General features: G+C 69.9%; 77 protein-coding genes and 1 pseudogene. 38 read left to right on the top strand and 40 right to left on the bottom strand.

All coding sequences use genetic code 11. The features are described 5' to 3' along the window. The 8 genes from D7W82_RS04450 to D7W82_RS04415 all read left to right on the top strand — a co-directional run. On the top strand, positions 1-349 hold a 349-nt coding region (locus D7W82_RS04450; protein WP_199727676.1), incomplete at its 5' end, for a hypothetical protein. A gap of 10 nt (positions 350-359) precedes the next feature. After that, a complete protein-coding gene (locus D7W82_RS04445; RefSeq protein ID WP_120617126.1) occupies positions 360-809 on the top strand; it encodes a hypothetical protein in 450 nt (149 codons plus the stop codon). A gap of 101 nt (positions 810-910) precedes the next feature. Beyond that, positions 911-1,849 carry a hypothetical protein gene (locus tag D7W82_RS04440; RefSeq protein ID WP_120617125.1) on the top strand — a complete coding sequence of 313 codons (939 nt, stop codon included), beginning with the start codon at positions 911-913 and terminating at the stop codon, positions 1,847-1,849. Positions 1,850-2,033: 184 nt separating this feature from the next. Next, positions 2,034-4,991: a cation-transporting P-type ATPase gene (locus tag D7W82_RS04435; RefSeq protein ID WP_120617124.1), complete on the top strand. Its 2,958-nt coding sequence runs from the start codon at positions 2,034-2,036 to the stop codon at positions 4,989-4,991. Continuing rightward, complete coding sequence (locus tag D7W82_RS04430; protein WP_120617123.1) at positions 4,988-5,227, top strand: hypothetical protein; 240 nt, start codon at positions 4,988-4,990, stop codon at positions 5,225-5,227. The genes D7W82_RS04435 and D7W82_RS04430 overlap by 4 nt, the downstream gene beginning before the upstream one ends. A 9-nt stretch (positions 5,228-5,236) precedes the next feature. Then, a complete protein-coding gene (locus D7W82_RS04425; protein ID WP_120617122.1) occupies positions 5,237-5,842 on the top strand; it encodes an HMA2 domain-containing protein in 606 nt (201 codons plus the stop codon). Between the two features lie 140 nt (positions 5,843-5,982). Next, complete coding sequence (locus D7W82_RS04420) at positions 5,983-6,795, top strand: DUF2092 domain-containing protein (RefSeq protein WP_158617588.1); 813 nt, start codon at positions 5,983-5,985, stop codon at positions 6,793-6,795. Then, complete coding sequence (locus D7W82_RS04415) at positions 6,792-7,127, top strand: hypothetical protein (RefSeq protein ID WP_120617120.1); 336 nt, start codon at positions 6,792-6,794, stop codon at positions 7,125-7,127. The genes D7W82_RS04420 and D7W82_RS04415 overlap by 4 nt, the downstream gene beginning before the upstream one ends. 56 nt (positions 7,128-7,183) lie before the next feature. Here D7W82_RS04415 and rph read toward each other — a convergent pair whose 3' ends face one another. Continuing rightward, complete coding sequence (gene rph / locus D7W82_RS04410; RefSeq protein WP_120617119.1) at positions 7,184-9,778, bottom strand: rifamycin-inactivating phosphotransferase; 2,595 nt, start codon at positions 9,776-9,778, stop codon at positions 7,184-7,186. A gap of 122 nt (positions 9,779-9,900) precedes the next feature. Between rph and D7W82_RS04405 the strand changes: the two genes are divergently transcribed. From D7W82_RS04405 to D7W82_RS04390, 4 genes are all read left to right on the top strand, one after another. Beyond that, positions 9,901-10,782: a hypothetical protein gene (locus D7W82_RS04405; protein ID WP_158617587.1), complete on the top strand. Its 882-nt coding sequence runs from the start codon at positions 9,901-9,903 to the stop codon at positions 10,780-10,782. A 148-nt stretch (positions 10,783-10,930) separates the two neighbouring features. After that, positions 10,931-12,784, top strand: coding sequence for a peptidoglycan-binding protein (locus tag D7W82_RS04400; RefSeq protein WP_120617117.1), 1,854 nt, complete (start codon positions 10,931-10,933; stop codon positions 12,782-12,784). 13 nt (positions 12,785-12,797) lie between these two features. Continuing rightward, positions 12,798-13,298 (top strand): hypothetical protein, encoded by a 501-nt coding sequence (locus D7W82_RS04395; protein ID WP_147439223.1) that lies wholly within the window; start codon positions 12,798-12,800, stop codon positions 13,296-13,298. A gap of 130 nt (positions 13,299-13,428) precedes the next feature. Next, a complete protein-coding gene (locus D7W82_RS04390; protein ID WP_120617115.1) occupies positions 13,429-13,914 on the top strand; it encodes a tyrosine-protein phosphatase in 486 nt (161 codons plus the stop codon). Between the two features lie 125 nt (positions 13,915-14,039). On the opposite strand, the gene D7W82_RS04385 is transcribed toward D7W82_RS04390, so the two are convergent. Both D7W82_RS04385 and D7W82_RS04380 read right to left on the bottom strand, forming a co-directional pair. After that, positions 14,040-14,333 carry a hypothetical protein gene (locus D7W82_RS04385; protein WP_120617114.1) on the bottom strand — a complete coding sequence of 98 codons (294 nt, stop codon included), beginning with the start codon at positions 14,331-14,333 and terminating at the stop codon, positions 14,040-14,042. A 244-nt stretch (positions 14,334-14,577) separates the two neighbouring features. Beyond that, positions 14,578-15,513 (bottom strand): DMT family transporter, encoded by a 936-nt coding sequence (locus tag D7W82_RS04380; protein ID WP_120617113.1) that lies wholly within the window; start codon positions 15,511-15,513, stop codon positions 14,578-14,580. 70 nt (positions 15,514-15,583) lie between these two features. Here D7W82_RS04380 and D7W82_RS04375 point away from each other — a divergent pair, with 70 nt between their 5' ends. Continuing rightward, positions 15,584-16,369 carry a helix-turn-helix transcriptional regulator gene (locus D7W82_RS04375; RefSeq protein WP_120617112.1) on the top strand — a complete coding sequence of 262 codons (786 nt, stop codon included), beginning with the start codon at positions 15,584-15,586 and terminating at the stop codon, positions 16,367-16,369. Between the two features lie 10 nt (positions 16,370-16,379). On the opposite strand, the gene D7W82_RS04370 is transcribed toward D7W82_RS04375, so the two are convergent. The 3 genes from D7W82_RS04370 to D7W82_RS04360 form a co-directional block, all read right to left on the bottom strand. After that, a complete protein-coding gene (locus D7W82_RS04370; RefSeq protein ID WP_120617111.1) occupies positions 16,380-17,321 on the bottom strand; it encodes a macrolide 2'-phosphotransferase in 942 nt (313 codons plus the stop codon). Between the two features lie 263 nt (positions 17,322-17,584). Then, positions 17,585-18,475 (bottom strand): hypothetical protein, encoded by an 891-nt coding sequence (locus D7W82_RS04365; protein ID WP_120617110.1) that lies wholly within the window; start codon positions 18,473-18,475, stop codon positions 17,585-17,587. A gap of 41 nt (positions 18,476-18,516) precedes the next feature. Continuing rightward, complete coding sequence (locus D7W82_RS04360; protein WP_120617109.1) at positions 18,517-19,386, bottom strand: hypothetical protein; 870 nt, start codon at positions 19,384-19,386, stop codon at positions 18,517-18,519. Positions 19,387-19,518: 132 nt separating this feature from the next. Here D7W82_RS04360 and D7W82_RS04355 point away from each other — a divergent pair, with 132 nt between their 5' ends. Then, on the top strand, positions 19,519-20,403 hold the full coding sequence (locus D7W82_RS04355) for a hypothetical protein (RefSeq protein WP_120617108.1): 885 nt from the start codon (positions 19,519-19,521) through the stop codon (positions 20,401-20,403). Positions 20,404-20,540: 137 nt separating this feature from the next. Here D7W82_RS04355 and D7W82_RS04350 read toward each other — a convergent pair whose 3' ends face one another. Continuing rightward, positions 20,541-23,255, bottom strand: coding sequence for a LuxR C-terminal-related transcriptional regulator (locus D7W82_RS04350; protein ID WP_120617107.1), 2,715 nt, complete (start codon positions 23,253-23,255; stop codon positions 20,541-20,543). A gap of 214 nt (positions 23,256-23,469) precedes the next feature. On the opposite strand from D7W82_RS04350, the gene D7W82_RS04345 reads away from it, so the two are divergent. Beyond that, positions 23,470-26,355, top strand: coding sequence for a YncE family protein (locus D7W82_RS04345; protein ID WP_120617106.1), 2,886 nt, complete (start codon positions 23,470-23,472; stop codon positions 26,353-26,355). Between the two features lie 180 nt (positions 26,356-26,535). Next, positions 26,536-26,949, top strand: a complete 414-nt coding sequence (locus D7W82_RS04340; protein ID WP_147439222.1) for an immunoglobulin-like domain-containing protein — start codon at positions 26,536-26,538, stop codon at positions 26,947-26,949. On the opposite strand, the gene D7W82_RS04335 is transcribed toward D7W82_RS04340, so the two are convergent. After that, positions 26,936-27,847, bottom strand: a complete 912-nt coding sequence (locus D7W82_RS04335) for a LysR family transcriptional regulator (protein ID WP_120617104.1) — start codon at positions 27,845-27,847, stop codon at positions 26,936-26,938. The two genes, D7W82_RS04340 and D7W82_RS04335, sit on opposite strands and share 14 nt — an antisense overlap. Positions 27,848-27,952: 105 nt before the next feature. Between D7W82_RS04335 and D7W82_RS04330 the strand changes: the two genes are divergently transcribed. Both D7W82_RS04330 and D7W82_RS04325 read left to right on the top strand, forming a co-directional pair. Further along, positions 27,953-28,357: a RidA family protein gene (locus D7W82_RS04330; protein WP_120617103.1), complete on the top strand. Its 405-nt coding sequence runs from the start codon at positions 27,953-27,955 to the stop codon at positions 28,355-28,357. A 307-nt stretch (positions 28,358-28,664) separates the two neighbouring features. Next, positions 28,665-29,219 (top strand): hypothetical protein, encoded by a 555-nt coding sequence (locus D7W82_RS04325; RefSeq protein WP_120617102.1) that lies wholly within the window; start codon positions 28,665-28,667, stop codon positions 29,217-29,219. 191 nt (positions 29,220-29,410) lie between these two features. Here D7W82_RS04325 and D7W82_RS40895 read toward each other — a convergent pair whose 3' ends face one another. Continuing rightward, the gene (locus D7W82_RS40895) at positions 29,411-29,599 is read right to left on the bottom strand and encodes a hypothetical protein (protein WP_199727675.1); all 189 of its coding nucleotides are present in this window, start codon (positions 29,597-29,599) and stop codon (positions 29,411-29,413) included. 43 nt (positions 29,600-29,642) lie between these two features. On the opposite strand from D7W82_RS40895, the gene D7W82_RS04315 reads away from it, so the two are divergent. Then, the gene (locus tag D7W82_RS04315; protein ID WP_199727674.1) at positions 29,643-30,002 is read left to right on the top strand and encodes a hypothetical protein; all 360 of its coding nucleotides are present in this window, start codon (positions 29,643-29,645) and stop codon (positions 30,000-30,002) included. Between the two features lie 53 nt (positions 30,003-30,055). On the opposite strand, the gene D7W82_RS04310 is transcribed toward D7W82_RS04315, so the two are convergent. From D7W82_RS04310 to D7W82_RS04300, 3 genes are all read right to left on the bottom strand, one after another. Then, positions 30,056-31,492, bottom strand: a complete 1,437-nt coding sequence (locus D7W82_RS04310) for a glycoside hydrolase family 43 protein (protein WP_120617101.1) — start codon at positions 31,490-31,492, stop codon at positions 30,056-30,058. Positions 31,493-31,589: 97 nt separating this feature from the next. Beyond that, positions 31,590-33,161 carry a PKD domain-containing protein gene (locus D7W82_RS04305; protein WP_120617100.1) on the bottom strand — a complete coding sequence of 524 codons (1,572 nt, stop codon included), beginning with the start codon at positions 33,159-33,161 and terminating at the stop codon, positions 31,590-31,592. Between the two features lie 102 nt (positions 33,162-33,263). After that, entirely contained in the window at positions 33,264-33,839 is a 576-nt protein-coding gene (locus D7W82_RS04300; RefSeq protein ID WP_120617099.1) for a hypothetical protein, read from the bottom strand. Positions 33,840-33,931: 92 nt separating this feature from the next. Here D7W82_RS04300 and D7W82_RS04295 point away from each other — a divergent pair, with 92 nt between their 5' ends. The 3 genes from D7W82_RS04295 to D7W82_RS04285 all read left to right on the top strand — a co-directional run bounded on the left by D7W82_RS04295 (position 33,932) and on the right by D7W82_RS04285 (position 36,961). Next, positions 33,932-35,197, top strand: coding sequence for an amidohydrolase family protein (locus D7W82_RS04295; RefSeq protein WP_147439221.1), 1,266 nt, complete (start codon positions 33,932-33,934; stop codon positions 35,195-35,197). 107 nt (positions 35,198-35,304) lie between these two features. Next, a complete protein-coding gene (locus D7W82_RS04290; RefSeq protein ID WP_120617097.1) occupies positions 35,305-35,799 on the top strand; it encodes an endonuclease V in 495 nt (164 codons plus the stop codon). Positions 35,800-35,830: 31 nt separating this feature from the next. Continuing rightward, entirely contained in the window at positions 35,831-36,961 is a 1,131-nt protein-coding gene (locus tag D7W82_RS04285; protein WP_120617096.1) for a class I SAM-dependent methyltransferase, read from the top strand. On the opposite strand, the gene D7W82_RS04280 is transcribed toward D7W82_RS04285, so the two are convergent. Next, positions 36,934-37,938, bottom strand: coding sequence for a LysR family transcriptional regulator (locus D7W82_RS04280; RefSeq protein WP_233587287.1), 1,005 nt, complete (start codon positions 37,936-37,938; stop codon positions 36,934-36,936). The two genes, D7W82_RS04285 and D7W82_RS04280, sit on opposite strands and share 28 nt — an antisense overlap. 123 nt (positions 37,939-38,061) lie before the next feature. On the opposite strand from D7W82_RS04280, the gene D7W82_RS04275 reads away from it, so the two are divergent. Then, on the top strand, positions 38,062-39,312 hold the full coding sequence (locus tag D7W82_RS04275) for an MFS transporter (RefSeq protein WP_120617131.1): 1,251 nt from the start codon (positions 38,062-38,064) through the stop codon (positions 39,310-39,312). A 55-nt stretch (positions 39,313-39,367) separates the two neighbouring features. Here the strand turns inward: D7W82_RS04275 and D7W82_RS04270 are convergent, their stop codons facing one another. The 3 genes from D7W82_RS04270 to D7W82_RS04260 all read right to left on the bottom strand — a co-directional run bounded on the left by D7W82_RS04270 (position 39,368) and on the right by D7W82_RS04260 (position 42,660). Beyond that, a complete protein-coding gene (locus D7W82_RS04270; protein WP_233587290.1) occupies positions 39,368-40,546 on the bottom strand; it encodes a hypothetical protein in 1,179 nt (392 codons plus the stop codon). A gap of 306 nt (positions 40,547-40,852) precedes the next feature. Continuing rightward, positions 40,853-41,500 carry a response regulator transcription factor gene (locus D7W82_RS04265; protein WP_120617094.1) on the bottom strand — a complete coding sequence of 216 codons (648 nt, stop codon included), beginning with the start codon at positions 41,498-41,500 and terminating at the stop codon, positions 40,853-40,855. Next, positions 41,497-42,660 carry a sensor histidine kinase gene (locus D7W82_RS04260; RefSeq protein WP_120617093.1) on the bottom strand — a complete coding sequence of 388 codons (1,164 nt, stop codon included), beginning with the start codon at positions 42,658-42,660 and terminating at the stop codon, positions 41,497-41,499. Before D7W82_RS04260 ends, D7W82_RS04265 begins: the two co-directional genes overlap by 4 nt. A 139-nt stretch (positions 42,661-42,799) precedes the next feature. On the opposite strand from D7W82_RS04260, the gene D7W82_RS04255 reads away from it, so the two are divergent. Beyond that, complete coding sequence (locus tag D7W82_RS04255) at positions 42,800-43,516, top strand: DUF2306 domain-containing protein (RefSeq protein WP_120617092.1); 717 nt, start codon at positions 42,800-42,802, stop codon at positions 43,514-43,516. Here D7W82_RS04255 and D7W82_RS04250 read toward each other — a convergent pair. Continuing rightward, positions 43,479-43,775: pseudogene (locus tag D7W82_RS04250) on the bottom strand (TetR-like C-terminal domain-containing protein); the annotation flags it as partial. The gene D7W82_RS04255 and the pseudogene D7W82_RS04250 overlap by 38 nt on opposite strands. 59 nt (positions 43,776-43,834) lie before the next feature. Continuing rightward, positions 43,835-44,617 (bottom strand): SRPBCC domain-containing protein, encoded by a 783-nt coding sequence (locus tag D7W82_RS04245; RefSeq protein ID WP_120617091.1) that lies wholly within the window; start codon positions 44,615-44,617, stop codon positions 43,835-43,837. A 175-nt stretch (positions 44,618-44,792) separates the two neighbouring features. Here D7W82_RS04245 and D7W82_RS04240 point away from each other — a divergent pair, with 175 nt between their 5' ends. Continuing rightward, positions 44,793-45,161 carry a hypothetical protein gene (locus D7W82_RS04240; RefSeq protein ID WP_120617090.1) on the top strand — a complete coding sequence of 123 codons (369 nt, stop codon included), beginning with the start codon at positions 44,793-44,795 and terminating at the stop codon, positions 45,159-45,161. Between the two features lie 70 nt (positions 45,162-45,231). Further along, a complete protein-coding gene (locus tag D7W82_RS04235; protein ID WP_120617089.1) occupies positions 45,232-45,990 on the top strand; it encodes a 2OG-Fe(II) oxygenase in 759 nt (252 codons plus the stop codon). 240 nt (positions 45,991-46,230) lie between these two features. Here D7W82_RS04235 and D7W82_RS04225 read toward each other — a convergent pair whose 3' ends face one another. Next, positions 46,231-47,361 carry a hypothetical protein gene (locus tag D7W82_RS04225; protein ID WP_120617088.1) on the bottom strand — a complete coding sequence of 377 codons (1,131 nt, stop codon included), beginning with the start codon at positions 47,359-47,361 and terminating at the stop codon, positions 46,231-46,233. Between the two features lie 120 nt (positions 47,362-47,481). On the opposite strand from D7W82_RS04225, the gene D7W82_RS04220 reads away from it, so the two are divergent. Both D7W82_RS04220 and D7W82_RS04215 read left to right on the top strand, forming a co-directional pair. Then, complete coding sequence (locus D7W82_RS04220; protein ID WP_120617087.1) at positions 47,482-48,417, top strand: bestrophin family protein; 936 nt, start codon at positions 47,482-47,484, stop codon at positions 48,415-48,417. Between the two features lie 95 nt (positions 48,418-48,512). Then, a complete protein-coding gene (locus D7W82_RS04215; protein ID WP_120617086.1) occupies positions 48,513-49,253 on the top strand; it encodes an endonuclease/exonuclease/phosphatase family protein in 741 nt (246 codons plus the stop codon). Positions 49,254-49,294: 41 nt separating this feature from the next. Here D7W82_RS04215 and D7W82_RS04210 read toward each other — a convergent pair whose 3' ends face one another. After that, entirely contained in the window at positions 49,295-50,884 is a 1,590-nt protein-coding gene (locus D7W82_RS04210; RefSeq protein WP_158617584.1) for an endo alpha-1,4 polygalactosaminidase, read from the bottom strand. A gap of 180 nt (positions 50,885-51,064) precedes the next feature. Next, positions 51,065-51,976: a LysR family transcriptional regulator gene (locus tag D7W82_RS04205; RefSeq protein ID WP_120617084.1), complete on the bottom strand. Its 912-nt coding sequence runs from the start codon at positions 51,974-51,976 to the stop codon at positions 51,065-51,067. Between the two features lie 151 nt (positions 51,977-52,127). On the opposite strand from D7W82_RS04205, the gene D7W82_RS04200 reads away from it, so the two are divergent. Beyond that, complete coding sequence (locus D7W82_RS04200) at positions 52,128-52,988, top strand: haloalkane dehalogenase (protein ID WP_120617083.1); 861 nt, start codon at positions 52,128-52,130, stop codon at positions 52,986-52,988. A gap of 23 nt (positions 52,989-53,011) precedes the next feature. Here the strand turns inward: D7W82_RS04200 and D7W82_RS04195 are convergent, their stop codons facing one another. Next, entirely contained in the window at positions 53,012-55,669 is a 2,658-nt protein-coding gene (locus tag D7W82_RS04195) for a DEAD/DEAH box helicase (protein ID WP_120617082.1), read from the bottom strand. A gap of 114 nt (positions 55,670-55,783) precedes the next feature. On the opposite strand from D7W82_RS04195, the gene D7W82_RS04190 reads away from it, so the two are divergent. Both D7W82_RS04190 and D7W82_RS04185 read left to right on the top strand, forming a co-directional pair. Beyond that, positions 55,784-55,984 carry a hypothetical protein gene (locus tag D7W82_RS04190; protein ID WP_120617081.1) on the top strand — a complete coding sequence of 67 codons (201 nt, stop codon included), beginning with the start codon at positions 55,784-55,786 and terminating at the stop codon, positions 55,982-55,984. Between the two features lie 146 nt (positions 55,985-56,130). Then, on the top strand, positions 56,131-57,558 hold the full coding sequence (locus D7W82_RS04185; RefSeq protein WP_120617080.1) for a hypothetical protein: 1,428 nt from the start codon (positions 56,131-56,133) through the stop codon (positions 57,556-57,558). A gap of 2 nt (positions 57,559-57,560) precedes the next feature. Here the strand turns inward: D7W82_RS04185 and D7W82_RS04180 are convergent, their stop codons facing one another. Genes D7W82_RS04180 through D7W82_RS04140 form a run of 9 tightly spaced genes read right to left on the bottom strand, consistent with a single transcriptional unit; the run spans position 57,561 to position 69,929 of the window. Then, positions 57,561-59,354, bottom strand: a complete 1,794-nt coding sequence (locus tag D7W82_RS04180; RefSeq protein ID WP_199727673.1) for a Vps62-related protein — start codon at positions 59,352-59,354, stop codon at positions 57,561-57,563. A 45-nt stretch (positions 59,355-59,399) separates the two neighbouring features. After that, positions 59,400-60,095 (bottom strand): pilin, encoded by a 696-nt coding sequence (locus tag D7W82_RS04175; protein WP_120617128.1) that lies wholly within the window; start codon positions 60,093-60,095, stop codon positions 59,400-59,402. Beyond that, positions 60,064-61,674, bottom strand: coding sequence for an AMP-binding protein (locus D7W82_RS04170; RefSeq protein WP_120617129.1), 1,611 nt, complete (start codon positions 61,672-61,674; stop codon positions 60,064-60,066). Before D7W82_RS04170 ends, D7W82_RS04175 begins: the two co-directional genes overlap by 32 nt. Positions 61,675-61,729: 55 nt before the next feature. Further along, entirely contained in the window at positions 61,730-62,503 is a 774-nt protein-coding gene (locus D7W82_RS04165; RefSeq protein WP_120617079.1) for an enoyl-CoA hydratase family protein, read from the bottom strand. Next, a complete protein-coding gene (locus tag D7W82_RS04160) occupies positions 62,500-64,512 on the bottom strand; it encodes an acetyl-CoA carboxylase biotin carboxylase subunit (protein ID WP_120617078.1) in 2,013 nt (670 codons plus the stop codon). Before D7W82_RS04160 ends, D7W82_RS04165 begins: the two co-directional genes overlap by 4 nt. Before the next feature lie 11 nt (positions 64,513-64,523). Continuing rightward, positions 64,524-66,140, bottom strand: coding sequence for an acyl-CoA carboxylase subunit beta (locus tag D7W82_RS04155; RefSeq protein WP_120617077.1), 1,617 nt, complete (start codon positions 66,138-66,140; stop codon positions 64,524-64,526). Between the two features lies 1 nt (position 66,141). Continuing rightward, the gene (locus D7W82_RS04150) at positions 66,142-67,020 is read right to left on the bottom strand and encodes an SDR family oxidoreductase (protein WP_120617076.1); all 879 of its coding nucleotides are present in this window, start codon (positions 67,018-67,020) and stop codon (positions 66,142-66,144) included. Between the two features lie 11 nt (positions 67,021-67,031). Further along, positions 67,032-68,198, bottom strand: a complete 1,167-nt coding sequence (locus D7W82_RS04145; protein ID WP_120617075.1) for an acyl-CoA dehydrogenase family protein — start codon at positions 68,196-68,198, stop codon at positions 67,032-67,034. Between the two features lie 36 nt (positions 68,199-68,234). Then, positions 68,235-69,929 carry an acyclic terpene utilization AtuA family protein gene (locus D7W82_RS04140; RefSeq protein ID WP_120617074.1) on the bottom strand — a complete coding sequence of 565 codons (1,695 nt, stop codon included), beginning with the start codon at positions 69,927-69,929 and terminating at the stop codon, positions 68,235-68,237. 96 nt (positions 69,930-70,025) lie between these two features. Between D7W82_RS04140 and D7W82_RS04135 the strand changes: the two genes are divergently transcribed. Continuing rightward, positions 70,026-70,646, top strand: coding sequence for a TetR/AcrR family transcriptional regulator (locus tag D7W82_RS04135; protein ID WP_120617073.1), 621 nt, complete (start codon positions 70,026-70,028; stop codon positions 70,644-70,646). A 30-nt stretch (positions 70,647-70,676) separates the two neighbouring features. Here D7W82_RS04135 and D7W82_RS04130 read toward each other — a convergent pair whose 3' ends face one another. Genes D7W82_RS04130 through D7W82_RS04120 form a run of 3 tightly spaced genes read right to left on the bottom strand, consistent with a single transcriptional unit; the run spans position 70,677 to position 73,054 of the window. Then, a complete protein-coding gene (locus D7W82_RS04130; protein ID WP_120617072.1) occupies positions 70,677-71,453 on the bottom strand; it encodes a zinc-dependent metalloprotease in 777 nt (258 codons plus the stop codon). Positions 71,454-71,476: 23 nt separating this feature from the next. Continuing rightward, a complete protein-coding gene (locus D7W82_RS04125) occupies positions 71,477-72,277 on the bottom strand; it encodes a serine protease (protein ID WP_120617071.1) in 801 nt (266 codons plus the stop codon). 3 nt (positions 72,278-72,280) lie between these two features. Then, the gene (locus D7W82_RS04120; protein ID WP_120617070.1) at positions 72,281-73,054 is read right to left on the bottom strand and encodes a zinc-dependent metalloprotease; all 774 of its coding nucleotides are present in this window, start codon (positions 73,052-73,054) and stop codon (positions 72,281-72,283) included. A gap of 376 nt (positions 73,055-73,430) precedes the next feature. On the opposite strand from D7W82_RS04120, the gene D7W82_RS04115 reads away from it, so the two are divergent. Further along, positions 73,431-74,612 (top strand): DUF6068 family protein, encoded by a 1,182-nt coding sequence (locus tag D7W82_RS04115; RefSeq protein WP_120617069.1) that lies wholly within the window; start codon positions 73,431-73,433, stop codon positions 74,610-74,612. Positions 74,613-74,623: 11 nt separating this feature from the next. Here D7W82_RS04115 and D7W82_RS04110 read toward each other — a convergent pair whose 3' ends face one another. Beyond that, complete coding sequence (locus D7W82_RS04110; RefSeq protein ID WP_120617068.1) at positions 74,624-77,680, bottom strand: poly(A) polymerase; 3,057 nt, start codon at positions 77,678-77,680, stop codon at positions 74,624-74,626. Positions 77,681-77,829: 149 nt separating this feature from the next. Between D7W82_RS04110 and D7W82_RS04105 the strand changes: the two genes are divergently transcribed. Beyond that, positions 77,830-79,311, top strand: a complete 1,482-nt coding sequence (locus D7W82_RS04105; protein WP_120617067.1) for a two-component regulator propeller domain-containing protein — start codon at positions 77,830-77,832, stop codon at positions 79,309-79,311. Between the two features lie 10 nt (positions 79,312-79,321). Here the strand turns inward: D7W82_RS04105 and D7W82_RS04100 are convergent, their stop codons facing one another. Continuing rightward, complete coding sequence (locus tag D7W82_RS04100; RefSeq protein ID WP_120617066.1) at positions 79,322-80,053, bottom strand: NAD-dependent deacylase; 732 nt, start codon at positions 80,051-80,053, stop codon at positions 79,322-79,324. A gap of 74 nt (positions 80,054-80,127) precedes the next feature. Here D7W82_RS04100 and D7W82_RS04095 point away from each other — a divergent pair, with 74 nt between their 5' ends. Beyond that, on the top strand, positions 80,128-80,622 hold the full coding sequence (locus tag D7W82_RS04095; RefSeq protein WP_120617065.1) for a GAF domain-containing protein: 495 nt from the start codon (positions 80,128-80,130) through the stop codon (positions 80,620-80,622). A 13-nt stretch (positions 80,623-80,635) separates the two neighbouring features. Here D7W82_RS04095 and D7W82_RS04090 read toward each other — a convergent pair whose 3' ends face one another. Continuing rightward, positions 80,636-81,553 (bottom strand): pseudouridine-5'-phosphate glycosidase, encoded by a 918-nt coding sequence (locus D7W82_RS04090; protein ID WP_120617064.1) that lies wholly within the window; start codon positions 81,551-81,553, stop codon positions 80,636-80,638. A 172-nt stretch (positions 81,554-81,725) separates the two neighbouring features. On the opposite strand from D7W82_RS04090, the gene D7W82_RS04085 reads away from it, so the two are divergent. Next, a complete protein-coding gene (locus D7W82_RS04085; RefSeq protein WP_120617063.1) occupies positions 81,726-82,652 on the top strand; it encodes a DMT family transporter in 927 nt (308 codons plus the stop codon). Positions 82,653-82,658: 6 nt separating this feature from the next. Here the strand turns inward: D7W82_RS04085 and D7W82_RS04080 are convergent, their stop codons facing one another. The 3 genes from D7W82_RS04080 to D7W82_RS04070 form a co-directional block, all read right to left on the bottom strand. Then, entirely contained in the window at positions 82,659-84,395 is a 1,737-nt protein-coding gene (locus D7W82_RS04080; protein ID WP_120617062.1) for an FHA domain-containing protein, read from the bottom strand. A 66-nt stretch (positions 84,396-84,461) separates the two neighbouring features. Next, positions 84,462-85,637: a DUF2314 domain-containing protein gene (locus D7W82_RS04075; RefSeq protein WP_120617061.1), complete on the bottom strand. Its 1,176-nt coding sequence runs from the start codon at positions 85,635-85,637 to the stop codon at positions 84,462-84,464. Continuing rightward, on the bottom strand, positions 85,634-86,248 hold the full coding sequence (locus D7W82_RS04070; protein ID WP_120567141.1) for a deoxynucleoside kinase: 615 nt from the start codon (positions 86,246-86,248) through the stop codon (positions 85,634-85,636). The genes D7W82_RS04075 and D7W82_RS04070 overlap by 4 nt, the downstream gene beginning before the upstream one ends. A 211-nt stretch (positions 86,249-86,459) precedes the next feature. Between D7W82_RS04070 and D7W82_RS04065 the strand changes: the two genes are divergently transcribed. Then, complete coding sequence (locus D7W82_RS04065) at positions 86,460-87,260, top strand: 1-acyl-sn-glycerol-3-phosphate acyltransferase (RefSeq protein WP_171422401.1); 801 nt, start codon at positions 86,460-86,462, stop codon at positions 87,258-87,260. A 7-nt stretch (positions 87,261-87,267) separates the two neighbouring features. Then, positions 87,268-88,650: a lipopolysaccharide assembly protein LapB gene (locus D7W82_RS42295; RefSeq protein ID WP_120617060.1), complete on the top strand. Its 1,383-nt coding sequence runs from the start codon at positions 87,268-87,270 to the stop codon at positions 88,648-88,650. The last annotated feature ends 61 nt before the right edge of the window (positions 88,651-88,711 follow it).

The raw sequence follows: 88,711 nt of genomic DNA, 5'->3' as shown, positions 1-88,711 counted from the left end.
GCCGCGCATCGAGGATGGGAACCTGAAGGAGGGGTGGATCCACATCGACGCGCGCCACGTGACGGGCAACCACCCCGCCGGGCGAGGCGACCTCTACGCGCCGGGGACCACGCGCCAGCAGATCTCCAAGGCCGCCGAGGATGTCGTCAAGTACGGGAACCGCAAGTCGGACCCCAGCATGCGAATGCAGACCTTCGAGATGAAGACGAAGGTCAACGGCCAGAAGGACCTCATCCGTGTCATCGTGGATTCGAAGGACGGCAACCGGGTCATCACCGCGTTCCCGGTCCGGGGAACCATCAACCATGTCCCCACTCCCGCCGGCACCCCGCCGGTCACCCCCCCGTGAGGCACCTGACATGTTCCGACTGGAGTGTGAGTGGAGCGACGCGCGGGCCCCCGACCGTTCGGGCTTCGACCTGGGGCACATGACCCTCACGAGCGACGCGGGGACCTGCACCTCCAAGGGCAGGTCCCCGGACCAGGGCATGATGCTCGTCATCGCGTTCGCGGACCTGCTCGGAGGGCTCAAGGCGCTGGTGGCGGGCGGCGCGAAGGACTACCTCTTCGTGGGTGCTGACTCATCCTTCACCCTGCGCTTCAAGCGGGCGAAGAAGGGCCGCATCGCCATCCAGTGCGGCACGGCGTCGTTGGGTGAAGTGGAGTCCAACGAGCTGTGCCGTGCCGTCCTGCAGGGCGTGGAGTCCTTCATGGCCCGGCCCGAAAGTGCCCTCCCCCCTGGAGATGCGGCGGGAGGGGACCTGGAGATGAGCCTGCGAGAGTTCCGGGCGGCCGTCCCGGGGATGTGAGCAGAACCGGGCCCCTCCGTCGGCGGCGGAGGGGCCCCGTGGCGCTCATCAGCCGCTAACATGCCCGCTCCCGAACACGCCCATGCAGGCAGGAGGGCCGCGTGGCATCCCTTGAGCGCCTCAACCCGAAGTCACAGGCCCTGGAGCTCGAGGCCCCCCTGCCCGGCGTGATGGATGCCCTGGCGGCGCTCCCGCCCACCCAGAAGGCCCGCCGCTTCTGGAGCCGCGTGGGGCACCGGCTGCTCTCCCTGTCGAGGATCGGGGTCTTCCTCCTGCTGCTATGGGTGGCTGGCACCGCCGATGCCCCCCTGGATGTCGTGGCGGGAGTCCTCGCGGTCGTGCTGGGCCTCGTGCTGTGGCTTCGCAGTCTCCTGCCCCGGCGCTTCCACGCGGAGGGCCATCCGGGGGATGCGGTGGAGCGCCGGCCGGAGCTGGTCCGCCGGGTGCTCCTGCGCCTCAAGGAAGACCTCGCGCCCAGGTCGCCCGTGCGCCTGCGGCTTCGTCCCGACCCGCGTCCCGAAGGGCCGGGGTCGAGCTTCTATGATTTGAAGCTCCGTTCGAAGGCCACGTCGGAGGTGCTGGACCCGTGGCTCACGCTGGAGACGCGGCTGGCGGATGGCGCGCACCTGCGGCTGAGCGCGGTGGAGCGCCGCAGGAACAAGCTCTGCGTCCCTGGACCCAAATCAACCCGGCGTCGCAAGAAGTTCAAGGAGTACGACACGCTGCTCCTGGAGGCCCGGCTGCGCGTGAAGGCGAAGCGGCACCCGGAGCTCGCGGCGCTGTCACTGGACCAGGCCCAGGAGGCGGTGCGCCTTCCGCCCGGCGCGAAGCTTCAGCGGCTGCGCATCACCGGGGAGCACCTCCGGATCCGGATCCGGCTGGAGGAGTCCTGGCTCCCCCATGTCCCGAAGGACGCAACGGCCGAAGCCTCCCCTGCCCCGGACGCGTCCCGCGCGGTGACGATGATGCTGCTGAGCCTCTACCAGATGCTGCACCTCGCCCGGACTCCCAAGGCCGTCAAGCGCCGCCGCTCCGGTTGAGCCTTCAGAACGAGGCGCTCCACGTGAGCATGTCGTCATGCGCGCCCATGCGAGCCCATCCGCCCTGAGGGTGGATTGGGTGTTGTCTGGTGAAACAACCCGCGGCTTTCACTGGCCCGCCGGGCCACCTTGTTCCGGCGGGCCGCCATCCCCACCTCTCTGAGACCCGGTCAGGGGGTAGCGAATGGTGGTGTTCCTCATGGACGGGCAGTGCGCACCCGCGCGGGTGGTGCGCCACTCGGCCGCGGCGCGCAGGCTGCGTCTGGAGGTCCCCGGCCTGCGGTGGAACGCCTTCCTCGGCAGGCGGCTGGAGCGAACCTTCGCCACCTGGCCCGGCGTCGAGGACGTGAGCGCGGAACCCCGCACGGGACGGCTGCTGGTGCGCTACGCGCCGCAGGCCCCGCTGCTGGCCCGGCTGCGCCAGGAGCCCGACGCACAGACCGCCCCTGGCCCCACTCCGCGCAAGGCCCGCCCGGCGCAACGCGCGCAGCGCGGACCGCGGGAGCCGTGGCACGCGATGACCGTGGACGCGGTGCTGGCCCGGCTGGACGGTACGGCGCAGGGCCTCGCCTCCGAGGAGGCGGCCCGGCGGCTCAAGCGCTTTGGCCCCAATGTCGTGCAGGAGGAGACACCGCGCTCGCGCCTGGCCATGCTGGGCTCGCAGCTGGCCACCGTGCCCACGATGCTGCTGCTGGGCTCGGCGGGGGCCTCGGCGCTCGCGGGAGACGGGCTGGAGGCGACCGCCATCCTCACGGTGGTGGGGCTCAACGCGGGCATCGGCTACCGCATCGAGCGCCGCAACCAGGAGCTGCTCGCGTCGTGGCAGAAGCTGGAGGCGGGTGCGGCGCAGGTGCTGCGCGGCGGCGTCCTTCTCACGGTGCCCGCGGCGGAGCTCGTGCCCGGGGACGTGGTGCTGCTGCGCGCCGGAGACGTGCTGCCCGCGGACATGCGCGTGCTGGAGGCGCACCGGCTCTGCGCGGACGAGGCGCCCCTCACCGGCGAGAGCGAGCCGCAACCCAAGCAGGCCGCGCCGGTGGATGCGCGGGCGCCGCTGGCCGAGCGGACGCCGCTGTTGTTCGCGGGAACCGCGGTGGCCTCGGGACGTGGGCGCGCCCTGGTGGTGGCCACGGGCGCGGACACGGAGATGGCGCGCGTGCGGGAGCTGGTGGCGCAGGAGTCCGCGCCGTCCACGCCGCTGACGCGCAAGATGGGCCAGTTGGACCGGCGCGTGGCGGCGGCCTCCGTGGGCGCGGCGACGCTGTCCGCCCTGGCGGGCCTGGCCCACGGCCGCTCCGCGCCCCAGGTGCTGCGCGGCGCGGTGGCGCTGGGCGTGGCGGCGCTTCCCGAGGGCCTGCCCCTGGTGGCGACCGCGGCGCTGCTGCGCGCCATGCAGCGGCTGCACGCGCGCGGCATGGTGGTGCGGCGCGTGGTGGCCGCCGAAGCGCTCGGAGGCGTCACCATCATCTGCGCGGACAAGACGGGCACCCTCACGCGCAATGAGATGCGGCTGGAGGTGTTGGACCTGGGGGAGGGCCCCCTGGAGCTGTCCTCGCTGCGTCCGCGCCCCCAGGCCGTGCTGGAGGATCCACCCACGCTGGCGCTGGCGTTGGGACTGCTCAACAGCGACGTGGACATCCACCACCGCGGCAAGACGCTGGAGGTGTCCGGCAGCTCCACGGAGAAAGCGCTGGTGGCCGCCGCGCATGCCGCGGGGCTGGACGGGGCCGCGCTGCGCCGCGCCTTCCCTCGCCGCCACCTCCGCGAGCGCTCCGAGGCCATCCACTACGTGCTGAGCGTCCACCATGCGCCCGGCGATGGCACGGTGGCCTTCATCAAGGGAGCTCCCGAGCAGGTGCTGGCCATCTGCGAACGGGACTCGAAAGGGCCGCTGGACGCACGGGAGCGCAAGCGGCTGGCGAGGCGCAACGACGCGCTGGCGGCGGACGGGCTGCGCGTGCTGGCGCTGGCCTGGCGGCGGCTCGCCGGGGACGCAGGCCCCGCGCCCACGGAGGGGTACACCTTCATCGGCTTCGTGGGGCTGCGGGACCCGCTCCGCGAGGGCGCGGCGGAGTCGGTGCGTCAGGCGCGAGGCGCGGGCATCCGCACGGTGGTGTTGACGGGAGACCAGCCCCGCACGGCCGAGGCCGTCGCCCGGCAGGTGGGATTGGAGGGGGACACCCTCACCCCGCATGAGCTGGCGGAGCTGCTCGAGCTGTCGGGCGAGGCGCTTTCGGACGGGCTCGGCCGCACCGCGGTGCTGGCGCGTGTGACTCCGGACGACAAGCGGAAGCTGGTGAAGGCCCTGCGCGCGCAGGGAGCCATCGTCGCCATGGCGGGAGACGGCATCAACGACGCCCCGGCGCTCCGGGCCGCGGACGTGGGCGTGGCGGTGGGCGTGCGCTCCAGCGACATGGCGCGCGCGGTGGCGGACGTGGTGATGGCCAGCGAGGACCTGCGCAGCATCATGTCCGCGGTGGGCGAAGGCCGCATCGTCCAGGACAACCTGCGCCGGGCGCTGCGCTTCCTCTTCGCGACCAACCTCTCGGAGATGACGCTGGTGTTGGGCGCGAGCCTGCTGGGGCTGCGGGAGCCGCTCTCGCCGCTGCAGCTGCTGTGGATCAACCTCCTCACGGACACGCTGCCGGGAATCGCCCTGGCGCTGGAGCCGGGAGACCCGGCCATCCTCGACCGGCCTCCGGCGCCACCGGGGATGCCGCTGCTCACGAGACCGGCGGTGCGGCGGGTGGCGCGGGACGGCGCGCTGATGGCGGGCGTCGGCGCACTGGGGATGGCACTGGGTGGGCCACCGCTGGCGTTCGGGGCGCTCACCGCGGTGCAGCTCGGTTATTCGGCCGTGTGCCGCGCGCCCCGGGAGGCGCGGCGGCATATCCCCACGGACGGCGAGTGGCGCATCTACGCCTTCGTCGGCGGTGCCTCGGCCCTGCACGTGGCGGCGCTCACCCTCCCGCCGCTGCGGCGGGTGTTGCACCTTCCAGCGCCCACGCCGCTGACGTTCGGCGGGCTGGCCGCGGGGCTGTTGCTCCCGGCCCTGGTGGGCGCGACGCCCGCGTGGGGCGCGCAGGTGGTGCGCCGGGCGCGGCGGGTGACGGACACAACCTCTTCCCTGGAGACACCTTCATGAAGTTCGACCTCCCCTCCTTTCTCATGGGCTACGGCGCGGGCGCGAGCACCGTGCTGGTGACCAGGCATCTGCGGCCGCTCCTCGTGGAGGTGGCCACCGCGGCCTACCACTTCGTCGACATGGTGATCGCGCGCGCCGCGATGAAGCACGAGGACCTCGAGGATCTGATGGCGGAGGCGAAAGCGAGGGCTCGCGGAGGCGAACGCGCGCGGCCCGCGGGCGAGGCCCGGGCCTAGGGGGCGCACATGGAGAAGAGCATCCACGTCATCCACACGTCGCCGGGGCGCACGCGCCTGCGGCTGCCGTGGTTGCGGCGCGCCGGGAAGGTGGCCACGTCGCTGGCGGACGACCTGCTGCTGGTGGAGGGCATCAGCGAAGTGCAGGTGCGGCCCTTCACCGGCAGCGTGCTGTGCATGCACGACCCCGAGGAAATAGACGTCGAGCGCCTGCTGGAGGAGGTGCGCCGGAGCACCGGCGTGGACACGGTGGTGCGCCCTGGAGAGGAACTCCCCGACGGGGACGCCCTGCTGCGCTCCCTCGAGGAGGGCAGCGGCGTGGCGCGAGCGGCCAGCTCGTTCATCAAGGGACTCAACGTGGATCTGCTGCGAGCCACCGAGGGCCACGTGGACCTGGGCGCGCTGACGGCGCTGGGCTTCGCGGCGGCGGGCGTGATGAATGTGGCCGTCAAAGGAAAGATCGAAGCCCCTCCGTGGTTCAGCCTGGGCTGGTGGGCCTTCCGCACCTTCGCCACCATGGAGGAGTCGGCCATCCGGAGCACGCCAGCCCAGGTGCGCCACGACAACGGCGACGCGCCCCCGCATGGCAAGGGCCCCCCCGGCGCCTCCCACTGATGCCGGTCCGCGGTGACGGCCTCTTGCAAGGCACCAGACAGCGCGGCGGTTGAACCGGTGAGCCTTGGAGCCCCTCGGCCATGTCCCCAACGTCCTGGGGACAGGAGGGGTTCATGACAGACACAGGTAGCAGTGCACGCTTGAGGAAGAGGTGGTGCGGGCCCCTGCTCGCCCTGCTCCTGGGAGCGACACCTCTGCTCGCGGGCGCACAGCAGGAGCAAGCACCCACCGAGCGCGCCGAGTCCGAGGCCAAGGTCGATCCCCAGGCCCAGCGAATCCTGCGCCAGATGAGCGACTTCCTGGCGGAGCAGCGTGAGTTCTCCGTCCGCACCGAAGGGACGCTCGATCAACTGCTCGACTCGGGGCAGAAGATCCAACTGCAACGCGCGGGCGACGTGCGCCTGCAGCGCCCCAACCGGCTCCGCGTGGACCGCGCCGGAGACCTGGCCAAACTCCACCTCTTCTACGACGGCCAGCGGCTCACCGTTCACGGCGAGCAGGCCAATGCCTATGCGACGACGCCCGCCCCTTCCACCCTGGATGCCACGTTGGACATGGCCTCGCAGCGGCTCGGATTGGATGCGCCCGGAGGGGACCTGCTCGTCAGCAATCCCTACACCGCGCTCACCGAGGACGTGCGCTCCGGGAAATACCTCGGCCGCGCCAAGGTGAACGGCGTGCCCGTGCACCACCTGGCGTTCCGCAACCGCGACGGCGTGGACTGGGAGCTCTGGGTGGAGGACGGCCCGCGCCCCCTGCCGCTCAAGTACGTCATCACCTCGCGGGACCTGCCGGGAGCACCGCAGTACTCGGTGACCTTGTCCGAATGGAACCTGTCGCCCCAGCTCACCCCGGACCAGTTCCAGTTCACGCCCCCACGCGATGCCGTGCGCGTGTCGTTCCTCGCACCGGACTCGCAGGGCGGAGCGCAGCAGCAAGGAGGCTCGAAATGACCACGCACTCGCGCAGGCCCCGCCAGCGGCTGGCGGCGATGTTGCTGGGGCTCTTCTTCCTGGGAGAGGTCGTCCCTGAGGTGGCCCTGGCGTACTACGGCACATCGCGCCGGGTGGCGCGGCGCACCTCGAGACGCACTGCCGCCCGTCAGGATGCCTACTACGGCAACAACACGACCGTGGTGGCGGCACCGGTGGGCGCGGCCACCGTCACGACGCTCCCCGCGGGCTGCGTGGCCTCGACGGTGGGCGGCGTGGCCTACCAGCAGTGCGGCGGCGTCCGCTACCGCCCCTTCTACCAGGGGGACACCCTGGTGTACGTCGCCGAGTAGTCGTCCCTGGCGCTCCGGCGGTGACGCCCTGCCCCACCGCCGGAATGCCCGTCCGGCTAGGACAGGAGCTCGACGTACCCGTCCGTCCCATGCACGCGGATCCGCTGCCCGTCCCGGATCCGCCGGGTCGCATGCTCCACGCCCACGACGGCTGGCAAGCCATACTCCCGTGCGATGACCGCGCCGTGGGTCATCAGGCCGCCGACCTCCGTCACCAAGCCCTTGATGGACACGAACAAGGGCGTCCAGCTCGGGTCCGTGAAGGCGGTGACCAGGATGTCGCCCGCTTCGAGCCGGGCCTCCGCCATGTCCAGGATGACGCGGGCGCGCCCCTCGACGGTCCCGGCGGAAACCGCCAGGCCGACCAGCGCGCCGTCTGGCAGATCGTCTCGCCGGTAGGCCCCGGCGATGACCTCACCCTCCGACGTGAGCACCCGGGGCGGCGTGAGCGATTGATAGGCCCGGAACGCGTCCTTGCGCTGACGGATGAGCAGCTCATCCACCTGGTTCGTGCGCACGACGTCGTGGAGTTCCTGGAGCGTGAGGAAGAAGATGTCTTCCTTTTCACGGAGCACGTGGGCCCGCACCAGGCGCGCGGCTTCTTCCAGCAGGGCCTGCTTGTAGACAAGGTATCGGCTGACGATGCCGTACTTCGGATACTCCCGGTACCCCATGAAGGTCCGGACCCGGTCGATCATCCGCTTCGTCTCTTCCGCCTTCGCCTCCCCTTCCGGCAGGGCCCGCAGGCGCGCCAGCAGCTCCTGTTCCTTCTTCCAGGCCTCCTGCCGTCCCTGCTCGAAGCGCCGCGCGCCGGCCCCCGGTTCGAAGTTCTGGATGTTGCCCAGGAGGATGGGCACGAGCGTGGTGGGCCGCTCGCTCCAGCGCGGCTTCGTGATGTCGATCTCGCCGACGCAGCGCATGCCGTACTTGTCGAGATAGGCGCGGATGGCGTCTCGCGCTTCCCGCCCGCCCGAGAGCGTGTCCAGCTGGTCCAGGAAGGCGTCGTCCTCGACCTGCCGCAGGAAGGCCACCACCTCCGGATGCGGGCGGATCACGTCCGCGACCTCCAGGAGCGCCAGCCCCATCTCCGACGTGACGTTGTTGGGGACGGACTGCGTGAGCGTGTCGGCCGCGTTCTTCTCGCCCAGCCACGCCTGGAGCTTCTCATTGAGCCACCAGGTGGCCTCCATCCCGGCCATGATCACCTGATGACTTCGCGGCTCGAACAGGAGCCGCTTCAGCTCCTGGAGGTCCGTCAGGATGAAGTCGAATAGCGCGGGCCCTGACTTCGTCTGGATGTCGCGCTTCAAGGCGGCGATGGAGGCCTGATTGTGGCCAATCAGCTCGTCGACGATGGCCGGATTGGTTTCGATCGGAGCGGGTGCGCCGCCAGCCGGCGGCCTGCCGGGGCTCGCGTCCGGGAGCGGCCGGATGAAGTCGCCGCGTCCCATGAGGGTTTGCAGCGCGTCCCGGATCAGCGGATCGGACTTCCCCAGGCCGTCCACGAGGACCGCGCGGCCCGCGGGTGACGCCAGGAGCTGGGTGATGTCGACGAACAGCCTCCCGCCAGCCTCGAGCATCGGCCGCAAGGACGTCAGCTGGAACAGGGAGAGCCCCAGGGGCTTCATGGCGTCGGTCATCATCTGCTGATGGCCGACGGAGACGTAGACGTGGTTCTCCGGGTCGCCAGCCACGGGGATGGGGAACAGCGTGGTGATGGGCCGGCTCTGGACGAAGAAGAACGCGTCGTCGACCTGGCACCATTCGATGTCCTGGGGACGGCCGAAGTGCGCTTCGATCCGCCGGCCCAGCTGCGCGAGCCGCACGACCTGCGCATCCGTCAGCGAGGGCTGCTGCTGCCGCTCCGGCTCGATCGCCTGTTCCTGCGTCCCGCCTGCTGGCAAGGCGTGGATGGCCCGCTGCTTGGTGCCGATGGCCTTGGAGATGACCTCGCCGTCCCGAACCTTGTAGGAGTCCGCGTTCACCAGGCCGGAGACCAGGGCCTCTCCCAGGCCGAAGCTGGCCTCCACGGAGGCGACCTTCCGGTGGGAGGTGATGGGGTCGGCCGTGAACAGGATGCCGGCCGCCTGCGGGAAGACCATCTGTTGCACGACCACCGCCATGCGGACCTTGCGGTGGTCGAAGCCGTTTCGCAGGCGGTAGATGACAGCCCGCTCGGTGAAGAGCGAGGCCCAGCACCGGCTGACGTGCTGGAGGATCGCCGCTGGCCCCACGACGTTCAGGTACGTGTCCTGCTGGCCCGCGAAGGAGGCCGTGGGCAGGTCCTCCGCCGTCGCGCTCGAACGGACGGCGTACGCGGCGTGCCCGCCGAGCCGGGCGAGCGCGAGGGTGATCGCCGCCGCCACATCGTCAGGGATGGCGGTCCCTTCGAGGGTCTGGCGGAGCTCCGCGCTGAGCGCGCGGAGCTGCTCCCGGTCGTCCAGCTTCAGGCGCGACAGCTGCTGGAGCTGCGCTTCGAGCGACGGCGCCTCCGCCATGAGCCGCTGGAAGGCATCCGTCGTCACGCAAAAGCCGGCCGGCACGCGGATGCCGTCGATCCGCGAAAGCTCCCCCAGATGCGCGCCTTTGCCGCCCACGAGCGCGACCTGCGTCTGGTCGATCTCCTGGAGACCCAACACGTAGCAGCCCATGCGCGCTCCTCCTTCTGGGGAAAGGGCGGCACTGTACTCCCTGGCTGCCCCTGGAGACCCGGCCGGCGGCGTGAAACTCTCAAGCGGAAGACACTGCCGTCGGAATCAGGGAGGCAAGAGAGATGGGCGTTGGAAGTCGGTCCGCGCTGGGTTCGGTGTTCGTCCTGCTCCTGGGCGCGAGTGTTCCGGCGGTCAGCGCCGAGCCCGCGGCGCAGGGGGAGCTCAAGCGCTTCAAGGCGAGCGAAACGACCGGGGCGATGTTCATCCTGCGTGCGACGGGCTGCCACAAGGCAGGAGACACCTGCGAGCTCGAGTTGAGCGAAGGGGCTGGTGGGAAACGAAAGGCGAAGCTGCCCGCCGGAATGGCGTACGGGATTCAAGGCGCGTCCTCCGAGAGCTGGACCTCCGGTGAGGAGGAACAGAACGTCACGACCTCCGTCCAGCCGGTGCGGCTGGAGGCCGGGGCGTGGGGACTGCTCGTCACCCAGGAGGGCGGATTCGAACACATCCATCGCCATCACCGCCTCTACGTGGTCAAGGACGGCGGGGTGATGGAAGCCTGGAGCGGGGATGAGAACTTCGCGGGTCCGGAGAGCTCCCATGTTGGCCCATACCCGCTGACGCCGGGCGCACCGGTTGAAGGCTTCTACCGGGAGTATGCGTTTCTCTCCGGCGAGCCCGACGAGTGGAAGCTCGACGCCTACCGCTGGGATGCCGCTGGCCGCAAAGTGGTGAAGGAGCTCCGGAACCGGCCCGCGCGCTACGCGGCCATCATCGGGAGCTTCAAGACGGTCCAGGAGGCCATCGCCTCCCGCGACAGCGCGCAGTTGGATCAATCCTGCGCAAGCGGCTTCCTGGTCCTCGAAACCACGCCGCACAAGCGCCTGACGCCGGGGTTGTTCATCGTGACGAGCATCCACCCGGAGAAGAAGGCAGCAGAGACCGCACTGAAGAAGGTGGGAGCCTGCAATCCGAAAGTCTCGGGCTACGTCAAGGCGCTCTGAGAAGACCCATCGGAGGTCCTGCCTCACCCAACGCTTCAGGACACTCCGCGACAGGCCCAACCCCCTCTCCCGGGTTCTTCGTCTGCCTTGATAAGCCTTTGTACAGTTCAAGCCCACACGCGCCGCGACTTCAGGTCAGGGGTGGGCGATGGGCCAACCAATAGGAAGTTTCGAGGTCTCCGAGGAATTGCTTCGATTGGGCTCTACGGGGTCCTCGGTGGCCAACCTCCAGAATCATCTCCGGCGGGCTGGGCTCTATAGAAGGCCCATCGATGGTTGCTTTGGAGCGGACACCGATTATGCCGTCAGGCAGTTCCAGTTCGACAGGAAGTTGAGCACGGATGGGATCGTGGGCCCCTCGACCTGGGCAGCCCTGAACACGCTCACGATTCCTGCCTCAACGGCCGGCAGCGCCAACAGCCCCAAGGGCTTCCCGTTCGAGATGGGAACAGGCGTCTGCCGTGTTGGCCGGGTGTCCAACGGCGACGGCGTGAACCTTCGAGCGCAGCCTCACCTTTCCGGCACGTTCAAGAAAAAGCTCTCATTCAACACTCGCGTCTTCGTCAGTCGTGAGTTCTCGGGCGACTGGTATTTCGTGACGCTCGAGGATGGAAACTCCGGCTTCGTCTACAAGAAGTACATCAACATCAACCTGCCCGACCCCGGAGCGGTCCTTCATCGGATCAAGAAGAACGAAGGCGCACTGGCCATCGTCAAGCAGCACTACAAGGGATCCACCATCAAATGGGGCCAGGACGAGCGCTATTACGCCAATGTCCTTGTCGAGGCGAATCGGGGTCCTGGGCTCCGCGGCATCTACAAGCCGACCGAGGACGCGGCCTGGGATACGACCCAGACGCGTGAGGGCTACCTCATCTGGATTCCGAGCGTAGCGTTCGCCAAGAGCCTGCGTGGCAAGGTGGGCTCGGGTTCCATCACCTATGAACTGTGGCAGGACGTCAAAGCTGCCGCCACGAACGTTGGGAACGTCTACCTGGGGAATCTGGCCTTTTCCGCGGGCCTGATTCACGGCGCGCTCGAATCCGTCTGGGATTTGCTGACAGGACTCATTGACCTGCTGGAACTGGCGTGGAAGCTCGTCTACAGCTTGCTGAGTGGAGAGATCCTATCGGACTTGAAGGGCCTGTGGGATCTGGCTGCATCGCTGAACCTGAAGATGCTGACCGAGGCGGGCATCCAGGCTCTCGCCAACCGCTGGAACGATCCAAATCTCCTTCGCCGTGAGCACTTCCGGGGCTGGCTGATCGGGTACGTCATCGTCGAGGTCGTGTTGGCGGTTGCTACTGCGGGAGCCGCCATCGTGAAGTGGGCAGGCAAGGCTGGAAAGCTTGGCAAGCTCCTCGCGAAGTTCCCCAGGTTCGTGAAGCTCGCGGAGAAGGCCAAAGACATCACGAAGCCCCTGGAGAAGGCGCTCCAGAAGGTGAAGAAGGCAGGAGTTCGCTCCGCGGTGAAGGCCCAGGGCAAGGTGAAATCGTTCTGGTCGCGGCTTCGGCCCGCGAAGCTGGCTCAGGCTAGGACACGACGAGCGTTGCTGCGGAAGAAGCTGAAGGAAGCTCGCCTCCAGGCGAATCAGGCGCGCAAGCAAGCTCGCATTTCCAGGCTGACGAAAACCAACCCTGTCGACATGCTTCGCGCGAACATGCTTCGGAAGTTCCCGAAGCTCTTGAGCAAGCGCTTGAAGCACATCATCGATGGCGACAGTACCGGTGGCGGACATGGACCGCTTTCGCCGCAGCCAGGCAAGAGCAAATTCAACGCATCCGTCGACATCCCCGGAGTCATCACCGACGCAGCCCGCACGGGAACAATAGGTCCCAACTACAGAAGGGGCACGCAAGTCCGCCTTGACGGCTCATTTCGCGTGGAGAAGACGTACCCACACCCCGTGGGAGTCACCCCCAAGGGGCAAACCGTTCACTCCATTCGGGTCGCCATCGACGATGCCGGCGCTATAATCACCGCCTTCCCTGTTTCTCCGTGAGGACACCATGTGGATGAAGTGCGTCTTGTCTGACGAGGAACTCAAGCGGAGCACCTCGTCCGAAGCCGATGACTTGCTGGTGGGCTACCACCTTTTCCGAACAGCCATCTTTTTCGGAACGAATTCCCAGCCCAATGCCTTTGGAGATGTGAAGGCCGCGGAATCAGGTGACTTCAGCAAGGCCTTGTTCATCGTGCCAGGAGTAGACTTCGCGCTGGCGTGGTCGAGTGTATTTCCCTGGCTCGAATCCGCCGAGAAGAAGTGGGTCTATGAGCATCCAGACGATGCCGCGCAGCTCGTGCTGGAGAAGGTCGGCAGCGAACGGGTTCGAATCTACCTGGACTGGGAGCCTGCGGAATTCATCGAGGTGGGTGAGACCGAACTGGGTGAGGTCAGCCTCGAGGTGGTGGACGAGCTGGTCATCAAGCTGGTGGACCACCTCCCTAAGTGTCCTGCCAAGGATGTGGCCGAAAGCCTGGAGAGTCTGGAAGAGGCCTACTCGGAGCTGGAGTAGCGCGCGGAGGTGGCCACACCAGGCTCACAGCTGGGGGACGCGATCGACGGTCTTCCCGCCCAACAGTACGGGAAGCTTCAAGCGCTGGGCGGCGCTGTCAGCGTCCAGCCCCCGGTGACGAGGATTGCCCATGAGTGATGTCCACCTTGTCTCCATTGGCGGCGGTGCGATCTCGCTGACGCATCGACCCAAGCTCAAGGACTTCTCCACGCTGCATGCCGAAGGGGTGACTCACGTCGTCACCCTGCTTGCGGAGACCGAGGGCGCACGCCAGCTTGGCGAGGCCGCGACCCGAGCGGGCCTCGGTTGGATTTGGGTACCGTTTCACGGCGGAGCGGTCCCGGCCCCCGAGCGGACCCAGGAGCTCAGGCAGGTGTTGCGCCAACTGAGCGCCATCGTCGAGGGCGGCGGCAAACTGGTCATCCACTGCTCGGCGGGGATTCACCGCACGGGCATGTTCGGCTACGCGCTCTTGCGCCAGCTCGGACTGAGCGCCGAGGCTGCGCGCGCCAGGCTCGCAGAGTTGCGTCAGGTCACCGCGGAGGGCGTAGGCCCAGACCGCCTGGCCTGGGGGGATGCGCTGGTAGAGCCCCATTCCTCCTCGGAGCTGGAGTAGCGCGCGGAGGCGGCCACACCCGGCCCACAGCTGGGGGAAGCGCGCGACAGTGCGCCCGCCCGACAACACGGGAAGCTTCAAGCTCAGGACGACCGCCCCTTCGAAGCCATACCGGGGCCGGTGGTTCAGGTCGCGTCGTTGTCGCGCAGCATGGCCAGGTGCTCCGCGAACTGCGGGAGCGTCTTCACCTGGGGCGACTCCAGGTAATACCGCCGCTCGTAGTCCTCGATGATGTCCGGGGTGAGCGGCGCATCATGGATATCCCACGTGACGTCGTAGAGGGCGCGGAGCTTCTCCATGTCGAAGGGCTCCTTGCCAGACGTGGCCCGAGCCTCCGCCACCTGCTCCCGCTCGGTCGCCTTGCGCTGCTGGAGCGCGGCGCGGAGTTGCTTCAGGGTGTCTTCGGCGGAGGTCGGCATACGCGTTCCCAGAGCGTACACCACCCTTCGACGTTCAATGACGCACTGGCAGCCCGGCGGAGCTCGTCTCCAATCGCAAGGTCCCAGCGCTCCACCTTGCCGTTGCCGTGGCCAGGACCTCGGCCACGTTGTCCTCGATGCCGATGAACTCGCCGGGGACGTTGAAGGGGGTCGCACCGAAAACGCGTCGAGAGGTCGTGAAGCAACTGCATGCACAACCGGGACCCTCGCGGAGTCCCCCGTCTCAGGTCGTACCCTGCTTCCACGCGGACGCGGAGCGCAGCAGGCCAGCGCCGCTCACGATGAGGATGCCGGTGAGGACCAGCACCGCGCCCACCGCGAAGGAGAGGTCCGCCTGTTCATTCAGCACGAGGATGCCCGCGCTGATGCCGAACAGGGGCGTCATGAACGAGAAGACCGACAGGTTGGAGGCGAGGTAGCGGCGCAGGAGCCAGAACCACACGAGGTAGGTGGCGAAGCAGACGATGACGCACTGGAAGAACAGGCTCGCCCAGGCCACGGGGGTCATCGTGATGGGGCCGGCCTGTCCCGTGAGCAGGGCCACGGGGAGCAGCAGCGCGGCGCCCCCCACCAGCTGATACAGCAGGGTCTGCGTGGGCGGTGCGTCGGACAACGATGAGGTGCGGATCACCACCGTGGTGGCACCCCAGGCCAGGCCCGCGAGCAGCCCCATCGCATCTCCGCGGAGCACGCCCGGGCTGAGGCCGCCTCGCAGCCAACCGCCGCCAAACGCCAGCGCGATGCCCGCGAAGGCCACGCCAATCCCCAGCCACTGCGTCCGCTTCAGCCGCTCGGAGGGCACGAGCCAGTGCAGGCCCAGCGCGGAGAAGACGGGCGCGGTGTAGAGGAAGACGCCCATGTGCGAGGCGTTCGTGTGTCGCAGCCCCTCCGCCACGAAGAGGAACTCCAGGGAGAAGAGCACGCCCACGAGCATGCCGGGGCGCCACGGCCCGCGGCGCAAGAGCCCCCGCTCTCCCCGCACCCAGCACAGCAGCGCCACGAGCAGCGCGGCCACGCCCGAGCGCAGCGCCATCTGCATCAGGTTGGGGACGTAGGGAGCGGCCAGCTTGACGGCCACCTGCTGCAGGCCCCAGATGGCGCACAGCACGACCATGGTCGCGAGCGCGAAGCCATCCGCGGGCTTCCGGTGAGAGCTCATGACTTCATCCTGCGGCTGACGGGGCGGATGGATATAGCGAGATTCCGACAACCCATCCCGAGAAGCCGCCATGGCGAAGCAGCTGCAAGTTCCCTTCACCTCAAAGCTTCCACACCCCGTGTATTTCCGCGCGGCGAACCTGCCCGCGGCGGCGGCGTATCCGCGTCACCGCCACCCCTGGGGTGAGTTCGTCTACGCCTACAGCGGGGTGATGGAGCTCAAGCTGGCGGGCAGCCACTACCTCGCTCCCCCGCAGTACGGCATCTGGCTGCCGCCCGACCTGGAGCACCGGGGCATGAACCGCTTCGAGGCGAGCCACTGCTCGCTGTACCTCGACCCCGCGTGGTGCCGGGGGCTGCCCAAAGCGGCGTGCGCGATGGCGGTCAGCCCGCTGATGAAGTCCCTGATGGAGCACCTGCGCACCCATGAGCTGGCGCAGCCACGCACCAGCGCCGAGCGCAGGTTGTTCCGGGTGCTCATCGACCAGCTGGCGCTGGCCCCCGCCCATGGGAGCTACCTGCCCATGTCCGATGATCCGCTCCTCCAGCCGGTCCTCACGGCGCTGGAACAGCACCCGGAGGATGAGCGCTCCCTGGCGGAGTGGGCCAAGGCGCTGCACACCACGGAGCGCACGCTGGAGCGGAGATGCCAGCAGCACCTGGGGCTGTCGTTCAGCGAATGGCGTCAGCGGCTGCGCGTGGTGAAGGCGCTCGCGATGCTGGAACAGGGACACGCGGTGGAGGCCATCGCGCTCGACCTGGGCTACAGCAGCGCCTCCGCCTTCATCGCGATGTTCCGGCGGATGACGGGCACCACGCCGGACAAGGTCCGCGGCCACGGATTCATGGCGTCGTGAGGAGAGACGGTCAATCCGCCAGCAGCTGCTCCTTCGCGGCGGTCAGCCAGTCCTCGTTGCCGGTATCGAGCGCGAACAGGGCCAGCACCACCGGCGCCGTGGACAGCCGCTCCGCGACGTGCCGGACGATTCCAGGCCAGACCCTGCCCCCCGCCGCCGCGTAGGCCCGGAGGAGCCGCTCCAGGCCGGGCTCACCGAAGAGCTGGAGGTGCGCGCTCATGTCGATGGCCGGGTCGTCCACTCGCGCCTCGGTCCAGTCGATCATCCCCGACACCTGTCCCGAGCCATCCACCAGGACGTGGCCGGGATACAGGTCGCCATGGGTGGGCACGCAGAAGTCCGGCCAGCACGCGTCATCGTCCAGCCAGGTCCGCCAGCGCCGCAGCCTCGCTGGGTTCACGTCGAGCTCCCGCGAGACCCGCGCCACGTCGTCGGCGACGGCCTGACGGGCCTGATGGGGCGTCCGTGCCCGCATCCCCTCCCCGGCCGCTGCTTCTCCTGACAGCGCGTGCAGCGCGGCCAGGGCCCGGGCGAAGCTGCCGGTGAAGGCGTCCGAGCCCGGGTCGATCTTCCACTCCGGAGTGGCCGAGCCCTCCGGGACCACCAGGGCGGGGGAATCCACCAGCAGCGGGTAGGCGATGAGGTCCGTCGCCACCACTCGCCAGTCCGGCACAGCGAACGGCAGTCGGGATGCCCTGAGGAACGCGAGCGTGCGCACCTCCACCTGGACCTTGCGTGTCGCGTGCTCATGCCGGGGGATGCGCAGGACCCAGCGGGTGCCATCGCTCGCGCTGGCGATGGCAACCCGGAAGTCCAATCCCAGTTCATTGAACGCGATGGGGCCGGACAGTGACAGCCCATGCCGGGACGCGAGCTCGCGCACCCGGAGGTCGTCTGCGTCGGAGAGGGAGGAACTGCTCGGTTCGGACGGCGGGCTTTGGGGCTTCGACATGGCGTGACCTCTCACCCGGCCGCCTGCTCCGGGCGCAGGGCGTGTACAGCGCCGCCGATGATAGCCGGAAGCCGAAAATCCCAAATCCCGCCGTGATGAGGACGTTCTTCATGCGGCCGCCTCCCCCTTGCCAATTCCTTGCAGCCAGCCGACTGGCTGACGTGGCGCGGAGTATTGGCAAGGGGGAGGCGGCGCTGGACATTCCCCCGCCAGCGCACGCGCCATCGCTTGTCAGACGACTGCGTTCGCTTGCCTGGGTGCCGTCAGGGGATGGCGCTCACGTCCACGTCGATGACGCGAGGCTCCTCGGTGCTCGTCGTGCCGGTGACCGGGGGCATTTCGGCGGACACCTGGAGCGTCAGCGCCCACTCGCCCGTGCTCAGCTGGGTGGGCACGTACTTCCAGGAGAGGTGCACGTCCCCCGCGGTCTCTCCCTCCGCCTGGAGTGCCTCGCGCGCCCGCTGTTCGATCTGCGCCGTCGTCAGCCGCGTCCGGAGCAGGTGACCCGAACGGGCCAGGGCCGGCCAGCTGATGAGCGCACGCTGGAAGCTGCCATCCGGCCCGTGGGAGACCACCGCGCGGTGGCCCTCCACGTGGATGCCATTGATGGCACGCAGCACGAAGGTCTTGTGGCGGTGGAGCGTGGGCGCTGCGAGGACGCCGTTCTCCTCGCGCTGGGTGAACGACTTCACCTGCCGCACCTCCCCCAGCTCCGCCGTGGGGATGCCCCAGCGCTGGAGGCGGGCCAGGGCGTTGCGCTGCAAGAGCGCGGGCTCCTGCGGTGTCCTCGGGCCACTGCCGACCTTGTTCAGCACCAGCACCTGGCCTTCGGACGGGTCGCGCTCCAGCTTCCAGGACTGGGACTCCAGCTCCGCGCGGGAGCCCAGCGCATCCGTCTGGGTGAAGGGCTCGGTCGTCCCCACCAGGGAGCCCTGCAGCGCGGCGGCATCAAACGCCGTGCGGGGAAGCAGCGTGGTGGGGAGTCCTCCGGTGGGAGGCGTGGCAAGCGCCGTGGAGTCAAAGATGAAGCCGGCGGTCGCCCGGGCGGACTGGGTGGTGACGGCGGCGGGATCCATGAAGGCACCGCTGTCGCAGCCAGAGGCGGCGGCGAGCGGCAGGACGGTCAGGAATCGGATGAGCAGATGGCTTTTCATGGCGGTTCGTTCTTTCTGATCGAAGTCGGTGGCGGCGGCGGTCACTCGTCGGGCAGCTTCTGCCCGTTGTCGGGGTCGCAGCCCCCCACGTAGGCGATGTTGGAGCCGACCTTGCTGCCGGTGTTCTTGCGGTCATTCCAGCCGCCGGCCTCGTACATCGCCACGCTCTGCGCCTCGGTTGCGCCGAAGACGATGGACACCGGGCAGTCGTCGTTGTTCTTGAATGCTCTCCATCTGTAGGCCTCGTCAATCCAGTTCTCGCCCACGCCATCGACCCGCGAGTTCGCCACGTAGCGCCTCACGTAACGCTTCACGAAGTTGCCGCACGCCGAGTCACCGTGAAAGGCATTCCACATGCTGAAGCCGCTGGAGGGTGTCACGAGCGTCTGGTACCCGCCCTGCTTCCAGACCTGGTAGTCGCCAGACTGGCAGGCCTTCACGACGGCGATGTTCAGCTTGCCGTTTCCCAGGCGCATGTGGGTGTCGGTGACGGCGGAGCACGCATCCACGTTGTTCCCCATCACGAGCCAGCTGCGAAGGGCCCCCTCGTTGTGGCCGCCGTGGGTGTGCACGAAGAGGACGTTCGCGTCGTCCACGCCGACATTGGCCTGGGTGTCCTTCGCGTCGACCGCGGCCGCCTTCGAGGCGTCGGTCCAGATGTCCGCGCGCACGCCCGCGTTGTTGATGGTCTGGACATCCGACCAGTGTCCGGAGCTCTTGAGGGAGTTGAAGTAGCTGGCGAACTCCGCCGCCGTCTTCGTGTGCACGGGGTGCGATTCGGCACTGCACTGCCCCGCGCCTCCGAAGTTGGCGATGCCATAGACGTGGGTTTCGTTCGCCAGTGCCGCCGCGGGCAGGAGCAGCGCGAGCGCCGCGCCCGTCCACGGGTGTGACTGCATCCGGAGTTTCATGGTCCGTCCTTCCCCCGTCTGGGGTTTGGGTGATGGCCCATCAACGAAATCCGGGCGGAATTTCCCTCACCCTCTTCGCGAGAAAGTCGGGTGACTGAACGGAGGGCCAGGGGGTGTTAGGGTGAAGGCTCCGTGAACGAACTGCCCCTGCCCAAAGAGTCCCACCTCAAACCCTTTCCATTCATCGCGCCCCACCGGGTCGTCGCATGGGGGGTCTGGATCGCCATCTTCCTCGTCGCCTACAACCTCTTCTCCGTCAGCCGCGGCGAGGAGGCGGCTCGGGAGGCCCTGGGGGGGCCGCGGTTCTTCATCCCGCTGCTCGTCACGGTCTTCCTGACGCTGTTCGCCTTCTTCTACTGGCGGCTCCGTCGCTGGGCGGAGGCGTACCACCAGGGAGTCTCCTTCTTCAGCGCGGGGGACGAACAGGAAGCCTCCCGCCGCTTCGAGGAGGCCGCCCGCCGCGCCACGCAGGGGCCACAGCGGGCGGTGTCGGTCGCCATGATGGGTCAATGCCAGCTGGCGCTGGGGGACACCGGGCGCGCGCTGGAGCTCTTCGGTTCGGCGGAGCGATCCGGAAAGCTCAGGAGCTCCGTCCCGGCGATGCACCGGTGGATGCCTGCCTTGATCGCCATGGCGCGCTTCGCGGAGGGGGACCTGGCCTCCGCGCGCGCCTGGTTGGAGGAGGGACGCAAGCGCAACGGCGACCTGCCCCCCATCTACGCGCTGCTGCCGGAGGTCGCGCTCCTCTGCCGTGAAGGCAACCCCGCCGCCGCCGTGTCCACGATGGATGCGCGGGCGGGCGAAGCGGATGCACTGGTGGGGCGGGACGCCCGCCGGCTCAAGCTCCTCCGGGCCTTCGCCCTGGACGCCCTGGACCCGGCGAGCCACGCGACTGCCATTGATGCCGCGCTCGCGTCCCTGAAGCCCGTGCGCCCCGGCGACTTCGAGCTCCTCTCCGCCCGGTGGCCCGAGCTGCAAGCCTTCCTGGAGCGGCGGGGGCTCTCCCGCGCGGCGTAAGGGACAGGTGATGCCACGCAACAAGCAGGAATACGGTCTCAATCACGCGGACCGCTTCGCTGAAATCGACTGGTGTCGCTCGCCAACAAGGATCCCACCCGGCTCTTGAACGCCGCGACGGTCAAGGACGAACGCGGTTAGAGGTTCCGCGCCAGCCGCTCCCGCGCCTTCACGATGGCCGCGGTGCGCGTCGTCACCTCGAGCTTCGAGAACACGTTGCGCAGGTGCCACTTCGTGGTGGAGAGCGCCACGTTGGAGCGCTCGCTGATCTCCTGGTTGCTCAGCCCCTGGGCCAGGAGCTTGAGCATCTGGAGCTCCCGCTCGGTCAGCGGCTCCAGCGGCGCGCTGGGCAGGGGCGCGATCCCGGCTGGCCCGCTGGGGCCCAGGGACAGCAAGTCCTGGTACCGCTGGGTGTAGCGCGCTGGCAGCACGTGGCTCAGCTTCCGCTGCGTGGCCGCCGCGACGATGACCTCCTGCAAGCCCGGCGTCTCGTCGAACACGCCCCGGCTGAAGCCGAACCGGGGCACCAGCGCGAAGCCCCTGTTCACCGCGGCGAACGCCGCCGAGGGGTCGCCCGCGCGCCAATGACATACCGCCAGCGCCGCCAGCAGCGCCGTCTCCCGGGCCACGCAGCCCGCGTCATGCGCGCTGGCCCGCAGCGTCTCCAACAGCCCGTGCGCCCGGTCGTGCCGCCCTTTCGCCATCAGCACCCACGCCTGCGCCACCCCCAGCTGCTCCCAGGTCTCGTCGTAGAAGCGCCGCTCGCTCCACTCGCCCCGGCGCATGCGCTCGCCCAGGTCGAACTCCCGCGCCACCGCCTTCATCCTCGCGGGGGATTGCTCCACCAGCGACAGGCGGATCTTCTCTCCGCAGACGTGGGCCAGGAAGCGCGTCTGGTGCCCGCATTCGAGCACGCTGTGCAGGTAGTCCAAGAGCTGCCAGGCCTCCGCGTACTTCCCTCGGATGACCTTGATGCGGGCCAGCACCAGGTAGGCCACCGCGAAGGTCTCGAACACCGCCGCCTGCGACAGGAGCGGGAGGACCTCGATGCAGAGCGCCTCGGCTTCATCCAGCCGGTTCTGATCGTACCGGGTGTTGGCCAGCGCCGTCGCCGCGTTCACCCACACCGGGTTGCGCCGCCCGCGGCTCGCGCGCTCGAAGGCCGCCTCGCACCGGTCCACCGCGTCCTTCATGTGCCCCTGCGCCCGGTCCGCCAGCACGATGAGGACGTCCGTGTAGCCCACCATGTAGGGGTTGTTCAGTCCGGCCAGCGTCTCGCGCGCGACGGACGCGAGCCTGCGCATCGCATCGAACCGGTTCTGCCGGAGCGCCTGGTAGGCCTTCGCCGCCAGCACCGCACCCGCCATGAAGACGTCCGGGTCCTCGTCCCCCTGTGACGCCTCCAACTCAATGTCAGACGCCGGGGCCGAGTCCGACAGGACGGCGTGCAGCAGCGCGAGCCGGGAGAGCTGTCGCGCCAGCCGCTCGCGCTCCGGGTCGGCCGAGGCCGTCTGGAGCCGGCGCTGCGCGTCTTGCAATGCCAGGGAGGCAGGCGCGAAGCCTCGGGACAGGATGAGGCACGCGATGCGCGCGACGCAGATGGCTGGCGCGTGGAAGGTCTCCTCCGCCGTCAGCTTCGCCGTCCAATGGAGCACGGAGGCAATCTCGCCCTCGCGCATCCACGCCTCCGCGCAGCGGGCCGTGAGCTCCAGGCACCAGCTCCGGTCCCCGGAAGCGAACGCGTGCGTCAGGGCCTCGTCTGGCAGCGCGTGCCCGGCGAACCACGCGCTCGCCGCTCGGTGCAGCCGGGGGATGCGGTCGCCATATGTGCACGCGAGCTGCGTGCGCAGGAAGTCGAGGAACAGCGGGTGGTACCGGTACCACTGCTGCTGCGTGTCGAGCGACTGGATGAACAGCTGCGCCCGCTCCAACTCCGCCAGCAGCGCCGGCCCCTGCGTGATGCCCAGGAGCGCGTTGCACAGCTCCCCGTTGAGCCGGTCCACCACCGAGCTCAGCACCAGGAACGCGTGCACCTCCTCCGTCTGCTCCCGCAGCACCACGTCCGCCAGGTACCTCGCCACGTCGTGGTTGGAGCCAACGGCCTTGCGGAGCGCGTCGCTCACGCTGGCGTGCTCGCCCGCCGTCAGCAAGGCCAGCTTCACGCCGGCCACCCAGCCCTCGGTGCGCGCGCGCAGGTACTCCACGTCCTCCGCACGGAGCGCGGCGCCGCACAGGCGCTGGCCCAGCTCGTGGATGGCCTCCCCATCCAGGCCCAGGTCGCGGCCGTCGAGCGTCACCAACTGCTCGGTGAGCTTCAGCTTCGTCAGGTCCAGCTCCGGCGGGCTGCGCGACGAGACGATCCAATGGACGTGCGGCGGCGCGTGGTCCAGCAGGTACGAGAAGGCCCGCACCAGCGAGCGCTCCCGCAGCACGTGGAAGTCGTCAATCACCACGACGAGCTCGCGCCCCAGGTTCCACAGGCTCCGCAGCACCACTGTCGTCGCATGGTCGAGCGGGGGCGCCACCTGCGCGTCCAGCTGGCTCGCGATGTACGCGTCGAACTCCGGCGCCGCGCGGCGGATGGCGCCGACGAGGTAGGAGAAGAAGCGCTCGGGCGCGTTGTCCCGCTCGTCGAGCGACAGCCACGCGAGCAGCCGCGAGCCGCCCACCTCGCGGTACCACTGCGTCAGCAGCGTCGTCTTGCCCGAGCCCAGCGGCGCCGTCACGAGCACGAGCGTGCCGCCGACCCCCCGTTCAATCTTCCGGAGCGCCGCGCTCCGCGACACGAGCACCGACGCCGTCCGCGGCGGCGAGAGCTTCGTCGGCAACAGGTGCGAGAGCGGATCGCCCATGGGCACGTTCCCCCTGAGACCGATGGCAATGCGAAGTAGACCACGGTCCGCTCGGACGAAGACCGGGGCGCTGACGCATCCAATGTCAAACATCAAACACCGCAACGCGTCACAACTCCCCTCCCCCTGCCCCTCCCTTCGGAGGGGGCGATGTCGCGGGCCTCACTGGTAATCCCGAGTGCGCAGCTCTTACCCGCTCACCCAGGAGATCCCCATGGTCCGTACCCCGCAAGTGGGCCCGAGCAAGAACCGGTGGCGCGCCCGAGCCGGTCTGCTGTGCGCCGCCACCTCGCTGTTCGTCGCCTCCCCCGCCGCAGCCCAGGCGCCCTCGTTCATCGAGTTCGAGAGCGCGCACGTGCGTCCGTTGGCCCTCTCTCCGGACGGGACGAAGCTGTTCGCTGTCAACACGCCGGACAACCGCCTGGAGGTCTTCAACGTCACCAGCGCGGGCCTGTCGCTCGCGGCGGAGGTGCCGGTGGGCCTGGAGCCGGTCTCCGTCGCCGTGCGCAACGACACCGAGGTCTGGGTGGTCAACCACCTGTCCGACAGCGTCAGCGTGGTGAGCGTGAGCGGCACGCCGCGCGTGGTGCGCACGCTGCTCGTGGGCGACGAGCCGCGCGACATCGTGTTCGCGGGCGCCAACGGCAATGCGTTCATCACCACCGCGCACCGCGGCCAGCAGCGCACGGATCCGTCCATCGCCTCCGTGCCCGGCGCGGGGGATCCGCAGCTCACCACGCCGGGCGTGGGCCGCGCGGACATCTGGGTCTTCAACCCCGCCGCCCTGGGGACGACGCTGGGAGGCACGCCCGTCCGCATCCTGACGCTCTTCGGCGACACGCCGCGGGGACTCGCCGTCAGCCCGGACAAGAAGACGGTCTACGCGGCCATCGCCCAGTCCGGCAACCGGACCACGACCGTCAACATGGACAGCGTGTGTAACGGCTTTGGCAGCGCGGGCGTGTGCCTGGTCCAGCCGGACTCGTTCCCGTGGGGCAACAACCTCTTCCTGGGGGGCCTGCCCGGGCCGTCCACGAACGCCCAGGGCGCGAAGGCGCCGGAGACGGGCCTCATCGTCAAGTGGAACAGCGCCCTCAGCCGCTGGGAGGACACGCTCGGCCGCAGCTGGAACAACGGCGTGCGCTTCAACCTTCCGGACAAGGACGTGTTCGCCATCGACGCGGACGGGCTCCAGCAGAAGGCGTTCTACACGGGCGTGGGGACCACGGTCTTCAACCTGGCCACCCACCCGAAGACGGGCGCGGTGTACGCGACCAACAGCGACGCCAACAACCACACCCGCTTCGAGGGCCCCGGCGCCTTCGGCGGCAGCACGGTGCAGGGCAACATCGCGAAGATGCGCATCACCGTCATCAAGGGGACGACGGTGTCTCCGCGCCACCTGAACAAGCACATCGACTATTCGAAGCTGGCCGGCTCACCCGGCTTCGACCCCACGGTGAAGAACCACAGCCTCTCCACTCCCACGGAGATGGCCTTCTCCAGCGACGGCGCGAAGCTGTACGTGGCCGCGTTCAGCTCCAGCAAGGTCGGCGTCTTCGACACCGCGGCGCTGGAGGCGGACACCTTCAACCCCCGGACGGCCAGCGCCAACTACATCCCGGTGAGCGGCGGCGGCCCCAGCGGCCTGGTGCTGGACGAGGCGCGCAACCGCCTCTACGTGATGACCCGCTTCGACAACGCGGTGAAGGTCATCGACCTGGCCACGAAGAGCCAGCTGGCCTCGGCGGCCCTCTACAACCCGGAGCCCGCCTCCGTCGTGCAGGGCCGTCCGTTCCTCTACGACGCGAACTTCTCCTCGGCCAATGGAGAGGCCTCCTGCGCCAGCTGCCACATCTTCGGCGACAAGGACGAGCTCGCCTGGGACCTGGGCAACCCGGATGACCCGGTGACGGCCAACGGCATCGACAAGCGGCTCGCGAGCAGCCTGGAGATTGGCGCGTTCCGTCTGCTCACCGGCCACCCGAGCTCGGACGTGAACGGCACCGGCAACCAGAACTCCTTCCACCCGATGAAGGGGCCCATGACGACGCAGACCCTGCGCGGCATGTCCACCTCCGGCGCCATGCACTGGCGCGGGGACCGGTCGACGGGCTTCTTCGGCTCGGGTTCGTACGACGAGGCCCTGTCGTTCAAGAACTTCGTCGTCGCCTTCCCGGGGCTGCTCGGCCGTGTGGATCAGCCCACCGAGGCGGAGATGAACCAGTTCACGAACTACCAGCTCCAGGTGCAGCTGCCGCCCAACCCCATCCGCAAGCTGGACAACTCGCTCACGTCCACGCAGGCGGCCGGCCGCGACTTCTACTTCGGCAGCCGCCGCGTGGACGGCCTGGCGATTGGCACCAACACCGGCTTCAACTGCAATGGCTGTCACATCATCGACGCCGCGCAGGGCCACTTCGGCACCGACGGTCAGGCGAGCTTCGAGGGAATCAGCCAGATCATGAAGATTCCCCACGTGCGCAACATGTACACGAAGGTCGGCATGTTCGGCTTCCCGGACAGCAGCTTCTTCCAGCACTCGGAGACCGGCCCCACGGGCGACCAGATCCGCGGCTTCGGCTACACGCACGACGGCGCGGTGGACACGCTGTTCCGCTTCTTCAGCGCCATCGTCTTCTCCAACACCAGCATCGGCGGGCCCCTGGTGGGCTTCCGGAGCGACACCGAGCGCCGCGAGGTGGAGGCCTACATGATGGCGGTGGACTCCGACCTTGCGCCCATCGTCGGACAGCAGGTGACGCTCACGTCGACGAACGCCTCCGCGGTGGGAGCGCGCATCGACCTGCTCATCGCCCGGGCGAAGGCGCCGTTCGTGTCGAAGATCCTCGGCGGCTCCACGTATGAGGCCGACCTGGTGGCGAAGGCCGCCATCGGCACGCGCGTGAAGGGCTTCCTCTTCGACCGCGTGGCCGGCACGTGGAAGCCGGACGACGGCACCGCCAACCTCACCACCACGGCCCTGCGCGCGCGGGCGAACACGCTGGGCCAGGAGGTGACCTTCACCGCGGTGCCTCCGGGCTCCGGCACGCGCATCGCGCTCGACCGGAACCTGGACGGCAGGCTCGACGGGCAGTGATGGACTGACGTGGAGGGCCCCCTGCCCCGCCTCTCCGGTGCCCGCCGGAGAGGTGGGGCTTTTTCGTGGTCGCGGGCCGGGGCTCTCAAATAACTGAGAGGCATGCCCCCCGGAAAACGATGGGATGGCCATGGCCTGACAGCTGCATCAGCGCCGGGACTCAACCCCAGGAGGATGCCGATGCGACTCACACTTCCGTTGATGGCCCTCACCCTGCTGCTGGTGGCGTGTGGGGAGGTCGAGGTCTCCCTCTCCACGGACGCCACTGCGTATCAGCCCCGTGACACCGTCCGGCTCGAGCTGCGCAACGAGGGCACCCGCGAGGTGGGCTACAACCTCTGCCTTGTGCGACTCGAGCGCCGGGAGGACACCGGGTGGAGCCACACACCGCACCTGGGCGAGAACGTGGCATGCCTGGCCATCGAGTACCCGCTGAAGGCCGGTGCCCGGGCCCATGGTTCGCTGACGCTCCCCTCGGAGCTGGCCGCCGGGGAGTACCGCATCGTGCACGACGTGAACACCCGGGAGACCGACGCCCAGGGGCGGACCGTCGAGGAGGCGGTGATCAGCAACTCCTTCCTCATCGAGCAGTGACGGTCGCGTTCCATTGCTCGACCATCAGGTCGATGAAGCGCCGCACCTTCGCTGGCAGGTGACGTTTGCTCGGGTAGAGCGCCATGATCGGCACCTGCTCCGTCTCAACGGACGGAAGCAGCGCCTTGAGCCGCCCGCTCGCCAGGTCTTCGTCGACCAGGAAGCCGGGAAGATAGGCGATGCCCAGCCCCGCGACGGCTGCGTCCCTAATCGCCTCGCCACTGTCGAGCCGCAGGCGGCTGCGTCCCTCCACCTTCACCGTGGCGCCGCCCTTCTGGCGCAGCTGCCAGTGCTGCCGTCGCGTCCGGCTGCTGAAGACCAGACACTCATGCGCTGACAGGTCCTCCGGCGTGCGGGGTTCGCCGCGCGCCTCCAGGTAGGCGGGCGCCGCGCAGACGAACACCGGGTATCGGGCCACGGTCCTCGAAACCAGGCGCGTATCGGTGCTGGAGGCATTGATGCGCACGGCCAGGTCGTAGCCCTCCTCGATGATGTCCGAGACGCGATCGGAGAAACTCACCTCCGCCTGCACCTCCGGCCAGGTCCGCAGGTAGTCCCGCAGCAAGGGGAGGACATGCAGCCTGCCGAACGCGGCGGGCAGGGTGAGCCGCAGCAACCCTCGGGGTGTCCCCGTGCGCTGCCCGACACTGGCCTCCGCGTCGTCCAGGGCCGCGAGGACCTGCTGGCAGTGCTCATGGAAGACGCGGCCCTCGTCGGTGAGGCTCAGCTGGCGTGTCGTGCGGTTGAGCAGGCGCACCCCGAGGCGGGATTCCAGCCGGGCCAGGGCCTTGCCCGCCGCCGAGCGCGTCAGGCCGAGGGCCTCGCCGCCGCCCACGAAGCTGCCCGCGTCCACGACGGACATGAAGGCGAAGATCTCATCCAGGTGGGCGCGTTTCATCGAGGGCGCTCGATTGTAGCGACCGCGTCGCTGGAGAGGGGAACGCTGTTCGTCAATGGGCCCGGTATACGAGTCCGGCACTCGCATCCCCTCTGGAGCTCATCCATGCCCGTGACCCTGCTCAACCCCGACGGAATCATGAAGCCCGACGTGTACCGGCAGGTGGCCATCGCCACCGGCACCCGGCAGGTGCACATCGCGGGACAGGTCGCGTACGACGCGGAGGGCCAGCTGGTCGCTCGCGGCGACCTGGCCGGACAGGTGGCGCAGGCCTACCGCAACGTCGCCATCGCCCTCGCGGCGGCCGGAGCGACGTTCGACGACGTCGTCCGGCTGACGTTCTACGTGGTCGACTGGAAGCGCGAGCGGATGCCTGACTTCCTCGCCGGCATCGAGCAGGTCGCCAGGGAGCTGAAGATCTCTCCGGCGCCGGCCTCGCTGATCGGAGTCTCCGTGCTCTTCGAGCCGGGCGTCCTCGTGGAGCTCGAAGCCACGGCCGTCGTGGGCTGAGCCGCGTATGCCCACTCCGATCGCGACTGCCATTGATTGAAGCCATGCGAAGGCGCGTATGTATTTGACCCGCTCGCCTGCCTACCCGGCGAGCGGGGGCGCTCCGACCCCAGGCGGCGTGTAGGGACAGACCCGTGGAAATCCCCTAGCCAGGCCTCCCAGGCAATGTGCAACACGGCCCGGACGCAATCGTACGCGCCCACAGGAATAACCTGATTTGCGCGTTCTGATTTGCAGTTAAATCAAGACCAGTGCTAGGAATGCCTCGGCTTCGGCCAACCCCACACAATCAACTCAGGAGTAGTCCATGACGAGGAACGTGAAGCGTTTCCTGGCCGCCTCCCTGTTGTCCCTCGCGCCGTCGGTTGCCTTCGCCGCTCCGGCCGATCTCGGGTTCCCCGACTTCCTCTCCCAGCGCAGCGAGTACGTCAGCGTTCGCGAGGGCGCGTTCGAAGTTCAGCAGGTGAAGGGCGGCGCCTCCATTGGCGCGGCCCTGGAGAACTTCTTCGTCTCCAACCAGAGCGGCGCCACCGTCTCCCTGGGCCTCCAGACCATCAACGGCACGTTCAACGGCGTGTTCACGCCCTATCCCGTGCCCACCGCCACCCTGGGCGGGTTCCAGGTCAGCGCCCCCGCGCCGGCCCCGTCGTTCTCCCAGCAGTACTACTGGACGGTGGACCCGGCGAACCCGGCCGGCGCGAAGACGTGTGTCTGGCGCGTGGACATCGCGGACTCCGCCGGGACCTGCACCGCGACGGTCTATTACGGCACCTATGGCGGCGCCATCTGCACCGTCGACAACGCCAACTCCTTCATCGACATCAACACCTGCCAGGCGCAGATCGTCACCATCATGCAGTGACGTGAGCCTCACGCCGCCCGGGGCCTTTGCATGAGGCCTCGGGCGGTGCCGGCTCCGCTCCCGTGCCGGGCATGGACCCCTGGGTGCTGGACGCGATCCGGGTGACGTCTACGTGCGCCGGGCCTCGTACGACAGCGCGTACGAGAAGTGGCTGAAGTACCTGGGGCCCCTGCGTCCCGGAGAGCTCCGGTTCATCCCCGCTCCCTGACCATCAGCTTCCCGGCGAGCAGCTCGCGCATGCTCTTCGGCTCGCGTCCAAGCAGCTGCCTCAGCGTGGGGTCCACGGCCGCGAACTCACCGTCGCGGCTCGCGCGGTAGAGGCCGAGCGAGATGCCGACCCCGGGCGCGGGCATGCCGCCCGCCACGAGCTTCGCGCGCATCGCGTCCTCCGACACGGAGCTTCGACGGAGGGGACGTCCGAGGATGCCCGACGCGACGTCGCACAGCTCCCCGAAGTCCAGCGCCTGCGACGCCGTGAGCGGCGGCGTCGGCCGGCTGCGGGTCAGTGAGGAGCGGGCGCTCGGCCTCGTGTCGTCGATGTGCAACGGTGCGGTGCTCACGCTCCTGCGCCAGCCGGAAGGGCAACGCGACCTCGGGCTGTCCGATGCCGCGCGAGAGACGGTCGTGGCCGCGATCACCAGCGAGGCCGCCCCTCCGGCGAACACGGAGGTCCGTTCAGCGGCCACCACGCTGCGCGCCTCCCTGGACCGGCTCTCCGTCCTGACCCCGGGCGAAAGCGCGCTGCTGAGCGAGCTGCTGGCGCGCATCACGGACGCCGGGTGACAACGCGTCTTCAGGCAGGGGCCAGGCGCCGGTCCCCTGCCTGAAGAGGGCCGCTACGGCATCGGACGCGAACCGGAGGACGGCGCTTCCGGAACCGCGGGCCAGCCGTTGGGCCAGGTGATGGCATCCACGAGCATCACCCGGGCCGTGTGGGAGCTGTTCCACGCGTGGTAGACCATGACCGTGTCCCCGCCGGGTCCTTTGACGACCGAGTTGTGGCCGGGCCCCACCCAGCCGCCGCCCGTCTTGAGGATGGGGTTGCCCAGCTTCGTGTAGGGCCCCAGCGGGCTCGTGGCCCGGGCCACGCCCACGGCGTAGGTGCTGTTGGCGTACGAGTTGCCGCTGTAGAAGAGGTAGTAGTAACCGCCCCGCGCGACGACCCACGGCGCCTCCACGACGCCGCCCTCCCAGCCGAGCGTGTTGCTCATCAGCGTGCGGCGCGTGCCGGTGAGCGACAGCCCATCCGCGGACAGCGTCTGGCCATGGATGGGCGTGGGCTGCCCCACCGCGTTGCCGTCCGCCTTCCACACCAGGTACGGCACGCCCGCGGTGTCGTAGAAGAACGTGGCGTCAATCATCCCCATGCCCGCGTCATGCACCAGGGGATGGCCCAGGTCCGTGAAGGGCCCCAGCGCGCTGGTGGCCGTCGCGGCGCCGATGGACAGCTTCCCGTCCTGGTGGCGCGCGGTGAAGTACGCGATGTACCGGCTGCCCACCTTGTGGATCTCCGGCGCCCAGTAGTCACCCGTGGCCCACGTCGGACGGCGCGCGGAGGGGAAGATGTTGCCGGCGGCCGTCCAGGTGACCAGGTCCTTGGACGTGCGCAGCGGGAACGCGTTGGCCGCGCCCCCGGACGTGCAGGCCGCGACGTACTGCGTGCCGTCGTGGATGACGCCCGGGTCCGCGCAGTCCACCGGCACCACGGGGTTCTGATAGAGCCCGCCACAGCCCGTGTAGCGCAGCGAGATGCCGCACGCGTTGCTGCCGCTGAAGTACGGCGACCAATCGTTCGACAGCACCGTGTACGAATTGGGGGACGCATTGGTGCAGCCCCGGTCCCACCACACGCGGCCGCCCACGTCGTCGTACTGGGCCGGGTGCCCCGCGGGGTGCAGCCACGCCGGACCGTAGGTGACGCGCGTCGAGCAGGCCGTGGCGCCGGAGCAGTCGGAGGTGTCGAGCGCCATCACACAGGCGTTGGACCCGGTGAAGTACGGCTTCCAGCCGTTCGACAACACCGCGTAGGAGTTGGTGCCTTCGTTGACGCAGCTGCCGTCCCACGTCACCAGACCGCTCGCGATGTCGAACTGCTCCGGGTGCCCGGGGTGGATCCACCGGTCCCCGTAGGTGATGCGGGTGCTGCACGCGAGCGCCCCCGTGGACGTGGCCACCGGGGCCTCGTCCACGAGGGGGCCGTCGGAGCGCTCTTCACCACACCCCGCCGCGAGCGCGGCGAGGACGACGGCGGACAACAACGGGGGGTTCTTCATCGATGGACCTCCAGGTCTGCGAAGACTTGGAAGTCCTATTTATCAGTTTTTACTTGTTGTCGAGATTCCACCCCCTCCCGGAATTGGGAAGGGTCGGTCAGCGAACCTCGAGTTCGTAGATGCGCGTCGCCGGGTCGCCGTTCTGGGACGGAGTGGTGACGTTGAGCTTGATGTAGCGCGCGGAGGTGGCGCTGATGGCGTGGGTGGAGGTGTTGGCGGTGTTGTTGGTCACTGTCACCGGGGTGCTCCAGGTCGTGCCGTTGGTGGAGGTCTGGAGGGTGAAGGCCCGGGTGTTCCAGGTGCTCGCTTCGCCGCCCGCGCCGGCATGCTGGACGGTGAAGCTGCTGACCGTCTGCGCCGAGCCGAGATCCACCTGCATCCAGGCGCCCGACACCAGCGAGCAGAACTTGTCGGTGGTGCCGCCGGAGACGCTCCCGTTGACGGCCCTGGCCGGCGTTTCGCTGCTGTTGCAGGCGGTGGAGCCGGTCGCCGGTTTGTTGAGCGCCAGGTTGGCGTAGCCCGCGCCGACCGAGACGGTCTGCGTCCGGGTGTGGCTGGCGCCACCGTTGTCCGTCACGGTCAGGCTGACGGTGTAGTTGCCGGCGCTGGCATAGACCCGGCTGGGATTCGTCGCGGTCGAGCCGCTGCCGTCGCCGAAGCTCCAGCTGCGCGCGGTGATGGTGCCGTCGCTGTCGCTGGAGGCGTCGCTGAAGGTCGCGGTGAGGCCGCTCACGGTGACGCCGAAGTTGGCCACGGGCGGGGTGTTGCCGCTGACCGCCGTGTTGATGGCCGCCGCGTACTGCGCGCTCGTGCCCTGCGCCGCGCACTTCTGGATGTCGTCGTACAGCCACATGAAGCCGCCGTTGATGCCGGCGGTGCTCTTCCAGTTGCTCATCCGGGTCTGCACCGAGGCCGGGCTGTCGCCGCTGGCGCAGTTGGTGCCGTGTCGCGACCACAGGCCCGGGTCGACGGTCATGCCCATCGCGGTGTTCCAGCTCGCGGGGTTGTTGCCGGCGCCGCCGTCGTAGACCTGAAGGTAGATGCCGTCGACCGCGGAGCCGAGGTTGTTCCGGAGGTTCCGCCAGAAGGTCTGCTGGGTGTAGGGCGCGAAGGTGATCTTGAAGCCCTGGCTGATGAGCATCTGTCCGAACTGCGTGGTCGGAGCGAGGTCGTAGGCGCTCTCGTCGTCGAAGTTGACCGCGTCGGCGCCGGTGGCGGCCTTCAGCGCCTGGAAGTTGCGGTACAGGATGCTGTTGGTGCCGGTGCCGCAGACGAGCGTGCTGCCGCAGCCGGCGGCGGTGCCGTTGACCAGCCGGGCCATGCGCTCGAAGTCCGGGACGCTCCAGGCGCCAATGGACACCTCGATGCGATTGACCGAGGTCGGCGCCGTCTTGAGCGTGGCCAGCCGCGTGGGCCAGGCCGCATCGCCGATATAGGCGCCGTTCCGGACCACCGGGATGTCGTTGTAGACGAGGTCGCCGTTGTCCTCGATGTGGAAGCTCCAGAGGATCACGGTGGTGAAGCCCGAGCCGCGCAGGTCGTTCATCACCGCGGTGCCGCCGGAATAGAACGGACCGCCGCCGTAGATCGCCGAATCGGCGAGGGCCACCGGCGACACCGTGGCCAGCGCGAGGGCAAGGCAGGACGCGAGTTGCTTCGACTTCGGCATGGTGTGCTCCCCCTGTCGCCAGCGTTGGCGACGGGGAGACATTGCGAGCGCCGAAACCCGTAAGTCAATTTCATTCAGAGAAACTGGAATATACCGAAAATATCACTCGGCGCGGAAGTGCGACTCCGCGATGGAGGCGCCCCAGCAGCAGGCGTCCTCGCCCTCCGCATCGGTGGGCAGCGTGGTGTGGAGCGGTGCGTCCGCCTTCACGTCCGTGAAGTAGAAGAGGTTCTTCGGGAGGAGGACGAGCGCACGGTCCGCCTTGCGCGTGCGCAGGGTGAGCTGCCCCAGCGCCGGGTCGGCCACGTCCGCGGGGCCCTGGGGGAGGAAGGCCTCCCGCTTCGGCGGAGCACGTTCACCCTCCGGGATGCAGCCGCCCTCCTCCGTGGAGACCTCCACCTCGCGCACGTGGCAGCCCTTGCCTTCCGCGAAGTGGAACACCGCCCGCACCTTCGTGAAGTAGCAGTCCGAGGTGCCGCAGTCCGCGCCGTGGACGTCCGCCAGCGCCGTCAGGCGCACCTTGTTTCCAGGCAGGGACTCCACCATGCCGCTGCGCGCATAACGCTGGAACAAGGGGACCTGGGCGCAGCGGGAGGGCGCCGGAGCCGCCGCCCGGGGGCCACCGGCAGGCACGGACAGCAGGAGCGCGAGGAGCGGCGAGACGTGCCTCAGGGACATGGCTGAAGTCATATCAGGCGCCGGCCCCATGCAGCGGCCGTTTGACGGGCTCCGCGCTTGGGGGCACGGTTCGGATCAGCGAGGTGAACATCATGAAACGGGTCGCGCTGCTTCTCTCTCTGGCCTCCGCCGGCTGCGCGTCCAGCCAGCGTCCGGCACCCACGGATCGCTATCTCCTGACGGGCACGCGGCTCTATGTGGCTCCGGACGCGCCCCCGCTGGACAACGCCTGGGTGGTCGTGAGCGGCGGGAAAGTCGAAGCCATGGGTTCCGCGCCGGAGGCTCCGCCCCCTGGAGTGCGGCTCGAGGACGCCTGCGGCGGCGGGGTCATCACCGCGGGGTTCCAGAACAGCCACGTCCACTTCACGGATGCCGCGTTCGCCGGAGCCGGCAGCCGTCCGCGCGACGAGCTTCAGCCACCGCTGAGCGGGATGACCACGCGCTTCGGCTTCACGACGGTCGTCGATACCGGCTCCGACCCCGCGAACACCGAGGCGCTTCGCCAGCGCATCGAGCGGGGCGAGCTGCAGGGGCCGGCGATCCTCACCGTTGGCTCCCCGATGTATCCGGAGAAGGGCATTCCCTTCTACCTGCGGGACCTGCCGCCCGAGCTGCTGGCGCGGCTTCCGCAACCCGCGTCGGCGGAGGAGGCCCGCGCCACCGTCCGCGAGAATGTCGGGGGCGGCGCGAAGGGGACCAAGCTGTTCGTCGCCACGCCCCAGGGAGGTGGTGAGATCCGGCGCATGGCCGCGGACGTCGCTCGCGCCGCGGCGGATGAAACCCACCAGCGGGGGGGCCTGGTCATGGTGCACCCCACCGACCCCGAGGGCGTGAGCGCCGCCGTGCAGGCTGGCGTCGACGTCATCGTGCACACGACCATCGATTCACCGAAGTCCGAGTGGAGCGCGGAGCTCGTCGGCCAGATGGTCGCGCGCCACGTCTCCGTGGTGCCGACGTTGCAGCTCTGGGGGTACGAGCTCGCCAAGGAGGACGTGCCCGCGAACGTGCGCGACCGCCTCGTGGGGAGCGCTGAACGGCAGCTCGCGGCGTTCTCCAGCGCGGGTGGCCAGGTCCTGTTCGGCACCGACGCCGGGTACATGTCGGACCTGGATCCGACGCAGGAATACGTCCTCATGGCCCACGCGGGGCTGACACCGATGCAGCTCCTCGCATCGTTGACCACCGCCCCCGCTGCGCGCTGGAGCGCCGCCGAGCGACGGGGCCGCGTCAAGCCGGGCTTCGACGCAGACCTCGTGGTGCTCAACGGCGATCCCGCCACGGATGTCCGGCGGTTCGCCGACGTGAAGTGCACGATTCGAGCAGGCAAGGCGCTCTTCGTCCGCGCGCCCGCCGAGTAGCGGATTGCCACGATTCCCCAGGCCGCCTGGTCAGGCCGAGCCTCCATTGAGGACTCCAGTGTCCGGTGGATCGGCTGTAGCGTGGGGGGACTGCCGAGGAGATCCGGATGCTCGCTTGTGTGGACGTGGACTACCGCCCCGACGTCACCGTGGCCGCGTGTGTCCTCTTCCGCGCGTGGACGGACGCCAAGGAGGCCGGACATTGGGTGGACCGGGGCCCCATCGCGGCCCCCTACGAGCCCGGCCAGTTCTACCGCCGCGAGCTGCCGCACCTGCTGCGGGTGCTCGCCGACGTGCAGGAGCCGCTGGAGGCCATCGTCGTGGATGGCTACGTGTGGCTCGGGGAGGACAAGCCCGGCCTGGGCGCCCACCTGTACGAAGCGCTCTGCCGCTCGGTGCCCGTCATCGGCGTGGCCAAGACGCCCTACGTCACCACGGGGTCAGCGCTCCCCATCGTGCGGGGGCAGAGCCTGCGACCGTTGCTCATCACCGCCATTGGGATGGAGACCGCGACCGCCGCGGAGCACATCCGGCGGATGCATGGCTCATCGCGCATGCCGACGATGCTGAAGTTCGTGGACCGGCTGTGCCGTGAGTCCTGACGGAGGGCCGAGGACGTGCTACCCCAGGGCCATGGATCGCCCCCGCCGCCCCACCGCCTCGCCCTTCGAGTTTCCGCCCGGCGCCGCGTTCACCTGGCACTCGGAGAGTGACGAGCCCGCGCCCACGCGCCTGTCTCCCGTGGACGATGGCCTCAGCGCCGACGCCGCGCTCAAGCGCGTCCGCCGGGGCGAGTTCCTGCGCTACACCGGAGACTTCCACAATGCGAAGCAGCTGCTGGGCGCGTTGGGCCGGCGGCTTGAACGGCCCTGGCAGGCCCGCACACCGCTGGAGGCGTTCCGGGCCGAACGCCGCGCGCGGCAGCAGGAGCACGCGACGCTGTCGCGCATCGTCGTCGCGCTGGACCGCGGCTACCGCCTGGACCTCGCGCGCGCGCCGGACGTCGCGGAGGCGTGCCGGCAGGTCTGGGGCGAGCCCACGGAGGACTTCACCGTCGTGCCGCTCAAGCAGCTGCTCGGCATGCTCGGGGCCGCGGAGTGGCGGCGCAAGGGCCTGGCGGTCCCGGGGCTGAAGGGGCTCATCCATCCGCACTACGGCGTCTACCTGCCCACGCGCACGGACTACGTGGAGCTGCTGGCGGCGGTGCCGGACGTGAACGGCCAACGCGTGTTCGACGTGGGCACCGGCACCGGCGTGCTCTCCTTCCTGCTCCTGCAGCAGGGAGCGTCGTTCGTGCAGGCCACGGACTGCGACTCCCGCGCGGTGGCGTGCGCACGGGAGAACGCGGAGCGGCTCGGGCTCTCCCAGCGCTTCCAGGTGACGGAGGCGGACCTGTTCCCGGAAGGAAAGGCGGACCTCGTCGTCTGCAACCCGCCTTGGATTCCAGAACCTCCCAAGAACCGGGTGGACCGCGCGGTGTTCGACGAGGACAGCCAGTTCCTGCGCCGCTTCCTCGAAGGGCTCCCCGCCGCGCTGAACCCGGGGGGAGAGGGATTGCTGCTCCTTTCGGACCTGGCGGTGCTGCTGGGCCTGCGTCCGCCCGGGTGGCTCGAGGAGCAGTTCGAGCGCTGCGGCCTGACGGTGGTGTGGAAGGAGTCCACGCCGGCGCGGCACTCCAAGGCGAAGGACAAGGCGGATCCCCTGCACGCCGCGCGCTCCCGGGAGATCACCACCCTCTACGGTCTCGTGCCCACCCCCCGATAGCCAGGGCGCGTGGCCACCGCCAGGGCCGCCGGAATCCTCTCCCGCATCCACTCCACGAACCTGCGCAGCCTCGCCGGATGGAAGCGCGCGGCGGGATAGAGCAGATACATGGGCAGCGGCGCGGCCTGCCATTGCGGCACCAGGTGCAGGAGCCGGCCGCGGTGGAGCTCCTCCTGGAGCACCCAGGACGAACCCACGCAGACGCCCAGGCCCTTCACCGCGGCGCTGCGCAGGGCATAGAGGCTGTCCGTGCTCACGCGCGGCTGGAAGACGATGGGCTGGACCTCGCCGGTGGCCACATGGGTCAGCGGGATTTCGTTGCGATAGAACGTGCGCAGGGACAGCCAGGGCAGCCTCGCGAGCGCGTCGGGATGCTCCGGCAGGGGGCCTCCCGCCACCACCGACGGCGCGGCCACGACGATGCGAGGCACCTCCGCCACGCGGATCGCCACCACGCTGGGGTCCTGCACCTCGCCGACGTGGATCGCGCAATCGATGCCATCCGCGATGAAGTCCACCGCCCGGTCATGCAGCAGCCATTCGACGGAGACCCGCGGATGACGGCCCAGGTACTCCGTCAGCGGCGCCACCAGCAGCTCCTGTCCGAAGGCGTGCGGCACCACGACGCGCAGCCGCCCCTCGGGTTCGTCGCCCGCGCCGCGCAGGTCGGACTCGAACAGGTCCCAGCTGGCCAGCAGCTCCTTCGCCCGTTCGTAGCAGCGCGTCCCGTCCTCGGTGAGCTTCATGGCGTGGGTGGAGCGCTGGAGCAGCCGCAGCCCCAGTGAACGCTCCAGCGCCTGGAGCCGGCGGCTCACCGTCGGCTGCGTGGTGCCCAGCTGCGCGGCGGCGGAGGACAGGCTCCCCGCGTCCACGATGCGGATGAACGTCTGCATCAGCTCCAGCCGGTCGGCGCTGGCGGACACGGGGAGCTTCGGCGGGGCCCCGCGCCGCCGGGCCGGCTTCGAAGGGGTGGGCATGCGGGCCTGCTCCAGGAGGGGGTGATACGCAACGCGTATAACCGCTGTACGGAGCACGCGTCTACCGTCCCCGCTCCCTCTGGCGCACTGTCACCTCATCGCGCAGCACCCGAGGTGAACATCATGTCCTTCATTCACGCCGTACATGGGACCGCCGGAAACGGCGTCCGCCCCTCACCGGTCTCCGCCGCCAGCGCCTCCCTGTCGCACGGCCTGCGGCTGCTGCTGGCCGCGAGCGCCGGCCTGTCGGTGGCGTCGATCTATTACAGCCAGCCGATGCTGGGGGTGATGGGGTCCACCCTCGGCGCCTCCGGCACCGCGGTGGGGCTGGTGCCCATGCTCACGCAGCTGGGCTACGCGCTGGGCATCCTGCTGCTGACGCCGCTGGGCGACCGCTTCGACCGGCGCGGCATCATCCTCATCAAGGCCGCGCTGCTGAGCGTGGCGCTGCTCCTGGGCAGCCTGGCCCCGGGCATCCAGCTGCTCCTGGTGGTGAGCTTCGCCGTGGGCCTGACGGCGACCGTGGCGCAGGACATCGTCCCCGCCGCCGCGACCCTGGCCTCCGAGCATGAGCGCGGCAAGGTGGTGGGCACGGTGATGACGGGCCTGCTGCTCGGCATCCTCCTGTCCCGCGTCATCAGCGGCGTGGTGGCCGAGCGCTTCGGCTGGCGCGCCATGTTCCTGGTCGCCGCCGCCAGCGTGGCCTTCGTCGGCGTGGCGGCCTGGCGGGGCCTGCCGCGCTTCCACCCCACGAACACGCTCTCCTACGGCGCCCTGCTCGGCTCGCTGGGTGCCCTGTGGCGCAAGCATGGCGCCCTGCGCCGGGCGGCGCTGGCCCAGGGGCTCATCTCCATTGGCTTCAGCGCGTTCTGGTCCACCCTCGCCGTGATGCTGCATGGCGCCCCGTTCCACCTGGGGAGCGCGGCGGCCGGTGCCTTCGGGCTCGCGGGCGCGGCGGGGGCGCTGGGCGCTCCGGTGGCGGGCCGCATCGCGGATCGCTACGGGCCGGAGGTCGTCACGCGCCTGGGCGCCGGCCTGACCGTCGTCTCCTTCGCCACGATGTTCGCGGCGCCGTGGCTGGAGCCCCATCACCGGCTGTGGCTGATTGGCGCCAGCGCGATTGGCTTCGACCTGGGGGCGCAGGTGACGCTCGTGGCGCATCAGACGCTCGTCTTCGGCATCGAGCCCGCTGCCCGCAGCCGCCTCAACGCGCTGCTGTTCGCTGGCGTCTTCATTGGCATGTCCGTGGGCGCGGCGAGCGGCAGCCTGGTCCTGGCCCGCTGGGGCTGGGTGGGCGTGACGCTGCTGGCGACGGCCTCCGCGCTGGCGGCCCTGTGGGTCCGCCTGTTCCCGGCGGCCCGTGCGGCCCGCTGACGGCGCCGAAACTGCGCCCCGTCCTCTGTCCGAGGACGGGGCCCCCCTCCCCCACCTACTGCACTGCCCTTTCGGACAGGATCCGCACGTTGAGCGCGCCGTTGGCGAAGTACTGGCTGTTCTGGCCCACGCGATGCTGCTCCAGGCGGCGCTGGAGGTTGACGTCGTAGCGGCCCAGCTTCATCAGCCCGTCGTTGAACCAGCCATCCCCGGGCCCGGTGCCGTCCACGAACTCCGCATACGCCTTGGGCGAGGGCCAGATGACGGTGTTGAGCATCACGACGAACCCGCGGATGTCCGCGTCCGTCCACTCCATGCCCGCATCGTGGGCCTCCACGATGAAGGCCAGCACGTTGTTCGCGTGCGCCACGTCCTGGCCGGGCTGGGCGTGGGTGTCCCACTTGTCGTTCCAGAACCAGGCCGCCGGGTGGTCGGGGTTGGGCGCTAGCTTCTCGCGCAGGGAGGACGGGAAGTTCGGCATGCCGTGGTTGATGTTGTCGAAGACCTCCAGGTAGCGGGCCTTGCGCTCCGGGTCGGTGGTCATCCGCGACAGGTCCATGGCGATGAAGGCCCAGTGCGCGGCCATGTGCGTGCGGTTGCGGTAGACGAAGTCGTTCGCCCCGCGCAGGAACCACTTGTCGAAGATGTTGCGCTCCGTGAACGCCAGCAGCCGGTCGTACTGCCTGCGGTAGGTGGTGGAACCGTAGAGGTCCGGCGACTCGCGGATGAGGCGCAGCATGCGCGTCACGTAGCGCCAGCAATAGCTCTCATACAGCGGCACCTCCTGCCCGGCCGGGGACGACAGGGACGAGGTCCAGCCCAGGTACCCATCCTTGAACTGGCTTTGGGGCAGCGAAGACGAGACGCGAGCGGAAGCCACCATGTTGTTGACGTAGAGCAGGGCCCGGTCCAGGTACGCCCGCTTCCCGATGGCCCGGTACATCGCCGTGTTGGCGTCCAGACCGTAGGCGAGGTTGTAGAAGTCCCAGCTGTCGCGGGAGTTGCTCCACGGCAGGAAGGTCTGCATGTGCTCACGGCCCCACGCATCCACGAACATCCCCTCCCAGACCGCGACGGGGCGAAGCCCCGCGGGAGTCGGAGGCAGCGCTGGTGGAGCCGGAGGAAGCGCCTCCTCTTCGGGCGCGGAGGAAGGCTCCATGGGAAGGGCCTGCACTTCAGGGGACTCGATCCGGCCCACGGCCTCACATGCACTGCACAGCAGCAGCGAGAGCATCAAGACCGGGATGCGGATCCAACGAGAGCGGCACGAGCAGCGGGGGTTTGACATCGGGGGTCCTCGCTTCAGGTCGATGTGGCCTGGAAGGGTATGGGCGCGAGCGGACCCTCCCAATGCCCCTCAGGGAACGACCGCCCTTCCAGGACCGGACTCCCACGTGCCCTGGCCGCTTGCCCTCTCATGTCATGGCGTCTGGGGTTGGACAGATGCAATGTCCAGGACCGGGCGCTCCCGCCGGACGGGGTTCGAAAGTCCAGACACGGCCTTGCTGGCGGTGGACGTGAGCTGCCCACGGCTCCGCGCCTAGAGGCAGCCCAGCTCCATGGCGCGGAGCACGGCGCGGGTGCGGTCCCTCACGCCCAGCTTGGAGAGGATGCTGGAGGTCTGGTTCTTCACCGTGCCCTCCGCCGTCCCCAGCGCGTCGGCGATCTCCCGGTTGCTCAGCCCCCGCGCGATGAGGCGCAGCACCTCCACCTCGCGGCGGGTGAGCCCCTCCGGCAGGTCCGCGTGGGGGAAGTCGCGGGGCAGCTCCGCCATGCCGCGCGCCACGCGCTCCGCGACTCCTGGCGGCAGCAGCGTCTGACCAGAGGCGACGCGCCGGATGGCCTCCGCCAGCTCCTCCAGGGACACGTCCTTGAGGAGGAAGCCCTGCACGCCCAGGCGGAGGGCCTCGATGAGGACGGCGTCCTCGTCGAACGTCGTGAGCAGCACCACGCGCCGGCCCGCGTCCGTGCGCCGCAGCGCGCGCAGGGCCTCCAGCCCCGTCATGCGCGGCATGCGCACGTCCATGAGCACCACGTCCGGGTTCAGCTCCGCGACCTTGCGCAGCGCCTCCTCGCCGTCCGAGGCCTCGCCCACCACCCGCAGGTCGGGCGTGAGCTCCAACAGGCTGCGCAGGCCCTGGCGCACCAGCGCGTGGTCATCCGCGAGCACCAGCCGGACCGTGTTCATGTCCCCACCCCACGCTCCTGCGTGGCCGGCAGCCACGCCTCCAGCTCCAGCCCCTTCCCCGCCACCGCGCGCCACTCCACGCGCCCGCCCAGTCGGGAGAACCGCTCCTGCATGCCGGTGAGCCCCGCTCCGGGCGTCACCCTCGCCGCGCCGCCTCCGTCGTCCCTCGCGTGCACCCGCACCCCGCCGTCCTCCGTGGGGGCAATGACAATCCACAGGTTGCGGGCCCCGGCGTGGCGCAGCGTATTGGTGAGGACCTCCTGCACGCAGCGGAACAGCGAGTGCGCCGCTTCGGTGGACTCCAGGGCCAGCTCGCCGGGGACCTCCAGATGGACGGCGAGCCCCGGGGCCCCCTCCGCGAGCGCGCGCAGCGATGGCAGGAGCGGCATGGGCGCCTCGCGCAGCTCCGTCACCGTGCGCCGCACCTCGGACAGGAGCGTGCGGGCCGTCTCTCGCGCGCGGCGCAGGTGTTCGGCGGCGGCCGTCTCCTTCGCGGTGTACGCGGCCGCTTCCAGGTTGAGGCTGAGCGCGGTGAGGTGGTGCCCCACGGAGTCGTGCAGCTCGCGGGCGATGCGCAGTCGCTCTCCTTCGCGCTCACGCGTGGCGAGCAGCACCTGGGTGGCCTGGAGCTCCGCGTGGACCCGGGCCAGCTCGCGGCGGGCCTCGGCCTCGCGGACCATCACCAGGGCCGTGCCGAAGGTGAAGCCCTGGAAGCCGGTGTAGATGAGCGTCTGCACCAGGGCCTGGACGGGCGGGCGCTGGACCCCGAACACGACGAGCATGCCCAGCACCTGGGCCCCCACCCACGCCAGCGCCCGGCGCTGGGGGAGGATCTCCGGCGCCTGTCCGGCGGTGATGGCGAGCAGCGCGCCGTCCAGCCCGCTCCCCCCCGTGGCAATGCAGACGAGCGCCGCGAGCGCCTGCACGACGAGCAGCGGCAATTCTCCCTGGCCCTGCACCCGCGTCTGGAACCAGAAGGCCCCACCGAAGGTGAGGAGCCCGAGGCACCACGGCAGCGTGTCCGGCGCCATCCACCGCGCGGGCTCACGCGACAGGTCCTCGAGGTGCGCGAAGCCGACCACGGCCCAGGTCAGCATCCCGGCGACGAACAGCAGGCGATGGGTGGTGGCGGGCTTCGCCACGGGGGACCGCGCGGGCATGGCCGGGGACCCTAGGCCACCCTGGACACGGGGGCCATGTGCCGGAAGTCACATGCGGGCCGTATGACTTCCGCCAGATGGAGGCACCCGCGCCGACGCGTACCTTGCTTCCCGGACTCGCAGCACGTCGGAGGCACCCGTGTCGCTCTATCTCTTCGCCCGCTGGCTCCACATCGCGTCGGGAATCATCGCGTTCATCACGCTCTGGCTGCCCCTGGTGGCACGCAAGGGAGGCACCCTGCACCGGCGCGTGGGCCAGGCCTACGTGGGCGCGATGATCTCCGCCGCCATCTCCGCGCTGGCCATCTGCGGACCGCGCTTCATCCAGGCCCCGGGCGAGCAGCCCATGGACCTCTTCTTCATCTACATCGCGGTGCTGAGCGCGGCCTCCGCGTCCATGGGGGTGCGCGTGCTCCGGACGAAGACACGCACCGGGGCGAGCACGCACCCGCTGGACGTGGGCCTGTCCGCGCTGCTCCTGTGCATGGGGCTCTTCACCGAGGCGTACGGACTGCGGATGGGCGTGCCGCTGCTGTGGGGCTTCGCTCCGGTGGGCATCTTCTCCGGGTTGACGGGGCTCTGGTACTGGTTGCGGCCGCCCCAGGACCGCATGCACTGGTGGTTCCAGCACATGGGCGCCATGGTGGCATCGGGAATCGGCACCATCACCGCCTCCCTGGTGGTGAACGCCAGGCACGTCGGCGTCGAGGGCCTTCAGCTCGCGCTCTTCCTGGGGCCCACGGTGGTGGGCGTGGTGGGGCTGAACCTCTGGACGCGCTACTACCGCCAGCGCTTCGCCCGGAAGGCCCCGGGTCCCGCTAGCGTCCCCTGGGCAGGGGCCGCAGCGCGGCGATGACCAGGTCCACCACGGTGTCGGCATACGCGCTCGTGAGGGGCGCGGTGCGAAGCAGCCACCGGTGGAAGAGCGGCCCGACGAGCAGCTCCACCGCGACATCCAGGTCCACCCCCTTCGCGACCTGGCACTCGCGCTGCGCTGAACGCAGCCGCTCCTGGACCGCCCTCAAGTGGGGCCGCAGCACGGCCTCCACGAACTGCTGGGCCAGCGCGGGGTCCGCCTGCGACTCCGCGGTGAGCGCCCGCGAAGGCAGCTCGAAGCGCGGATCGGAGGTACAGGGTGGGTGGACGCAACGTCAAACCCCCACCCCGGTGGCCACTAGGCAAGCAGGGCGAGGACCTTGGACCAGCGCTCGCGCATGGCCTCGCGGACCTCCGCGTCCGGGAGCTTCTCCATGTGCACGTGGAGGGAGGCGCCCTTCGTCTTGGGCGTCACCGTGAGCTGTAACGTCGCCGGCTTCTTCCAGCCGTCCGTCTCCCAGGTCATGCGCAGGCGCTTGCCGGGCTTCACCACCCGGACTTCGCCTCGCACGCCGGGGGCGCCGCGACGCTTGGGGGTCTCATGACGGCCGCCCACTTCGGCCTCCAACGTCGCGCCCGGGCCCAGCCAGCGCTCCGGCTGCGTCGTGAGCCACTCCCACAGTTCGGGGGCGCTCATCGGCAGCGTGCGCACCACGCCCACCTGGAAGCCCGTGACTGAAGCCTTCTTCTTCGCGGCCGCGGGCTTCTTCGCGCGCGTGGCGATCTCCGCGAGCCGCGCCTGCACCAGCTTCTTCACCAGCTTCGCCGGGAGCGGTTCGTCCGGAGGAAAGCTCACGCCGCTCTTGGACGTGGTGTAGCCGTCCAGCTCCGACTCCAGCGCCGGCACCACGCTGCCGCTGAAGGGGTAGTAGCCGCAATGGTTCTTGAAGAACGCGAAGCCCGCCACGGCGGCCCCGTCCACCTTGAAGGTGGGCATCTGGTAGCTGAGGGTCTCGGTGGCCTTGGGGAGCAGCTTGCGCAGCTGCGTGCGCAGGGCGGTCAGGGTCTTCTTCGCCGCAGGGTCGGTCACGTTCGCCAGATAGGCGTCGATCGTCTGCGGGACTCGGGTCTTCGTCGCCATTGGTCTTCGGGCCTCCGGGGCGTTTCGTCCCGACTTAGCAGAAGCGCAAGACCGCGCCGACGGGGCTCCGCTCACTCCTTGCAAATCGGGTGGCGGCAGCCATTGTGAATCTCCTTTGTGGTGGGGGCCGCATGTAACGGATTGGGCCTGCCCACCCCATCAGAGTGGAGACGGTATGAAGCTTGAACGCCACGTCGGCGGACTGTCGCTTGCGCGCAAGGTGAACTACCTGCGCGCGCGCGGCTGGCGCGAGGACACGGAAGGCTGGTCGAGCGAGCGTTTCCGCCCCGTCCCCATCGCTCGCGCCCTCCATCACCAGCTCACCGACGACCTCAGCCGGGCGCTGTGTCAAATGGGCTGGCAGGTGATGGGCTACTCCCCGCGAGGCTATGTCCAGATGCGCGACGGTGAGCGGGGCCAGTCCTGCTCACTGCCCAAGGCGCTGCGCCTCCAGGCCCGGCGGGAGCGCCGGCCCGTCGCCGAGCTGACGTATGCGTTGTTCCTCGCGGCACTCCTCGAGACCGAAGGCGGCGCCCCCGGGTGAGACAGGAAGAGACGTGCGTTTCGTGCGCATGCCATCATTGGAGGCCGGAAACCCGAACAGAAGAGGTCCCGTGAGCGTCGCGACAGTCGATGAAGGGCCGTTGCTGGGGCCCAGCTTCTTCCTCAGCCGGACCGCGCTCCGCTCGCTCGCGTTGGCGCATCGCGACACCTACGGGGCCGCCCGGCCCCATCCGCACGTCGTCATCGACGGCTTCCTGGGAGAGCAACTGGCGACGCAGCTGGCCGGCGTCTTTCCAGGCGCGACCGGGGCCCCCTGGCTGCGCCGCGATCACCCGGAGCAGGCGGCCCGCCTGGGACAGCTTCAGCGCAAGGCCTTCGAAGGCGTGCACGGCGCGCTCCGGCACCTGCTCGCGGAGCTCTCGGGCATGGCGTTCCTCGACTTCCTGGAGACGCTCACCGGCGTCAAAGGGCTCATCGCGGATCCGCACTTCCGGGGTGCCGGGCTGCACCTCACGCTGCGCGGAGGCCATCTGGCGCTCCACGCGGACTTCAACCGCGATCGCACCCGCGCGCTCACACGGCGACTCACCGTCCTGTACTACCTGAACCCGGGCTGGGAGCCCGCGTGGGGCGGTGACCTGGAGCTGTGGAACGCCGACCTCTCCCGGTGCGAGGCCCGCATCGCTCCGGTCCTCGATCGGCTGGTCGTGATGGCGCACGGTGACACCCACTGGCACGGCCACCCCGCCGCGCTGGCCTGCCCTGAAGGACGGGGCCGGGCCACGGTCGCGGCCTACTTCTACACGGCGGAGGAGTCCCCGGACGCACCGGAGGCCCACAGCGCCCTCTGGGCGCCACCCCGCCCCTGACTGCTACCAGCTTCCGCTGGAGCCTCCTCCCGACGAGCGCCCGCCTCCGGACGACGAGGATCGGGAAGAGCTCCCAAGCCCGCGGTCATTCAGCGAGCGGGCCAGTTCGTCGACCTCCGCCCGAACCTCTGGCGTGAGGACATGGGAGGGCGTGAGGTCCACAGTCCAGGAGCCCGCGGCGGGCCGGGGCACCGCTTCCACCGCATGCTGAAACACGTTGGCTCGCCACCAGGACGGCCGTCACTCAATGGTGGAGTTCGTCACCCGGATGGGCGTGTCCGTGTGGTTGGAGATCTGCGGATAGGTCACGTACCAGGAGCCGCCCTTGTTGTTCTGGATGACCGAGCGGTCGATGCGGATGTCGCCCGAGTGGTCATTGCTCACGAAGAAGATGGCGCTGCCGTGCGCGTTGACCTCGTTGTGCTCGATGCGCGTGCCACAGAGCGACAGCGTCATCGTGTTGCCGTCGTTGTAGATGGCCCCGCCGCTGCCACCGCCCGGCGTGCCCGGCTGCGCGGGATTGGCGCCGTTGCCGATGGCCCGGTTGTGGGAGAAGAGGCTGTTGATGACGGTCCACGACACGCCAATGCTGCTGATGCCGCCGCCGTTGGAGCAGACCCCGCCGTAGCCCTCCTTGCCGCCGAAGGTCGTGTTCACCACGTAGACGGGTTGGTCGTCGTGCTGGTCGAACACCCGCAGCGCGGCGCCTCCGACGTCCGGGCCGGTGTCCACGCACACGTTGTTGAAGAAGCGCGAGTTGATGACCTTCACCCGCCCGCCGCGCACCCAGACCGCGCCGCCGCCGTCGAACTCCTTCTCACTCTTGGAGCTGGCGTCCACGAAGGTGAGGTTCTGGATCGTCAGCCGCGGGTGGTCCTGATCCTGGCAGTGGGAGGTCGTCCACACCTGGGCCTGATCGCAGGTGTTCATGTAGAGGATGCGGTGCTTGCCCGCGCCGCTGAGCGTCACCAGCCCCTTGCCGTCGATGACGATCTCCGGCCCCTTGTCGTTGAAGACCTTCGCCGTCCGGTCCAGCGTGATGACGACGGGCTCCGGACCGCAGTCGAAGGTGATGACCCCACCCTTCGCCACGGCGCTGACGAAGGCATCGGAGGTACAGCTGGCCGGCGTCCCCGTCCCGACGACGGTGGTGGGCCGGGACACGTCCGCGAGCCCTGCCTCCGAGGGCACGGCGCACGTCGCCTCTGCGTTCGGGTTGCCGGCCGGGGGCCCATCCTTCGGGTTGGTCAGGGGGTTGGGGACGTCCACGCCCTCATCGTCCGAGCAGCCAGCGGCGCACGCCAGCGCGACCCCCGCGGCCAGGGAGCGCAGCGTGGATACGGGGAACCGGTGAAGTCTCTTCGGGTGCATTCAGCCTCCAGGAGCAAGGCAGTCTAGGGCGGCGGTGCACCCGGGATGAACACCGGTCATTCCCGGCGTCACAGCGCGCACCGCTTGCGGCAGCCGGGGATTTGGGGCACGAGACGCGCCGTGATCGTCCGTCCCCGCCCTGGCTTCTTCAAGCTCCTGTTCGTCGTGCGCGGCACCATCCTGCCGCGCGTCCTGCCCCACGTGTTGGGGGTCGCGGCGCTCGCCTCAGGGGTTGTCCTGACGCTCAAGCTGGGCCATCTCAGTCTTCCGGTCACCTCGCCCGCGCCGCTGTCGCTGCTCGGCATCGCGCTCTCCATCTTCCTCGGCTTCCGCAACAACGCCTGTTACGACCGCTGGTGGGAGGGCCGGAAGCAGTGGGGCGCGCTCATCATCGAGGTGCGCGCCTTCACCCACGCGACCATCGCGCTGCTGGACGACGGGCGCGCCGAGCTGCCCGACACCGGGCGTCAGGCGGCCAGGAGGCTGATCCACCGCACCATCGCCTTCCCCTACGCGCTCGCCGCGCACCTCCGGTCGCAAGACGCCAGCGAGGCCATTGGCCGCCACCTGGAAGAGCCCGAGCGCACGCGCGTCCTGGGCAGCGGCAACCGCCCCAATGCCCTCCTGCGCGAGCACCAGCTGGAGCTGGCCCGCCTGCTCCGGGAAGGCCGGCTCACCGACATCACCTGGGCCGCCTTGAACGAACGGGTGCACGCCATGATGAGCATCTTCACGGCCTGCGAGCGCATCCGCCTCACGCCCCTGCCCTTCGCCTACACGGTGCTCCTGCACCGCACGGCCTACCTGTTCTGTCTGATGCTGCCCTTCGGACTCGCCGAGTCGATGGGTTGGTTCACGCCGGTGCTCACGGCCATGATTGCCTACACCTTCTTCGGCCTGGACCTCCTCAGCGAGGAGCTGGAAGAGCCCTTCGGAGAAGCTCCCAACGACCTGCCCCTGCTCGCGATGTCCCGCACGGCGGAGATCAACATGCTGGAGTCGCTGGGAGAGCCTCAGCCGGAGCCGCTGCGCCCCAAGGACTTTGTCCTCGGCTGACAGAAACATTCCGGTTCGTATTTTCATAAAATGCGGCTTTGACTAGTTTCCCCCGGACGCGCCAGGAATGACCTGGCGCGCCTTCCGAGGGACTCATGCTCAAGCTCTTGTCATCGGCCGTCCTCAGCCTGCTGCTCTCCCTGGGGCTGCTGCCCGCTTCATCCGAGGAGACAGAAGCGGCGGCGCTCGCCGCCACGACGACCACGGTCGCGACGCACAACACGTGGCACGGGCAGGCGAACATGAAGCCGCTCGCGGACATCATCGGCTGGCAGGAGGTGGACACCGCGGAGGGCCACTCCAAGCTGGGCGCGATGGACGCCTACGCGCACTTCCGGCCCGGTGATGACCGGCTGGACGCGCGCAACTCCATCGCCATCTCCTGGCGAAAGAACAAGTTCGAGAAGACGGGGGACGGGTCCCGGCTCACGCACGGCGGTGAGGCCGGGGTGACGCCGTCTCGCTTCGTGAACTGGGTCGTGCTGAAGAACCTCGAGACCGGCGCGAAGCTGGCGTTCATCAACACCCACTACATCTCCGGCGCCTGGAACGGCGAGCACCCGGAGCGTCAGGAGCGCTGGCGGACGCACAACACCGTGGTGCGCGAGGTCGTCGCGGAGCTGCGCGGCCGGGGGCTGCCCGTGGTGCTGGTGGGCGACTTCAACCGCGCGCTGTCGCAGGACATCCCCGGGATGAACCACCTGAACACGGCGGGCGTCAGCGGCGTGCCCATCGATCAGATCTACGTCACCGTGGGCATCGGCACCGGACCGGCCGAGCGCCTGGAGAAGTACGGCTCCGACCACTTCGCCTACACCGCGACCGTCCGGTACTGAGGAACAGGCCGGGGCGGGAGGACCGCCCCGGCCCGCGCGCGCTACCAGCAGGTGAACTGGAGGTTGTCGTAGCGGACGGACGCGGTGCTGAAGACCAGGGTGCGCATGTCGCCCTGGGCGAAGCCGCTCTCACCGCAGGCGCAGGTCGCCCCGGTGCCCGTGCACGACGTCCAGTTGGTGATGTCCCCGCCGGAGTCCTTGCGGTACTCGGCGTTGAAGACCGCCTTGTTCTTGTTCGTGAACCAGGTCTTGTAGGCGCCGCACTCGTTGAACCGCTGGCACTCCTCGTTGATGGCGAAGTCGAAGGAGTCCGCGAGCGCGGGGACCTGGTCCACGTCGTTCTTGAGCGCGATGCCCAGGCACAGCGAGTGGGCGGTGGTGGCCAGCCAGCGGTTGTAGTCGAGCTGGTTCGCCGCCGTCAGGCCCCAGCAGGCCTGGTCGGTGCAGTTGATCTCATCGTCGTGCGAATAACCGTCGATGTTGTCCGGCTCCACCGCGTCGCAGCCCTTGTTCTTCGCCAGCTGCATGCGCGACGTCATCACCGTGCGCACCGCCGGCTTGCGGTGGTCCAACCACCACTCACAGCCGCCGCCGCTCGTGCACCAGTCGCCCATGATGTGGACGGACTGCGCGCAGTTCTCCCCGGGGGTGCAGTACGTGTCCTGCGGGAACTGGTTCGCGTCCTCCCGCCAGTTTTCATAGGAGCCCGCGCTGAAGTAGCAGACCACCTTCTTGCCGGCGGTCTTGTACTCCTGGATCTTCGCGGCGGTCGTGTTGAAGAGGTCCACGACGTAGACCTGGGCGTTGAGGTTGGTGGGAATAGCGTTGTGCTCCAGGTCCCACATCCAGGTGGTGCCCTTGGGGAAGGCCGGCACCGTGCAGGCGGAAGCCTCACCACAGACGTTCGGGGTGCCGCCACCGCCGCACGTCTGGGGGCTCTGGCAGGCGCCACAGCTCGCGACCGTGCGCGCCTGGCCACAGTTGTCGGTGCCGCTCACCTGACCGCAGCTCGCGCCCAGCCGCGCGCAGAAGGCCGCGTCCGTCTCGGCCGTGCACGTCGTGGCGATGTCCCACGCCACCTGGAGCCGGAGGCTGTCCAGCTGCGCCGCGTCCGTCCCCGCCCCCTTGATGAGGCGCGCGCGGATCTCCCCGCTGCTCGACACGAAGTTCGACGCGGCCTCGGTGGTGGGGAGCGCGAGCGTCAGGGCCGGCGTCCACACCCAGTCACCGCGCCCCTGCGAGTTGGCGATGCTGACCCAGCTGGACGTGGTGAACCGGTACAGCTGCCACTGGTAGTAGGACGTGGCGACGCCGGGCCCCTGGTACTTGGTCAGCAGGCTGAGCTGGGTGACCTGGGCCGGGGTGGGCGCGGCCTGGGTGAGGCTGGCGAGGTTGAAGGACAGGTAGCCCGTGTAGCTGGGGCTGAACTCGATGTACTGCGCATAGCAGTCCGCGTACGCGCCGACCGTGCAGTTCGAGCTGTTCGTCTTGAGCACGGCCATGCCGCCGCTCTTGCCCGACGCGTCCGTGTTCGCCTGCGTGCTCGCGGAGGCGAAGTCGATGACCTCCGAGCCCGGCAGGGCCTGCTGTTGAACTTCCGGCTCCCGCGCGCCGTCCGTCTCCAATGGCATGCATCCGGATGTCAGCAAGGCAAGGCAGGGGAACAGCCAGGCACTCCAGTTCGACATTGCGCCTCCAGGGTTTGGGTCCGGCTATCACAAAAGGCCATTCCATCACCAAGTGGCTGTCCGCGCCGTCCCGGTGCAAGGTGTTGGAGCTGGACCTGCGGCCCGGCGCCGCGCGTGAGTCCGTCACGCGTCCAGGACCGCGCGCCGGACCAACTGGCGGAAATACCTCACCGCCGGGTCCGCATGCGTGCGGTCATGCCAGCACAGGGCCAGCTTGACGGTGTGAGTGGGGACCGGCGCGTTGACGCCACGCACACCCAGGCGCGCGCCCTGCGCGGCGACGAGTGACTCCGGCAACGTCGCGACGAGGTCGGTCGCGGCCACCATCGCCGCCGCCGTCAGGAACGAGGGCACCGTCATGGCGACCTCACGGCGGATGCCCGCGCGTGCGTATGCGGCGCCAACCAGGTCCCTGAAGCCCTTGCCCGGGACCATCTCCACGCCCACGTGACGGAGCGCACCGAGCGCCCGCGCGGACAGGCGCTTCGTGAGCGCGGGGTGGTCTTCGCGGGCCACGAGGACGGTGCGCTCGTCCAGCAGCGGTTCGACGTGCAGGCCCGCGCCCCGTCCGGCGAGGCCGATGTGCAGGTCGACCTGGGACGAGGTCAGGTCCCCCAGCGCCACGAGCGAGGCGATTCCAACCACGGAGAGGCGCGCGTTCGGCATCTCTACGGCCATCCGGGCGGCGATTCGCGGTCCCCAGGTGACCTGACCGGCATCGGCGACGGCGAGCGTAAAGGTGCGCGTGCAGCGGGCCGGCTCGAATGGGGCCTCGTGAAGCCCGGACTCCAGCTCGCGCAGGCCTCGGGCGATGGCGGGGGCCAGCGCGAGCGCGCGGGGCGTGGGGACGATGCCACGGCCCTTGCGTGTGACGAGCGGGTCGCCCAACACGGACCGGAGGCGCGCCAGGCTGTTGCTGATGGCGGAGGGCGTGACATGGAGCCGCTCGGCCGCGCGCACCACGCTGCGCTCGGTGAGGACGGTGTGGAGCACCAGGAGGAGGTTGAGGTCGAGGGCGGCGATCGAAATGCTCACGGTTGGTGAGCCTAGACCTCACGAACCATCACTACCAGCGAGGTGTCCCCTTCCCCATCATGGGTGCATGCACAGATGGCTCGGCTGTCTCGTCGCGGGCTTGCTCATCGCATGCCACGCCTCTCCACCGCGTCCTTCCCGGAGCACTCCCATGTCCATGGTTCGCCAGGTCCAGGTCCTGGATTCGTTCATCTCCTACCGCGAGGCCGGGACGGGCTCGCCCATCGTGTTCCTCCACGGCAACCCCACGTCCTCCCACGTGTGGCGAAACGTCATCCCGCGGCTCGCCGACCGGGGCCGTTGCCTCGCGCCCGACCTCATCGGCATGGGGGATTCAGGCAAGCCGGACAGCGCGTACCGGTTCGCGGACCATGCGAGGTACCTCGATGCGTGGTTCGACGCACTGGGCCTGCGGGACGTCGTGCTCGTCGGCTACGACTGGGGCGGAGTGCTGGCCCTGGATTGGGCCCGGCGGCATCCGGACCGCGTGCGGGGCGTGGCCGTGTTCGAGACGTTCCTCCGCCCCATGCGCTGGAGCGACTGGCCTCCCCAGGGCGAGCAGCTGTTCCGCGCCCTTCGCACGCCGGGAGCCGGTGAGCAGCTCGTGCTCGAACAGAACGCGTTCCTGGAGAAGTCCTTCGCGAACGGCGTCCAGCGTGGCCTCGCGGAGGGAGATCGGACCCTCTACTACGCCCCGTATCCAGACGCGGCGTCGCGACGCCCGGTGCTGCAGTGGCCCCGGGAGATTCCCATCGATGGCGAGCCCGCTGACGTCGCCGCGGTGATCGAGCGCTATGACGCGTGGCTCGCGCAGCCCTCCGTGAAGCCGGTGCTCCTGCTGACGTTCGGGGACACCGGGCTCAACGCGCCGCACATCATCGAGTGGGCGCGCGGCAATCTCCCGGCCCTCGAAATCGTTCCGCTGGGACGCGCGGGGCACCATGCCCCGGAAGACGCGCCGGAGGACATCGCGCGCGCCCTCCAGGCTTGGATGGACCGCTCCGCGCGGTGAGCAACCAGGGCCCGTGCGCCGGGTCAGCGGCGCCGCCTGCCGCCTCCCCGCCGCCCTCCGTACGTTGAGGCTTTGCCATGGTGGCCCCGGTTGCCCCCACGCTCGGGGGCACCGCGCGGCTGGGGCGGACGCTCGCGGGAGGCCTCGGCGATTTCATCCTGCATCCAGGGCTGGTCGAGCAGGTCCTGGAGCTCCAGGAGCGAGCGGGCCTGGAGCACGCCCCGCCGGCCCCGGGCCACGCTGAAGCGCTGGGGGCGGTCGAGCAGCGGCAGCTCCTCCTCCACCAGGGTGCGGGCGAGCTTCTCCGGCAGGTGCAGTCGCACCACGCCCCGCAGGGCCCCGTCCGACAGCTCCTCCACGTCGTACTCCAGCGGCACGGCCTGCTCGCGGACCTCCACGGTGTCCGGGAGCGCCAGGAGTGCCCGGCGCGTCGCGGGCGGCACGAGCGCGTCCAGGTCCAGCCGCAGCGGGCGCTCGCGGAAGTCATCGAGCGTGTCCACCCCGTCGAGCTGCGCCTCGTAGAGCGCGGTGAGCTCCGGCTGCCCCAGCGGCGCGGTGATCCCCCCCGAGCGCCGCCACAGCTCGCGCACCTCGGCGATGGCGACCCGGTGACGGTCCACCGCGGGATGCGGCGCCTCGCCCTTGGCCAGCGCCTCCGCGAGCGCGTGCCGGGCCGCCTTGGCGAGCTCCGGCCCCCAGGCGCGCAGCACGTCCACTTCCTGCTCCAGCGTGAAGCCGTAGTAGTCCAGCAGCCTGATGAGCACGACCGAGCGGAAGCGCGCGTCATACGCGGGCGCCTCCGAGTGACGGCGCGCGTAGCGGCGCAGCAGCGACTGGGGCAGCTGGGTGCCTTCGATGGCGCCCTGCGACTCACCATTGCGGTCCGCGAAGTAGCGCAGCGTGCCCGCCACCGCGCCCAGGTTGCCGCACACGCTCGTCTTCGACACGCGGGTGAGCTCACCCCAGGCCGTGCGCTCGTCGATGACCAGGTCGAAGGGCATGAAGCGCGCGAGCAGGTCGCAGAAGCGATGGTGGACGCTGGAGTTCGCGAACGGCATGCGCGCGGGCAGCGCCAGCCCCACGCTCCGGTACACGCTCGCCATCGCGAGCGCCGCGTCCTCCAGGGCCTTCACCAGCACCCCGCGCCCCTCCGCCCACGCCGCGAGCTTCTCCGGGTCGAAGACGTGGCGCGGCAGCCCCTGCACCTCCCCCACCGTGCCCGCCACACGGAAGGCCTCGGCGTACAGGTTGTACGCGGTCAGGTGGTCGCTCCCGGGCACGAGCACCTCTTCCAGGTTCCGCTCCTCGCGCGTCATCCGGTGCAGGGACTCCACCGCGCTGCACACCGCGAGGAACGGCAGGAGCGTGTCCTCCGCGTTGACGATGAGCTCCGCCCACGGACGCTCCACGGGCAGGGCCTCCACCGCGCGGCCGTAGGCGGACAGCCGTCCATCCGCGTCCACGATGCCGCGCGCCTCCAGCTTCGCGAGCGCCCGCCGATAGGCCGCGCGGTCCAGCGGCACGGGCAGGTCCAGCGCATCCGCCCGCACGCCCAGGGCCGCCGCGGTGAGCGCCACCCGCTCCGGCTCGCCCGCGAGCTGGAACTCGGGCTCGGTGGGCCGCAGCGAGGCGAAGTGGATCAGCCGGTCACTGAGGATGAAGACGCGCCCGCCCGCCACGCGCCCGTGCACGCGCCCCGCCATCTGCAAGAGTTCGTTGTTGCCCAGGTGCACGCGGGTGAGCACGTTGCGGCTGCCCTCCACCACGTTCGTGAAGCGCAGGTCGTCGATGACGACGGTGTCCAGTCCGGGCACGTTGAGCGCGCTCTGCCCCGCCGCCGTCATCGTGAGCACGAAGGGCCGGGGCGCCGTGCCCTCCAGGAAGGGGCGGATGGCGCGCAGCGGCTCGCCGCCGTGATAGTGCGCCGCGTGGACCTCGGGTGAGCGGGCCCGCACGTGGGCCGCCGCCTCCTCCACTCCGGCGCGCGTGGCCAGGAACACGCCCACGCCGCGCCCCTGACGCTGCACGTCCTGGAGGAAGGCGTCATCGAGGAAGGACAGCGGCTTGCGGCGCTCCACCTCCACCTGGGCCGCCTTGTCCGGGTCGAAGGTGGACACCTGGAGCACGTCCGCGCTGTCCAGGTAGCGCGCGTAGAAGGCCGGATCCACCGTGGCGGACAGCCAGATGAAGCGGCAGCCCACGCGCTTGCCCAGGGCCAGACACAGCTCCAGCTCCGCGGAGGTCTGGTGGATTTCATCCACGATGAGCGTGTCCTCACGCCGGATGACGCCGCCCTGGAACCAGCGCCGCGCGATGCCGGTGGTGACGATGGCCACGTCCGCGAGCGGCGTCTCCGCGGTGGCCTCCCGCTCCCGGTTGACCACCGTCACCCGCAGGGGCCGCCGGCCCGTGAGCTCCTCCGCGATGGGGCGGATGGCGAGCGTCTTGCCCGTGCCCGTGCCCGCGACGATGCCGAACCCCTGCCCGCTCCGCGCGAGCGCAAGGAGGCGCTCGCCGTGGTGCTGCTCCAGGTACGTGCGCAGCTCCAGCCCGAGCGCCAGCTCGATGGTTTCGCACGCGGCGCGCGTGGGCGCGATGACCACCACCCGTCCGCGCTGGAGCGCCGTGGCGGAGGAAGCATCGATGCGGGGCGGTAGGAACCGGTCGGTGGGCGTGCGCACGAAGGCCAGTGATACGCACGAGGGACGGCCAGTGGAAGCAATTCAGACCGGCGAGCCCGAAAGGACGCGGGCCGGACTAGAATGCGTCCGGCTGTTCAACCCGGGAGGTCGTACATGCGCAAGGGAATCGTGAAGTTCGTGTTCATGCTGGGCGTCGTGGCCGGTGGCGCCGTCGGGGCGCTGATGCCCACCAACTCCGAGGCCATTGGCCTCTGCTCCAACATCTGCATGAACGAAGACTGCTCGTGCTTCCGCCAGTGTGCCGGCGTGGGCGGTGGGCAGTGCGTGTGTTCGCCCGAGACCATCTGCCAGTAGGCCGCGGCGGATGAACCGCGGCCGGGCCTCCGCAATGGGCCCGGCCGTCTCAGGAAAACAGCGCAGGCCGTACACCGTCACGCCCTGTCGCGAGGTTTCACCGAAACAACTTCTCGCGCGGCGCCCGGCCGGTAGCATGCGCGCCCATGCTCCTCTCCCAGAACGAATTCCTCCCGCGCGCGGAGGCCGTGCACGCCCGGCTCGAAGGCGCTGTCCTCGATGCGCTCTCCCATCACGGTGAGCCTTCGGTTTCGGAGCTCGCGGCGGTCTTCCAGAAGGACGCGCAGCGGTCCCCGTCCCAGCTCGCGGAGGCACTGTGTCCCGGTCCCCTGTCGCCCATCGGCTTCGCGGCCCTGGTGATGCGCGAGCTGCTGGCGCCCGAGGACGCGGTGCTCGAAGGGACCGTCTCCGAGGCCCGGGTCATCACGGGCAACGCGCGGGTCGCTGGCTCGCTGCGTGTCACCGCGCCCCTGGTCATCCTCGGGGACCTGGAGGTGGCGGGCGTGCTGGAGGACTGTGGACCGGATTCGACGGTCGTGGTCGTGGGCCGTTGCACGGCGTGGGGGCTCCAGACGTCAGGGAACTTCCTGGTGCTCGGCGACCTCGTGGTGCGGGACGCCATCCAGGGCATCTACAACGACGACAGCCTCATCGTGGCGGGTGACCTCACCACGCGCTTCCTCGACGAGAACGACCACGACGTCACCTGCTACGGCGAGGTCCACGCCGAGCAGCACCTGGAGAACGGCCGCTCCGGCGAGGACGCCGCCTCGCTCGCGTCCACCTTCCTGCGCCCCGAGCTGTGGAACATCGACCTGGGGGAGATCCACCACGACGTCCTGTTCGAACGCATCCAGAAGGGCCAGCCCGTCTTCACGGACACGCTCCAGCCCCGGCAGGTCCGCGAGCCGGATGAGCCCACCGCCGAGGAGCTCGAGGGCCTGGACATCGAAGGCATCGCGGCCCGGGCGTCGCAGAACGCGCGCGCGAGTGACGTCGTCTACGCCCAGCGCAAGACAGGCGAGGTGTGGCTGATGCGCCCGGGGAGCCTGCCCCTGCACATCTTCGACGGGAAGGAGTTCCTCGGACAGGGGACGACCCCGGAGCTCGACGTGAAGCAGCGGGCCTCGGAGCGCGTCACCTTCTGGCGCAAGCGGGGCGACCTGTTCCTGGAGATTGAACGCTTCGGCGCCGTCGTGCAGCTCCACGCGGGCTACAACAACGGGTCGATGCGCACGTTCCGCTTCCAGTTCGAGACGCCCGACGCCGCCGCACGGGAGCTGCGGCGGCTGGAGGCCCGCTACGAAGGAGACTTCCTGCGCGTCACGACCGTCGTTCCCGGCCGGGGTCCGCTCGAACGCGAGCTCGCGAACTACGGAGGCCCCAAGTCGGAGTACACGTCAGCCATCGTGGACGGCACCACGCTGGTCACCCGCGACGGCGAGCGCCAGCGCTTCGATGACGAGGCCTCCGCCCTGAGCGCCCTCGAGGATTGGATCGCCGGGAAGCGCCAGGCGGGGTTCGACCTGAAGATCCTGGAGTGGAAGCCCTTCGGACTCCTGGGCGGACGCTAGGACTACTCCAGGGTCATGTAGTCAGGCTGGTACACCGACCGGTTCCGCAGCGGCGAGGGACCGCCGCTGTTCACGCAGTAGCCGGTCGGGTTGTCGCAGCCGGACTCGGGGTTGCCCCAGTACGCCGTGAGGTTCATCCAGGCGAGCGACCCCGTGTACGTCCCCGCCGGCTGCCAGGGAATGACCACCACGTTGTTCCAGGTGTCCCACGCGAGCCCGGCGCCGGTGTCGTCCGCCAGGAAGTCGCCGTTGAAGATGGTTTCGTAGATGTGCCGCGCGGCGTCCGGATAGAGGCCGTGCGAGCCCTTGGCGGAGAACACCTCTGGATGCCAGCCGGTGAGGAACACGGCCTTGTCTCCGAACGTGAAGGACTGCCCGTTGGCGTGCTGGCTCAGGTAGACCTGCGCGGGGCGCCCGTCGATGAAGCGCACGGTGAGGTGCTCCCAGTCCCCCACGTGGTTGCCGAAGGTGGAGTAGCCGCCCACGCAGCCCCAGGGCGAATACCAGCCAATGCACACGCGCTTGCCATTGTTGTAGGGATAGAAATTCCAATACAGCACGTCCGTCACGTTCGTCGGCAGACCGCCCTGGGTGCGCGGGATGACCTGCGCGTAGACAGGCACAGACGTCTGGTTGGGGCGCTGACCGTCCAGGAACTGCGGATCCGTGCAGGAGTCACAGCCCAGCGGCTGGTTCGTCACCAGGTGGCCGTTCTCCTCGTGGACGTTGGCCAGGTGGAACTGCGTGGAGGACGGAAAGTAAGCCTCGTCCGGATGCAGCCAGACGCGCGGCGCGAACGTCGCCACCGTCTGCGCGTCCACGGGCAGGCCCCGCAGCTCCGCGTTGGACGTGGCGCTCTTGTTGAGGACCCAGTAGCGGTTGCCGCCCGTGTCGCCGTGGCTGGGGCGTGAGACGAAGGTGGAAGCGGGCAGGCCGCGGTGGTCGCGCGCCACCGCCTGCCACACGCCGATGTCGTCGTCCGCGCCAGAGCCCCTGTCGTCCCACACCCAGGCGGGATTGGCGGGCAGCACGTATTCGCTCCGCACGCAGCGGATGAGGTCCGTGGAGGGCTTGGAGTAGCCCAGCACCGCGACGTGGCCCAGGCAGGTGTAGCCCGCGGGCGCGACCGGCTCCCAGAAGGAGACGTCGTGCGTTCCACCAGAGCCGGAGTCGTCCCAGGTCCAGTTGTAGTTGGACGGACGCGCGAGCAGGTCCCCCTCCCCGCGAACCACGAACGTCGTCGCGGGCGCCTGTCCCCGGTTCGGCATGGCCACGTCGCCCAACGAGAAGAAGCCCGGCGTCTGGGAGAGGTCCGGGCGCCAGACAGCGATGTCGTTCGTCGCGCCGGTGCCGTGATCGTCGTAGACCCAGGTGAAGCGGCTCGTGGGCCGGACCTCCAGCGCCTTGGGATGGCGCAGCACCCCGGAGTCCGACGCCAGGGTGAACTCGGCGCTCTGGCCCGACAGCGCGGTCGCCGCGACCAACTGGTAGCTGCCCGGAGCCAGCGTGACGACCAGGCGCGAGTTCGTGCCGCCACCGCCGTTGTTGTCCTGCGCGAGGATGGTGCCGTTCGCATCCAGCAGGTACAGCCAGGCATCCGCGGACGACGTCAGCGTGAACGTCACCGGATGGCTGGACGTCTGTGAATCCAGCAGGAACACCCGGTTGCCCGGGCTGGAGGGGCTCTGTCCTCCCGAGCCCTGCCAGAAGCCATAAACGGTGTTCGCGTGGGCTGCGTTCGCCACGAGCGAAGACGTGGCGAGCGCGACGAGGGATAGGAATCGCCGGAGGTCCATGGATACCTGGGGAAGGAGGAAACCCAGGACCCTACTCCGGGATTGCTATTGCCGGACGTCGTTCACGTGGTTGTACGGGGCTCCGAGGGGAATCGCTTCGCCGTTGGCCGCCGTGCGGTCGACGGTGGAGATGCTCCACACGTCCAGCGTGTCATCGTTGTCCACGTTGCCCACGCACGCGGCCGTCACGGTGCAGTCGGGACAGGTCCCCTCCACTCCGGGCTCCACTCCCGCCCGCGCAAGGGCCGCCTGGATCTCAGCCGGGTCGATCGCGGGGAAGTCTCCTGCCACGGGGATGACACCCTCCGGCATCCGCAGCACATAGGCATAGCGATTGCGCGGTCCCGGCTCGAAGCCCATCGCCTCGAAGCTGCCCAGGGGCTCCTCGTCCAACATGCTCACCCTCGCCGCGGTGAAGATCGCCTTCAGGTTGACCTTGCACTCCGCCTGCTTCGCGCGCGACTGGAACTGCAAGAAGTTGGGGATAGCGACGGCGGCCTGGATGCCGATGGTGAAGAGCCCCAACCCCGCCACGCAGAGGGCCGCGATGGCGAGCCCCCTGCGCCCTGCATGCTCCGGCTTGCCTGTCTTCACCATCGCCAGGATGGCCAGCACCAGCCCTACCGGCCACAGACAGACGACGCACAGGCCTGCGATGGTGAAACCCAGCGCGACGCCAGGCAGGACGGTCTTCTTCTGCGGGGAGGACTCAGGAGGGATTGGGGTCGTCACGCCCCGCATCGTAGTGCCGTGCGTACTGCTGCCGGAGCACGAATTTCTGGGCCTTGCCCGTGCTGGTCTGCGGCATGGCGGGGAGCAGGACGATGGCCTTGGGCACCTCGAACCCCCCCAGGTGCTGGCGGCAGTGGGCGTTGAGCTCCGCCTCCGCCGCGGAGGCGTTGGGCTTGAGCACGACGAAGCCCGTCACCGCCTCCGTCCAGCGCTCGTGCGGCAGGCCCACCACCGCGACCTGAAGCACCGCGGGGTGGCGCAGGAGGACCTCCTCGACCTTGATGGACGGGACGTTCTCTCCGCCCGTCTTGATCATGTCCTTCTTGCGGTCCACGAAGAGCAGCTGGCCGTCGGCGTCGAACATGCCCAGGTCGCCGGTGTGGTGCCAACCGAAGGCGCTCGCCCGCGCGGTCGCCTCCGGGTCCTTGTAGTAGCCGAGCATCACGTTCGGCCCGCGGTGGACGATCTCTCCCACCTCGCCGCGCCCGAGCAGCCGGCCCTCGTCGTCCATGATGGCCGTCTCGTTCGTCACGGCCGAGTCACCCCAGTACGAGCCGAACCGCTTGAGCTGCTGCTCCGGCTTGAACATGGTCGTCGCCGGGTACATCTCCGTCTGGCCTGACGCGAGCGCGAAGCCGCCCGGACAGAAGTGCTCGATGAGCTCCACGAGCATCGTGCGCGCCATGGGCGCCATCACGTAGAGGCACAGGCGCAGGCTGGACAGCTTCGTGGCCGGACGCGCCGGGTGCGCCAGCATCGCGCCGTACATCACCGGCAGGCCCAGCAGGAACGTGATGCCGCGCTGCTCGATGGTCGCGAGCATCGCGCCCGGGTCGAAGGCCCGCCGCACGACCACGGTCGCCCCGGCCAGCAGGAACGTCATCACGATGGCGTGCTGCGCGCAGTGGAACATCGGCAGCACGCAGAGGGTGGAGTCCGACGAGCGCATGCCCAGCTCGAACAGGTTCCCGCTCAGCGCCGCGTGCACCGACGCATGCGAATGCATGACGCCCTTCTGCTGGCCGGTGGTGCCGCTGGTGTACATGATCTGCGCGAGCTGGCCGCTCTGGATGTCCACCTCCGGCAGCGTGCCGTGCTGCCCCGTCAGCGTGTCCAGGAACGCGACGGTGTCCCCGCCCGGCGCCGCCTGCCCCTCCGGCACGCAGACGATGATGCGGGTGCCCAGCGCGCCGAGCATCTCCCGCAGCCCGGGCTTCGCGAGGAGCTCAGCGTCGACGACGGCGTGCGTCGCCTCTGCGTGTTCGAGGATGTACCGGACCGCCTCCACGGAGAGGCCGGTGTTGATGGGCACCCAGACGAACCCCGACTTGTAGATGCCCACGAACGCCGTGAGCATCTGCGCCGAGTTGCCGCAGAGCATCGCGATGCGCGCGCCCTGGGGCAGGCCCTGCGCGAGCAGGTAGTGCGCGAAGGCGTTCGAGCGCCGGTCGAGCTCCGCATAGGAGAACTCGAGGTCCCCGTCGACGAGCGCCGTCCGCTCCGGCCAGCGCAACGCCGACCGGTGGACGATGTCTCCCAGGGAGACGCGGCTGATGCGCGGGGACCGAGGTGCCTGGATCGCTGACATCGTGTGCTCCATTCCGCCCGTTCGGGCGTCGGGTCGAACCGGGTGCCCCCGCAGCCTATTTCAGCGCGGCCCACGCGGGAGGCCGGCGCTCCAGGAAGGCGAGCATCCCCTCCTGGGCCTCTTCGGAGGCGAACAGCCGGCCGGAGAGCGCGACCATCTCGGCGCCCCCGGACTCGATGCGCGCGCGCAGGCCGGCGGCCACCAGCTGCTTGGTTTCTCGCAGGCCCTGCGGAGACGACACCCGGAACGTCTCCAGGATCTGCTCCACGGCGCCATCCAGGGACGCGTCCGGCACGGCGGAGGTGATGAGCCCGATGCGCGCGGCCTCGGCCGCGTCGAAGGCCTCACCGGTGAGGAAGTAGCGGCTCGCCGCCCGGCTGGTCAGGTGCGGCAGGGTGGTGAGGGAGATGACCGCGGGCGTCACGCCGATGCGCGCCTCGGTGAAGGCGAACTTCACGGACTCCGCGACGACCGCCACGTCGCACGCGCCGACAATGCCGATGCCGCCCGCCCTCACCTGCCCGGCGACCTTCGCCACGACAGGCTGCGGCAGCGTCACGATCGTTCGGAGCACGTCGAGCAGCACACCCGGTGCCTTCGCGGCGCCTCCATCCGCCATCTCCGAGAGGTCCGCCCCCGCGCAGAACGCGGGGCCGGTGGCCGCGAGGACGACCGCGCGCACGCCGGGGTCGGCGCCTACGGCGTTCAGCCGCTCCAGCAGCTGCGTGACGAGCGCCCGCGACAGCGCGTTGCGGTTGCGCGGCGAATCGAGCGTCAGGGTCGCGACGCCACGAAAGACTTCGTATCGGACGAGCGGTGCTTCACTCATGCTGCCTCCTTCGCTGCGGGAGAGACGACCGCGACGACATGTCTTGCCGGCACCTGCGCCCCGACCGTGACGTTCACCGCGGTGACCACGCCATCCGTGGGCGCGATGAGGGACGACTCCATCTTCATCGCTTCGAGCACCACCAGCACGTCGCCCTTCTTCACGGTCGCGCCGACCTCGGTGCTCACCCGGATGATGCGGCCGTCCATGGGCGCGCGCAGGCGGCCGTCGCTGGCGCGCTCGCGTTCGGAGGGCAGCCGGAAGGACACGTCGCGCAGCTGGCGCGTGATGCCGTCGAGCGAGCACCACAGCGTGCCACCCGCCCGGCGGTAGCGGACCGCGCGGCGGCGCCCCGCCACCTCCACCTCCGCGCGCTCGGGGCCGAGTCCGCGCAGGGAGAGCGCGACCGGGCTGTCGCCGATACGGACCTCGTAGGCCTCCGCTGCGACGGGACGCACCGAGGCGCGGAACTCCGAAGCCCCGTCATGCAGGCTGACCGGCACCGGCAGGGCGTAGGAGCTGCTCCAGCCCGTGAGCGTCGCGTCGAAGCCGCCCTTCCGGGCCAGCGCCTGCGCGTCGTCGTGGAAGAGCAAGGCGGCCAGGATGGCCTGGTCCTCCAGGGACGCCGTCCCCAGGGCTTGCAGCGTCTCCGGCGGCGTGTGCGCGCCGACGAAGCCCGTGTCGTACCGGCCGGAGCGGAACGCCTCGTGCCCGAGGACGTGCTGGATGAACGCGCTGTTCGTCGTGACGCCGAACACCGTCAGCTCGCGCAGCGCCGCGGCCAGCCGCTCACGCGCCGTCTCGCGGTCCGGTCCGTACGCGATGACCTTGGCCTGCATGGAGTCATAGAACGGCGTGATGTCCTGGCCTTCACGCACGCCATGATCCACGCGGACGCCCTCCCCCGCCGGCGGCTCCCATGCGAGGAGCCGGCCCGTCTGCGGGAGGAAGCCCCTGGCCGGGTCCTCCGCGCACAGGCGCGCCTCGATGGCGTGCCCGCGCCAGGTGACCTCCGGCTGCGTCAGCGGGAGCGGCTCACCGTCGGCGACGCGCAGCTGCCACTCGACCAGGTCGAGCCCGGTGATGAGCTCCGTCACCGGGTGCTCCACCTGCAGCCGCGTGTTCATCTCCATGAAGAAGAAGTCGCCGTTCGGCGCCAGGAGGAACTCGATGGTCCCCGCGCCGCGATACCCGATGGCGCGGATGGCCTGCACCGCCACGGCCCCCATGCGCTCGCGCAGCTCGGGCGTGACGGCCGGAGACGGGCTCTCTTCAATCACCTTCTGGTGCCGGCGCTGCACCGAGCAGTCGCGCTCGCCCAGGTGAACGGCGTTCCCATGTTCGTCCGCGAAGACCTGCACCTCCACGTGACGCGCGCCTTCGATGGCCCGCTCCAGGATGAGCTCGCCGCTGCCAAAGGCGTTCGTCGCCTCCGAGCGCGCGGAGCGGATGGCGTCGAGCAGCGCGCCCGGCTCGCGGACGAGCCGCATGCCGCGCCCGCCGCCGCCCGCCGCCGCCTTCACCATGAGGGGGAACCCGACGCGCTGGCCCTCGCGGACCAGGGCCTCGTCCTCCAGGGACTCGCCAGGGCGCGCCGCCTCATAGCCGGGGATGCAGGGCACGTCCGCGGCCTGCATGCGCAGCTTCGCCTGCCGCTTGTTCCCCATCAGCTCGATGGCTTCCGCGGGCGGCCCGACGAACACGAAGCCGGCCTCCGCGCACGCGCGCGCGAAGTCCTCGTTCTCCGACAGGAAGCCGTACCCGGGATGGATGGCGTCCGCGCCGGACGCCTTCGCCGCGGCGAGGACCTTCTCGATGGAGAGGTAGGACTCCCTCGCGGGCGGCGGCCCCAGGTGCAGGGCCTCGTCCGCGAGCCGCACGTGCGGGGCGTCCCGGTCCGCGTCGGAGAAGACCGCGACCGTGCGCAGCCCGAGCCGGCGGCACGTGCGCAGCACGCGCACGGCGATCTCACCCCGGTTCGCCACCAGCACCTTGTGGATGCGTTTCATGATTCCCCTCGCTACAGCCGGGCGACGCCGAAGGAGTTGGGCGACAGCGTGCGGCGCGAAGCCTCGTCGCACGTGGCCAGGATGAACCCGAGCACCCGCCGCGTGTCCCGGGGGTCGATGACGCCGTCGTCGAACAGCCGCGCGCTGCATTGGAAGGCATCCGACTCGCGGTCGAACTGCTCGATGAGCGGCTTCGCCATCCCGTCCAGGAACTCCTGGTCGGGCGGCAGCCCCGCGCGCCGGGCCTTCTCCGTGGCGACGATGGTGAGCACCTTCGCCGCCTGCTCACCGCCCATCACGGCGGTGCGCGCGTTGGGCCAGGCGAAGATGAAGCGCGGGTGGAACGCGCGACCGCACATGCCGTAGTTGCCCGCGCCGAAGGCACCGCCCAGGAGGAGGGTCATCTGAGGCACGGTCGCGTTGGCCACGGCCTGGAGCATCTTCGCGCCGTGCTTCACGATGCCGCCCTGCTCCGACTGCGTGCCCACCATGTAGCCCGTGGTGTTCTGCAGGTAGATGATGGGCGTGCGCGCCTGGCAGCAGAGCTGGATGAACTGCCCCGCCTTCGTCGCGCCCTTCGCGGTGATGGGCCCGTTGTTGCCAATGAGGCCCACCGCCCTGCCCTCGATGCGCGCCCAGCCGCAGACGGTGAGCGCGTCGTAGTCGTCCTTGAAGGGCGAGAAGTCGGAACCATCCACGAGCCGGGCAATCACCTCGCGGCAGTCGTAGGGCTTGCGGTGGTCCATGGGCACGACGCCGCACAGCTCCTCCACCGCGTAGCGGGGCGGCTCGAAGGCGGGACGCGCGGACGCCGGCAGGGCGTCATTCCACCCGAGCGACGCGACGATCTCCCGAGCGATGCGGATGCCGTCGGCGTCGTCCTCGGCGAGGTGGTCCGACGTGCCGGCCACGGTGGTGTGCATCTCCGCGCCGCCCAGGTCCTCGTCCGTGGCGACCTCGCCCGTGGCCGCGAGCAGCAGCGGCGGGCCCGCGAGGAACACCTTCGCCTTGCCGCGCACCATGACGACGTGGTCGGACAGGCCCGGGATGTACGCGCCGCCCGCGGTGCTCGAGCCGTGGACGACGGTGACCTGGGGGATGCCGGCCGCGGACAGCTTCGCCTGGTTGTAGAAGGTCTCCCCGCCCGGGATGAAGATCTCCTGCTGGTAGAGCAGGTTCGCCCCGCCGCTCTCCACGAGCGACACCACGGGCAGCCGGTTCTGAAGGGCAATCTCCTGCGCGCGCAGCGCCTTCTGGACCCCCCAGGGCGTCGCCGTGCCGCCCTTCACGGCGGAGTTGCTCACGAACACCAGGCAGCGCACGCCGGACACGAAGCCGATGCCGATGATGGTGTTTCCACCGGCCAGCGAGCCATCGGTGTCGTCGTGGTGCTTGTAGCCGCAGAGCGTGGAGAGCTCCAGGAAGGGAGAGCCCCGGTCGAGCAGCAGCGCCAGTCGCTCACGCGGGAGCAGCTGCCCGCGCTGCTTGAACTTGTCCCGGGCCAGTTGCTCGGTGTCGCGCGACTTCTGCTCGATGGCGCGCAGCTCCGCGACGCGGGCGAGCATCTCCTGGCGCTGCGTGGTGAAGGTGGCGGAGGCCGGTTCGACCTGGGAGACGAGCGTGGGCACGTCACTTCTCCTTCGGGCCGTCGAGGATGGCGGGCCCCTTGGCCAGGTGGAACCCGTCGTAGGGCTTCGAGTTGTCGTGCTCCGACAGCGGGAACGCCTTGGTGTTGCAGGACGCGCCGCCGTCGATGCGGATGACCTCGCCGGTGATGAACGCCGCCACGTCGGAGAGCAGGAACACGATGGCGCCGCTCACCTCCGCCTCGGTGGCCAGCCTGTGCAGGGGCACCTGCTTTCGCAGGAAGGGGATCATCTCGCGGACGAAGGGGTCCTCGTAGGTGTCCAGGCCGCTGGAGGCGACCCAGCCGGGCGCGACCGCGTTGACGCGCACCCCGGAGGCGGCCCACTCGACGGCGGCCGTCTGCGTCAGGTTGAACATGCCGGCGCGCGCCGCGCCCGAGTGCCCCATGCCCGGCATGCCGTTCCAGGCATCCGCGAGCATGTTCACGATGGCGCCGCCGTGCTCGCTCATGGACTGGGTGAACACCTCGCGCGCGACCAGGAAGCCGCCGGTGAGGTTCGTCGAGACGACCGCCTCGAAGCCCTTCTTGGAGATCTGCGACAGCGGCGACGGGAACTGCCCGCCCGCGTTGTTCACGAGCCCGTGGATGCGGCCGTGCGTCTGGACGACGGCGGCGACCATGTCGCGCACCGCGGCCTCATCCCGGATGTCCACGGCGTGCTGCGTGGAGGCGTAACCCTCGGCGGAGAGCTCCCCGGCGACCTTCGCGAGCTTCTCCGGCTTGCGGCCCACGAGGACGATGTGCGCGCCGAGCGACGCGAGCTCGTGCGCGGTGCACCGTCCAATGCCGCTGCCGGCGCCGGTGACGATGATGGTGCGGCCCGCGAAGGAGTTCGGGGCGAAGACTGAACGGTATCCCATCGTGTAGCTCCTCAGCCGCGCGCCTTGCGGGGCAGCGTTCCCATGGCCTTGCTGATGATTCCGAGCATCACCTCGTCGGCGCCGCCGCCGATGGACCCCAGACGCAGGTCCCGGTAGGCGCGGGCGACGGGGTTGTCCCAGGTGAAGCCCATGCCGCCCCAGTACTGGAGGCAGCCGTCGACCAACTCGCGGGCAAGCCGGCCCGACTTGAGCTTGCACATCGAGGCGAGCTTCACGACCTCCGGGTCGTCCTTGTTCTCGATGTACATGGCGACGGTCCGGTAGATGAGCGCCCGGAGCGCCTCCACCTCCGTCTGCAACTCAGCGAGCCGGAAGTGCACGCTCTGGTTGTCCAGGATGGACTGGCCAAAGGCCTTGCGCTGCCGCGTGTACTCCGCCGTCTGCGCGATGAGCCGGTCGAAGGTGACCAGCGTGCTCGCCGACACGAACAGCCGCTCCTCCTGGAACTGCTGCATCTGCATCGCGAAGCCGCGCCCCTCGTCGCCGATGCGGAAGCGCGCCGGGACGCGCACGCCGTCGAAGAAGAGCTGCGCCGTGTCGGACGCCCACATGCCGAGCTTGCGGATCTTCGACCGCGTGATGCCGGGGCGGTCCATGGGCACGATGATGAGCGACTTGTTCGCGTGCGCGGGCCCGTCACCCGTGTTGGCGAGCAGGCAGATCCAGTCCGCCTGCATGCCGTTGGTGATCCACATCTTGCTGCCGTCGATGACGTAGTCGTCGCCGTCGCGGCGCGCCGTGGTCGTCACGCTCGCCACGTCGGAGCCGGCCCCGGGCTCGCTCACCGCGATGGAGCAGACGCGCTCGCCCGTCAGCGTGGGCGCCAGGAACTCCCGCCGCAGCGCATCGCTGCCGAAGCGCGCGAGCGCGGGCGTCGCCATGTCCGTCACGACGCCAATGGCCATGGGCAGCGCGCCGCAGGTGCAGTGGCCCAGCTCCTCCGCGAAGGCGACGGAGAACGACGCGTCCAGCCCCAGCCCGCCGAACTCCGTGGGCTTGGTGATGCCGAGCAGCCCGAGCTCGCCCAGCTTCTTGAAGACCTCCCGCGCCGGGAAGAGCTCCGCGGCCTCCCAGGCGTCGACGTGCGGGTTCAGCTCCTGTTCCACGAACTTGCGGACGGTCTGGCGGATGGCGCGGTGTTCCTGGGTCTGCTGCATGGGCTTCCTCGGTGGGCTCGGGCGCGTGCGGAGGCGCTACAGGAGCGATTCAGGGACGTCGACGTGGCGAGAGCGCAGCCATTCGCCGAGCGCCTTGGCCTGTTGGTCGAAGCGGGTGGACGACGAGACGCCCTCGCCGAGCAGTCCCTCGATGACGAAGTTCAGGGCGCGAAGGTTCGGCAGCACGTGCCGCTGGACCTTGAGCTCCCGCGCCTCCGGAAGCAGCGCGCGCAGCTGCTCCTCCGTGAGCGTGTGCACCAGCCAGCGCCAGGCCTCGTCGGAGCGGACCCAGACGCCAATGTTCGCGTCCCCGCCCTTGTCTCCGCTGCGCGCCAGGGCCACCTGGCCGAGCGGCACACGCCGGCACGGGCCGGGCGGCAGCGCCGTGGGCAGCGACGGCGCAGGCACGGCTTCCAGCCCGCGCGTCGCCTCCGCCGGCAGCACGTCGATGCGCCGCCCATCCGGGAGCACCGCGACGTGCGGCACCTTCCCCGCATCCACATAGGCCGCGGTGTAGACGCCGAAGGGCGAAGCGTCGCCGGGCAAGGCGGGCAGGAAGAAGCCGGGGTAGCTGGACAGGGCGAGCTCCACCACGGCGCCGCTGAAGGAACGGCCAGCGACCTTCGGGTCGGCGTCCTTCACGGTGACCCGCAGCGTCGCGGACGCCTGCTCCTCGCTCGGAGCGTCGGCGTGGTCGGTGCGCGCGAGCGTGTAGAGGACCTCGGCGGGCCGGGGCTTGAGCGTCGCGTCGAGCTGCGCCCGCACGAGCGCGGCCTTCTCCTCGATGTCCAGGCCCACGAGCACGAACTGGGCGTCGCTACGGAAGCCGCCCAGGCGGTTCAGGCACACCTTCACGTCCGGAGGAGGCGGCTCGCCGCGCACGCCCGACAGGCGCACGCGGTCGGTCCCGTCGGCGTCCACCACGATGGTGTCGAAGCGCGCCGTCGCGTCGGGGCCTGCGTAGCGGGCACCGCCAATCTCATAGACGAGCTGCGCCTTCACGGTGTCGACGGTGACGGCGCCGCCGGTGTGCGGATGCTTGGTGATGATGCTGGAGCCGTCCGCGAAGAGCTCCGCGAGCGGGAAGCCGGGCCGGCGCACGTCGATTTCACCGAAGCGCGCGAAGTTGCCGCCAGTGGCCTGGGCTCCGCACTCCAGGACGTGGCCCGCGACCATGGCGCCCGCGAGGCGGTCCCAGTCGTCGCGCTTCCAGCCGAAGTGGGCGGCCGCCGGACCGACGACGAGCGAGGCGTCCGTCACGCGCCCCGTGACGACGATGTCCGCGCCCGCCTCCAGGCACGCGGCGATGCCCCAGCCACCGAGGTACGCGTTCGCCGTGAGGGGCTGGTCGAAGCCCAGCTCGTCCGCGCGTCCGACGAGGTCATCGCCTTCGACGTGCGCGATGTTGACGGTCAGCCCGAGCTTCGTGGCCAGCGCGCGCAGGTCGCTCGCGAGCCCCGCCGGGTTGAGGCCCCCCGCGTTCGCGACGATGCGGACCTTGCGCTCCACCGCGAGGCCGAGCGTCTCCTCCAACTGGCGCAGGAACGTCTTCGCGTACCCGCTGGACGGGTTCTTCAGCCGGTCCCGCCCCAGGATGAGCATGGTCAGCTCCGCCAGGTAGTCGCCGGTGAGGACGTCCAGCGGACCGCCCTCCAGCATCTCCCGGAACGCGGAGAAGCGGTCGCCGTAGAAGCCGGATGCATTGCCGATACGCAGCGAACGCGCGTCCATCGCACCTCCAGAACCAGGGAGCGGCGAGTCTGTCCCCCACGTTCAAATAAAGCAATCACGATTGCTTTTTTCTTCCCGCCACAACAGTGTGTCGCCATGAGCGGCACGACACGGCAGGAGCAGGAGCGCAGCCGGGTGACGCGGCAGAAGCTGATGACGGCCGCCATCGAAGTGCTGGTGGAGCAGGGCTGGGCGGGGGCGACCATGGGCGCCATCGCGGAGCGCGCGGGAGTGTCACGCGGCGCCTGTCAGCACCACTTCCCGACGCGCGGGGCCCTGGTCGCGGCGGCCGTCGAGCACGTCTTCCGCCAGCAGGTCGAGGAGCTGGTGCGGCGCGCGAACGGCCTGCCGGAGAGCCGGCGGCGCGTCGAGCCGCTGTTGAACCTGCTCCACGACGTCTACGCCGGCCCGCTCTTCACCGCCGCCACCCATCTCTGGGTGGCGGCCGTGGCGGATGAAGAGCTGAAGGCCATCCTGCTGCCGTTGGAGACACAGGTCGGCCGCGAGGTGCACCGGCTCACCGTCGAGCTGCTGGGACTGGATGAGCGCGACCGCGACGTCCGCGACGCCGTGCGTGCGACGCTGGACCTCCTGCGCGGCCTGGCGCTGGCGAGCCTGCTCCACGACGACACGGCCCGGCGCCGCAAGGTGCTGGCCCACTGGGCGCGGACGCTGGAAGCGCAGCTTGCGCCCAAGCGCGCGACGCAGGCGGACTGAGCCCCGTCGCGCGTTTGCCCCTTGCCTCGCTCAGCAGCGGTAGAGGTACGTCAGCGCGGTGATGTCCGTGCTGGTGAACTCACCGGTCGGGTTCGGCGGGAGGCAGGCGTTGAAGATGGACCCGTTCACGTAGGACGTGGCGGGTGTGCCGGGGATGAGGATGGCGCCCACGCCCGCCGTGCCCTCGCTGCCGCCGGTGCCGCAGCTGATGACCTGGGAGTAGTAGTCCGAGTGGCGCATGCCGAGCGTGTGCCCCAGCTCGTGGGTGATGATGTGCTCGACCGTGTCGAGCGGCGCGGTGTTCCACCCCGTGCCGATGGTGATGGTCCCGTAGGGAAGGCCCCCCGAGGGGTAGCCCGCGTTGTAGACCGTGCCCGCCGCGGTCGCCGCGGTGATGGTCGCGTTGCAGCCGGCGGACGGCCCCCGCACCATCGTGAAGCACAGGCCCAGCGCATTGTAGTTCTGGATGGCCAGGTCCAGGCCCTGGCTGAGGCGGCTGTAGCTGCTGAACGAGGACGTGGGGTTGATGCAGATCTTCCGCACGAGCGACTTGTTGACCACGTTCGTCGTCCGGTACTGCTCCGCGCTGTCCCCACCGGACTGGAGCATCTCGCGGGACGCGTCAATGCTCACCTGGGCGTCGCCGCCCACGTAGACGGACTCATCCACGACCCGGATGTCGCCAGGATGGAACCCCGCCTCGACCAGGTTGGAGATGATCTCCTGGTGCTCCGGCCCCAGGTCGGTCCCGCAGCCGGACAGCAACGCACCACAGCCCACCACGAGCACTGCCGCTCTCTTGAACATGGTCGTCTCCCCTCGGTCTGGCTTCAGCGCGCGACGATGTCGGCGTCCACCAGGTACGGCGACGCCGCGACAATCGCGTCCATCGTCCAACCCCGGTTGGCGCCGCGCCCGGTCGTGTCGCAGTCGCCGTCGGTGTGGACGCCCACCAGGTGGCCCTGACGGTTGAGCACGCCCGCGCCGGAGCTTCCGACCAGAGTGTCCAGGTCCACGTAGTAGACCAGCGAGTCGCAGGCATCCAGGTACTCGCCCTCGGCGATGACCTTGGGCTTGCCCCGGGGGTGCTGGATGATGGCCAGCCGCTCGCTGGGAACGGCGGACAGCAGGACCGGCGTGACGTTGGGAATCACGTCCAGCTGGATGAGCGCGTAGTCGGGTTCGAGCGATTGCTCGATGACGGTGCCCTCGGTGATGAGCGGGTCTCCGTCCGGCTGGTCCTCGAAGTTGAAGACGATGAGCGACCGGTCACCGAGCGCGACACAGTGCCCCGCCGTCACCACCACGGGCCCCGCGCTCGCTTCAATCAGTGTTCCGGTGCAGCGCCCGTCAATCAGGACGACCGCGTCCTCGGCCGTCTGCGCGACGTCCGCGAACTCGCCCTGGTAGCTGTTGATGGGGGTGAAGTCAGCGGTCGGGCCACACTGCGTCTGGCCGCGAACCTCCGGAGGCGGACGCACCCGCGACGCCGCGGGGCTCTCACACACCAACGGATGGGAAACCGCGGGCACCTCCTCCTTTCCACAGGCCGCAAGGCCCAGGAGGATGAAGGTGCCCGCGAGGACGCGCCCCCTCGGACTCATGAAGCATTCAAGGGGCCGCGACGCCATCGCCTAGTAGAGGGCGTTCAGCGCCGTGATGTCGGAGCTGGTCCACTCGCCCGTCTCCGTCGAGCGGAAGCAGGAGTTCATGATGGAGCCGCCGACCGTCGCGGTGCTCGGCGTGCCGGAGATGAGGATGGCGCCCACGCCCGCGGAGCCCTCGTTGGTGGCGGAGCCGCCGCAGCTGATGGAGCGGTTGTAGTAGTCCGAGTGACGGAAGCCGATCGCGTGACCCAGCTCGTGCGTGATGACGTGCTCGTTCACGTCCACGCTGTAGCTCTGCAGGCCGGTGCCGATGTTGATGGTGCCGTAGGGACGGCCGCCCGACGGGAAGCCCGCGGAGCCGCCGGCGCCGGACATGGTCGTCGCGGTGATGTTCGCGCTGCAGCCCGTGGTGGGGCCACGCGCCATCGTGAAGCTCAGACCGCGCTGGTTGTAGTTCTGGATCGCCAGATCCAGGCCCTGGCTCAGGCGGGAGTAGCTGTTGAACCCGGACGTCGGGTTGACGCAGATCTTCGTCACGGACGAGGAGACGAGGTTCGTCGTGCGGTACTGCTCCTGGGTCTCCTTCGTCGCGGGCTGGAGCATCTCGCGAGACGCCTCCAGGGTGACGTGCGCGTCGCGGCCCACGTACACCTGACCGTCAGCCTCCATGATGTCGGACGCGGGGAAACCGGCCTCGACCAGGTTGGAGACGATCTCCTGGTTCTCCTGCTCCAGGTCGGTACCGCAGCCAGACAGCATCGCACCACAGCTCGCCACGAGGACTGCCGCCTTCTTGAACATTCGTCGTTCCTCTGCGTTCGGGGGAGATCCGCTGCCGCCTGACCTTCCCGTCAGCCGCGGACAGCTTGCCCAGCCACTGAGCAACTGCCGGGCCAGCCATGCTCCAGAGGGAATAACCGGCTTTTGTTGAATTGCCTGGAGCGCCAGCACTCCAGCTTCCAAGAATGTAAGCGTAACAAAACGTAACGGTTTGGGTCGCAAGTGCTTGTTGTGACGTGGTTTTTACTCGCCACCCTGCAACTCACTGATTTTCGGACAGGGGTGTCTTTCTATCAGTCACCCTCCCCTGGGTCGCATTTACTCCCACTATTCCGGGAAAACGCACAGAACGTGCGATAGCTGCGAATTGAATCCACTCCCGGTATTTCCCGTCCCCATGACCATGCGCCCTTCCCTCCCCCTCGCCGCGCTGTTGGGTGCGGCCCTGACGTTCCTCCCCGGCTGCGAGAGCACGAAGTCGAGCGGCCCTTCCGCGTCCGACACGCGCGCCCAGGACGCGGCCTCCGTGCAGGCCGCCGAAGCCTGGGGGCGCGCTCGCGTGGGCGACCGCGTCACCTACTCCTTCAGTGCGACGCGGGGCCCCGAGCCTCGCGGCGGCGGCACCGCGCGCACGCTCCAGGGGCAGCTGACGCTGGAAGTGATGGCCGTGCAGCAACCCTGGGTCTGGGTGCGCGCGGCCTACCGCGATGAAGGCGGCAGGCCGCTGTCGCAGGTGCGGCTGGCGCAGGACCTGATCATCCCCGTGCGCGCGGACGTGTCGCGCCCGCTCGACGTGCCGCGCGGAGGCACGGCCACCGCCGAGGTCTCCTCCAGCGCGGGCCGCACCTGGGAGGCCGTGCGCTACGTCAGCGACCAGCGCTCCTTTGACGGCCCCCTGCGCACGCGAGTCTACGCCAACACGCCGGGCCCGCTGTACCTCGCCCGTGGCCTGATTGAAGCGAGCACGGAGTCCGCCGGCTTCCGCGTGCCGGGCGGATACCAGCTGAAGCTGCAGGAGGCCCGCGAGGGCTCGGCCGATGCGAGCGCCCCGGTGCCCGCGATGGAGCGGCCCCTGGGCCCGGGCGCGTACTACGAGCGCTACGTGGACGTGGGCCCCGCGCCCGGTGTGCAGCGCGTGTGCTTCACCGCGGAGCGCGGCTACCTCCTGCGCGCCGAGGGCCCGGTCGACGCCAATGCCGCCCCCTGCTCCGACTTCTCGCAGGCCGAGCCGGAGCCCCTGGAGGAGCTGCTGATGGGGCTGCCCTCGGAGGTGGTGTTCACGGAGGACTGGCCGCCCGCCGCGGCGGCCAATGGCAGTCGGGGCACGTTCACCGCGGAGGGCCACGAAGTGCCCGCGCTCATCACCCAGAGCCACGAGGACGTCGAAGGCACCCAGCGCGTCTTCTCCGATACCTACGCGGCCGACCCGTGGGCGCCGGGGCTCGCGGGCCTGCCGTATGAGGCGCGCTTCCAGCCGCTCGCCAACAGCACCGACCGCGTGGTGACGGGCGGCAAGCGCGAGCCGGAGGGTGGCACGCGGATCGTGCGCTGGGGTTCGTGGCTCGCGGGACAGAAGTAACGCGCAAGGCTTTACGAGACGGGTGCGTCGCTCCGTGCGCTGTCATGGCCACGCACCCACTCGACCTGGAGCACCGCGCTGGATGGGCGGTGCGTCCATTCCTGGAAGGACGCGCGGAACGCCTCCACGGCCGCGAACAGCGGGCTGGACGGATGCCAGGACAACGCAGCCGAGTCCCGTGCTTCACGCACGTCCAGACCGACGATCAGCGTTCCCGCGGCCTGCATCGGGCGCACGGTGAGACGCCGGTCTCCTTCCAGCCGGTACACCAGGGCCGTCACGTGTCCGAGGATCCACCCCGCGACGGCCTCCCGGTCCTCGGCGGTGGGCGCGTCGACGGACAGGCGCAACGCGGCCGGTGGGGTTTCATTGGCGCTCAGGGGCTGGAAGAGCGCCGCCCAGGCGGAAGGCGTGCGGGAGGCGCGGGCCCTGGCCACCCGTTCGCGGGCACGGAGCAACTCCTCCCGGATGACGCGGGAGGTGGACCGCGACACATTGCGCGCGGTGTTTCGAGCCGGGAGCGCGGGGGCGATGACGGGCAGGAGGTCACGCTTGCCTTCGGGCCGGTAGCGCGCCGTTTCGGCCGTGAGCGTCACCGGCTGGGGCCACGGCCAGGCAGCGAAGGTGCCGAAGAAGTGCGCGAGCAGCGCCGCGTCGGAGCGCATGGCGTCCGGAGTCGCGCGGGTGCAGGCCCAGGCCGCGAGCAGCGTCCACGACAGTCCCCCGAGGTAGCCCAGCGCATGCGAGTAGATGCCCCGGGCCCGGGCCCAGGCCTTCACCGCGTGCAGCAGGCTCCGGAATCGCTCCGTCCGTTCGGCGTCACGGGTAACGGCGTCCAACAGGCCCAACGTGTCCGCCAGGCCCAAGACGGCGCGGAGACCGGCGGGGTCGAGCTGCTCGCCGTGCCGTTCGAGCAGCGTGAGGGGCTCCTCCGGAGGGACGCCTTCCGGACGGCCCGCATAGGCCAGGTCGAAGCTCACGCCCCCGAGGGTCAGCTTCACCAGCGGGATGGCCGCGTCCGCCACGTAGCGGGCCGTGCCCGGTGCCAGCGCCTGGAGGAGCGCTTGCGCGAAGGCGTCGCGAGACAGCTCAGCCGGTCCGATGGCGACCGCGTCCACGTCACTGCCCGCGCCATCCGTGCCCAGGAGATAGGAGCCATACGGATGCAGCGTGGCGCCAATGCGTTCGCAATGCTGGCGCAGCTGCTCCACCGCCGCGGTCCTGGCGGCGTGCCCTTCGTGTGACTCGACGGCGCCGATGGAGACCAGTGCATCGCGCAGCGGAGCATCCTCGTGCTCCGGGATTGCGCGGTGGGCCTGGGCCAACGGAATGCGCCGGATGACTTCGAAGGGCGAGTCACCCTTTCTCCGGATGAGGCAGAGCTCGCCCACGCGGAACTTGAGCGGTCGCCAGGCGCGCTGCCACTCGGCGAGCGTGCGGGCGATGTCCGAGGAGAGAGGGAGCTGACCCACGGAGAGGTGGGGCGTGAAGCCACCGTGGGCGGACGAGGCGCATTCAGGAAGGGCCGCCACGAGCTTCGCGTGCAGGGCCGCCAGCGCGCCGGAAGGCTGGTCATCGGGGCGGAGCCACGCTGTCGCGTTGGCGCGGTGCTCGAAGTGACCGAACGCGGAGAGCGTCACGTCGAAGGGCTCGAAGCCCTGGAGGGCATCCACGAGGATGGCTTCCGCCGTCTCGAAGTCCTCTTCCGGAACGAAGGGATACAGCAGCGTGATGTGAGGCATCCACCGCTGGAACTTCGCGTCGTGCTTCTTGCGCAGCGCCTGGATGGGATCCCAGACGTCATCAGGAGGGATGAGCACCAGGGCCGTGTGGTGGACCAGCGCCGTGGAGGAGCGCGCGGTGAGTCCCTCGGACGATGCGACCGCTTCACGCCGCAGGACGCAGCGCAGTCCGAAGTGATCCGAAGCAAAGAGGGCCTGTCCGGTGGGCCCGGGAGGTCCCGGCAAGGGCGCTTCGCCGAAGAGCTCCACGGACTCAGGAGCGAGCCGGTCCGAAGGAGACGACACCAGCACCCGGTCCAAACGCCGGAGCGCTCCCGAGACGGTGGTGAGCGCCGCCAGGCTGTTCAACCGGGGGTTGAACGTCTCCCCCGCTTCCGAAGGTCTCAACGTGGACCACGCATCCACGAAGCCGGCGCGCGCGAAGGACTCTGCTTCCGGAGCACCGTCGCCGAAGTTGAAGTCACCGGCCAGCACCAGGTCCGGGGCCGCGGTATCGCTCGTGGAGCCGAGCACGCGAGCCCATTCGAGGAGGGCCTCGACCTGGACGGCGCGCGCGGAGGCACCGGACGCGTCCCGGTCGCTCGTCAGGTGCGGCGTGGCCACCCACAGCGAGTTGCCCGAGAGATGCAACTCGGCGGTGATGATGCGCTTGTCGCGGGAGAAGACGCGCTGCCACACGGAGGCGAGCGGCACGCGCGACAGGAGCACCTGACCGTAGGGCGTCACCGTCTGCGCACTGGGACCGTCCGACAGCCAGTAGTGCTCACGCACCCACGGTTCCGAGAGCAGGCCTTTGAGGAACGACGGGGTGACTTCTTGCAGAGCGATGACGTCCGCGTGGGTTTCACGGAGCAGCGCGAGCGCCGCCGAAGTCCTCCGCTCGGTCGCCAGCAGCTCCGCGTCGTATAGGTCGAAGAGGACGTTGAAGGTGGCAACGGTGAGCGGCGCCACGGAGGGAAGCGCGTGGCCCGGATCACAAGAGGCCTGGGTCCAGGCGCCCAAGCGCGCGTCGTACCGCCATGCGGGCAAGGGCGTGAACCCCGGCACCGTGATGGATGGAGAGGGCGCGGGCTCCTCCACGGGCCGGGCGTTGCTCAGGAGATCGATGCGCGACTTGCGGTCCCACACCATCTGGGTCCCGCGTTTGAAGTACCAGACGCGGTGCCACGGAATCTCGCCGTCAGGGATGAACGCCTCGAAGGGCATCTCCTCCATCGCGCCGCGGTGCGCGTCGTAACCGACGACGAACTCGCGGGCGTCATGCCGCGAGTCCCACCGGATCCGGTGATACACCTCGCGGCTGGTCGTGAAGCGTTCCTGGGACATGGCGAGGATCCGTGGGCAATGGGAAGCAAGCGGATGGCACGCCGGACCGGCCGCGCACGCGCCGCGTTGACGCGAGGAATTGAGCGAGCCTGACGCGAAACACGCTGGCCCGTGTCTTGCCATGAAGCCCTCGTGGAGGAAGACACGGAATGGGTATTCGCGCAGGCGTGGTGGGGACGGGGTTGGTGGTCATCTCTTTGTTGTCGGCGGGTTGCAGCGACCAGTCCCCGACAGTCGATCCGCAGGATGGAACCATCACGGATCCGTCCGATGGAAACGAAGTTCCCTCGCTTCCCCCTCCGGGTTCCATTCCGGATGCCGGCACGCCCCCTCCGGATGAAGATGGCGGGACACCCGATGCCGGCGAAACCCCTGACGCGGGGACGCCGCCGGATCCCGATGCCGGCACCGGCGAGACGCCCGACGCAGGGCCCTGGCCCACGGACGCGGTGCTCGACTACACACGCGCGTTCGGCGTCGACAAACCCCAGAGCGTCGGGCTCGATGAAGGGCTCAACCTCTGGCTCCTCGACGGCCGCCGCATCGGCGTGCTGCGCCCGGGCGACAAACAGCCCACGTGGACCTCCAACGTCGGGCAGGCGGCGGAGGCGTTCAGCCCGGACGCGCTCGCGACCGGCTCCACGGTCATCTGCGGCGGCGAGGCCGGACGCGCGTACGTGGGCTACTCCGCCAACGAGATGAAGCGCGCGGAGGGCATCGAGCAACGCACGTACATCCCCTGGAAGGGCGAAGCGGGCTACTCCGCCGAGCGCTTCGCCGAGTACCGGAAGGGAGACCTCGACGCGGTCCGCCTCCAGCCGGACGGCAGCGTGAAACTCGAGGAGCACCTCTGGCGCACCACTGGCGCGTCGAACAAGGACCGGCAAGCGGGCATCCACAACACCAATGACTTCCACTACGAGGAGGACCGCACCGTCCTCAGCTGCGCCCGCGTGACGCGCGGCCGAGACCGCGGCGACCTCTACATCACCACCAACCACGGCGTGACGCGCATCCAGGGGCTCACCTACAACAGCCACCGCCATCCGGGCTGGTACCTCTACGAGGACGGCTCGGAGTGGGGCTCGCTGCAGTGCCCGTACATGCACGGCCTGGGCATCGGGCAGAACGGTGACGTGCTCGTCGCCAACGAGCAGATGGTCGGCGTGCTCGTGCCCAGCCCCAAGCTGGAGGAGTGGGACCGCGAGCAGACCTGGGAAGGCCCCACGCCCTGGTCGTTCAAGAGCTACAACGACGCGCTCAACGGACAGACCACCGACGACTACTGGCGCGCCTTCGAGCAGGTCCGCTCGGGCCGCTACTACCTGGGCAGCGCGCAGTACGGCGTCTGGGCGCTGACGCCGAGGAACCGCTCGACGGGAAGCTGGTCGAAGCTCGCGGGGCTGCCGTCCAACCGCATCCTCTCGCTCAAGGCCACGGATGACGGCGCCCTCTACATCGGCACGGACGGCGCGGGCCTCTGGCGGCTGGAGGCTGACGGCACCACGCTGGCCCAGGTGAAGGACGTGTCCGGCCAGCGTGTCCTGCAGCTCGTCTACGAGCCCACCGTGACGCCGGCCATGCTGCTCGTCCTCACCAACCAGGGGCTCACCGTCCTCCGGGGCCCGTAGCGCCCGAGCCTCAGACGAGCTTCGCCAGGGTGGGCAGCACCTCTCCGCTCAGCCCCTGGACGAAGTGATGGAAGCGCTCCGTGTTCGCGGCGGACTCGTAGTTCACGAGCCACGTGTCCCCGCGCACGGAGCGCACCTCGTCCACGAGGCCCGCGGCGGGCCACACCGCTCCGGACGTCCCCGCGGCCAGGAACACCAGCCGCGTGCCGTCGTCGCGGGAGATGAACTCGCCAATGCGCGCCAGGTCGTTGGGGTCCAGCATCTCCCCGAACCAGACGATGTCCGGCCGCAGCCGGCCTCCGCAGCCGTCGCACTTCGGCACCGTGCCCGACGGGTGCACGGAGGTGTCGGCGAAGGGTGCACGCTGGCAGTCCGCGCACTTCGTGCGGAAGAGGTTGCCGTGCATGTCCACCACGCGCTGGCTGCCCGCCTTCGCGTGCAGGCCGTCCACGTTCTGCGTGGCCAGGAGGAAGCGGTCACCCAGGTGCTGCTCCCAGCGCACCAGCGCGTCGTGGCCCGGGTTGGGCTTCACGTCCGCCGCCCCCGCCCGGCGCTGCGAGTAGAAGCGCCAGACGAGCGCGGGGTTCGCCTCGAAGCCCTGCGGGGACGCCACCGCCTCCACGGGGTGGTTCTCCCACAGCCCGTTCATGCCGCGGAAGGTGGGCACTCCGCTCTCCGCGGAGACTCCGGCGCCGGTGAGGACGAGCAGGCGGGTTTTCGAATCCAGGACGAGCGGTTCCACACGACCTCCAGTGCCAGCCGGCACGAGGGTTGTTAGAAGGGGCGGGACTGACTTCCTGACAGAGGACCCCCATCATGGCCGAAGTCACCCTGGATCTGCGCGCTCAGCCCAAGGCCGAGGCATACGCCGAGCTGAAGACGCACGCGCTCGCCATCCTCGAAGGCGTGGATGACGACATCTGCGCGATGGCGACGATGAGCTGCCTGCTGCACCACGCCTTCGGCCACCTGTGGACGGGCTTCTACCGGGTGGTGACGCCCGGGAAGCTGCTGCGCGTGGGCCCCTACCAGGGGACGCTCGGGTGCCTGGAGATCACCTTTGGGAAGGGCGTGTGCGGCACGTCCGCGGCCAGGGGCGAGACGGTGGTGGTGCCGGACGTGCACGCGTTCCCGGGCCACATCACCTGCGACGGGCGCTCCGCGTCTGAAATCGTGGTGCCGGTGTTCGGGCGCGACCGCGAGCTGCTCGCCGTGCTCGACATCGACTCCGAGCACAAGAACACCTTCGACGACGTGGACCGCGCGGCGCTGGAGGACCTGATGTCCTGGTTCCAGCACCGCACGGCCTGATTCCGCGCGGCGTTCAGCGCTTCGCGAGGCGGGCGTAGGCCACGGCCAGCGCCCCCGCGAAGCGCGCGTTGTTCTCCAGGAGCGCCAGGTTCGTCTTGAGGGTCTTGCCCCCGGTGCGCTTCGCCATCTCGCCCAAAAGGAACGGCGTCACGGCCTTTCCGCGCACGCCCTGCCGGTCCGCGTCCGCCAGCGCCGACGCGATGTGCAGCTCCACGTCGTTGCGAGCCAGCGCGGCCTCCACCGGAGGCGGCACCGTGTAGAGCACGCCGCCCTGCCCCAGCGTCTCGAAGCGAGCGTGAGCGATGCGCGCGGCGGCCTCCGCGTCGTCCGCGCGGTGCTCCAGGGAGAGGCCGGACTCGCGGCTGTAGAACGACGGCAGCTCGTTCGTGCCCACGCCGATGACGGGCACACCCGCGGTCTCCAGCAGCTCCATCGTCTTGGGCAGATCCAACACGGACTTGGCGCCCGCGCACACGACCGCGACGGGGTAGCGCGACAGGGCCGCGATGTCCTGCGAGATGTCCCAGTGCTCGGAAGCGCCCCGGTGCACGCCGCCGATGCCGCCGGTGGAGAAGACGCGGATGCCCGCCGCCGCGGCCAGCTCGCACGTGGCGCTCACGGTGGTGCCGCCGCTGGCGCGGGTGGCCACCGCCACGGCCAGGTCGCGGGAGCCCACCTTGAGGAGCTTCTCCTTGCCCTCGGCCAGGCGGCGCAGCGTGGCGTCCTCCAGGCCAATCCACACCTCGCCGTCCACGAGCGCGATGGGCGCGGGCACGGCGCCAGCGCGGCGGATGGCCTCCTCGCACGCGCGAGCGGCGGCCAGGTTGTCGGGGTACGGCAGGCCCTGCGCGACGACGCTCGTCTCCAGCGCCACCAGCGGCTGCCCGGAGTCCTTCGCGTGCCGCACCTCGTCTGAGTAACGGAAGTCCATGGGCGGGCATTTACGCCACGGCCCGGGCGGCCGGACAAGCACGGGCGTGGGGAAACGTCGGCCCGAAGCACCGCGCGTGCGTGTCACCTGCCAGGGAAGCTGCGCGGGCCCGCGTGTTCGTTGCAGCTCCGTCGGTTGCATCCGGCCTCGCGCCGCCCTATGCCCCGCCGCCGTGAGCACCTCGTCGCCCGCGGTCGCAGCGCCTGCCCGTCTCCTCTCCGCCTCCGACCTGGCGATGCTCGCCGTCGTGGTCGTCTGGGGGACGAACTACACCCTGGTGAAGGACGCGCTGGAGGGCATGCCGGCGCGGGCCTTCATGTCGCTGCGCTTCGGGCTCGCGGCGCTCGCGATGGGGCTCGTGTTGCTCGCGGTGGAAGGCCACAAGCCGATGCCGTGGAAGACGTTCCTGCGGCTCACCGCGCTGGGGTTCGTGGGCAACACGCTGTACCAGCTGTGCTTCATCGAAGGGCTCGCGCGGACCACGGCGGCCAACAGCGGCATGCTCACCGCGGTGAGCCCGGTGGTGACGGCGGCGCTGGGCGCGGCGCTGGGCATCGAACGGCTGCGGCGCCCGGTCATCGCGGGGCTCTCGCTCGCGGTGGTGGGGACGCTGCTCGTCGTCGGCGCGCGAGGCCCGAACCTGGGCGCGGCGACGTGGACGGGCGACGCGCTGATTGTCGGCAGCTCGCTGTGCTGGTCCATCTACACGGTGGGCACGCGAGCCGTGGGAGAAGGCCTCTCCGCGCTGCGCGTCACCGCCATCACCATGCTCACGGGAGCCCCGGGCGTCGTGCTGGCCGGCGCGTCCCAGGTCATCGAGCTGGACGCGTCGCGCGTGAGCGCGGCGGGATGGGTGGCGCTCGTGTACTCGGCGCTGGTGCCGCTGGTGCTCGCCTACTTCGTCTGGTTCCGCAGCGTGCAGCAGGTGGGCACCAACCGCACGACGCTCTACGGCACCGGCATCCCCGTGGTCGCCGCCCTCACCGCCTGGGCCGTCCGTGGTGAGCGCCCCACCCTGTTCCAGGTGCTCGGCGCGGCGCTCATCCTCACGGGCGTGTTGATCAGCCGCCGCAAGGACACCGCCATCACGAAGGCCTGAGCGCGCTCAGCCGCGAGTCCCCCGCTCCAGCGTCAGCCCGTACTCCTCCATCTTCCGGTCGAGCGTGGGCCGGCTGATGCCCAGCAGCTCCGCCGCGCGGACCTTCTTCCAGCCGGACTCGCGAAGCGCCTCCGCGATGGCGTCGCGCTCCAGCCGGGCCACCTGCTCCTGCAACGTGCGAGGCGCCTGCCCCACCGCGCCCTCGCGCACCTCCGGAGGCAGCTGCGGGATGCCCACGTGGCCCGCCGCGTACACGCGTCCCAGCCGCTCCGCGACCAGCTCCAGCTCACGCACGTTCTGCGGCCACGGATACTCGGCCAGGAGGCGCCGGGCCTCCGGTCCCAGCACCGGCGCCTCCCGCCCGCCCTGCCGGGCACCGCGCAGCGCGAAATGCTCCAGCAGCACCGGCACGTCCCCTCGCCGCTCCCGCAGGGGCGGCACCTCCAGCTCGAAGCCCGTGAGCCCCCGGGCCAGCGCCGCGTCGAACTCTCCCCGGGACGCGAGCCGCGACACCGGTGAAGCACTGGTGGCGACGATGCGCACGTCCACGGGCTCTTCCCCGCCCTGCCGTGCTGGAGCCGCGCGCCGGGCCAGCATCCGCGCCAGCCGCTCCGCCGCCGGCCGGGGCAGCGCCTCCACATGGCGCAGGAGCAGCGTGCCCGCGTCCGCGCGCAGCACCGCGGATGTCACCGGAGGCTGTCCGGGCGCACCCGCACGGCCGAAGAGCGCCACCTCCACCGCCTCCAAGGACTGCCGGCACTCCACCGTCACCCACGGCCCCAGCGCGCGAGGGGACTTCCCGTGGAGGAAGTGCGCCAGCAGCGCCTTGCCCGTGCCCGGCTCACCGTGCAGCACCACCGGGGCGGCGCTGCCCGCCGCCCGCCGCGCCTCCTCCACCACGCCCCGGAACGCCCGCGACGTCCCCAGCGGCGTCACCCACGGCGTCTCCGCGGCCTCCGCCTCGCCGCGAGAGCGCACGGCCGTATAGGCCTCCCCGCCCAGCCGCCCCAGCGACGCGAGCAACTGGCCCTCGCCCTCGGTGAACGGCGACTCCTCGCGCTCCACGTACAGCACGCCAAAGGGCATCCCGCCCGAAGCCACCAGCGGCGAGCACAACGCCGTGTCCGTGCGACCCAGTTCCTTGCGCTCCAGCGCCGCCTGCACCAGCGCGCGAGGCACCTCCACGGACGCCGCGCCGGACACCGCCGCCGTGCGAAGCCCCTCCGGGCCGCTCAGGAGCGCCGCGGCGCGATCCGCGTTGAGCGCGTGCACCGTCTCCTCCGACAGCCGCCGCAGCACCATGGCCTCGCTGGTGGCCCCCAGGAGCGCCGTCCCCGCCGAGTACATCGCCGCGGCCGCCCCCACGTGCGGCAGCACCTCCTCGATGGGCACGTGCTCCGGCTCCGGAGCGACCACGCCGGAGGGCTCGTCGACGATGGACACCGGCGGCGGCTCGTACACCGCGATGGTGGCGCCCACGCGCATCCGGTCCCCCGGCCGCAGCACCGCCTCTTCCTGGAGCGCCAGCCGCTGCCCGTTGAGCAGCGTGCCGTTGGTGGAGCCCAGGTCGCGCAGCCGCACCTGTCCCGCGACGGGGTCCAGGAACAGCTGCGCGTGACGCCGCGACACCTGGTCGTCTTCCAGCGGAATGTCGCAGGAGGGGCTGCGGCCGAGGGTCAGCTGGGAGACGACCTCGTACCGGCGCCCCGCCGAGGGGCCCGTGAGCAGCAGCAATGCCGGCATGTGGACGGGGAGCCTAGCAGTGCCCCTCGGGGCGCCCGCAAGACGCGTCGGGTTGGACGCGCAGCGCTACATGGGGCGTTCGGCGTTCAAAAGAGCGCGCAGCTCGGACTCGTTGAGCGCTCGGCCCTCCCGGGCGATGGCCAGGGCGTTGATCTGCTTCTCCTCCACCTCCACGTGGGCCCCCTTGCGCCACTCCGTGGTGTGCACCGCGCCATCCACCAGCCGGCCCACGACGGAGCCCTCGTCCCGGGCCACCGCCTCCAGCCACAGGTTCTCCACCACCACCTCGCCCTCCGGGTGCGTCTCGAAGGGGGCCCGCACCAGGAACGTGAGGGGCTCCATCAACCCCTTGCGCTGGAAGCGCGCCAGGAACGCGGGCAACAGCGCCTGCGCCTCCTCGTGCATGGCCTGGGTCTGCTCGGCTGGCTCCTTGGCGAAGCGCTCCCGGTACGTCGCCAGGAGCTCCGCCGTGTTGTGCCGGCCCAGGGGCGACACCACCGTGAGGAACAGCCCCTCGTGCCCCTCGAAGGCAGCCAGCGGCACGCCCAGCAGGTTCGCGCGGGCCTCCTCCGACGGCACCAGGGTGAAGCTCTGGCCCTCGCTGGTGGCCACCTCCGAGCGCAGCGCCGGCCCCTGCGCGAACGCCAGGTCCGTGCACAGCTCGTGGAGGAAGCTCTCCGCGGCCAGGAGGTCACCCTCGCCCAGGTGGAAGATCTCCACGTCGCGCGCGCCGAACTTCTCCATCCCGTGCGAGTGCACCCACAGCGGCGTGTCCCCTTCCGCCAGCTCGATGGCGTGCAGGTGCACGTGGTCGCGGATGTCGAAGTCCAGCTCGGTGATCTCGACCACGTCCTCGGGCTCGTGCAGCTTGAACGCCGTCAGGTCCACCAGCACGCCCGGCGCCTGCTCCATCAGCGTGCGCACGGTCCACAGCGCCTCGAAGACGGGCAGCGTGGGCTGCGCGCCGCCCGGCTCCAGCAGGAACGCGTAGCAGGCCTGGGACTTCTCCACGCGCGCGAAGGCCTCCGGGCTGCCGCTGAACAGCTCCTGGGGGACCCGAGGACGGCCGTCGCCCAGGGGCTTGAGCACCACCTTCACCTCCGAGCCATCCGCCCGCACGGTGAAGCCCCAGTCGCCCTCGTGCGGCACGAACTCCACCTCGTCCGTCGCGAACGCCGCGCGCAGCGCGTCCAGGGAAGGCGGCACGGACTGCTCGGTGGCCAGGACGTAGACCTCCTTCACAGGTGCTTCTCGATCTGCCGGAAGAGGTCCACGCGGTCCACCAGGTTGGTGAGGTAGTCCAGCTTGTCCGTCCCCAGCACCAGCACCGGTGACAGCGAGTAGCCCTCGAACCACTCCTCGTAGAGGGCGTTGAGGCGCTTCAGGTAGGCGGTCGGGATGTCCTTCTCCATGGTCCGCCCGCGCAAGCGGATGCGCTCCTTCAGGGTGATGACCGGGCAGCGCAGGTAGATCATCAGGTCGGGCGGCCGGAGCGACTGGGAGATGGTCTGATACAGCTCCCAGTAGGTGGACCAGTCCCGCTTGTCGATGAGCCGCTGCCGGTGGAGGTTCTTGGCGAAGATTTCCGCGTCCTCGTAGAGGGTCCGGTCCTGGAGCACGGTGCCGGGTGTGCGCTCCAGCTCCCGGTGCAGTCGGAACTTGTGCGTCAGGAAGAAGAGCTGCGAGCGGAACGCCCACGTCTTCATGTCCTTGTAGAAATCCGCGAGGTAGGGGTTCTGGTCATTGGGCTCGAAGGACGGCGTGAGGCCGTACTTCCGGCACAGGAAGGACGTGAGCTCCGTCTTTCCGGCCCCGATGTTGCCCGCGATGGCGATGAACTTTTTCCTGGCCACGCCACCCTTGCTTGTAACCCCGGCGAGCGGCATTCACCAGAAACAATGGCGAGGGGAGCCATGGTAGATAAAGTGCATGCCCCCGCACCGTTCCGCACGTCCAGGAGCCCGAGCCGGCGCTCATGCCGCGCCGCCTGCCTGCACGACGAGGGAGCGGCCCCCCCGGGGTCCTTCCGGCGCTCAGGTCCCCCGGTAGGAGGAAAGGCGACGCATGCTGCGCAAGCTGTGGTGCATCTTCGTGGCGACGGTCTGGTCCATGGTCTGCTTCCCGGTGGCCTGCCTCGCCATGCTGGTGACGCTCAACCCGTCGCGTTCGGTCGCCGTCGCCCGCAGGCTCTGGTCGCCCGTGCTCCTCTGGGCCGGGGGCGCGAAGCTGGAGGTCATGGGCGGGGAAAACGTGGACCCGAAGCGGCCCACCATCTACGTCGGCAACCACCTGTCCACACTCGACATCCCGGCCCATTTTCTCGCCGTGCCGGTGGACTTCCGCTTCGTCGCCAAGTCGCAGCTGCGCTTCGTGCCGTTCATCGGCTGGTACCTCTGGCTCGCGGGCCACATCTTCATCGACCGTGGGGACCGTTCGTCCGCCATCGCGTCGCTTGAAAAAGCCGCCCGGAAGATCCGCGCGGGCACCAGCATCTTCCTGTACCCGGAGGGCACCCGCTCCCCGGACGGCCGCGTGCTGCCCTTCAAGAAGGGCCCCTTCGCGCTCGCGCTCAAGGCCCGCGTGCCCATCTGCCCCGTCACCATCGAGGGCACCGACAACGTGATGCCCAAGAACTCGTGGAACATCACCCCGGGCCCGGTGCGCGTGAAGATTGGCCGCCCCATCGACACCAGCGGCTTCGAGGACAACGACCGCGAGGGCCTGGCCCGCGCCGTGCGCGCGCAGATCATCGCCGACAGCCTCTCCCTCGGCGGCAAGGGCGGTGACCCGGACACCGCCGTCGCCGCGCCGAACCGCGAGGGCGTCGCGCAGCTTGCCTCCTCCGTCACCTCCAAGGCCTCCTGAGCTCCCCGTGCCCCTGACGCCGCCCCCGAACCGCCTCCGCACGCTCCGCTGGCCCGCCGCCCTCCTGGGGCTGGGGCTGCTCGCCACCGGCTGCGGCCACGGCCAGGCCCAGGCCCCCGCGCTGTCTCCCCAGGCCCAGGCGCGCGCGTACCTGGACGGCAATCAGCCGGATGAGGCGGTGAAGCTCCTGCGGGAGCTGCACGCGCGCACCCCGGACGACGTGGACGTGGCCCGAGCCCTCACCGAGGCCCACGTGAAGGCCGGCCGCGCGGACGCCTGGGCGGAGGAGCTGCGCCAGGCCATCGCGAAGAACGAGCGCGCGGTGGACCAGTACATGCTGGGCCTGACGCTCTTCTCGCGGGCCCGGGACGCGGGTGCCCCCACCGTGGCCGCCTTCGAGCGCGCCATCGCGCTGTCCCCCACCACCGCGGAGTTCCACTACCGCCTGGGCGTGGCGCGCCTGGAGTCGGAGCAGTACGCCGCCGCCCTCGGACCGCTGCGCAAGGCCGTGGAGCTGGCCCCGGAGCGCGCGGGCTGGAAGCTGCCCCTGGCCAAGGCCCTGGCCCGCACGGGCGACACGGCGGGCGCCGTGGAGGCGCTGGGCACCGTCGTGCGCGGCAACCCCACCCCCGCCGAGGTCGCCACCGCGCGGGCGCTGATGAACCCGCTGGCGGACCCGTTCCAGAACTTCCCCAAGGCGGCGGAGGCGAAGCTCGAGGAGGGCATGCGCTACCTGCACGAGCTGGACGCCCCCCAGCACGCCCTCATCGCCTTCGAGGAGATCCTCCACGACTACCCGGACCTGGCCGTGGTGCACGCCCTCCTGGGGCTGGCCTACCAGCGCCTGGATGACGCCGGCCGCGCCGTGGACGAGTTCAAGCAGGCCATCGAGCGCGCCCCCCAGGACGGCAAGAACCAGCTCTACCTGGGGGAGCTGTACCTGTCGCGGCAGCGCACGGACGCGGCGCGCACCGCCTTCGAGAAGGCCGCGGCGCTCAACCCGCTGCTGGACCTGGCCTGGTTCCGCCTGGGCGACCTGCGCCTGGAGGCCCGGGACCTGGACACCGCGAAGGAGGCCTTCCAGGTGGCGGTGACGCTGGCGCCGGACTCGGCGGCCGCGCGCGGCAAGCTGTCGCTCGTGTACCAGCTGCAGGGGGACTACGCGGCCGCGCAGCGGGAGCTGAAGGTCGTGGCGGACAAGGACCCGGAGAACACCGAGTTCGCCCTGCGCCTGGGTCTGCTTTACACCGACGAGGCCCAGAAGGCCCGCCGTCCCGAGGACCGCCAGAAGGCCGCGAGCGAAGCGGAGCGCTGGCTGGGGAAGGTGCTGGAGACCCAGCCCGACAACGCGGTGGCCAGCAAGGCCCTGCAGGTGCTCAAGGGCCAGTAGCCACCGGCGCACTGCCCCCTCTACACTCCGCCTCCGATGAGCGACGCGCGCAAACCCGCCC

It is taken from the genome of Corallococcus sp. CA049B, assembly GCF_003611685.1.
GTDB lineage: Bacteria > Myxococcota > Myxococcia > Myxococcales > Myxococcaceae > Corallococcus > Corallococcus coralloides.
The sequence above is the reverse complement of the archived record's forward strand: the minus strand, read 5'-3'. Positions and strand labels throughout refer to the sequence as shown.

What these genes read in the sequence shown, in the direction of transcription:
- D7W82_RS04445 (WP_120617126.1), top strand. Translation starts at nt 360, where the DNA reads ATGTTCCGACTGGAGTGTGAGTGGAGCGACGCGCGGGCCCCCGACCGT.
- D7W82_RS04435 (WP_120617124.1), top strand. Translation starts at nt 2,034, where the DNA reads ATGGTGGTGTTCCTCATGGACGGGCAGTGCGCACCCGCGCGGGTGGTG.
- D7W82_RS04430 (WP_120617123.1), top strand. Translation starts at nt 4,988, where the DNA reads ATGAAGTTCGACCTCCCCTCCTTTCTCATGGGCTACGGCGCGGGCGCG.
- D7W82_RS04425 (WP_120617122.1), top strand. Translation starts at nt 5,237, where the DNA reads ATGGAGAAGAGCATCCACGTCATCCACACGTCGCCGGGGCGCACGCGC.
- D7W82_RS04415 (WP_120617120.1), top strand. Translation starts at nt 6,792, where the DNA reads ATGACCACGCACTCGCGCAGGCCCCGCCAGCGGCTGGCGGCGATGTTG.
- rph (WP_120617119.1), bottom strand. Translation starts at nt 9,778, where the DNA reads ATGGGCTGCTACGTGTTGGGTCTCCAGGAGATCGACCAGACGCAGGTC.
- D7W82_RS04405 (WP_158617587.1), top strand. Translation starts at nt 9,901, where the DNA reads ATGGGCGTTGGAAGTCGGTCCGCGCTGGGTTCGGTGTTCGTCCTGCTC.
- D7W82_RS04400 (WP_120617117.1), top strand. Translation starts at nt 10,931, where the DNA reads ATGGGCCAACCAATAGGAAGTTTCGAGGTCTCCGAGGAATTGCTTCGA.
- D7W82_RS04395 (WP_147439223.1), top strand. Translation starts at nt 12,798, where the DNA reads ATGAAGTGCGTCTTGTCTGACGAGGAACTCAAGCGGAGCACCTCGTCC.
- D7W82_RS04390 (WP_120617115.1), top strand. Translation starts at nt 13,429, where the DNA reads ATGAGTGATGTCCACCTTGTCTCCATTGGCGGCGGTGCGATCTCGCTG.
- D7W82_RS04385 (WP_120617114.1), bottom strand. Translation starts at nt 14,333, where the DNA reads ATGCCGACCTCCGCCGAAGACACCCTGAAGCAACTCCGCGCCGCGCTC.
- D7W82_RS04380 (WP_120617113.1), bottom strand. Translation starts at nt 15,513, where the DNA reads ATGAGCTCTCACCGGAAGCCCGCGGATGGCTTCGCGCTCGCGACCATG.
- D7W82_RS04375 (WP_120617112.1), top strand. Translation starts at nt 15,584, where the DNA reads ATGGCGAAGCAGCTGCAAGTTCCCTTCACCTCAAAGCTTCCACACCCC.
- D7W82_RS04370 (WP_120617111.1), bottom strand. Translation starts at nt 17,321, where the DNA reads ATGTCGAAGCCCCAAAGCCCGCCGTCCGAACCGAGCAGTTCCTCCCTC.
- D7W82_RS04365 (WP_120617110.1), bottom strand. Translation starts at nt 18,475, where the DNA reads ATGAAAAGCCATCTGCTCATCCGATTCCTGACCGTCCTGCCGCTCGCC.
- D7W82_RS04360 (WP_120617109.1), bottom strand. Translation starts at nt 19,386, where the DNA reads ATGAAACTCCGGATGCAGTCACACCCGTGGACGGGCGCGGCGCTCGCG.
- D7W82_RS04350 (WP_120617107.1), bottom strand. Translation starts at nt 23,255, where the DNA reads ATGGGCGATCCGCTCTCGCACCTGTTGCCGACGAAGCTCTCGCCGCCG.
- D7W82_RS04345 (WP_120617106.1), top strand. Translation starts at nt 23,470, where the DNA reads ATGGTCCGTACCCCGCAAGTGGGCCCGAGCAAGAACCGGTGGCGCGCC.
- D7W82_RS04340 (WP_147439222.1), top strand. Translation starts at nt 26,536, where the DNA reads ATGCGACTCACACTTCCGTTGATGGCCCTCACCCTGCTGCTGGTGGCG.
- D7W82_RS04335 (WP_120617104.1), bottom strand. Translation starts at nt 27,847, where the DNA reads ATGAAACGCGCCCACCTGGATGAGATCTTCGCCTTCATGTCCGTCGTG.
- D7W82_RS04330 (WP_120617103.1), top strand. Translation starts at nt 27,953, where the DNA reads ATGCCCGTGACCCTGCTCAACCCCGACGGAATCATGAAGCCCGACGTG.
- D7W82_RS04325 (WP_120617102.1), top strand. Translation starts at nt 28,665, where the DNA reads ATGACGAGGAACGTGAAGCGTTTCCTGGCCGCCTCCCTGTTGTCCCTC.
- D7W82_RS40895 (WP_199727675.1), bottom strand. Translation starts at nt 29,599, where the DNA reads ATGCGCGCGAAGCTCGTGGCGGGCGGCATGCCCGCGCCCGGGGTCGGC.
- D7W82_RS04315 (WP_199727674.1), top strand. Translation starts at nt 29,643, where the DNA reads ATGCCCGACGCGACGTCGCACAGCTCCCCGAAGTCCAGCGCCTGCGAC.
- D7W82_RS04310 (WP_120617101.1), bottom strand. Translation starts at nt 31,492, where the DNA reads ATGAAGAACCCCCCGTTGTTGTCCGCCGTCGTCCTCGCCGCGCTCGCG.
- D7W82_RS04305 (WP_120617100.1), bottom strand. Translation starts at nt 33,161, where the DNA reads ATGCCGAAGTCGAAGCAACTCGCGTCCTGCCTTGCCCTCGCGCTGGCC.
- D7W82_RS04300 (WP_120617099.1), bottom strand. Translation starts at nt 33,839, where the DNA reads ATGTCCCTGAGGCACGTCTCGCCGCTCCTCGCGCTCCTGCTGTCCGTG.
- D7W82_RS04295 (WP_147439221.1), top strand. Translation starts at nt 33,932, where the DNA reads ATGAAACGGGTCGCGCTGCTTCTCTCTCTGGCCTCCGCCGGCTGCGCG.
- D7W82_RS04290 (WP_120617097.1), top strand. Translation starts at nt 35,305, where the DNA reads ATGCTCGCTTGTGTGGACGTGGACTACCGCCCCGACGTCACCGTGGCC.
- D7W82_RS04285 (WP_120617096.1), top strand. Translation starts at nt 35,831, where the DNA reads ATGGATCGCCCCCGCCGCCCCACCGCCTCGCCCTTCGAGTTTCCGCCC.
- D7W82_RS04280 (WP_233587287.1), bottom strand. Translation starts at nt 37,938, where the DNA reads ATGCCCACCCCTTCGAAGCCGGCCCGGCGGCGCGGGGCCCCGCCGAAG.
- D7W82_RS04275 (WP_120617131.1), top strand. Translation starts at nt 38,062, where the DNA reads ATGTCCTTCATTCACGCCGTACATGGGACCGCCGGAAACGGCGTCCGC.
- D7W82_RS04270 (WP_233587290.1), bottom strand. Translation starts at nt 40,546, where the DNA reads ATGCTCTCGCTGCTGCTGTGCAGTGCATGTGAGGCCGTGGGCCGGATC.
- D7W82_RS04265 (WP_120617094.1), bottom strand. Translation starts at nt 41,500, where the DNA reads ATGAACACGGTCCGGCTGGTGCTCGCGGATGACCACGCGCTGGTGCGC.
- D7W82_RS04260 (WP_120617093.1), bottom strand. Translation starts at nt 42,660, where the DNA reads ATGCCCGCGCGGTCCCCCGTGGCGAAGCCCGCCACCACCCATCGCCTG.
- D7W82_RS04245 (WP_120617091.1), bottom strand. Translation starts at nt 44,617, where the DNA reads ATGGCGACGAAGACCCGAGTCCCGCAGACGATCGACGCCTATCTGGCG.
- D7W82_RS04240 (WP_120617090.1), top strand. Translation starts at nt 44,793, where the DNA reads ATGAAGCTTGAACGCCACGTCGGCGGACTGTCGCTTGCGCGCAAGGTG.
- D7W82_RS04225 (WP_120617088.1), bottom strand. Translation starts at nt 47,361, where the DNA reads ATGCACCCGAAGAGACTTCACCGGTTCCCCGTATCCACGCTGCGCTCC.
- D7W82_RS04215 (WP_120617086.1), top strand. Translation starts at nt 48,513, where the DNA reads ATGCTCAAGCTCTTGTCATCGGCCGTCCTCAGCCTGCTGCTCTCCCTG.
- D7W82_RS04210 (WP_158617584.1), bottom strand. Translation starts at nt 50,884, where the DNA reads ATGCCATTGGAGACGGACGGCGCGCGGGAGCCGGAAGTTCAACAGCAG.
- D7W82_RS04200 (WP_120617083.1), top strand. Translation starts at nt 52,128, where the DNA reads ATGTCCATGGTTCGCCAGGTCCAGGTCCTGGATTCGTTCATCTCCTAC.
- D7W82_RS04190 (WP_120617081.1), top strand. Translation starts at nt 55,784, where the DNA reads ATGCGCAAGGGAATCGTGAAGTTCGTGTTCATGCTGGGCGTCGTGGCC.
- D7W82_RS04185 (WP_120617080.1), top strand. Translation starts at nt 56,131, where the DNA reads ATGCTCCTCTCCCAGAACGAATTCCTCCCGCGCGCGGAGGCCGTGCAC.
- D7W82_RS04180 (WP_199727673.1), bottom strand. Translation starts at nt 59,354, where the DNA reads ATGGACCTCCGGCGATTCCTATCCCTCGTCGCGCTCGCCACGTCTTCG.
- D7W82_RS04175 (WP_120617128.1), bottom strand. Translation starts at nt 60,095, where the DNA reads ATGCGGGGCGTGACGACCCCAATCCCTCCTGAGTCCTCCCCGCAGAAG.
- D7W82_RS04170 (WP_120617129.1), bottom strand. Translation starts at nt 61,674, where the DNA reads ATGTCAGCGATCCAGGCACCTCGGTCCCCGCGCATCAGCCGCGTCTCC.
- D7W82_RS04165 (WP_120617079.1), bottom strand. Translation starts at nt 62,503, where the DNA reads ATGAGTGAAGCACCGCTCGTCCGATACGAAGTCTTTCGTGGCGTCGCG.
- D7W82_RS04160 (WP_120617078.1), bottom strand. Translation starts at nt 64,512, where the DNA reads ATGAAACGCATCCACAAGGTGCTGGTGGCGAACCGGGGTGAGATCGCC.
- D7W82_RS04150 (WP_120617076.1), bottom strand. Translation starts at nt 67,020, where the DNA reads ATGGGATACCGTTCAGTCTTCGCCCCGAACTCCTTCGCGGGCCGCACC.
- D7W82_RS04145 (WP_120617075.1), bottom strand. Translation starts at nt 68,198, where the DNA reads ATGCAGCAGACCCAGGAACACCGCGCCATCCGCCAGACCGTCCGCAAG.
- D7W82_RS04140 (WP_120617074.1), bottom strand. Translation starts at nt 69,929, where the DNA reads ATGGACGCGCGTTCGCTGCGTATCGGCAATGCATCCGGCTTCTACGGC.
- D7W82_RS04135 (WP_120617073.1), top strand. Translation starts at nt 70,026, where the DNA reads ATGAGCGGCACGACACGGCAGGAGCAGGAGCGCAGCCGGGTGACGCGG.
- D7W82_RS04130 (WP_120617072.1), bottom strand. Translation starts at nt 71,453, where the DNA reads ATGTTCAAGAGAGCGGCAGTGCTCGTGGTGGGCTGTGGTGCGTTGCTG.
- D7W82_RS04125 (WP_120617071.1), bottom strand. Translation starts at nt 72,277, where the DNA reads ATGGCGTCGCGGCCCCTTGAATGCTTCATGAGTCCGAGGGGGCGCGTC.
- D7W82_RS04120 (WP_120617070.1), bottom strand. Translation starts at nt 73,054, where the DNA reads ATGTTCAAGAAGGCGGCAGTCCTCGTGGCGAGCTGTGGTGCGATGCTG.
- D7W82_RS04115 (WP_120617069.1), top strand. Translation starts at nt 73,431, where the DNA reads ATGACCATGCGCCCTTCCCTCCCCCTCGCCGCGCTGTTGGGTGCGGCC.
- D7W82_RS04110 (WP_120617068.1), bottom strand. Translation starts at nt 77,680, where the DNA reads ATGTCCCAGGAACGCTTCACGACCAGCCGCGAGGTGTATCACCGGATC.
- D7W82_RS04105 (WP_120617067.1), top strand. Translation starts at nt 77,830, where the DNA reads ATGGGTATTCGCGCAGGCGTGGTGGGGACGGGGTTGGTGGTCATCTCT.
- D7W82_RS04095 (WP_120617065.1), top strand. Translation starts at nt 80,128, where the DNA reads ATGGCCGAAGTCACCCTGGATCTGCGCGCTCAGCCCAAGGCCGAGGCA.
- D7W82_RS04090 (WP_120617064.1), bottom strand. Translation starts at nt 81,553, where the DNA reads ATGGACTTCCGTTACTCAGACGAGGTGCGGCACGCGAAGGACTCCGGG.
- D7W82_RS04080 (WP_120617062.1), bottom strand. Translation starts at nt 84,395, where the DNA reads ATGCCGGCATTGCTGCTGCTCACGGGCCCCTCGGCGGGGCGCCGGTAC.
- D7W82_RS04065 (WP_171422401.1), top strand. Translation starts at nt 86,460, where the DNA reads ATGCTGCGCAAGCTGTGGTGCATCTTCGTGGCGACGGTCTGGTCCATG.